At 47.6% G+C, this 115,343-nt stretch carries 117 protein-coding genes, 1 other RNA gene and 1 pseudogene (1 of these 119 running past the window's edge); 41 read left to right on the top strand and 78 right to left on the bottom strand.

The annotated features are described in order from the left end of the window. Positions 1 to 858, bottom strand: the 5' portion of a protein-coding gene (gene wecB, locus LTAR_RS00580) for a non-hydrolyzing UDP-N-acetylglucosamine 2-epimerase (RefSeq protein ID WP_062420190.1). It extends 246 nt beyond the left edge of the window; the window shows 858 of its 1,104 coding nt (coding positions 1-858); it begins with the start codon at positions 856 to 858; its stop codon lies off the left edge, out of view. Between the two features lie 50 nt (positions 859 to 908). Next, positions 909 to 2,045 carry a glycosyltransferase gene (locus LTAR_RS00575; RefSeq protein WP_158423363.1) on the bottom strand — a complete coding sequence of 379 codons (1,137 nt, stop codon included), beginning with the start codon at positions 2,043 to 2,045 and terminating at the stop codon, positions 909 to 911. 69 nt (positions 2,046 to 2,114) lie between these two features. Here LTAR_RS00575 and LTAR_RS00570 point away from each other — a divergent pair, with 69 nt between their 5' ends. The 7 genes from LTAR_RS00570 to LTAR_RS00540 are packed head-to-tail and all read left to right on the top strand — an operon-like array spanning position 2,115 to position 9,301. After that, positions 2,115 to 3,197 (top strand): lipid II:glycine glycyltransferase FemX, encoded by a 1,083-nt coding sequence (locus LTAR_RS00570; RefSeq protein WP_062420188.1) that lies wholly within the window; start codon positions 2,115 to 2,117, stop codon positions 3,195 to 3,197. Between the two features lie 7 nt (positions 3,198 to 3,204). Next, the gene (locus LTAR_RS00565) at positions 3,205 to 3,810 is read left to right on the top strand and encodes a class I SAM-dependent methyltransferase (RefSeq protein WP_062420187.1); all 606 of its coding nucleotides are present in this window, start codon (positions 3,205 to 3,207) and stop codon (positions 3,808 to 3,810) included. Further along, complete coding sequence (locus tag LTAR_RS00560) at positions 3,807 to 4,829, top strand: glycoside hydrolase family protein (protein ID WP_062420186.1); 1,023 nt, start codon at positions 3,807 to 3,809, stop codon at positions 4,827 to 4,829. Before LTAR_RS00565 ends, LTAR_RS00560 begins: the two co-directional genes overlap by 4 nt. Before the next feature lie 5 nt (positions 4,830 to 4,834). Next, positions 4,835 to 6,313 (top strand): oligosaccharide flippase family protein, encoded by a 1,479-nt coding sequence (locus tag LTAR_RS00555; RefSeq protein ID WP_062420185.1) that lies wholly within the window; start codon positions 4,835 to 4,837, stop codon positions 6,311 to 6,313. A gap of 26 nt (positions 6,314 to 6,339) precedes the next feature. Then, positions 6,340 to 7,185 (top strand): class I SAM-dependent methyltransferase, encoded by an 846-nt coding sequence (locus LTAR_RS00550; protein WP_062420184.1) that lies wholly within the window; start codon positions 6,340 to 6,342, stop codon positions 7,183 to 7,185. Further along, a complete protein-coding gene (locus tag LTAR_RS00545; RefSeq protein ID WP_062420183.1) occupies positions 7,182 to 8,066 on the top strand; it encodes a polysaccharide deacetylase family protein in 885 nt (294 codons plus the stop codon). The genes LTAR_RS00550 and LTAR_RS00545 overlap by 4 nt, the downstream gene beginning before the upstream one ends. Further along, entirely contained in the window at positions 8,066 to 9,301 is a 1,236-nt protein-coding gene (locus LTAR_RS00540; RefSeq protein ID WP_062420182.1) for a glycosyltransferase, read from the top strand. The genes LTAR_RS00545 and LTAR_RS00540 overlap by 1 nt, the downstream gene beginning before the upstream one ends. Here LTAR_RS00540 and LTAR_RS00535 read toward each other — a convergent pair. The 8 genes from LTAR_RS00535 to LTAR_RS00500 form a co-directional block, all read right to left on the bottom strand. Continuing rightward, positions 9,293 to 11,377, bottom strand: coding sequence for a glycosyltransferase family protein (locus LTAR_RS00535; protein WP_062420181.1), 2,085 nt, complete (start codon positions 11,375 to 11,377; stop codon positions 9,293 to 9,295). The two genes, LTAR_RS00540 and LTAR_RS00535, sit on opposite strands and share 9 nt — an antisense overlap. Beyond that, positions 11,378 to 13,396, bottom strand: a complete 2,019-nt coding sequence (locus LTAR_RS00530; RefSeq protein WP_139044370.1) for a hypothetical protein — start codon at positions 13,394 to 13,396, stop codon at positions 11,378 to 11,380. A 349-nt stretch (positions 13,397 to 13,745) separates the two neighbouring features. Next, positions 13,746 to 15,731, bottom strand: a complete 1,986-nt coding sequence (locus LTAR_RS00525) for a hypothetical protein (RefSeq protein ID WP_062420179.1) — start codon at positions 15,729 to 15,731, stop codon at positions 13,746 to 13,748. Positions 15,732 to 15,741: 10 nt separating this feature from the next. Then, entirely contained in the window at positions 15,742 to 16,563 is an 822-nt protein-coding gene (locus tag LTAR_RS00520) for a class I SAM-dependent methyltransferase (protein ID WP_062420178.1), read from the bottom strand. Continuing rightward, a complete protein-coding gene (locus tag LTAR_RS00515; protein WP_062420177.1) occupies positions 16,560 to 17,579 on the bottom strand; it encodes a glycosyltransferase family 2 protein in 1,020 nt (339 codons plus the stop codon). The genes LTAR_RS00520 and LTAR_RS00515 overlap by 4 nt, the downstream gene beginning before the upstream one ends. After that, on the bottom strand, positions 17,576 to 20,119 hold the full coding sequence (locus LTAR_RS00510; protein ID WP_062420176.1) for a hypothetical protein: 2,544 nt from the start codon (positions 20,117 to 20,119) through the stop codon (positions 17,576 to 17,578). Before LTAR_RS00510 ends, LTAR_RS00515 begins: the two co-directional genes overlap by 4 nt. Position 20,120: 1 nt before the next feature. Further along, on the bottom strand, positions 20,121 to 22,139 hold the full coding sequence (locus LTAR_RS00505; protein ID WP_139044369.1) for a hypothetical protein: 2,019 nt from the start codon (positions 22,137 to 22,139) through the stop codon (positions 20,121 to 20,123). A 4-nt stretch (positions 22,140 to 22,143) separates the two neighbouring features. Then, entirely contained in the window at positions 22,144 to 23,280 is a 1,137-nt protein-coding gene (locus LTAR_RS00500; RefSeq protein WP_139044368.1) for a glycosyltransferase, read from the bottom strand. A 343-nt stretch (positions 23,281 to 23,623) separates the two neighbouring features. On the opposite strand from LTAR_RS00500, the gene LTAR_RS00495 reads away from it, so the two are divergent. The 4 genes from LTAR_RS00495 to LTAR_RS00480 all read left to right on the top strand — a co-directional run bounded on the left by LTAR_RS00495 (position 23,624) and on the right by LTAR_RS00480 (position 28,730). Beyond that, positions 23,624 to 25,954 (top strand): sensor histidine kinase, encoded by a 2,331-nt coding sequence (locus LTAR_RS00495; protein WP_062420173.1) that lies wholly within the window; start codon positions 23,624 to 23,626, stop codon positions 25,952 to 25,954. Positions 25,955 to 25,962: 8 nt separating this feature from the next. Next, positions 25,963 to 26,616 carry a LysM peptidoglycan-binding domain-containing protein gene (locus LTAR_RS00490; RefSeq protein ID WP_062420172.1) on the top strand — a complete coding sequence of 218 codons (654 nt, stop codon included), beginning with the start codon at positions 25,963 to 25,965 and terminating at the stop codon, positions 26,614 to 26,616. Further along, entirely contained in the window at positions 26,613 to 27,716 is a 1,104-nt protein-coding gene (locus LTAR_RS00485) for an LCP family protein (RefSeq protein ID WP_062420171.1), read from the top strand. The genes LTAR_RS00490 and LTAR_RS00485 overlap by 4 nt, the downstream gene beginning before the upstream one ends. Positions 27,717 to 27,800: 84 nt before the next feature. Continuing rightward, positions 27,801 to 28,730: a tyrosine-type recombinase/integrase gene (locus LTAR_RS00480; protein ID WP_062420170.1), complete on the top strand. Its 930-nt coding sequence runs from the start codon at positions 27,801 to 27,803 to the stop codon at positions 28,728 to 28,730. Here the strand turns inward: LTAR_RS00480 and tilS are convergent. Continuing rightward, entirely contained in the window at positions 28,681 to 30,063 is a 1,383-nt protein-coding gene (tilS, locus tag LTAR_RS00475) for a tRNA lysidine(34) synthetase TilS (RefSeq protein WP_139044367.1), read from the bottom strand. The two genes, LTAR_RS00480 and tilS, sit on opposite strands and share 50 nt — an antisense overlap. A 219-nt stretch (positions 30,064 to 30,282) precedes the next feature. On the opposite strand from tilS, the gene LTAR_RS00470 reads away from it, so the two are divergent. Together LTAR_RS00470 and LTAR_RS00465 are read left to right on the top strand one after the other, a co-directional pair. Continuing rightward, positions 30,283 to 31,422 carry a CpaE/TadZ family protein gene (locus LTAR_RS00470; protein WP_062420168.1) on the top strand — a complete coding sequence of 380 codons (1,140 nt, stop codon included), beginning with the start codon at positions 30,283 to 30,285 and terminating at the stop codon, positions 31,420 to 31,422. After that, complete coding sequence (locus LTAR_RS00465; RefSeq protein ID WP_081419721.1) at positions 31,419 to 32,189, top strand: SIR2 family NAD-dependent protein deacylase; 771 nt, start codon at positions 31,419 to 31,421, stop codon at positions 32,187 to 32,189. The genes LTAR_RS00470 and LTAR_RS00465 overlap by 4 nt, the downstream gene beginning before the upstream one ends. Here the strand turns inward: LTAR_RS00465 and mutL are convergent. After that, a complete protein-coding gene (gene mutL, locus LTAR_RS00460; RefSeq protein WP_062420167.1) occupies positions 32,186 to 33,928 on the bottom strand; it encodes a DNA mismatch repair endonuclease MutL in 1,743 nt (580 codons plus the stop codon). The two genes, LTAR_RS00465 and mutL, sit on opposite strands and share 4 nt — an antisense overlap. Positions 33,929 to 34,006: 78 nt before the next feature. On the opposite strand from mutL, the gene LTAR_RS00455 reads away from it, so the two are divergent. From LTAR_RS00455 to pyrG, 5 genes are all read left to right on the top strand, one after another. Further along, complete coding sequence (locus tag LTAR_RS00455) at positions 34,007 to 34,666, top strand: pyrimidine 5'-nucleotidase (protein WP_062420166.1); 660 nt, start codon at positions 34,007 to 34,009, stop codon at positions 34,664 to 34,666. A gap of 5 nt (positions 34,667 to 34,671) precedes the next feature. Next, positions 34,672 to 34,929, top strand: a complete 258-nt coding sequence (locus LTAR_RS00450) for a hypothetical protein (protein WP_062420165.1) — start codon at positions 34,672 to 34,674, stop codon at positions 34,927 to 34,929. Between the two features lie 29 nt (positions 34,930 to 34,958). Continuing rightward, entirely contained in the window at positions 34,959 to 36,191 is a 1,233-nt protein-coding gene (locus LTAR_RS00445; RefSeq protein ID WP_062420164.1) for a S41 family peptidase, read from the top strand. A gap of 305 nt (positions 36,192 to 36,496) precedes the next feature. Beyond that, entirely contained in the window at positions 36,497 to 37,315 is an 819-nt protein-coding gene (locus tag LTAR_RS00440; RefSeq protein ID WP_062420163.1) for a S1 RNA-binding domain-containing protein, read from the top strand. A gap of 142 nt (positions 37,316 to 37,457) precedes the next feature. Beyond that, complete coding sequence (gene pyrG, locus LTAR_RS00435) at positions 37,458 to 39,089, top strand: CTP synthase (protein WP_062420162.1); 1,632 nt, start codon at positions 37,458 to 37,460, stop codon at positions 39,087 to 39,089. A gap of 52 nt (positions 39,090 to 39,141) precedes the next feature. Here the strand turns inward: pyrG and rnpB are convergent. Continuing rightward, positions 39,142 to 39,546, bottom strand: an RNA gene (rnpB, locus tag LTAR_RS00430) — RNase P RNA component class A. Positions 39,547 to 39,668: 122 nt separating this feature from the next. Between rnpB and tpiA the strand changes: the two genes are divergently transcribed. Next, positions 39,669 to 40,427, top strand: a complete 759-nt coding sequence (gene tpiA, locus LTAR_RS00425) for a triose-phosphate isomerase (RefSeq protein ID WP_062420161.1) — start codon at positions 39,669 to 39,671, stop codon at positions 40,425 to 40,427. 63 nt (positions 40,428 to 40,490) lie between these two features. Here the strand turns inward: tpiA and upp are convergent, their stop codons facing one another. Then, positions 40,491 to 41,117: a uracil phosphoribosyltransferase gene (upp, locus tag LTAR_RS00420; protein WP_062420160.1), complete on the bottom strand. Its 627-nt coding sequence runs from the start codon at positions 41,115 to 41,117 to the stop codon at positions 40,491 to 40,493. A 44-nt stretch (positions 41,118 to 41,161) separates the two neighbouring features. Here upp and ruvB point away from each other — a divergent pair, with 44 nt between their 5' ends. After that, positions 41,162 to 42,187 (top strand): Holliday junction branch migration DNA helicase RuvB, encoded by a 1,026-nt coding sequence (gene ruvB, locus LTAR_RS00415; RefSeq protein WP_062420159.1) that lies wholly within the window; start codon positions 41,162 to 41,164, stop codon positions 42,185 to 42,187. 3 nt (positions 42,188 to 42,190) lie between these two features. Then, complete coding sequence (queA, locus tag LTAR_RS00410) at positions 42,191 to 43,213, top strand: tRNA preQ1(34) S-adenosylmethionine ribosyltransferase-isomerase QueA (RefSeq protein WP_062420158.1); 1,023 nt, start codon at positions 42,191 to 42,193, stop codon at positions 43,211 to 43,213. A gap of 3 nt (positions 43,214 to 43,216) precedes the next feature. Here queA and LTAR_RS00405 read toward each other — a convergent pair whose 3' ends face one another. Then, positions 43,217 to 43,828 (bottom strand): BglII/BstYI family type II restriction endonuclease, encoded by a 612-nt coding sequence (locus tag LTAR_RS00405; RefSeq protein ID WP_062420157.1) that lies wholly within the window; start codon positions 43,826 to 43,828, stop codon positions 43,217 to 43,219. Continuing rightward, positions 43,825 to 44,775, bottom strand: coding sequence for a DNA-methyltransferase (locus LTAR_RS00400; protein ID WP_201775921.1), 951 nt, complete (start codon positions 44,773 to 44,775; stop codon positions 43,825 to 43,827). The genes LTAR_RS00405 and LTAR_RS00400 overlap by 4 nt, the downstream gene beginning before the upstream one ends. A 96-nt stretch (positions 44,776 to 44,871) precedes the next feature. Here LTAR_RS00400 and LTAR_RS00395 point away from each other — a divergent pair, with 96 nt between their 5' ends. The 5 genes and pseudogenes from LTAR_RS00395 to LTAR_RS00380 form a co-directional block, all read left to right on the top strand. Then, a complete protein-coding gene (locus LTAR_RS00395) occupies positions 44,872 to 45,711 on the top strand; it encodes a DMT family transporter (RefSeq protein WP_062531939.1) in 840 nt (279 codons plus the stop codon). Positions 45,712 to 45,732: 21 nt separating this feature from the next. Continuing rightward, a complete protein-coding gene (locus tag LTAR_RS00390) occupies positions 45,733 to 46,419 on the top strand; it encodes a uracil-DNA glycosylase (RefSeq protein ID WP_062420154.1) in 687 nt (228 codons plus the stop codon). Beyond that, positions 46,406 to 47,212, top strand: a complete 807-nt coding sequence (locus tag LTAR_RS00385) for an alpha/beta hydrolase (protein WP_062420153.1) — start codon at positions 46,406 to 46,408, stop codon at positions 47,210 to 47,212. Before LTAR_RS00390 ends, LTAR_RS00385 begins: the two co-directional genes overlap by 14 nt. 18 nt (positions 47,213 to 47,230) lie before the next feature. Next, positions 47,231 to 47,401: a thioredoxin domain-containing protein gene (locus LTAR_RS17090; protein WP_158423361.1), complete on the top strand. Its 171-nt coding sequence runs from the start codon at positions 47,231 to 47,233 to the stop codon at positions 47,399 to 47,401. 12 nt (positions 47,402 to 47,413) lie between these two features. Beyond that, a pseudogene (locus LTAR_RS00380) lies at positions 47,414 to 47,761 on the top strand (peroxiredoxin family protein); the annotation flags it as partial. Positions 47,762 to 47,822: 61 nt separating this feature from the next. Here the strand turns inward: LTAR_RS00380 and eno are convergent. Further along, the gene (eno, locus tag LTAR_RS00375) at positions 47,823 to 49,115 is read right to left on the bottom strand and encodes a phosphopyruvate hydratase (protein WP_062420151.1); all 1,293 of its coding nucleotides are present in this window, start codon (positions 49,113 to 49,115) and stop codon (positions 47,823 to 47,825) included. A gap of 81 nt (positions 49,116 to 49,196) precedes the next feature. Beyond that, on the bottom strand, positions 49,197 to 51,263 hold the full coding sequence (locus LTAR_RS00370; protein ID WP_062420150.1) for a hypothetical protein: 2,067 nt from the start codon (positions 51,261 to 51,263) through the stop codon (positions 49,197 to 49,199). Between the two features lie 107 nt (positions 51,264 to 51,370). Between LTAR_RS00370 and LTAR_RS00365 the strand changes: the two genes are divergently transcribed. Next, complete coding sequence (locus LTAR_RS00365; protein ID WP_062420149.1) at positions 51,371 to 51,880, top strand: VOC family protein; 510 nt, start codon at positions 51,371 to 51,373, stop codon at positions 51,878 to 51,880. 188 nt (positions 51,881 to 52,068) lie between these two features. On the opposite strand, the gene LTAR_RS00360 is transcribed toward LTAR_RS00365, so the two are convergent. Then, on the bottom strand, positions 52,069 to 52,899 hold the full coding sequence (locus LTAR_RS00360) for a glycerophosphodiester phosphodiesterase (RefSeq protein WP_062420148.1): 831 nt from the start codon (positions 52,897 to 52,899) through the stop codon (positions 52,069 to 52,071). Positions 52,900 to 53,107: 208 nt separating this feature from the next. Between LTAR_RS00360 and clpB the strand changes: the two genes are divergently transcribed. The 7 genes from clpB (at position 53,108) to LTAR_RS00325 (ending at position 60,443) form a co-directional block, all read left to right on the top strand. Beyond that, the gene (clpB, locus tag LTAR_RS00355) at positions 53,108 to 55,696 is read left to right on the top strand and encodes an ATP-dependent chaperone ClpB (protein WP_062420147.1); all 2,589 of its coding nucleotides are present in this window, start codon (positions 53,108 to 53,110) and stop codon (positions 55,694 to 55,696) included. 35 nt (positions 55,697 to 55,731) lie between these two features. Then, the gene (locus LTAR_RS00350) at positions 55,732 to 56,331 is read left to right on the top strand and encodes an RNA polymerase sigma factor (protein ID WP_062420146.1); all 600 of its coding nucleotides are present in this window, start codon (positions 55,732 to 55,734) and stop codon (positions 56,329 to 56,331) included. A 14-nt stretch (positions 56,332 to 56,345) separates the two neighbouring features. Continuing rightward, positions 56,346 to 56,585 carry an anti-sigma factor family protein gene (locus tag LTAR_RS00345; RefSeq protein WP_062420145.1) on the top strand — a complete coding sequence of 80 codons (240 nt, stop codon included), beginning with the start codon at positions 56,346 to 56,348 and terminating at the stop codon, positions 56,583 to 56,585. An 87-nt stretch (positions 56,586 to 56,672) separates the two neighbouring features. Continuing rightward, positions 56,673 to 56,864 (top strand): YgaP family membrane protein, encoded by a 192-nt coding sequence (locus tag LTAR_RS00340; protein WP_236686555.1) that lies wholly within the window; start codon positions 56,673 to 56,675, stop codon positions 56,862 to 56,864. A gap of 556 nt (positions 56,865 to 57,420) precedes the next feature. Then, positions 57,421 to 58,470, top strand: coding sequence for a BtrH N-terminal domain-containing protein (locus tag LTAR_RS00335; RefSeq protein WP_062420143.1), 1,050 nt, complete (start codon positions 57,421 to 57,423; stop codon positions 58,468 to 58,470). 137 nt (positions 58,471 to 58,607) lie between these two features. After that, positions 58,608 to 59,465 (top strand): MerR family transcriptional regulator, encoded by an 858-nt coding sequence (locus tag LTAR_RS00330; protein WP_062420142.1) that lies wholly within the window; start codon positions 58,608 to 58,610, stop codon positions 59,463 to 59,465. Between the two features lie 111 nt (positions 59,466 to 59,576). Further along, positions 59,577 to 60,443 (top strand): MerR family transcriptional regulator, encoded by an 867-nt coding sequence (locus LTAR_RS00325; protein ID WP_062420141.1) that lies wholly within the window; start codon positions 59,577 to 59,579, stop codon positions 60,441 to 60,443. A gap of 37 nt (positions 60,444 to 60,480) precedes the next feature. Here LTAR_RS00325 and LTAR_RS00320 read toward each other — a convergent pair whose 3' ends face one another. Then, positions 60,481 to 61,332, bottom strand: a complete 852-nt coding sequence (locus LTAR_RS00320) for a PIG-L deacetylase family protein (RefSeq protein ID WP_062420140.1) — start codon at positions 61,330 to 61,332, stop codon at positions 60,481 to 60,483. 167 nt (positions 61,333 to 61,499) lie between these two features. Here LTAR_RS00320 and LTAR_RS00315 point away from each other — a divergent pair, with 167 nt between their 5' ends. Both LTAR_RS00315 and LTAR_RS00310 read left to right on the top strand, forming a co-directional pair. Continuing rightward, positions 61,500 to 64,142, top strand: coding sequence for a CBS domain-containing protein (locus LTAR_RS00315; RefSeq protein ID WP_062420139.1), 2,643 nt, complete (start codon positions 61,500 to 61,502; stop codon positions 64,140 to 64,142). Between the two features lie 23 nt (positions 64,143 to 64,165). Further along, positions 64,166 to 64,705 carry a GNAT family N-acetyltransferase gene (locus LTAR_RS00310; protein ID WP_062420138.1) on the top strand — a complete coding sequence of 180 codons (540 nt, stop codon included), beginning with the start codon at positions 64,166 to 64,168 and terminating at the stop codon, positions 64,703 to 64,705. Here LTAR_RS00310 and LTAR_RS00305 read toward each other — a convergent pair. Next, positions 64,686 to 65,243, bottom strand: a complete 558-nt coding sequence (locus tag LTAR_RS00305; protein ID WP_062420137.1) for a class I SAM-dependent methyltransferase — start codon at positions 65,241 to 65,243, stop codon at positions 64,686 to 64,688. The two genes, LTAR_RS00310 and LTAR_RS00305, sit on opposite strands and share 20 nt — an antisense overlap. 255 nt (positions 65,244 to 65,498) lie before the next feature. On the opposite strand from LTAR_RS00305, the gene fusA reads away from it, so the two are divergent. From fusA to LTAR_RS00285, 4 genes are all read left to right on the top strand, one after another. Continuing rightward, positions 65,499 to 67,571 carry an elongation factor G gene (gene fusA / locus LTAR_RS00300; RefSeq protein ID WP_062420136.1) on the top strand — a complete coding sequence of 691 codons (2,073 nt, stop codon included), beginning with the start codon at positions 65,499 to 65,501 and terminating at the stop codon, positions 67,569 to 67,571. 173 nt (positions 67,572 to 67,744) lie between these two features. Further along, positions 67,745 to 70,429, top strand: a complete 2,685-nt coding sequence (locus tag LTAR_RS00295; protein WP_081419715.1) for an HD domain-containing phosphohydrolase — start codon at positions 67,745 to 67,747, stop codon at positions 70,427 to 70,429. 36 nt (positions 70,430 to 70,465) lie between these two features. Then, a complete protein-coding gene (locus tag LTAR_RS00290) occupies positions 70,466 to 70,690 on the top strand; it encodes a hypothetical protein (RefSeq protein ID WP_062420134.1) in 225 nt (74 codons plus the stop codon). Between the two features lie 19 nt (positions 70,691 to 70,709). Then, entirely contained in the window at positions 70,710 to 71,891 is a 1,182-nt protein-coding gene (locus tag LTAR_RS00285) for a glycosyltransferase family 87 protein (protein WP_062420133.1), read from the top strand. 59 nt (positions 71,892 to 71,950) lie between these two features. Here LTAR_RS00285 and LTAR_RS00280 read toward each other — a convergent pair whose 3' ends face one another. The 22 genes from LTAR_RS00280 to LTAR_RS00175 form a co-directional block, all read right to left on the bottom strand. Further along, positions 71,951 to 74,197 carry a polyribonucleotide nucleotidyltransferase gene (locus tag LTAR_RS00280; protein ID WP_062420132.1) on the bottom strand — a complete coding sequence of 749 codons (2,247 nt, stop codon included), beginning with the start codon at positions 74,195 to 74,197 and terminating at the stop codon, positions 71,951 to 71,953. 149 nt (positions 74,198 to 74,346) lie between these two features. Next, on the bottom strand, positions 74,347 to 74,616 hold the full coding sequence (gene rpsO, locus LTAR_RS00275; RefSeq protein WP_062420131.1) for a 30S ribosomal protein S15: 270 nt from the start codon (positions 74,614 to 74,616) through the stop codon (positions 74,347 to 74,349). 114 nt (positions 74,617 to 74,730) lie between these two features. Next, the gene (locus tag LTAR_RS00270; protein WP_062420130.1) at positions 74,731 to 75,540 is read right to left on the bottom strand and encodes a hypothetical protein; all 810 of its coding nucleotides are present in this window, start codon (positions 75,538 to 75,540) and stop codon (positions 74,731 to 74,733) included. Between the two features lie 3 nt (positions 75,541 to 75,543). Next, on the bottom strand, positions 75,544 to 76,977 hold the full coding sequence (proS, locus tag LTAR_RS00265; RefSeq protein WP_062420129.1) for a proline--tRNA ligase: 1,434 nt from the start codon (positions 76,975 to 76,977) through the stop codon (positions 75,544 to 75,546). A 14-nt stretch (positions 76,978 to 76,991) separates the two neighbouring features. After that, entirely contained in the window at positions 76,992 to 77,534 is a 543-nt protein-coding gene (locus LTAR_RS00260) for an LOG family protein (protein ID WP_062420128.1), read from the bottom strand. After that, positions 77,531 to 77,866, bottom strand: a complete 336-nt coding sequence (locus LTAR_RS00255; protein ID WP_062420127.1) for a nucleotide pyrophosphohydrolase — start codon at positions 77,864 to 77,866, stop codon at positions 77,531 to 77,533. Before LTAR_RS00255 ends, LTAR_RS00260 begins: the two co-directional genes overlap by 4 nt. A gap of 76 nt (positions 77,867 to 77,942) precedes the next feature. Then, on the bottom strand, positions 77,943 to 79,040 hold the full coding sequence (locus tag LTAR_RS00250; protein ID WP_062420126.1) for an alginate O-acetyltransferase AlgX-related protein: 1,098 nt from the start codon (positions 79,038 to 79,040) through the stop codon (positions 77,943 to 77,945). A gap of 1 nt (position 79,041) precedes the next feature. Next, positions 79,042 to 80,499, bottom strand: coding sequence for an MBOAT family O-acyltransferase (locus LTAR_RS00245; RefSeq protein ID WP_062420125.1), 1,458 nt, complete (start codon positions 80,497 to 80,499; stop codon positions 79,042 to 79,044). Further along, complete coding sequence (locus LTAR_RS00240; protein WP_081419713.1) at positions 80,496 to 82,091, bottom strand: UDP-N-acetylmuramoyl-L-alanyl-D-glutamate--2,6-diaminopimelate ligase; 1,596 nt, start codon at positions 82,089 to 82,091, stop codon at positions 80,496 to 80,498. Before LTAR_RS00240 ends, LTAR_RS00245 begins: the two co-directional genes overlap by 4 nt. Before the next feature lie 94 nt (positions 82,092 to 82,185). Beyond that, entirely contained in the window at positions 82,186 to 82,926 is a 741-nt protein-coding gene (gene atpF / locus LTAR_RS00235) for a F0F1 ATP synthase subunit B (RefSeq protein ID WP_062420123.1), read from the bottom strand. Positions 82,927 to 82,953: 27 nt separating this feature from the next. Then, the gene (gene atpE / locus LTAR_RS00230) at positions 82,954 to 83,190 is read right to left on the bottom strand and encodes an ATP synthase F0 subunit C (RefSeq protein WP_062420122.1); all 237 of its coding nucleotides are present in this window, start codon (positions 83,188 to 83,190) and stop codon (positions 82,954 to 82,956) included. Between the two features lie 41 nt (positions 83,191 to 83,231). Beyond that, on the bottom strand, positions 83,232 to 84,221 hold the full coding sequence (atpB, locus tag LTAR_RS00225) for a F0F1 ATP synthase subunit A (RefSeq protein WP_062420121.1): 990 nt from the start codon (positions 84,219 to 84,221) through the stop codon (positions 83,232 to 83,234). Continuing rightward, positions 84,205 to 84,501 carry an AtpZ/AtpI family protein gene (locus LTAR_RS00220; RefSeq protein ID WP_062420120.1) on the bottom strand — a complete coding sequence of 99 codons (297 nt, stop codon included), beginning with the start codon at positions 84,499 to 84,501 and terminating at the stop codon, positions 84,205 to 84,207. The genes atpB and LTAR_RS00220 overlap by 17 nt, the downstream gene beginning before the upstream one ends. A 35-nt stretch (positions 84,502 to 84,536) precedes the next feature. Further along, positions 84,537 to 85,994 carry an NADH-quinone oxidoreductase subunit N gene (locus LTAR_RS00215; protein ID WP_062420119.1) on the bottom strand — a complete coding sequence of 486 codons (1,458 nt, stop codon included), beginning with the start codon at positions 85,992 to 85,994 and terminating at the stop codon, positions 84,537 to 84,539. 1 nt (position 85,995) lies between these two features. After that, positions 85,996 to 87,468: a complex I subunit 4 family protein gene (locus LTAR_RS00210; RefSeq protein WP_062420118.1), complete on the bottom strand. Its 1,473-nt coding sequence runs from the start codon at positions 87,466 to 87,468 to the stop codon at positions 85,996 to 85,998. A 9-nt stretch (positions 87,469 to 87,477) separates the two neighbouring features. Next, complete coding sequence (locus tag LTAR_RS00205; protein ID WP_062420117.1) at positions 87,478 to 88,983, bottom strand: complex I subunit 4 family protein; 1,506 nt, start codon at positions 88,981 to 88,983, stop codon at positions 87,478 to 87,480. 4 nt (positions 88,984 to 88,987) lie between these two features. Continuing rightward, on the bottom strand, positions 88,988 to 91,168 hold the full coding sequence (nuoL, locus tag LTAR_RS00200; protein WP_062420116.1) for an NADH-quinone oxidoreductase subunit L: 2,181 nt from the start codon (positions 91,166 to 91,168) through the stop codon (positions 88,988 to 88,990). 13 nt (positions 91,169 to 91,181) lie between these two features. Further along, on the bottom strand, positions 91,182 to 91,490 hold the full coding sequence (nuoK, locus tag LTAR_RS00195) for an NADH-quinone oxidoreductase subunit NuoK (RefSeq protein ID WP_062420115.1): 309 nt from the start codon (positions 91,488 to 91,490) through the stop codon (positions 91,182 to 91,184). A 5-nt stretch (positions 91,491 to 91,495) separates the two neighbouring features. Next, a complete protein-coding gene (locus tag LTAR_RS00190) occupies positions 91,496 to 92,011 on the bottom strand; it encodes an NADH-quinone oxidoreductase subunit J family protein (protein WP_062420114.1) in 516 nt (171 codons plus the stop codon). Continuing rightward, positions 92,008 to 93,219, bottom strand: a complete 1,212-nt coding sequence (nuoH, locus tag LTAR_RS00185) for an NADH-quinone oxidoreductase subunit NuoH (protein ID WP_062420113.1) — start codon at positions 93,217 to 93,219, stop codon at positions 92,008 to 92,010. The genes LTAR_RS00190 and nuoH overlap by 4 nt, the downstream gene beginning before the upstream one ends. A 31-nt stretch (positions 93,220 to 93,250) precedes the next feature. Further along, positions 93,251 to 93,607, bottom strand: coding sequence for an NADH-quinone oxidoreductase subunit A (locus tag LTAR_RS00180; protein ID WP_062420112.1), 357 nt, complete (start codon positions 93,605 to 93,607; stop codon positions 93,251 to 93,253). 95 nt (positions 93,608 to 93,702) lie between these two features. Then, on the bottom strand, positions 93,703 to 95,814 hold the full coding sequence (locus LTAR_RS00175; RefSeq protein WP_062420111.1) for a hypothetical protein: 2,112 nt from the start codon (positions 95,812 to 95,814) through the stop codon (positions 93,703 to 93,705). A gap of 63 nt (positions 95,815 to 95,877) precedes the next feature. On the opposite strand from LTAR_RS00175, the gene LTAR_RS00170 reads away from it, so the two are divergent. Next, a complete protein-coding gene (locus LTAR_RS00170; protein ID WP_062420110.1) occupies positions 95,878 to 96,510 on the top strand; it encodes an HAD family hydrolase in 633 nt (210 codons plus the stop codon). A gap of 240 nt (positions 96,511 to 96,750) precedes the next feature. Here the strand turns inward: LTAR_RS00170 and mazG are convergent, their stop codons facing one another. The 35 genes from mazG to LTAR_RS16775 all read right to left on the bottom strand — a co-directional run. Beyond that, a complete protein-coding gene (gene mazG / locus LTAR_RS00165; RefSeq protein ID WP_062420109.1) occupies positions 96,751 to 97,872 on the bottom strand; it encodes a nucleoside triphosphate pyrophosphohydrolase in 1,122 nt (373 codons plus the stop codon). 104 nt (positions 97,873 to 97,976) lie between these two features. Then, on the bottom strand, positions 97,977 to 98,372 hold the full coding sequence (gene rpsI, locus LTAR_RS00160) for a 30S ribosomal protein S9 (RefSeq protein WP_062420108.1): 396 nt from the start codon (positions 98,370 to 98,372) through the stop codon (positions 97,977 to 97,979). 15 nt (positions 98,373 to 98,387) lie between these two features. Beyond that, positions 98,388 to 98,813, bottom strand: a complete 426-nt coding sequence (gene rplM / locus LTAR_RS00155) for a 50S ribosomal protein L13 (RefSeq protein ID WP_062420107.1) — start codon at positions 98,811 to 98,813, stop codon at positions 98,388 to 98,390. Between the two features lie 53 nt (positions 98,814 to 98,866). Then, positions 98,867 to 99,625 carry a tRNA pseudouridine(38-40) synthase TruA gene (gene truA, locus LTAR_RS00150; RefSeq protein ID WP_062420106.1) on the bottom strand — a complete coding sequence of 253 codons (759 nt, stop codon included), beginning with the start codon at positions 99,623 to 99,625 and terminating at the stop codon, positions 98,867 to 98,869. A 24-nt stretch (positions 99,626 to 99,649) separates the two neighbouring features. After that, on the bottom strand, positions 99,650 to 100,027 hold the full coding sequence (gene rplQ / locus LTAR_RS00145) for a 50S ribosomal protein L17 (RefSeq protein ID WP_062420105.1): 378 nt from the start codon (positions 100,025 to 100,027) through the stop codon (positions 99,650 to 99,652). 6 nt (positions 100,028 to 100,033) lie between these two features. After that, positions 100,034 to 100,999: a DNA-directed RNA polymerase subunit alpha gene (locus LTAR_RS00140; protein ID WP_139044366.1), complete on the bottom strand. Its 966-nt coding sequence runs from the start codon at positions 100,997 to 100,999 to the stop codon at positions 100,034 to 100,036. A 50-nt stretch (positions 101,000 to 101,049) separates the two neighbouring features. Beyond that, positions 101,050 to 101,694, bottom strand: coding sequence for a 30S ribosomal protein S4 (gene rpsD / locus LTAR_RS00135; RefSeq protein WP_062420103.1), 645 nt, complete (start codon positions 101,692 to 101,694; stop codon positions 101,050 to 101,052). 23 nt (positions 101,695 to 101,717) lie between these two features. Next, a complete protein-coding gene (gene rpsK, locus LTAR_RS00130) occupies positions 101,718 to 102,122 on the bottom strand; it encodes a 30S ribosomal protein S11 (RefSeq protein WP_062420102.1) in 405 nt (134 codons plus the stop codon). A gap of 110 nt (positions 102,123 to 102,232) precedes the next feature. After that, entirely contained in the window at positions 102,233 to 102,622 is a 390-nt protein-coding gene (rpsM, locus tag LTAR_RS00125) for a 30S ribosomal protein S13 (RefSeq protein WP_062420101.1), read from the bottom strand. 6 nt (positions 102,623 to 102,628) lie between these two features. After that, positions 102,629 to 102,742, bottom strand: coding sequence for a 50S ribosomal protein L36 (gene rpmJ / locus LTAR_RS16780; protein ID WP_081419712.1), 114 nt, complete (start codon positions 102,740 to 102,742; stop codon positions 102,629 to 102,631). A gap of 45 nt (positions 102,743 to 102,787) precedes the next feature. Further along, on the bottom strand, positions 102,788 to 103,600 hold the full coding sequence (map, locus tag LTAR_RS00120; protein ID WP_081419711.1) for a type I methionyl aminopeptidase: 813 nt from the start codon (positions 103,598 to 103,600) through the stop codon (positions 102,788 to 102,790). A gap of 7 nt (positions 103,601 to 103,607) precedes the next feature. Then, entirely contained in the window at positions 103,608 to 104,261 is a 654-nt protein-coding gene (locus tag LTAR_RS00115; RefSeq protein WP_062420100.1) for an adenylate kinase, read from the bottom strand. Positions 104,262 to 104,269: 8 nt separating this feature from the next. Continuing rightward, a complete protein-coding gene (secY, locus tag LTAR_RS00110) occupies positions 104,270 to 105,622 on the bottom strand; it encodes a preprotein translocase subunit SecY (protein ID WP_062420099.1) in 1,353 nt (450 codons plus the stop codon). Between the two features lie 28 nt (positions 105,623 to 105,650). Next, positions 105,651 to 106,103, bottom strand: coding sequence for a 50S ribosomal protein L15 (gene rplO, locus LTAR_RS00105; protein ID WP_062420098.1), 453 nt, complete (start codon positions 106,101 to 106,103; stop codon positions 105,651 to 105,653). Further along, positions 106,100 to 106,309, bottom strand: a complete 210-nt coding sequence (gene rpmD, locus LTAR_RS00100; protein ID WP_062420097.1) for a 50S ribosomal protein L30 — start codon at positions 106,307 to 106,309, stop codon at positions 106,100 to 106,102. Before rpmD ends, rplO begins: the two co-directional genes overlap by 4 nt. After that, positions 106,302 to 106,829 (bottom strand): 30S ribosomal protein S5, encoded by a 528-nt coding sequence (gene rpsE, locus LTAR_RS00095; protein ID WP_062420096.1) that lies wholly within the window; start codon positions 106,827 to 106,829, stop codon positions 106,302 to 106,304. The genes rpmD and rpsE overlap by 8 nt, the downstream gene beginning before the upstream one ends. A gap of 29 nt (positions 106,830 to 106,858) precedes the next feature. Then, positions 106,859 to 107,224, bottom strand: a complete 366-nt coding sequence (rplR, locus tag LTAR_RS00090) for a 50S ribosomal protein L18 (protein WP_062420095.1) — start codon at positions 107,222 to 107,224, stop codon at positions 106,859 to 106,861. Positions 107,225 to 107,235: 11 nt separating this feature from the next. Further along, positions 107,236 to 107,790 carry a 50S ribosomal protein L6 gene (gene rplF / locus LTAR_RS00085; protein WP_062420094.1) on the bottom strand — a complete coding sequence of 185 codons (555 nt, stop codon included), beginning with the start codon at positions 107,788 to 107,790 and terminating at the stop codon, positions 107,236 to 107,238. A 28-nt stretch (positions 107,791 to 107,818) separates the two neighbouring features. Beyond that, positions 107,819 to 108,235: a 30S ribosomal protein S8 gene (gene rpsH, locus LTAR_RS00080; RefSeq protein ID WP_062420093.1), complete on the bottom strand. Its 417-nt coding sequence runs from the start codon at positions 108,233 to 108,235 to the stop codon at positions 107,819 to 107,821. A gap of 22 nt (positions 108,236 to 108,257) precedes the next feature. Then, positions 108,258 to 108,440, bottom strand: coding sequence for a type Z 30S ribosomal protein S14 (locus tag LTAR_RS00075; protein ID WP_062420092.1), 183 nt, complete (start codon positions 108,438 to 108,440; stop codon positions 108,258 to 108,260). Between the two features lies 1 nt (position 108,441). Next, positions 108,442 to 108,984, bottom strand: a complete 543-nt coding sequence (gene rplE / locus LTAR_RS00070; protein ID WP_062420091.1) for a 50S ribosomal protein L5 — start codon at positions 108,982 to 108,984, stop codon at positions 108,442 to 108,444. A gap of 16 nt (positions 108,985 to 109,000) precedes the next feature. Beyond that, complete coding sequence (gene rplX / locus LTAR_RS00065; protein WP_062420090.1) at positions 109,001 to 109,336, bottom strand: 50S ribosomal protein L24; 336 nt, start codon at positions 109,334 to 109,336, stop codon at positions 109,001 to 109,003. A 16-nt stretch (positions 109,337 to 109,352) separates the two neighbouring features. After that, positions 109,353 to 109,724 (bottom strand): 50S ribosomal protein L14, encoded by a 372-nt coding sequence (gene rplN, locus LTAR_RS00060; RefSeq protein WP_062420089.1) that lies wholly within the window; start codon positions 109,722 to 109,724, stop codon positions 109,353 to 109,355. 3 nt (positions 109,725 to 109,727) lie between these two features. Further along, positions 109,728 to 110,000 (bottom strand): 30S ribosomal protein S17, encoded by a 273-nt coding sequence (gene rpsQ / locus LTAR_RS00055; RefSeq protein ID WP_062420088.1) that lies wholly within the window; start codon positions 109,998 to 110,000, stop codon positions 109,728 to 109,730. Further along, positions 109,997 to 110,209 (bottom strand): 50S ribosomal protein L29, encoded by a 213-nt coding sequence (rpmC, locus tag LTAR_RS00050; protein ID WP_062420087.1) that lies wholly within the window; start codon positions 110,207 to 110,209, stop codon positions 109,997 to 109,999. Before rpmC ends, rpsQ begins: the two co-directional genes overlap by 4 nt. Next, the gene (rplP, locus tag LTAR_RS00045) at positions 110,206 to 110,634 is read right to left on the bottom strand and encodes a 50S ribosomal protein L16 (protein WP_062420086.1); all 429 of its coding nucleotides are present in this window, start codon (positions 110,632 to 110,634) and stop codon (positions 110,206 to 110,208) included. Before rplP ends, rpmC begins: the two co-directional genes overlap by 4 nt. 45 nt (positions 110,635 to 110,679) lie before the next feature. Further along, on the bottom strand, positions 110,680 to 111,357 hold the full coding sequence (gene rpsC, locus LTAR_RS00040; protein ID WP_062420085.1) for a 30S ribosomal protein S3: 678 nt from the start codon (positions 111,355 to 111,357) through the stop codon (positions 110,680 to 110,682). A 51-nt stretch (positions 111,358 to 111,408) separates the two neighbouring features. After that, on the bottom strand, positions 111,409 to 111,753 hold the full coding sequence (rplV, locus tag LTAR_RS00035; RefSeq protein ID WP_062420084.1) for a 50S ribosomal protein L22: 345 nt from the start codon (positions 111,751 to 111,753) through the stop codon (positions 111,409 to 111,411). A 3-nt stretch (positions 111,754 to 111,756) separates the two neighbouring features. Then, on the bottom strand, positions 111,757 to 112,041 hold the full coding sequence (gene rpsS / locus LTAR_RS00030) for a 30S ribosomal protein S19 (RefSeq protein ID WP_062420083.1): 285 nt from the start codon (positions 112,039 to 112,041) through the stop codon (positions 111,757 to 111,759). A 32-nt stretch (positions 112,042 to 112,073) separates the two neighbouring features. Then, positions 112,074 to 112,910 carry a 50S ribosomal protein L2 gene (gene rplB / locus LTAR_RS00025; RefSeq protein WP_062420082.1) on the bottom strand — a complete coding sequence of 279 codons (837 nt, stop codon included), beginning with the start codon at positions 112,908 to 112,910 and terminating at the stop codon, positions 112,074 to 112,076. Then, positions 112,910 to 113,212, bottom strand: coding sequence for a 50S ribosomal protein L23 (rplW, locus tag LTAR_RS00020; protein ID WP_062420081.1), 303 nt, complete (start codon positions 113,210 to 113,212; stop codon positions 112,910 to 112,912). Before rplW ends, rplB begins: the two co-directional genes overlap by 1 nt. Before the next feature lie 13 nt (positions 113,213 to 113,225). Then, the gene (gene rplD / locus LTAR_RS00015; protein ID WP_062420080.1) at positions 113,226 to 113,855 is read right to left on the bottom strand and encodes a 50S ribosomal protein L4; all 630 of its coding nucleotides are present in this window, start codon (positions 113,853 to 113,855) and stop codon (positions 113,226 to 113,228) included. A gap of 41 nt (positions 113,856 to 113,896) precedes the next feature. Next, positions 113,897 to 114,526: a 50S ribosomal protein L3 gene (rplC, locus tag LTAR_RS00010; protein ID WP_062420079.1), complete on the bottom strand. Its 630-nt coding sequence runs from the start codon at positions 114,524 to 114,526 to the stop codon at positions 113,897 to 113,899. A 327-nt stretch (positions 114,527 to 114,853) separates the two neighbouring features. Further along, positions 114,854 to 115,162, bottom strand: a complete 309-nt coding sequence (gene rpsJ / locus LTAR_RS00005; RefSeq protein ID WP_062420078.1) for a 30S ribosomal protein S10 — start codon at positions 115,160 to 115,162, stop codon at positions 114,854 to 114,856. Between the two features lie 10 nt (positions 115,163 to 115,172). After that, positions 115,173 to 115,343 (bottom strand): EF-Tu C-terminal domain-related protein (locus LTAR_RS16775; RefSeq protein WP_500778611.1); only part of this gene is annotated, 171 nt, incomplete at its 5' end.

The raw sequence follows: 115,343 nt of genomic DNA, 5'->3' as shown, positions 1-115,343 counted from the left end.
TATGATTATTCTGGCATTCTTTTCCAGAGCCAACATATCAAAATAACCAACTGGATCAACAATCCGCAGGTTCGAGCTCTGAGTAAATCGACTGAACAGATTTGATTCAACCATCACTTTTCGAGTTCTTGGGTGAATTGGAAAAATGACTGGAATTTCAGATTTTGATAAACCCTTCAGAATTTCAACTAATCTTTCGGGAATATCTGTATTTATTGCCCGATGTACTGTGGCAAGGGCAAATTCTCCTGACCTAATATTCAATCTCTCCAGGATATCTGACTTATTCGAAGGAATCTGACTAATTAATGAATAAGTATCCAACGAAATATCCCCTGCCCAGAGGACATTATCCGTAATTGCCTCTCTGGCAAGGTTTTCCACAGCTCGTTTCGAAGCACAAAAAATTACTGAGCTGATATGATCAACTAAGACCCGGTTGCTTTCTTCAGGTATTGTGGTAGCCGGGACAATTTTCATGTCGCGTGTGAAATTCCGTTCACCACCTTCAATGTGGATAATCGGAATTTCGCATTTCATCGCTGCCAAAGAAGCTGCCAGGGTTGAGTTCGTATCTCCAAATACCAGAGCACAGGTTGGTTTTTCTGTTATTAAAATAGTCTCAAGTGAATTCATCATCCCGGATATTTGTTTAACAGGTGAAAGCGGCCCAATTTCCAGATTGTAATCAGGTTCAGGAATCTGTAATTCATCAAAAAATACTTTTGACAGACTGTAATCATAATGTTGTCCCGTATGTACGAATACGTTTTTATGACCTCGGCTTGTCAACTCAGCACATAAAGGAGCAGCCTTGATAAATTGTGGTCTGGCTCCGACGATTGTCATAACATTCATATCTGTCTGCTTTTCCTCGTTTTTATTTACACCTTGATTCACATCACATATCAGGGCAACATCAGAGAACGATAGATGGTTGAAATTCTTGATATGATCTCATCCGGGTCAAAGTTCTCATGGGCAAATTTTTGCGCCTTGTTTCCCAGGGCAATTCGCCTTTCTTCACTTTCTAACAGGTTTCGTATGGCAACCTCATACCCATCAGGAGTATTGTCGCATAATTCCACCCAACCGCCTTGAAAATCAGGAACGGGTTTCACCGGATGATGATTCATAATGATCGGCATACCAATCAATGCACCTTCAATCATCGATTTCGAGATTCCCCATCCATCACAATGCGAAACCAGTAAATCGCAATCAGAGAGCATTTTCAACAGCTCAGCATTGGGAACAGCTTTGATAAAGCTTACTTTCTTTTCAACACCTGTCTCTCTGGCAACATTTTCAAGTTGTTCATGAATCATTCCATCTCCAACAATGAAGTATTGACAGTCAATGTTCTTGATGGCACGGATGATATTTTCTGGATTTTTTTCTTTTATTTGTCGGTTGATCGTTATTATTTTGGGCGGATTGGATAATTTGTAGGTGGTCTTTGTATTCGTATTCGAAACAGCCACTGGATTATATATAAGATGAATATTCGTTGCGCCGTATTCACGTGCGTAACGGATGATAGGTTGATATACAGCGATCACGGCATCTGAATTGCGAATGGATATACGCTCCAGTTTCATCCGAAAGAGGTGGATTAATTTCTGCATAGGGGTGCTGAGCTCATCCCTATCGAATGTTCCATGCAGTGATAATACATAGGGAATTCCCAGAACACGTTTAATCTCACTGGCAAGGTAACCCTGGATAAAACTGTTATGTACTCGGATTAAGTTAGGTGAAAGATCTCTTGTGAATTCTATGCAATCAGCAACCCATTTCCGCAACAGGAAAGGCTGCCAACCCAGAGATCGTTTCATTGATGGAGCCGGTATGGAGTGAACAAAAACCCTGGCACGCCCACCGGTAAATTGCATTTTTTCCTCATCAACAGTATCGCGCACTGTCAATAGGATATGGATTTCATCAAAAACATCACCAGGGTTGTAATAACCGGCTGGATATTCGCCTTTTTTTAAGATATCAGAGATCGGATAATTAAGTATAACTAAAAGCCGTTTGGTCAAAGTAATCCTCAAAAAATTCATTTATTATCGCCAGAAGGCGAAAATTTCAATTCAGTTATAATACCATCGATGGACAATACTTCTTCTTATCATTTTTCCGTCGAACAATTAACGTATCGCTCGAGAGAAGAAATTAACCAGGAAAAATGGGATAAATTCATTGACTTATCTCCAACAGGCTGGCTTTACCATACGTATGACATGCAAGATGCTATTGCCACATGGCCGGGAAAATCCGATTTAAGTTTTGCCTTGGTTGATGAAAATGACAGCGGTGAAATATTAGCCATTATTCCTTTACATCGGATCAATCGTCCATTTGCTCGAATTTTACCTAATTGTTCTCTCGAATCTATGGGTGGAATTGCCTTTTCCTCAGATTTATCAAAAAAACAAAAAGAACGCGTTTCACAAATTGCTTTGGAAAAAATCAGGGAATTAGCGAAAGAACAAAACGCTGAAGAAATTCGCTTTTTCCTCTCTCCATTAACTCCCTTTCTTAGGCCAGGTTCTCAAATTCATGTAAATCCATTAATTGAGTGGGGGTTTGAAAACACGCCATCTCAAACATACATAATTGATCTACAAAAATCGAAAGATGAGATATGGAATAATTTCGAGGGATATTGTCGTACCCACATACGAAAAGCAGAAAAAACCGGATTCACTGTCAGGCGGGCCATGGGTGAAGAAGATTTAAATATTTATTACGACCTTCATTGTCGCACATACACTCGTACAAACGTCCAACCACACCCTTTTGCGTATTTTGAGCTGATATGGAAAAAATTTATTACAACTGGCAGAGCTGTTTGTTTTTTTGCAGAAAAAGATGATGTTGTAGTAGCAGCAGACAATGAAGCAGTATTTAAGGAAGCCATGTCTGGATGGACAGCCGCTGGAGAAGGAAAATCAACTTCTGGTGTTAACAACTTGCTCCATTGGCATGCTATACAATGGGCATTGGAGAATAATTTGATTCTGTATGAAAGTGGAGAAGGATTTCCCGGTGAGACATCGGGAAAACGTAAAGGTCTGACTGATTTTAAGAAAAGTTTCGGTGGGGTTTTATATCCAATATACCGAGGTAGGATCCTGCAAAAGCCTTTTCTTTACTACCTTCGCAAGCTGGGTCAAAGTTTAAGGAAATAATGACATTATGGGAAAAGGTACCTGTTACCCATTTGTTATTCAATATCTCACCGATAAGATTAAACCTGATGATTTAGTCCTGGAGACTGGTTGTGGTGGCGCCTTATATAGAAATCATATTGACCAGTTGGGAGGCCATTACACGGGTTGTGACGTTCCGAATCTTCTATATCAAACTGGTTCTGATATCGATACATATTGCAGCGCAGATGGATTACCATTCAAAAACAACACATTTGATCTCATTTTTAATCAAGGCGCTTTCGACTACATGCCAAATCCTGCGATTGTTATTTCAGAATCGTTTCGAGTACTTAAACCCGGGGGTGTTCTTGCTATTTTTACGTATCGCAAGGATGTTTTAGAAATGATTGATCACAATTGCAAGGAACGCAAACGCAATTGGGAAATTCATCATCATGTTTTTTCGAAACATCAACTATTTAATTGGTTAAATACTCAAGGTTTTACCGCCAAAGAAATTACAGCGGAACTTGATACAATCCAATCTAAAGGTTTTAAAAGAAAAATAATGGATGCTCTCCATATTTATCAATTCTTGCAATCAAAATATAGCATATGGAGAATCTATGAAGCAGAAAAACCAATATGAATAAATTCCCTGAGTGGGTTGAGCAGTTTTATGTTCCTCATGATCGAGTTTTTAGTGCTTATTCATCGAATGGTATTGATTGGAAAAGAGACAAAGGTGTTCGTCTTGAAAAGAATAAATTCAATCCATTTGATGGTTCGTTCTACTGTTTTATCCATCAACCAGATGATTTACATGGTCTATATGAATTGTTTTACCATGCATCGGTACAAAAACAAGATCGTTGGGTTTCGCATATTATCCAATGCACATCATTAGATCTTAAAAATTGGAATTCACATAAAAATTTCATTCTCTCAAGTGATCAACTTAACAACGGTTTGACGCAAATACGAGCACCTTTCTTGAAAAAAGTTAATGGGTTCTGGCGACTTTACTTTACAGCGAAATCTACTGACGGTATTCCAGGTATTTATTCAGCGATATCAACTTCTCGGGAAAAATGGGAAATAGAACCTGGCATGCGAATCTCGTCATCTATGTGTATGGAAGAAACTACCTCCAATGAGATTGTTGGGGTATCAGATACATCAATCATCGACTTACCTGATGGTTCATATCGAATGTACTTTTCAGTCTACCGTGGATCTATTTTTAAACAAAATATTTGTAGTGCCACATCCATTGATGGTTTACACTGGAGAATAGAACCTGGTATTCGACTAAATTTCGGAAGCGAAGGTTGCAGGTTAATTGTTAACAATCCGTCTGTCATAAAGATTAATGGTCTTTGGAATATGTTTTTTCGGGGGTCAAATAATATGCCAATAAAGGATAAAATATTTCGAGCTGTTTCGGATGATTCTCTTGAATGGAATATAATCGAACCCGTAATTTCACCAAATCCTTACAATTTAAAAGAAAGACATGAAGTTGCACATCCTTTTGTTTTTAAAACAAACGAAGGTATTTATAGAATGTTTTACACTGGCTGCGGAGGAACAATCCTGGATCGCTTTGCCTATAAATACTATGAAGAGCAATATAAAAAAATGGGGATATCTATACTATATGATTAGGCTATATGAATTTTCGAATTCCTAATATAAAACACAGCACTAATCTCATCTCTCGATTTGCCTCCGAATTCATTAATCGGGTGAGTTCATTTATTGTATTCCCATTAATGATCAAATATCTATCAGCGGAAGCATATGGGGTAAATACCCAAATACAGACATTATCCTCCTATCTTTTAACCCTTGCAGGTTTGGGTTTGGGTTTTTATGTAATTAGAGAGTATTCCGGGAAGATTGAAATTAAAGTTCTTAGCAGGCGATACCGGTCTTCCATTTTACTCGTAGGTATTTCCTCAACAATTTTAGGATCATTTTTTTTGATTTTTACCAACCAGATCAATCAATTCTTTTTTAAAGTCGATTGGGCCAATAGCATTATTCAATGGGGGGCTGGGTTGGTTATTTTTTCTGCCCTGGAGCAGGTTATCCGTGATTTTCTGAGAGCCAGGCTCCGTATGGTGGCCTATTCAATTTCCCAAATTGTTCAAGCCATAATTTACATCTTTGGGGTTTATGCCATTTTGACCTCTGGCGGAAATCTCCTGCAACTTATTCAATTGACAGTTTTCTTGCGTGTCTTATCTTGCCTGGGAATGGAAATTTATTTATTAATAATTGGTGAAATTGAGTTCTGGGGAGAATTCAATACTCTTCAAGAACAGTTGAATATCGCACGATGGGGGCTGCCGATTGTCGCCTCAACATTGAGTGTTACATTTATAAGCACTGGAGACAGGGCCATTTTGGGTGCATTAACCAACTCGACCTCCGTTGGAGTTTATGGCGCTTCATATCAACTAGCCAATATTATTCTTGCAGTTGGTGCTCCATTCTGGTCAATGTTATATCCATTGATGGCAACATTCAAGAATTCAGGTGATCCTGCTGGTTTGTCAAAAGTAAGTCGAAAATACTCCAATGCTTTTTGTATACTTGGCATACCCATTTTTTTTGGACTATTATTAATCGGATCTCCCACATTGGGATATTTTGGAAAAAATGTTTTTGCGCTTCCACTCCATATTTCTCTCTTTATCCTTCTTGGTATATTTATTTCTCAATTTTGCGCACCAGTATTATATCTGGCATATATTTATCAAACTCCAAAGACAATTTTCCTAATTACTACCATCTGTGCATTGGTCAACTCAGGATTAAATATTTTATTGATCCCATATCTTGGTATATTTGCCGCTGCACTAAACACCACTTTTACGTATGCTTTAATGGATTTACTATTAATTCGATTAGTGCCATCCACCGGTATAAAAGAAAAGGATTTGTACGATTACATTAATATTTCAAAATATTTAGTATCTGGAACAATTATGGCAATATTCTTGGGTATCGCTCTTCAAGTGATTCCTTTTAACCTGTTTACCTTGCTTATGATGGTTGGATGTTCTGCCATAGTATATTTTGTCGTTCTTTTGGCAATGAATAAATTCAAATTTACAGAACTTACAAACCCAATACTTAAATAAAAAAAACCTTCGAAACAAGGATTTTTATGATTAATTATCTCGAAGATGACATAAGACAACACATTAAAGAAAAATACACCGGCATCTTCACTCCTGAACATATGGAAAGGCATTTTCAGGATTATGTCGGTTTTGAACTGGCCAAAACACAATTACGGCAGGTGCAGGATGTAACAGGAATATCGGAAGGCCAAAAAATTCTCGATATCGGCTGTGGGTACGGTTCATTTGTCATTGTTTGCCGGAATTCAGGGCTGGAGGCATTGGGGCTGGATATCGCCGAGTATGATATTAATTTTGCCAGAAAACGCCTCCCTCTGGAACGTCCGAAGGATATCCCTGAAAAAATCTTTCTCCTGGCTGATGGTCAGAATACCGGTTTGCCTCAAAACAGCTTTGATGTTGTAACCGCCTGGAATATTCTCGAACATGTCCCGGATTTCAAACTCTTGATTAAAGAAGCTTTCAGACTACTTAAACCGGGTGGAACATTTATCACTATTGCCCCAAACTATCTGGCATTCCGGCAGGAAGCCCACTATCACCTTCCGTGGCTGCCGTTATTTCCCAGAAAACTTGCCCATAATTACATTCTCCATCATGGGTTAGACCCGAAATTCTTCGATGAAGATATTCATTATGTAACTGGATGGGGTATTCAAAAAGCATTGCGTAATGCCGGATTCCAATCAGAAATACCTGAGATAATCAAACTGGATAACCCCGATCTCATTCATTCTTCCAGGTTGAAGGAAAAGATATTAACCCTTCGAAAATTCCATCTTCTCTGGATTTTGAAAGGGTATTACTGGTTATCCTTCTGGAATCCATTCAAATCTGTCATCTATATTGTCGCGAGGAAACCGGTTTGAGCAATATTTCATGGAATATCTGGTTGATAGACCGCTTGGGGAGAATGTTCCCAAGAGTATTCTGGAACCGATACACTACATTAGCCCAACGGCAGGGATTTACCCGCTTATATTTATTATTATCATTTGACTGCGACACCGATAAAGATGCCAGGGCAGCCCTTTTAATCGATGATTGGTTGGAGAAAAGAAAAATCCAACGTACCTACGCTGTTCCTGGAAGCATACTTGAAACGAACAGCACAATTTATAAATCGATAGGAGCTAAAGGTTCCGAGTTCCTGAATCATGGATACCTGCCCCATACAGTGGTCGAGAACGGTGTGTATAGTTCCACCACGTTCTATCATCGAATGGAACCGCATCAAATTGCCGAAGATGTAAACAAGGGTCATGGTGCTGTTACCAAAATTATTGGTCGAGACCCGGGCGGTTTCCGTGCACCGCATTTTGGACGTGTCCCTTTATCCATGCAAAGAAATTTGATTCGACCAGTATTAAAAACACTTGGAGAACGTTTCTCAACCCAGACCACTCCGTTTGTTTCTTTTGAGAAAGGTCCAATTTGGGTGGATAACGATTGGGTGGAATTTCCCGTGATTGGCAGCTCCCGTGCGCCGTTCTCTGTTCTGGATTCTTATTCCTATATCAATAATCCTTCTGAACGGAAGGTCACGCCTCAATTTGCCGCTGTCTTTCGCTCAACTATCGAAGATTTGCTGACATGGAAAATATGCGGCCTTCTCAATTTTTATGTTGATCCATCCCATGTTGTGGATGATCCCGGATTTTTTGAAACCTTGCAGATTGTTCACGATCGGGGCATCCCTTCCCTGACTTATTCGCAGGCGTTAGAAATGAGAAATCAGGGGAAATTTTAATGAAAAGACTTCTTGCACTTTCCTGGTGCATGCCGCCCATTGTTATGCCCCGTTCCATTCAGGTATCCCGGCTGTTGGCATCCTTGACTGATTTCGATTGGCAGGTTGATGTAGTCTGTGTAGACCATACCTCTCTGCGGCCAGAACGGATCATACTGGATGATTCTTTTAATCGGCCAGCCAACGGCCGAGTAAAGAAATTTCCGGTTCCCTCACTGGAAGATTGGATACTGGTGCGCGGTCTGATCCGGATTTTCCCAGCCATTGCCTACCTTCCGGATACCCGGTATGTCTGGAAGAATGCCGCTTTTCGTAAGTGTGATCTTTTGGCCGCCTCAACGAAATATGATGCGTTTATCAGTTTTGCCCAACCCTGGACAGATCATTTGGCCGGTTTGCAGTTCGCTGAAAACAACCATCTACCCTGGGTAGCTCATTTCAGCGATCCCTGGGCAGATAGTCCTTTTCTACTTAACTCCAGGTTTGTAAAAAACACCTGTCTGGATATGGAAGAAGCCGTCATAGGCAGAGCAGATGCAGTCATTTTTGTCACGCAACAAACGTCCGATCTGGTAATGAAGAAATATCCACAGGAATGGCAGAAAAAAGTGCATGTCATCCCGCACGGATTTGAACCTGATGTATCCTCCAATTCAGAAAAAAATGTATCTTCCCCACTTGAATTTGTCTACACAGGAAACTTCTACGGTCACCGCAAACCTGATTCGCTGCTGGAAGCTGCCCAAAAGCTGGCCGCCGAACCTGCCTACAAAGGTACATTCAAAATCCGTTTTGTCGGTCCAATTTCAGAAGAGTACCGCCAAAAAGTACAGCACATGGGATTGTCAGATACTGTATTGTTTGAGGGGCCGGTTTCCTTCTCTGCCAGTCAGGACTTTTGCCGGAAAGCAGATGTCCTTCTGGTTATAGATGCCCCTTCGGAATCTACCAGCGTATTTCTGCCAAGTAAACTGGTTGACTACCTTGCTTTCAATAAACCAATCCTGGGGCTTACCCCCGCATCCGGTGGATCAGCCGATTTAATCGAACAGTTAGGCTGTCAGACAGTCAGGCCCGATGATGTCTCTGGGATAGCCGGACAATTAGCCCGGCTGATTGATGACCATTTATCTGGTCGGTTGTCCCTGCCTGACAAATTTGCACAGACCGCCGCCCGGTATCATATCAACCATGCCGCAGAATCATTAAATCAACTGCTGACTTCACTAATCTGACAAATTACCAAACTGTTGACAATTCAGGTCAGATTGAACTCGATCAACCCATTCGTGGGAAGCAGCGTCATTTTCATGGATAACCGGCTCGAGACGGTTCCAGTCATAACAGAGGGTTTTTCCCATATTATTCGTCAGGTCGTTTGCTTTTTTAGTTAGCAGATAAGCGGTTTCCCATTTTCCCTGGTGGGCGTAGCCTTCTATAAAAGGTTCATACTCCATGCCCACTGCCGGGGTAAATCCGTTTTTCTCCACTTGATCTCCGAGTTCAACAATTGTTTCCCAATCTCCATATTGACGAGCCAGCTCAGCCTTCTGATAGAAATAACACCAGTCATGCTCTGGTTCCGGTCCGAATATTTCTTCCGGTGAAACACGTGTATCAGAGTTTTCTCGTAAAATCTGGTCCAAATTTGAAATTTGCGCTAGCTTGACCTCTTCCGGAGTTAAAAATGGTGAATATTTATCTTCTGGTTTAAGGATTCGAACACACGCACTTCCGGCTTTATAGTGTGGAACAATGCCATTGGATGTTGACCCTGTAAAGCGAAGATTCCGCATAGAATAATTCACAGGCAAATCAGGAACAAAATCAGGGATATCATTCCCATAAGCCCGCATGGAACTAAAGAACCAGTAGGGAATATGGGATACGTTCATATCAGGGGAATAAATGGCATTCATGGCATAACTGACAGAATAATCGGCAATAAGACCAAAAGGCATCTTTGTACCAAAAAGCGCTGTGCCCGGCTTCATCGAAGGTACCCGCCAGAAGAACTGCCAGTAATAATCTTTCTGGATATCCCAATTCAAACGATATCGGTTTACGGTGCGAATTTGTGTTGATAGGGATAATGCCAGAAGAATACCAAGCAAGACAGATTTTTGTATCCGTTTGTAACCCAGCAGTATGATCAAAACAATAACAAGCAGGCAAATTCCGAGCATTGGACCTAAAGAGAATCGATCAGACCATTGTCCAACAATAATTTGACGGTCTGTGAGCCATACTGGCAAACCTCCGGCCAGAATTGATACTCCCCCCAATATCAACCAGTCCTTAACAAACAAATGATGATCAGATTCAGGATTTTCAGAGGGGTTTTCCTCCTTACCCAGCAGCCATGCGGCAACAAGGGCAACCACACCCCCTGCAATCCAGCTTAACCATAGGGCTTTTGATGCCAGATCAATCTCATTGGAATCGATTGTCTGAGACCAGATAAACACCAGTAGATAAATAAAATCCTGGAGGATGTTTTGAATCAAATGCAGAATCAAACCAAATGGATCAGCGCGTAATTGAGACAGACTGATGGTTCCATTCGGATCATCTGTACCAGGAGCTGGTTTGAAAAGGAAAAATCTCCAGGCAAAAAAACCTAGAAGGGGAATAACATACGGAAGCCATAACTTAATAACAAGGAAAATTCGTTTTCGACGATTCGGAATTTCGTGGCGGAATAAGACCCAGAAAAGAAATGGCCGAATTACTTCAAGCCCCACAAAGTACTCGATTGTCATCATTTGGGCAAAAGAAGCTATTACCGCAACCAATGTAAATGGAAGATACCAGCGGCGATAACGCCATGCCAGAATGGAGAAAACCAACGAAAAGCCAAACAATGCCAGGGCGGCAAAATGCCTGCTGTAAGTAACAGAAATTGTCTGTTGAAAGAAACCCGGAAAAATTGCCAGTAATAATGCCAGCCAGCCAATTTCATATTTTCTGCGAGGCCAAACCTGGCAGAACGTCCACCATAATCCAAGAATGGACAAATATCGAAGTATCAGATTAAAAATTTGCCATTTTGCCGGTGATAATCCAAATAATGGGAAAAAGAGAAGATAAACCCAGATCGTTGTGGGGCGATCATATGCGAAATAATGAAAAAATTCCGCCGAGGAGTGTAATTTGTAAAGAAATACATCTTCCCAATCATCCCAATAAAACCCCAGATGAAAAACCTGAAAGCCATATGCAACAAACAAGGTGATTGCCAGAAGCAGCGGAAGAACCCAGGATTTTCGGTATAAGTTTTTAATACTCAAGGGAGACGCAGACTTTTCCATTTATTGCGCCTCCGTTTCAGCCGGTACATCACATTGCATGGTTTTCCATGAACTTGTGAATACTGATTCATCAGAAACCATGGCTTTATTATTCTTCCATAATGAACAAATATACATAGATTGATCACTGTTCATGGACTGTGCAGCCCTGGAAGCATCCAGAGCTTTTTCATACTGTCCGGTATGAAGGTATGCCAGAATGGATGGAGTGTATTCAACGTACGACTTGGGGGTCATTCCCTTCGCGCTGGCTTCATCAGCCAATCGGGCGGTCTCATTCCAGTCATTTTCCTGACGGGCTATTTCCATTTTTTGGTAAAGATAGCACCATCCATGCACTGGTTCAGGCCCAAAAATGGTAACAGGCGGAATGGATGCTCTCTGTGGTTTTGTTTCAATAAATTCGGGTTTTCCAAGTTTTACCAGTTTTCGGGCATCGCTGGAAAGGTCTTTCCGATATAAATCTTCTTCTGTGGCGACATGCAGACAGGTTGTGCCATATGAATAATCAATAGCGAGAATTTGGTCTGTAGTTCCCTGGAAATGCGCAGTCAGATATTTGTAATCAATGGGAACACCAGGTTTCAATGCCGGGATTAAATCACCAACCAGGCCACCTTCTCTAAAGAACCACAAAGGTGCTTCAAAAGATTTTCCCCCCTGGTCATATATTGTATTAAGTGCAAAACCAATATGTAAATCATTTACCAGCGCAAAAGACATGGAGGGTGCAATGACAGCCGTTCCCGGTTTTATGGCGGGAGCGCGCCAGGCTAGTTGCCAGTAAAAATCCCTCTGATTATCCCAACTTAATCGGTATTTATTCACAGTCTGCATTTGAGCAGAGAGGGCAAAACCAAATATCAAACCCAATAATAGGGTTTGTTGAAAACGACGGCGTGCAAACCAATAGATACAACCGGTAAGTAAAATAACTGCCCCCAGCATAGGTCCTAATGCAAATCTGTCTGCCCAAGGGCCGCCAATGGATTGCCGTCCGGTGATCCAAACTGGTACACCCCCTGCTAAGACAGCAATTAAGCCTATCAATATGGCTGATTGGCAAAACCCATCCTTTTCATTCTGGTTTTCATCATTATTCTCCGTTGTTCGTATAAGAAGCCAGGCGCATATGACAGTGATCAATGCAGCAGAACCCCAGGAAAGCCAATTGGCTTTTGCTTTCAACTCAAAAGCATCAGGGTCAATGGGAGCCAGCCAGTTATCAATATTCAGATGGATAAGATCTTGAAGAATGAGGTTCGCAAACTTTATCGTTTCACCGATCGGATTGGATGAAAGTCGCTCGAATAAAACAGGTGCGTTGGCTTCAGGATTTGGAGAAACCAATGGATACCAGATAAAACGATAACCACCAAAAATTAGCAGAACGATGACATAGGGGAACCATTGAACCATCAGCGTTTTTAGATTGGATTTCCAATCCTGATTGCGCTTTTGCAGGTAAATCCAGATAAGGATCGGCCGTATCAATTCCCAACCGAAGAAATATTCAAGTGTAATTAATTGGAGGAGAGAGGCAAAAACTGCCAGGCCTGTAAAAACCCACCATCGTTTGGGATTATGAATTGCCAGCAGGTTCAAACCCAGTGAGACGGAGAATAATGCAATACAGGCAAAATGGCGGGAATATGTTAGCGCTACGGAATGCTGGGTAAACGCAGGATAGATTGCCAGGAGCAGGCAAATCCATCCGATTTCAAAAGACCGTTTGGGCCAAACCATACGAAACGCCCACCAAAATCCGACCATCCCCAACCACCTGAGAAGGATGTTCGTTATCTGCCAGGCAATTGGCCTCATTCCCACAATTGGACCGAGTAAAAGATACAACCAGCTTGTCAGCGGCCGGGCATACAGAAAATAATCCCAGTATGCTTTGGGATTATTAAAGTGGTCCAGATAGATGATTTCCCAATCATCCCAATATAAACCCATTCGGGTTAATTGATAGCCATAGGTAACCAGTACCACACCGAGAAAAACTAGAGGTACCATCCAACCTTTTTTTTGAATAAAAATTTGTAATTTCATGATGAAGGAAGATATTATACAGTTCAATTATCAGATGGATTGAAATAGATGTTCGCGATATATCTACATCGAAAATCAGTCTTTCTTTTTCGATAAATCGTCAACCTTGTTCAACTAATTTCTCCAGGAACGAATAATAACGAGAAATTGCAATTTGATTTTAATGGCTGTTTTGACTTGAAATTAGCCAGTATATAAATACATTGGAAATAATCCCTGGATCAATCATTTCTTAATAAATAACCCGGAAATGGTCCCCAGTTTTTAATTAGGTTCCCTCCATTTACAGAGAAAAAGAAGCAAATTCTGATTTTTAATATACACAGGCACTCACATCAATCAATTTACGAAAATCGTGACGCCAATCTTCTACTTCTTTGATTGTCTTCACACATGGATCATTGAACTTTTTTAATGCGTCCTGGGGAATTTCATCCCAAGCTTTTTGGTCAAAGTAGGCGTATTGATAGCCGCCAGCCCTCAATGAATATGGGTCAGGTGACGCTGTAATCTTTTCCCATTCTGGTTTGGATTTATACCAGGTATAGTTGGCATTTGATCCCCGGGCAAATATCGTCGCCGCTCGTGAAACAATTGGATCAAACACGAGTGCACCTGGTTCCAATTTGTTCCAGTAATCTCTTTCCATTTGTACATCAAGATCAGAAAGGAAATAGGAATAGACAGGCTGTTGAATGGCAGGAAGTTGGATTCCCGTTAAAACAAAGCCGCCCAGCATAATAATCATGGCTGTACCAGCTGCCAGGATTTTTATGGTATCTTTTCGCCGGGAAACATACATCCAGGCAAGTGGTACAAAATAGAACAAAGACAAACCAACGAATTGATACAAGCGCGAAGTATTTCGTACACCGGTCGATCCGGAAAACTCCACTACAATCATTAACAGGCTTATCAGTCCTGATCCAATGAAAGCAGCTTCAAACCAGCGCGAGGCTTTGTAAGCTTTCCATCCATAGATCATAAGCAATGGAAAAACCAACAAAGCTGGACCCAGTTCAATCAAAGCCACAATGAGCTGGCCTGGTTTAATCAATGACAAAACACCCAGATGGGATGACACGATTTCTGGAGGCCAGATGATTCTGAAACCCACGGTTTGATAGGATGCCGCTTCTGGATCCAACATACTAGCTGCAATATCCTTCAAAGCGCCGCCCTGTAGAAATCCGATCAAACTGCCAGTTGCCAGAACCAGTAACCAGATCCACATCGGTTTTGGTAATTTCAGAGATTTTGTCTGGATAATTCTTATAAGAATCACCAATCCCATTCCGCCGAGCATAAGAATACTACCGGTCTCACCAATAAGGAGATTGGCTGCAAGTAATGCAACCGTGACAACGGCTCCCCGCCAACCGCGCCAGCGATTAAAGAGCAATAACAAAAGCAATATCAACACCACCCCAATGGATCCGTTCGGACCATGGTTCATTACTCCGGGGGCAAGAATACCATTAGCAAAGGCAAAAGGATATCCAATCGGTCCGGCACCTTCTATACCCCAATTATTATTAATGGCTGTATAGAGTGTGTCGCCGGTCAAACGTCCACTGCCAATCAGTTCCATCCCCTGCCCCAGCCAATTGATTACACTTTCAGGCAGAAGGAGTAATATCCAGCGGGTGCCCATGCCAAATGCAGCCATCATGGCGCCAACCAGACCACCAACCTTACTGAATGTTAATCGGCTGACCCACAGGTACGAAAGGATAATCATCAAGCCAAAGGAGATACCGCGGACCAGGTCCAATGCATTCCAGGGATAGAGTCCTCCCAGTCGCATCCATTGTGCGGCAAAAAGCATCAAAAAATAGTGATAACCATAGGGCACAGTTGGGTCAAGAGGGAAATGCGGAGGAAGATCTCCGGCTGCCATCATGGAAAGGGTCGGTAAATGAGCATAGTCATCGTAAATTGCCAGTCCACGGGACATGGCTGTGAAAATATAAGTAATGATGGCAAAACAAACCAATTGTCCCCAGGGAATAGTGCTTTTGAACCAATCATTTATTCGGGTTCCCAGAGAAAATATGAATCCGATCAACAGGGTCAACCCGGCAGATAGCCAGAAAGCGGGAACTGCCGGTATAAAAAGAGTAAGGATATTAGCCAGCCAGGTGTCAATAATCAAGCCAAGGGCAATGCCGGTCATCACCTGTTCGCGATTCGGTATTCGAAAAGCGTATCGTGCCAGTCCATAACCTCCAACCATCCACATGACGCACCAGATACCCAGAATGAAGAAATCTTGAAAGTTGCGAAGAAGAAAATTCACGATGCAAACCTCATTTCTTCTGTCTGGCCATCACCCGAATCTGTGTTACAGAATCGATTTGAGCATCGCCTGTCTTGAATTCTGGTAAAACATTGTCGGAAATTACGTTCCAGGTTGTTAAATTTCGTTCCAATATTTGAATATCAACCTGGTCAAATCTGTCTTTAAACAGGTTTTCATACGCTGGCAAACGCCAACGATTCAAGTTGCTAGTTGGATTTAACCAGCGTGTCCAGGTTTCCCTGTCATACGTAAGCATTTCAAAGGGATATTTAAAGAAATGATCGCGTAAGTCAATAAAATGGATATGTATGCCTTTTTCGTTAGTGATACCTGTTAAAGCATCCAGAATTCCAGAAGGATCAGATAGATGTTCAAATACGGAAGTACTACAAACAATATCCGCCTTTTGTAGACGAGGATCAATCGCCAATTCCCGGATGTCCCCCTGTAACAGGGTTATCCATTCAGTCCTCGGTATGGTTTTACCAAAATGTGTGGAAAGGTATTTTTCAAATTCTGGCAACAATAATGCGTTGGCTTTTTCATCCGGCCGAGCGGCATACTCGCACAGAGTAATATGGCTTGCGCCCATTTTCAAGAGGTGGCATGCCAGTGCAAACCTGCCGCCGTATCCAAAGATTAAGACATGTTTTCCCGAAATATCCGTCCCTATGGCCAGAAGTTCTCGTTGGTAGCGGGCAGCCGCTTCCTCAGGTGCCCGAGTCTCTAAACCAGGCCGAATTATCACCCCTCGCAATAAAAGCGCTCGTGTGACCTTTTCCGGGAGAAAATGACGAATTACTCGAGGAAGTATGTATCCGGGTTTCATCGGTTAACCTGCAATGCCTGTGCAGCAGATTGTCTCCGGGAGGAATAAACAGACAGGGTAGTTCTGGGAACAGATTGAACATCAAGCGTTAAGGCTTGAATCAACATTTGAAATCCCAGGATAAGGGGAAGCGAAGCCACCATTACGGTCCCGGCTGTTGCTGATATCCCGGTCACCAGGGATCTGGCCCACCAGACAGCTCCCCAGATAATCCCAAATAATGACATGATACTTCCCAGCGTTAAGAAAATAGATCCCACAGAAAAGTTCAGAACAAAATACTGCAGCCAGATTCGGCGGAAGAAACGGGACAGCAACAGCCAGGGGAAAGTGACGATCACCTGAAAAACAGACAAAGAACTTGGTTCGCCTGCATAAATGGCTGGCATAGGAACTTCTTCCGCGACAGCCCTTACCAGATTAAGTTCCACAAGTAGACTTGTCTCAAAGAAATACCGTGGGTGCAGGTACTTTTTATCGAGTCTCTGGTAGACATCAGCATCCACCGCCAGATACCCATTGTTTGGATCAAAAACATTCCAATAACCACTGCCAACTTTCGCCATAAAAGACCAGAACAGGTTCCCCATCCGGCGATGAAAAGGCATTCTGGCAATAGATTCCAAACGGCCAAAACGGTTGCCTTTCACAAAATCCGCCCGTCCAACCAGAATTGGTTCAAGTAAAGCCGGTAAGAATGCTGGATCCATCTGTCCATCTCCATCCATTTTGACCAGGAGAGTAGCACCCAGATCCAATGCCCGATTGAAACCAGTTACGACTGCGCCGCCAACACCCTGATTGACTTCATGACGCAGTAATTCCACCCGGTCATTATGCAATCCCTCCACCCGTTGAGCCAGATCATCTGGACTTTTATCATCCACAACAATGATCTTCCATATCCATTCAGGAAGTCCCTGGATCACAGCTTCGATATGGTTGGCTACCCGATAAGCCGGGATTACGACGCAAATTTTCTCTTCGTTGGAGTGCAGGAGACTATCAATGTTCATGGCTGTTGATCACAATGGTTTGAAGGATGATCAGATGTATAGGCAAATATATCAGGCTGGGTGTATCCTACCACAAGCTTGACATCTATGAAACCATTTTTCTTGCAGCCATATACGATTACATCAGAGGCATGAGGAAACAGTGTAGGAGATTTCGTCTGGCTAAGCATCATCTGGTGATCACCATCCGGCCCAACCGTCATAAATCCAAGGTGGGCATCATCACGTGCCTTATAAGCAGCCCAACCGCTGCCAGGTTCACCCCCACCTGATTTATACCAACGGGGGTAAAGCGCTCGTCCAATTAATCGCACGGCTCCTGATTGTTTCAGGAATTCTTCATCTGACCCGATCACCTGTTCAAATTTTGGTGCTTCATGGGCAACTTGAATGGCTGACTCCAGAGTGAACGAAGTGTACCGCTGTGGAATAATCCATTCCGCTATTGGTAGTTGCATACCGGCAAATAAAGTGACTGCCAGTGAAATATAAACTGACCGTTTTGTCATCATCCCGGATGGAACTTCGCGGGTATCTTTCTCTCGAGGACGTAAAGATAAATTTGAGCCGGCGAAAATTATCACAATCAACTCGGAAAATCCCAGACAAAAATAGAAATAACCTATCCAGTCCACTGGTTGGATAAATCGCCAGCCTGAAATCCGTGCTACTGCACTACTCAATGAATAAGCAATTTGGAAAGCCAACGGCAACAATCCAGCCCATTTCCACTTGCTCCAGGATGACCCAATTCCGATGGCAATAAAGATGAGGTTTATTGCCAGGAACAACCATTGCCATCCAGAAATTCCCTTGATGCCATCCAACCAGAAAAGCGTAGATATTTGGAGGTTATCGTGAAAATCAAATAAAGAAACCTTAAGGGGAAGAACAACGAGTGTATCCAATTCATTATTAATAAAATGTGCCCCGATAAACTTCACAACGTCCACAGGATGGTTAATAACATAATTTAAGATGTGACCATTCACTTCACTGCTTTTGGCTGCCAGGTGAATATTCTCGGATTCTGAAACGCTACCGGCAAAGCGTTGTGCAATATAGACAGCCTGTGATGGTTGGTCAAAAGCATAATCACCCGTATTTAATCCATTTCGGATTATCCAGGGTGAAACGGCCAGAATGGCACCGGCCAGGAACAATCCGGCTTCCAGGAAGACTCCCCTCCATCCGCCCTTTTTTTGTAAAATCAAAAGAAGAAGCACAACTGGAATCAAGAAAATTGCCTGCGATCTCAACAAGAGAAGTAGACCAAGAAATCCACCAATAAGAGTTGAACGTACCGGGCGAATACCGGTTTTTCTTGACCAACGGAAAACCGCAAGACAAAAAAGGCATATACCAAGACCTGTCAGAGAATCGGTCATCAGCATTTTCGAATGGCTGACTTCAGTCAATGGTGTTGCCGCAATGGCGTTCATCTCACGAAAAATGGCCAATAATCCAGCAGCGAGACCAGCTTCACGTGAACGCATTGAGCGGCCCAGCCAGTAGAGTGAAGCAGGGAAAATGGCCAATACAAATGTTTGAAGAATAATGATTTCGTTGAAATTTTGCCCCTGGATTCCATGGAGAATTGCCAGGAACAGAATATATAGTGGGCGTGTTACGATCTGTCCATTAAGAAAACCTTCACCAATCAACAAAGATTGAGAGGTGTAATCATAAAAACCGGCATCTGAATATGGGTAAAGCTGAAAATTCGGAGCACGTGGTGTCGGGAAGAAATAACTATGCGGAATTGGCTGAGAAAGCCATAAAATCAACGCGATAACATACAATCCACCACCAATGATCCAATCTAATCGCTTCTGGTACTCACGGATAACAGGAAAACTAACCAGTATTGTTAATAAGATTAATCCCGCCGCCATTGAGCCCCATACCTGCCATGACAAAAGAGGCACACCCGGATTCCCCCAGTAGAAAATATCCGGAGTAATTCCCCAACCGGAGAATCCGATTAGAGCTGTCAATACAAGAAATACAGCAGAAACAACACCAGTGGAAATGAATACCGGATGGAAACGGGTAATTCTTTCAGGATGCCAACCGTAACATTGCACCCAAAACCAGATGGAACATTGAAATCCCAGGGCAATCATCCATACCAGAAATGGTTGAAATCGGATGAATAAAGCATTATTTCCTCCATCCGGTCCGGAATGCAAAACCACAAGAAAAATCCAGGCGGTCAATGCAATAAGTATGGCAATCCCTTCAAGCCAGTAAAAAGTTCTTCCCTCACTCCATCGGTCTTGAAACACAGATTGCAATCGCGATTCTTTTTTCCCGGTAAGAATGGCAGCAATGAGGAAAAATAGTCCGGCTAATCCTGTCGCCAGTAAAAGCCCCAGTCGGGCCAGGCTGAATCCAAACAAAATACTATTTTTTGGATCTGCAGGAAGTGCCGCTATCCACATCAGAGTTGGAATAGATTGAATAGAAAGAAAAAGGAAAAACAAAACCCATCGCAGATGAGTCCATCCGCGATGTTGGTCAGGCTCCAAATGTGTCATATCAATTCTCACGCGGAATTAGCAATTGAACACCAACTTCATCATATGTTACTTTTGGTTTATAGTATTTTAGCAAAGGACGGGAAACCCAATAAACCCAGGAGTTATTTTCCTCGGCAAAATTCCGAATATCTTCATCGGCCATGGATTTACGCAAGGGTTCACTGACTATCAAGGAGAATCGGTGATTTTGTAGATCCTTGTAGAACTCCGCAAAATAAGCCGCATTGCCACTCATGGCCTGATCCATTACCAGTTTCTTCTCATATTCTGCCACCAGGGGAACATCTTTGACATAACCAAAAGTTAATAACTGGCGTTGGTCCATAAACAAGACCTCACCTTTAGTTTTAGCAGCAGCAACTTCAGCCTGCAGTTTTGCCAGGGAACTTGTAACAAAGTAATCTGCCGGTTTCGAAAAAGGCTCTCCATACTGGATCATCGTAGTCATTGGCATGACAATAGCAAAACAGGTAACAGCCAATACGATTTTTGACTCACGCAAACCCGGCAATCCAGCATCCAACCAGTTACGAAAAAACCAACCCACAATCAGAGTGAGAGTCACCCATAGCAAATCCAGGTTATGAAGATTACTTCCTCCACCTATCTTAACGCTGATGATAATTCCAATAAGTGAAAAAGCTCCGAGAACGATCAACAATGATGCATTTTGCATCCAATTTGTTTTCCAGATTCTCTTAATAATCATATAAGCCATAAACAGCAACAATGGTCCGCCCACCCAGACGTATCCAAGCAGAATTCCTGGTGCATATGTCGGGTTTGGGAACAGGCGGTCCCAGAGCATTGGCTGTGCAAAATCGAATGAACTAACCACAACGGAAGTTACCGATCCTTCTGTGGCTATCTGCCCTTTGGAGAACATGGAAATCATTCGGGCTACTAATTCGGCGCCTACCAAACCTGAGAGACCCAGCACAACAGGCCGGATCAGCTCTCTCCAACGATTTTTAATAAAGGAAGGATTTTGGATTTCGAGAAGAGCCTGCAATCCTGCCCATAATCCCGGAGCATACATCCATGTCCAGCGGGAAATCCGTGCATAATAAGATGCCACGGCAATAAACAAGGCAGGAACCAGAATACCTCTATTTTTTAGTCCAATGACCACAAGAATAGCACAGATAATCAAAGGCGGATATATCGGACCCTGGCTTAAGAATACAAAAAGCCAGAGGGCAAATCCAATCTGCCAAACCCATTCTTTTTTGAATGTCGATTTTTGGAATACAGTAATAAAGCCCAACACCAGGGGAGGAATCACCCATACTATTACATTCCATAACCGCATTCCCCAAATCCCTATAGATGGGAAAATAAACGGGATTGCCCAGAGCAACTGTCGGCCAGCTTCTAGAAATGGAACAATCGTCTTTCCACTTGGATTGATATATCGAGACATTCCAAACATAATGGAATAGTCCCAGAACCGATTTCCTTCAGACCAGGCTAATGAAAACGGGTAATCCGAGACACCCGTCAACCAATCTCCGATAATAAATATAACCGTGGAGAAAAGAACCATTCCAGACGCTTTGAGTAGCCATTGGATGGTTATATCCTCATTAAAAAGAAATAGTGCAGCAAGGACACTAAAACCAAGTAAAGTGAAAAGGCGCAGCCAGTAAATGAAAGAAAAATTACCAAATGGTGAATAAAGGAAAAGGATTGTTGGGAATAAAAGAGAAAGGATAGCCAGAATGACCCGTCCATAAAACGGAATTCGCGAAATGGCCTGTTTTTCAACCTTTTCCAGTTTCCTCCCCAGATTGCCATGATAAGCCAGTGTTAAACCATAAACCCAGGCTGCTAGAGGTATTAATGAAACGATACAAAAGACCACAAACCTCTTTGAAGCCAGTGATGGAGGATTTCCAATCAAAATAAAACCCTGATAAAAATCATAGGCCGCTAGGAAAAAGAAAATTGAAATAAAAATATAAACAACGAGATTTACGTTTTGTAGAGAAAAACAGCCTGCATCTTTGGAATTCATCTGGTTATTTTTCATTACTTTTATTGTAACCATCAATACATTTGATAAAGAAGTTCAACCGTTCTGATTCAATGAATTCAGATCCAACAAAAGGAGCGATCTGTTCGGGCTTTACCCGTTTTCCTCGCATTGAGAATGCAAAATCACGAATACTTTCCCAACTCGTTTCAATGTTGTCTTCTGTATTTGGAATTCTCAGAATTGTATCAAGATTGACACCGACTAGAGAAGTCTCTTCATACGGTAAGATGATCGGAATCCCATAGGCCAGGTATTCACGAATTTTCAAGGCTGATGCCTCATTCATCGCTTTTCGATGAAGAGCCAGGGTTCCCATACCAACATCGACCCCGGCCAAAATTTCTCGGGCTTCTTTCTTACTTAAATAGCCGTGCAGATACAGATTGGGTGGTAATTTCGTCCAACCTTCCAGAGAATCAAAACCAATTACATCAACATCCAACTCCGGGCATAGTTCAGCCAACCGGACCAGTTTATCGACACCCTGCCAGGGAATATCCGGTGTGCCAATGAATCCAAGTCGAGGGCGTTCATTCTTAGGTGCTTCCAGAGGAAGATTTTCTGACAGATTTATAGCATTGGGTATGACTTTCTTGGGAGATGAAAATGAAGTAAATTCGTTCGATTTAATTAATTCACCTGAAACAAAAACCAGGCCGGAAGCCTTTGAATAATAAATTCCTCGGGTTAACCGGTTATATGTAGAAAGGACCGGCCCAAGCATCTTATGCTGGGTCACATCGTTTGTATTGATTTCAACCACAACCGGAGCGATCTGAAACATACGATGGGAGGGGAAAACATACATGCTCCATCGCAGGTAAATCAGGTCAGGCGAATACTCCCGCAGAGCATTGACCAATCTGGATGCCGCCAGACATCGATTGATTTCAAGAATTGGCCGTCCTACTATTCCCTTTGGAGCCTGGTAGATGATATTTGTGCCATCAACGAGCGCTTCAATATCATTCACATCATTGTGATGTGAGAAAAATTGAACAGTATGACCATGTTGTCTCCAGGCTGCCATCTGGTCAATGATTTTCCGACCGACACCGCTGTTTTTCGTGCGAGGCCAGTGCAAAGAGACATAAGCAATACGCATAGAAGGTGTATTCAAAAAAGGAATCTTGCTGAACAGAATTCTAATTTAGAACTGTATAAAAACATTTTTACCAATGTTCGTATTTAATCCAAGGTTTGTATTATACCTTACGAATTTTTAATCACCATTCAAGTATCAGGTACAGCCTTGTTTCCTCGGTACCAGGCTCAATATTCGTATACACCATGCCGGTAATACCTCTGCCTGGAACGATTCATGCATGCCATTTTTCGATTCAACAGGTGTTGCTGGTTGGTGAAAGGATTGAATATGCATAGTCACTGCCAAAGCATCCTGACGTATCTGGCATTCAGGTTTCAAGACAGCCCCATGCTATAATTTTTCAGGCTGAGCATCAATGGACATCACCCCACAGACAGTTTTCGATATACTCAGTTCCTTCCCGGGTAATCTACTTTATTATTTGATACTCGTCTATTCCATTTCTGCATGCTTATTGTCGGTTTGGACGGCTTTTCGGGTCAATGACCTTCCCATTCCCGGGAAAACACTGGTTGGACTGACCATCTTGATGGCTGCCAGCCTTCTGCCGCTCGTCTATATTGTTATTCCCAGTATTGGTGCGTTTTTACCATCTGAAACGTATGCACTGATCGAACGGACTTCTGTCTCGTTGCTGGTAATCTGGTCAGCCTGGCTCTGGTTGATTCCAAATCCGAACAAAACCAGTACCATTGGTGCCATTACCTTCTCCATTCTTATTCCGGTAATCACCGCTTCTGTTGAATTTTTCTTTCCGGCAAGCGCTTCGGGTTTTAATGCCGGTCTGGCTGACCTTTGCTGGCATTTCCTGTTGATCCTTGTTCTGGTCTTTTTTACTTTCTTGATTTTAAGGTGCAAGCCATCCATCTGGACATATGGCATCGGGATGATGGCCTTGATGTTGATTGGTTTCACGCTCAGCCTGGCGACCGTCACACCAAAGGGTGATATTAGTGGGGCTGCCCGGCTGGGAGTTTTATGCGCTTTTCCGCTGCTTCCGCTGTTGGCCCGCCGTTATGACCTGCAAGAACCTGCTTTGCAGACAGCTGGACCGTTTGATCAAATCATGGAAAAAACAACCCGGCATGCTGTACCTGATGAAATTAATGCCTGGCTGGCCGCAGTAGCCAATCTGGATATCGTCCGACAGCAGGAAGCCATTGCGCGGATGCTTTGCCAGTCTTTAGATTCACAGGGGTGCGCCTTCTTTCAATTAACCGAAAAGCCAGGTGTGATCCGCATGACAGCCGGCTATAATCTTTCCACGCAGTCTTGGCTGGAACCACGAGAATTCGCTGCAGAAGATTTCCCCCGCACAATGAGCAGCTTAACGGCCGCCGAGCTTTCCATCATCCGTACCTCAAATGAAAATGCCCTGGAATTGTCCCGGTATTCCGATCGGTTGAAAATGCCTGAAATCAATTCTGTAGCCATTATGCCATTGAAAAATTCCGTTGCCCCCTGGGGTTCGGCTGTGCTTCTGCGTACGACACCGTCACCTTCCTTCCTAATGGAATCGCTTCAGCAATTCACACCAACAGCTGCCGCACTGTCTCATATTTTCCATAATAACGAAACGGCCATTCGTGAGCGGCAGGAATTGATTCGCCTGTCACAGGAAATTGATGCATTGCAATCAGCGAATCAAATGTTACAGGCAAATTTGGATTCGCTTCGACTTTCTGCCGTCCAGGTCATGCCCGAACGAAGTACCCTGCAAATGTTGACATTGCAGCAGGCTTCTGAATCAGAGATTGACCGGCTGCGCAATGAGAACCGTCTTTTACTTGAGGCGATTGCCGAAGAGTCAAGGGAAAAACAGATCCAACCTCAAGCCGATGAAACCAGAATGGTGGAGGAATTATCTCTAGCCCGAGCAGAAATTGCCCGGTTGCAAACCTTGTTGCAAGATTCTCGACACCGCTTAAAAGAAATGCAAAAACGGTCGTCTATTTCCAATGCTTCTGTCGAAGGTCTGCGCAAATTCAACAACCTCATTACAGAAATCCGCAATCCATTGGCGGCCATTACCGGATATGTCGATCTCATGATCTCGGGAGAGAACATACAGGAGACTCGCGAAGCCAGCCAAACTTCCATGGCAAATATGCGGTCGGCATTGGAAAAACTGCGTTTAATCATGGATGATCTTGCGGATCTGAGTGTACTTAACAGCGGCGTCATCGACCTGGAACCCGAAAAAATGGATCTGGGTAATGCCATTGACCAGGCGGTGGCCACTGTCTCTGCCGGATTTATGGAAAAAGAAATATCATTAAAGTTGGAACTTCCTCCAGTTCTGCCGTATCTACAGACCTACCATGAAGCCTTGAAAAAGGTGATTGTGTACCTTCTTCAAAACGCGGGTAAGGTCACCCCACGGAATGGATCAGTTGAATTGTGTGTGGAAGTCCATGAAGAGAGTGCTGAACCTTACCTGATGATCGAAGTTACTGATCATGGCGGCGGAATATCGCCATCAGATATGCCCAAAGTATTCTCTCTGGATGAAAATTTGCATGGACGGATTGTGCCGGGATTAGGTGAGGTGAACGGTGGATTGGCAGCTTCAAAAACCCTGATTGAAGCGCATGGTGGACGGATCTGGGTAGACAGTGAACCAGGAATATCAACCACATTCTCTGTTTTGCTTCCTGTTCATTCAGAGAATCAGAATAAAAATTAGAGGAACTTTTGAAACGAAATCCCTCTCTTCTTGAAGGCCTGTTGATTGCTCTGATTGCCGCATTGCTGGTGACTGGTGCAGTCATACTGGCTGGTTATGAGAAATTTACGTTTGGTCAACAACCTTCGCCTTTGCCTCCATCACAGGTGCCAGAATCAACCGAGGCACCAACAGAATTACAGCCTTTGGTAGAAGAAACAGAAGTACCTGAAGAAACTTCTTCACCCACAGTATGCCCACAACCTGAAGGTTGGTTGCCTTATGAGATGAAAACAGGTGATTCATTGGAATTACTGGCAGGGGAGCGAATGGCTCAACTGGCAGATGTAATGGCAGCCAATTGTCTGAGCAGACCTGGCGCCTTGCCCGGAACGATTATTTACCTCCCTCCTCCACCGCCCACACTGACCCCAACCATCACATATACTCCGACAATTACACTAACCCCCACAATCACCTTGCGGCCTTGTGATTATCCGGCAGGTTGGGTGCGATATACATTAAAACCAGGTGACACACTTTTCAAATTGGGTGTGTTATTCAAAGTCACTGAAGTTGATCTGATCACCGGCAATTGCCTGTCTTTCGGGACAGCCCTGCATGCCGGTGATATTTTGATGGTTCCATCACTATCCAGGTCAACAGCCTCTCCCGTGAAATGATTAAGAACAAGCTGCATCCAATAAAAACCGTTCACAAACGACTGACAGCCTGCCTTCTTTCTGTCGTATTTTTCCTCTACGGTTGTGTGATTTTTGGCACAGCCATTGAAATACACCCGGTAACCGAGACGCCGGAAAATAAACAACCAATCATTTCATCAACACAAACCATTTCTCCTCCAACAATAACACCCACAATTGAACTTCCTTCAATTACACCGTCATTCACTCCAACCTTACCACCCACCCCTGTACCCACCTCAACCATCACTCCCATCCAGTCCCTACCGGGTGTGCGCTTCCCCGAAACACCTGTCCGGGTGCCGTGGCAAAACCCATATCCAGAGGGGCAATTACGTATTTTGCTACTGGGAGTGGATCTTAATGACAGTATTCTGCATGCCGATTCAATTACAGTTTTGTCTGTAAATACCCGACAATCAACAGCCAGCCTGCTATCCATCCCATCTACTCTGTATGTGAATATTCCTGATGTGGGCATGGAACGGTTGAATAATGCAATATCCTTCGGTGGCGCCGGGAAGGTAATGGATACATTGGAATATAACCTGGGGTTCCGGGCGAATAAATACCTTCTGGTGGATGCCCGTAACTTTGCAGAAATTCTCGATTCCATCGGGAATATAAAAGTTCAGGTAGCCAGTCAATTGATCAGCCGCTGCAGTTTACCGCAGGCTGTTGATGGATGGTGTGACGCGGAACCGGGTGTCAATCAGATGGACAGCCAGACCGCACTCTGGTATGTGCGCGATACGGCTGGCGGTGAACCGGATCGGATGCGGCGAACTCAAGAAGTACTTGTGGCCGTATTCAACCGCCTCATGGAAATTCGGGCAAATGAACGAATCGGGGAATTGTATAACGCTTACCTGCCTCATGTAGAAACGGACCTCTCTATGGACGACCTTTTCTCTCTGGCACCATCATCTACAGCAATATATGCCGGGCAGCGGATCAACCGGTTTGCGTTATCTACCAAAGAAGCCGTGCCTTTCACAATGCCCGGAGGTGAACAGGTACTTCTTTTGGATCAAAATTCAGCCTGGAATCTGATACAAACAGCCATTTTCCAGCCATAAAATATTTTTTGACATTTTCAATTTGACATCACGGTTTTTTCCTGCTATAGTGATCAAGACTATACGCAAATAAGCGGAGGGAATATGTCCGGTCAACCTGCGATTTCATCCAGTTTTCACATCACACCTGACACATCATTGAACGACGCCCTGGAAGGATGGAAAATGTACCTTCGCGACAAGGGACGATCGGAACACACCATCAAGGCGTTTGCCGGTGATCTTCAATTATTCATCAACCATTTTTCTGACGACCGAAAGGTGAATTCAGTCACCACAAAAGAGATTAATGATTTTCTTCATTGGCTTCAACATGACCGTGGAGTACCATGCAGCCCCAAGAGTCTTTCACGCCGCATCACCTCGATCAAGTCCTTTTTCCGCTGGTTAAACCACGGAGGAGTAGTAATATCGGATCCCGCAGAAAGAGTTCTTCAACAGAGCGCAGTCAGCCGCTTCCCTGAAGTATTGACCCCCGAAGAGACTGCGCTGGCAATTGATACAGCCGCTGCCTGGCATACGTCAGGTAAACCGGATGCCCGTCCATATGCCTTACTTTCCCTTCTTTTGACAACTGGAATCAAGAAGGGAGAATGCCTGGCTCTCAAAATCAATCATGTTGATCTTGAAGCACCCGGCGGACCGCAGCTTTTCATCCGCTATGCCAATCCTGGCAGCCGCTATAAGGAACGCAAAATTCCGGTCACGTCTGATTGGGTGGAAGCCTACAAAGAATACCTCGCACAATACAAACCAACAGATGAAATATTCCCCTGGTCACCGCGCCGACTCGAATACTTGTTGGAAGATATCGGCAAATCTGCCGGCATAACCAAGCATATCTCATTTGATATGTGCCGTTGGACCTGTGCCCTTAATGACTGGCAGTCAGGAATGGATAAAGATAAAGTCCGCCAGAAATTGGGGATTTCAAAAATACAATGGCGGGAAATCAGTTATAAACTCAGCCGCCTGGCTGGTGAATCTGAAGAGAAAGCCGCACAACCTGCCTAGTCTCCGGGGTGACCGCCGCTTTTTCGCTGATACCTACCCCGGCCACCCAGATGATGTCACTACCGCTGACGACTAGCGGCCAGTTTTGTCTTGCCAGTCGGGGAATTTTATGATTAACCCAATAATCAGATAATTTTTGAGTCTTACCGCCCATTCCCAGAGGTGCAATTCGTTCTCCTGCATATGCTCTTCTAAGTAATAATGGGAGAGATAAACGGTCTGCATCCAACCATACATGGTCGGTTGATCCACCTTGATGTATGGCTTCAAGGGCAGAGAATAATTCATCGTTACACAATTCAATGCGCCAACCTGGAAATGTCCAAATTCCGGGGATGGTCAATTGGAGTTCTTTCCCTGCTTCAAGTTGTGGATACATCTGGCTCAAGCCTGGCCTTCCCCGCCAAAGGGTTATTCCTCCAGTGGAGGCTTCTGCCCAGATGTCAGAAAAAACATGCATTTCACCTGATCGTGTTCCATGCAGAACGAATTCAGATAATCGCTCGGTAATTTGAAAATCAATATCCCGGATATCTGGTTTCAATTCCACGAGTGCACGCCGTAATGTTGACCGGCGAAGTCCCTCAGAGAATGTTTCCAGAGGTTGCCTGTTCATCGAAACCCATCGATCCCCCTTTTGATGCAAGCTCTTCGCCCAGGCATCTTCTTTGGTCATTTCAATGATAGACTGTTCATCTGCCAGGATACAGGCAGTTTGTAAAAGGTGGTTTTTTATCTGCGGGTTGTATTCCTGCAAGTATGGAATCAATTCCAATCGAATCCGATTGCGGAAATACCGGGTGGATTGGTTACTCTCATCCTGCACAGGGACCAATCCACTATCCTTGCAGATGGCTTCGGTGTCTTTGCGCCAGATGCTCAGTAAGGGTCTGACAACCGGCAGCCGGGGATTCCACAGGGGAAAGATTTGACGAAAAGGCATTCCGGTCAATCCATCCAATCCTGTTCCTCTTAACAAGTGCATCAACACTGTCTCTACCTGGTCATCCGCCGTATGGGCAACAGCCACGGCTTGAACACCCAGCATCTCAGCCTGGTCAAGAAGCCACTGATACCGTGACTGCCGGGCAGCTTCTTCGACAGAAAGCTTCTTTTCCTTCACCAGCGCATTGACATCTCCACTGCCAGAAAAGAAAGGAATGCCCAGTGACGCAGCCATCTTTCCGGCTGCCTGCTCATCACGATCGGCTTCATCGCGTAAGTGATGATTAAAATGCGCGGCAAAAACCTCAAAACCGGCCCTTTGCAGCAAAATCAGTAAACTGAGACTATCGGCTCCACCGGAAAAACCGACAAGAATGGGTTTATCCAATGAAAGATGACAGTAATCCGAACAATTCTTTTGGAAATCAGGGAGATTCACACGGTCATTATAGCAATGCTCACTGAATTTCAATCGATAAAAAATAAAATTTCCCTTTTTTCACTATATTCATTAAAATAAATTAAAATCCTTTCAGATACTTAACGCTTGTCGATACTTTGGGATTATGCTAGACTGACTTGGGATTTCGCATAAAGGTGAGGGTATATGGCGGAGAAAATTCTTATCGTCGATGATGATTTAGAGACCCTTCGACTGGTTGGTTTGATCCTTGAACGGGGAGGATTCCAAATCGTTGCGGCCAGTAACGGCCAGCAGGCGTTAACCCTTGCACACAGCGAACGGCCTAACCTGATTATTCTGGATATAATGATGCCCGATATGGATGGGTATCAGGTGATGAAGAATATTCGCCAGGATACCGCCATCAGCACAATCCCGGTTTTAATGTTTACAGCCAAGGCGGGTATTGAAGATAAAATTACCGGTTATGAAACCGGTGTTGATGATTACCTTACCAAACCCATTCACCCGGCTGAACTGGTGGCACATGTAAAAGCCGTATTAAGTCGGGCAGCCAGCAAAGCAAAGACCGTACAATCGGATTGTACGGTTATGGGATTCATGGCATCGCGCGGCGGGTTGGGCGTATCTACCCTGGTTCTCAATCTGGCTATCTCCATATACAACAAGACACAGAAGTTTACGGCCGCAGTCGAGACTATTCCCGGTTATGGATCATGGGCCTGGGAACTCGGGCATTCCGATTCGGAAGGTTTGAATAAAATCATTACGACCACACCTGAAAACATCAACCGCAATCTGGTCAAGAATGAATTGATCCTGACGACATACGGCATTCATTTATTAATGGCATCGCCAAAATTGAAAGATCAGGAAACATCGGCCAATGTCGCCCAGTTGGATGCCCTGCTCCGTGAATTGACGGACATGAGTGAGTATCTCCTTCTGGATATTGGTTCACCCTGCAATCCAAACTGGCGGCGAATTCTGGGCATCTGCAATGAAGCCGTTCTGGTTGTTGATCCCGATCCCACCACCATGCGGCGCACAAAAGCCATGATGCAGGAGATGGATTCGCTCGGGTTTGGCAAATCTCGCAAAGTCACTGTTGTGGCAGTTAACCGGGCCCGCTCAGATATTCAATTGACTTTACCCCAGATGCAAGAAGCTCTGGGAGTACCCATCGCTTTATTAATGCCTCCAGCTCCTGAACTGGCTTACCAGGCGGCCACGCGGTCTGTCCCGCTCTCTGTACTGCAACCAGAAAGCCTGCTTTCCCAGCAGTTTGTTCGCCTTGCGGAGACAATTCTGGCTAAAAAGTGATCTTCCCTGATGATTTAGAAGAGAGGTATCACACAGCCGCCCGTCTCTTCCGTCCGGGGAGAAGAGTTGTGGCATTCACCGGAGCAGGAATCTCTGTGCCATCGGGAATTCCTGATTTTCGGTCTGCGTCCAGCGGATTGTGGAATACGTTTGATCCCATGGAAGTCGCTTCTCTGACAGCTTTCAGGGAACGGCCACAGGCTTTTTTTGACTGGCTTGAACCTTTAACCGGCCAAATTTTCCAAGCCTCACCCAACCCCGCTCACTACGCCCTGGCTCAACTTCAATCTTCCAACCGGCTTGAAACCATAATTACGCAGAATATTGATGGTTTGCATCAGAAAGCCGGAGCTTCTGATGTGATCGAACTGCATGGCAATATGAATCACCTGGTTTGTCTGACATGCCAAAAGATCGAAAAAGTCGATGATTACCTGGACCGATGGCTTAAGGAGCACATTCTGCCCGTCTGCCCGCGCTGCGGAGCATTCCTGAAACCCGATATCATCCTGTATGAAGAGATGCTTCCCGTAGACGCCTGGGAACAGGCAGAGTTTTCCTGCCAGCAGGCTGATGTGATTCTGGTGGCTGGTACCTCGCTTGAAGTGATGCCTGCCTCATCGCTGCCATTGGAAGGATTTCAAAAAGGGGCGCAGATTGTCATCATGAATCTCACCCCCACCTTCCTGGATTCGGTTGCGGAGGTTGTTCTGCCTGTGGATGTGGCAAAAGGAATGCCCGAACTCTGCCGACAGATACTCGCCTAGCGGGCTCCCCGGCGGCCAAATTGCCGTTCCAATAGATCAATGGATAGATGAATCATGGTCGGCCGGCCGTGGGGGCAGGTGCGCGGAGACTGACAGGCTTCCAGGTCCAACAATAATGCTTTTTGCTCTTCTTCTGAAAGAAGTTGTCCGGCTTTTACCGCAGCCCGTTTGCATATACGCGCCACCAGCCGGGCTTCCCGTTGATTCTGCAAGGGAGCTTCGTCTTCTTCAAAATCTTCCACCAGAGTAGACAGTGCAGCGGATGGATGCAGGTTGGTCAACAATGCTGGTATGGCTCTGACTCTAAAAGCATGTGGACCAAATGGTTCAATATCAAATCCATATTGATTTAGTACAGAAATCTGTTCTGAAATAAATCGGGATGATTGCGGGGGGAGTTCAACCACCTCTGGTTGCAGGAGAGTCTGAGAAGGCAATGTTCCCCGGGTGCTGTGCATCATCCGTTCGAATAAAATCCGTTCATGGGCAGCATGTTGATCAATTAAATACAGCCCATCAGGAGCTTCCGCCACCAGGTAGGTGGCTCCGATTTGCCCGACCAACCTTAGCAGCGGCAAAATTCCTGCAGAGAAAACAGGCGGCTGCGGCATAGTGGATGGCGGCTGTAAACCCGGCTCTTCGTGGGCATCCGCCGGTGGCTTGGCTTCCACGGCCATCTGCCAATCAGGAGAAACCAGCGGTGGTTGTGGAGAAGACATTTCCCAGCGAGACGGCTGGATATAGGGAACCGGTGAAGAAGCCAGTAGAGCCCGGCGGACACCTCTCTGTACCACACTGAAAACCTTATCCTGGCTTCGAAAACGCACTTCTGCCTTGGCCGGGTGCACATTCACATCCACTTCTTCCGGTTCGAGCTTTAAAAACAGGGCAGCCGCCGGATACCGGCCAACCATAAGCATTGTGTGATATGCCTGCACCAATGCACTGCTCAGCGCCGGATCCTGAACCCAGCGGCCGTTGACAAAGAAGGTAATATCACGGCGGGTGGCACGGGTGACCGATACCGGGCTGATAAAACCGGTGAGATTCAAATTCTCTTCCTGTAGCAGGACTTCGATCATCTGTCTGGCCAGGTCAACCCCATAAAGCCCTGCCAGAACTTCCCGTCGATTCCCATTACCGGGTGTTGACAGGCTGGAATGCCCATCCTGCACCAGTTGAAAACGGACATCCGGATAAGCCAGAGCATAGCGAGCCACAAGACTATCTATTTGCGACCGTTCTGTGGCATCGGTTTTCAGGAATTTCAAACGGGCGGGAACCGTGAGGAACAGATCTTCCACCCGTACAGTGGTTCCACCGGGGAGACCGGCCGGTTCGAACTGGCTCTCCTTTCCCCCTTCTACAATTAACCGGGCACCTGTTTTTTCAGTCCTGGTTTTTGATTCAAGGGTCATGCGAGACACAGACGCGATGGAAGCCAGTGCTTCCCCGCGAAAACCCAGTGAAGTGATATGGAAAAGGTCCTCTGCACGGCGTAATTTGCTGGTGGCATGCCGTGCCATGGCGATACGCATTTCTTCCATCGAAATTCCGCAGCCGTCATCACTAACTTCAATCAAACGTTTGCCGGCGGCATCCACTTTTATGTGAATCGACGTTGCACCGGCATCGAGTGCATTCTCGACCAGTTCCTTCACCACCGAAGCGGGTCGTTCCACAACCTCTCCGGCGGCAATCTGTGAAGCCACTTCATCGGGTAATATTTGTATGGTCACGCAAGCCTGCCCGGCATGATTATAATCAACCTGTCTGCCTAAAGCGAATTTCGGCTGCGGCAGCCGAAAGGAAACCGATTGCTACATTCAGAAAATTACACCACCCTTCTTTTCGATCTGGATGATACGCTGTATGAATCTTCCACCGGAATCTGGCAGGCAATTCGCGAACGTATTGGCCTGTATATGCATATCCGCCTCGGTCTGGACTGGGAAACCATCCCAACATTACGCGCCAACCTGTTCAATACATACGGCACAACCCTGCGGGGTCTGATCGCCCTTTATGATGTGGACCCGCAGGATTATCTTGATTTTGTTCACGATATTCCCATGCAGGATTACCTCAAACCCGACCCGCAACTGGGGAAGATGCTCTCCACTTACCCGCAGAAAAAAGTAATTTTCACCAATGCCGACCGGAATCATGCCTACCGCGTTTTGAAGGCTCTGGAAATTCTTCCGTTATTTGAAAAGATCATTGACATCCATGATATAGATCCTCATTGCAAACCCATGCCTGAAGCGTTCAGCAAAGCTGTATCCCTGGCCGAATCTGATCCTGCACGTTGTATCATGCTGGACGATTCGCAATCCAACCTGGCAACCGCCCGTTCTTTGGGAATGGGAACCATTCGGGTAGGATCAACCCAGCTTTCGTGGGACTATGATGAGTGCATCCCGCGCATTCAAGACCTTCCTGACGTGTTTTCATCGAACGGACATAATGGAGGCTGAAAAACATGAGTCTCATGGATATCGCCCCATACCTGTTGGTGGGATTAATCATCTTTATTAATATTGCCTTATGGTCCATGTTCAAGGGTAAAGGCACCCGGCAGCATATGGACCTCTGGCGTAAAGCTGGATCAACATTGCAGAAACCCTGGGAAAAAGAAGACCGCAGCCTTCAGGAGCTTTCTGAAAGAGTGAAGCATCTACAAGAAAAACCAAATCACCCTCTTTTGGAGGATAATTCTGATGAAAGTGGGATGGACTAAATCCATTTAAGAATTGCAGGTATGAACAGATGAAACCAATTCGCATCATTATGTATGCCATGCTGGCCACACTCCTGGTGTTGGGTTTGTTCACAGGTGGCGTTGTTGTTGGACTATATATCCCCGACCGGATTGTATCCACATTGAGTTTGCCGGGTCTTAATACTCTTTCCAGCTCAACAGATAAAGAAAAGACCATAAGCCGTGAAGAACTTTTTAAGCCCTTCTGGCAGGCCTGGGACCTGGTTCATCAGGAATTTGTGGAACAGCCTGTGAATGATGAAAAAATGATGCAGGGAGCCATTCGGGGGATGATGCAATCGCTGAATGACCCGCATTCATCCTATATGGACCCAACTGAGTACCAGCAGATGTCTGATCCGTTGGAAGGTGAGTATGAAGGTATCGGTGCTGTTGTTGATGTCACCGGCGACTATGTCACTTTCATCAGTTTCTTCCCCAATTCTCCAGCAGAACAGGCCGGATTGAAACCCGGTGATATGGTATTGGAAGTTAACGGAAAAGATATGACCGGTATCGATGGCAATCTCGTTCTCAAACAGATTCGCGGTCCGGCCAATACGGAAGTCACATTGAAACTGAAACGAAAAGATCAGGATGAACCCATCGTCGTCACCGTCAAGCGGGCAAAAATCCAGATGAACAGCGTGGAAAGCAAAATGCTGGATGGCGGTATTGCCTATATTGATCTGTTGACCTTCGGTGAAAAAACAACCGATGAGATGAAGACAGCCATCAAGACACTGCAAAAGGAAAATCCCAAAGGATTAATACTGGATTTACGCAACAATGGCGGCGGATTCTTGAACACAGCCATTGAAGTGGCTTCGCAGTTTATGAACAGCGATGTAGTTATGTATGAACAGTATGGCAATGGCGAGAAAAAGACATTTAATACAATTCCCGGTGGCATTGCCAGAGATATCCCCATGGTTGTTTTAATCAACGGCGGTTCAGCCAGCGCCTCTGAAATTGTGGCGGGGGCTCTTCAAGATACCGGTCGGGCGAAACTGGTTGGTGAAAAATCATATGGCAAAGGATCCGTTCAAAACTGGATTCCGTTGGATAATGAAGAAGGAGCAGTGCGCATTACAGTAGCCCGCTGGCTGACGCCGAAAGAGCGGCAGATCAATAAAAAAGGATTGGAACCAGATATTTCCATCAAATTGACCGATGAAGATATCAAAGCTCGAAATGATGCGCAATTGAAAAAGGCGATTGAGTTACTGACAACAAAATAGATATTGACCTTTGGCAAAAATCCGTCCGTTCATCGGGCGGATTTTTTTATGACGGTATCAGGAAAACCTGTTAAAACAAAACCAACTTTTTCACCAAATCAATAAATCTGACCGGTTAATCAGATATTTCTTTTAGGAGCTGTGAAATTTTCTGCAAGATATCTTTCCTGATGACGAAGATGAAGAATGAAATCAGATTAAAGCAGGCAATTTCTCCAAATAGTTAACTTCGGTTTGACGGTTTAGCCTTGAAGGGGGTATAATCTGGCGTCATTAACTTTTGTAATTATATGGAGATAGGCGCGATGGAAACGATCGATGCGCAATCGGAAACCTCAACCAGCGAATTGAAAATAAAAACTCACTTCACTGGAAAAGTAGTAAAAACCAGTCTGGCCGGAGCCCTGGTTGACATTGGAGAAAAGTCACCTGCTTATCTCCATGTTTCACAGCTCCCACCTGCTGCAGATGGAACCCCCAAAGGTGTGGAAGAAATTCTTAAACCCGGTCAGGAAATTGATGTTTGGGTAAAACGTATCAAAGAAGGCCGCGTTGAATTGACCATGATCAAACCCATGGAATTCGATTGGCGCGATCTTAAAAAAGATATGACGGTTACCGGCAAGGTCGTTCGTATTGAAAAATTCGGTGTATTTGTGGAAATTGGTGCCGAACGCCCCGGGTTGGTTCATATCAGTGAAATGGCTCATGGCTTCGTCAAAGCAGCTGAAGATGTGGTCAAAGAAGGCGATGAAATTCAAGCCATGATTCTAGACGTAGACCGCAAGAAGAAGCAGATTAAACTGAGCATGAAAGCCCTGCTTCCTGAACCTGAAAAAACAGAAGAGGCTCCCAAAGCCAAACCCGCCGGAAGTGGTGCTCCCCGCGGTGAACGCAAAGGTGGACGCCGCCGTGAATCAGCTGAGGAAGATTACACAGCTTACCTGCAAACTGAAACACCGTCTGAACCTGAACTGACAGCCATGGAAATTGCCTATCGCAATGCCATGGGCAAAGCCAAATCTAAACGCGCCATTGCCCAGGAAAAACACAAACGCGCTGAAGCACAGGAACGGGATGAAATTTTCTCCCGTACCCTAACCAACAAGATCAAGACATCATAGGACATGGGCGGGCGAAAGAAACCAATCGTTTACTCATTTCCAGACGCAATCCAAAAGTGGGGAGGCGCCCATTCAACGGCCCTCCCCACTTCTCTTTTAATTTAACCATCTTCTTATTTCCATTTGTAGAAAGGATCCATTTATGGCAACCAAATATATCTTTTTTACAGGCGGTGTTGTTAGTTCTGTAGGCAAAGGGGTTACAGCTGCCGCCGTCGGCCGGCTATTGAAAGAACGCGGCTTCAAGGTTGCTGTGCAAAAATTGGATCCATATATCAACGTTGACCCTGGTACTATGAGCCCTTACCAGCATGGCGAGGTCTTTGTTCTCGATGACGGAGCCGAAACCGACCTGGATCTGGGACATTATGAACGCTTCATTGACATCCGCCTGAATCGGGTATGCAACATTACCACGGGTCAGGTCTATGCCGAAGTGATCAGCAACGAACGCCGCGGTGACTACCTGGGCGGAACCATTCAAGTGATTCCCCATATTACCAATGAGATCAAACGCCGTATCGGTCTGGTAGCGAAAACCACAGGCGCTGAAATTGTTCTGGTGGAAGTTGGCGGCACGGTTGGCGATATCGAAAGTCAGCCATTTTTGGAAGCGATCCGTCAGTTACGCAGCGATTTCGGGCGGGAAAACACTTTATACATACACGTCACGTGGCTGCCGTATATCGGTGCCACCGGAGAACTGAAAACCAAACCAACACAGCACTCAGTCCGTGAACTTCGGTCACTGGGAATTTCTCCTGACATCATTGTTGCCCGCTCTGATTACCCGGTGGAAGACGATTTGTGCGAGAAAATTGCCCTGTTCTGCGATGTGGAAAAGAAAGCGGTTTTCCCGATGGTCACCACGCCTGTGTTGTATGAAATCCCGTTATTGTTAGAAAAAGCCAATATCGGTGAATATCTCCTGCAGCGCATGGGGTTGGAGGCACGGGAAAAACCAGACTGGAAAGAATGGGAACACCTTGTCAATCAGGTCAACAAGGAAAAACCGGTAGTCAAAATAGCGCTTGTGGGAAAATACGTAGAATTGCACGATGCCTATCTGTCTGTCCGTGAAGCGATCAAACACGCCGGACTGCACCTCGGTGTAGAAGTAGATTTACGATGGGTGCATTCGGCTGAATTGGAAAAAGGCCGCAACTGGGATGCCCTGAAAGATGTGGATGGAATTGTCGTTCCCGGCGGTTTTGGCAGCCGTGGAATTGAGGGGAAAATTCAGACCGCCCATTATGCACGCATCAATAAAATCCCATACCTGGGCCTGTGTCTGGGAATGCAGGTGATGGTGGTGGAAATGGCTCGCAATGTTCTGCATAAGGAAGAAGCCAATTCTACAGAATTTGACCGCGCCACTCCCGACCCGGTCATTGATCTGATGCCCGAGCAGACATCCATCACCGATAAAGGCGGGACCATGCGTCTCGGCCTGTATCCCTGCCATTTGAAAGCCGGTTCCATCGCCCGGGAAGCCTATGGAGTTGATCAGGTTGAAGAACGCCACCGGCACCGCTTCGAATTCAACAATGCCTACCGCACTCAACTGGAAGAAGCTGGCATGCGGCTCTCCGGTTTATCGCCAGACGGTCGATTGGTGGAAATATCAGAAATCATAGACCATCCTTTTATGGTCGGAACCCAGTTCCACCCCGAATTTCTCAGCCGCCCCAACCGGCCGCATCCTCTGTTCTATGCCTTTGTAAAGGCTGCGAGTGAACGGTCTGGTGTGACCACAAATGGAAAAGCGAAGTAACGTACAACCACTAAGAAAAAACAAAAAAGCCTTTCTGTCGAAGGGCTTTTTTGTGTCTGGTTGGCCTGTAAGCCGCGTTCTGTCCGGAGGAGAGGTATCTTCACAGACGGTCTCCTCGTGGATGATCATCTCTCTCGACGGTATGTTGCCATACCGCTCAAGCAGTCTACCCGGGATTATCGCCGAAACGGGGGAACGGGCCGCTCCCCGCACTCCGAAGAGCGCTTCATCCCTGCTTGACCTTGCTGCTGGTGGGGGTTGCCTGGCCGGCGCATCACGGCGTCGCCGGTGGTCTTTTACACCGCCTTTTCACCCTTACTCCCTCACGGAAGCGGTATGTTTCTGTGGCCCTGTCCCACGGTTACCCGCGGCGGGGGTTACCCGTCACCCTGCCCTGTGCAGCGCGGACTTTCCTCGGCACCACTCAAGGTGATGACGCGATCATCCAGCCAGCCTGGCGCTTTCATCATACCGGGACAAGTCTTCCCCGTCAACCACCAATTGCGCTATAATCCCGCCGGGGATATTGTCAAAACAACCCGCATTAATGCGGTATCTTTCTTCTAAACGAGGTAAAACATGCGTACTCCCATGGTTGCAGGCAATTGGAAAATGAACAAGACAGCCGATCAGGCCAAAGCACTGGTCACTGAATTGCTCCCCGGTTTGAAAGCTGCTGTGAAAGTGGAACGGGTACTCTGCCCAACCTTCACCTGCCTTTCCTCTGTTCATGACCTGATCAAAGACACCAATATTGGATTGGGCGCCCAGAATTTACACTGGGAAGCCTCTGGTGCATTCACCGGCGAGATTTCCGCCAGCATGGTTAAAGAATTTTGCGATTATGTAATCATCGGCCACTCGGAACGCCGCCAGTATTTCGGCGAAACCGATGAAACTGTGAACAAGAAAGTAAAAGCCGCTCAGGCAGCCGGCCTTCTTCCCATCGTCTGCGTAGGCGAAACATTGTCAGAAAATGAAGCCGGCAAGACCAAAGAAGTTGTAACCCGCCAGTTGAAAGGTGGCCTGGCGGGAGTGGTTGTCAGCGATCCGGCCAAACTGGTGATCGCCTACGAACCTGTCTGGGCTATCGGCACCGGCCGCGCGGCCACGGCCCAGGATGCCCAGAATGTCTGTGCCATCATCCGGGCTGAATTAGTTTCTCTGTTTGGCAAAGCCAATGCAGATGCCATCCGCATTCTATACGGCGGCTCGGTCACCGGTGCCAATGCGGCTGAATTGTTTGGCATGCCCGATATCGACGGCGGTCTCGTCGGCGGCGCCAGCTTGAAACCCGATTTCATCGCCATTGTCAACGCGGCCAACGAACGGGCATAACGATTTATAAAATGAATCAAAAGCGGCAGACTTTTTTTATCTGGTCTGCCGCTTCTTTTATTCTCAGGCTGTTCCAAACTGACGGTCACCGGCATCACCGAGACCGGGAACGATATACCCCTTCTCGTTCAGGTGATCATCCACCGCCGCCAGATGAATATCCACATCGGGATGTGCAATTTGCAGCGCTTTAATGCCTTCCGGTGCACCGATCAGACCGACAAATTTGATGCGTTTCACGCCCCAGCGTTTCAAAATATCTACTGTGGCAACCGCCGACCCGCCGGTTGCCAGCATCGGATCCAACACCAGGCAGACAGATACAGTCGGTTCGACCGGCAATTTATTGTAGTATTCCACCGGTTGGAGGGTCTTTTCATCGCGGTACAGACCAATATGCCAGACCTCAGCGGTGGGGATCAATTCCCATACACCCTCCACCAATCCCAATCCGGCACGCAAAATCGGGATAAGGCCAATCTTCATGGCCAGTTCATGGCACTTTGCTGTCCCCATAGGCGTCTGAACGTCAATGGGGGACATTTGCAGGTCAGTTGTAGCTTCATAGGTCAGAAGAGCGCCCAGTTCGCGGACAAGCTGACGGAATTTTTTGGGTTCTGTGTTTACATCCCGGAGGATGGATAGTTTATGGGCAACCAACGGATGGGGAGAAGGGTAAATGTTCGTCATGGCGGTTCCTTTCGCGCTTATTATAGCCTGATATAATTTTCTACATGGCAGAAACCTCGGAACGAATTATTCAGCCTGAACAGCGGCCCGATGACCGCAATGACCTCGCCCTGCGACCCCGCTCATTGGATGAGTTGATCGGCCAGACACAGGTAAAAGAAAACCTTCAGATTTTAATCGCCGCCGCCCACCGCCGGACAGAACCACTGGATCATGTTTTGTTCTACGGGCCTCCGGGCCTGGGAAAAACCACACTGGCACACGTTCTGGCCAATGAAATGAACGTAAACATCAAAATCACCGCCGGCCCTGCGGTGGAACGTGCCGGTGACCTGGCTGCCATTCTGACCAATCTGCATGCCGGAGATATCCTGTTTATCGACGAAATCCACCGTCTGGGGCGTGCCATTGAAGAAGTGCTTTACCCTGCCATGGAAGATTATGCCCTGGATATTATTATCGGCAAAGGACCTTCTGCCAGATCCATCCGCTTGAAATTGCCCCGATTCACTGTGATCGGTGCCACCACACGCCTGGCGCTGGTCAGCTCGCCGCTGCGGGCTCGCTTCGGCGCCGTGTATCGGCTTGATTATTATGACCAGCCCGCCATGTGTGAGATTATTCTGCGGGCGGCGAAAAAACTGAATGTCACTGTGGACGATGACGGTGTGGAAGAAGTTGCCCGCCGCGCCCGGGGTACTCCCCGTGTGGCGCTGCGTCTGCTGCGCCGGGTCCGTGATTTCGCCCAGGTCAGGGCAGATGGTCATATCACCCGCTCTGTGGCCGGTGAAGCCCTTAATCTGATGAATGTAGACCTGCTCGGTCTGGATGACGTCGATCGCCGGGTAATGATGACCATCATTGAAAAATACAACGGCGGACCGGTTGGTTTGAATACCATCGCCGCTTCAATCAGCGAAGAGCCGGATACCATCATGGATGTAGTGGAACCCTATTTGCTTCAATTGGGATTTATTGACCGCACCCCTCAGGGACGCATTGCCACCCGCGCTGCGTATGAACATTTCGGTATTCTGTTCCCAGAAACCAACCAACCCCGGCTGATCTGACCCGTGAAAACCAGCGATTTTGACTATCACCTTCCGCCTGAGCGCATCGCCCAGACGCCGCTTGAACCGCGGCATTCTTCGCGACTTTTGGTATTGGATCGTTCCAAACCAGATCTGACCCATACCACCTTCTGGAATATTGCCGATTACCTGCATCCCGGCGACCTGCTGGTGGTCAACCGTACCCGCGTCATTCCAGCGCGCATCTATGCGCAAAAAGAGACCGGCGGCAAAGTAGAAATCCTTCTGCTTAAGCGCACCGACGATTCCACCTGGGAAGCCCTGGTTGGAGGAAAACGGTTGATCCCCGGAAAAACCCTCTATCTTCCAAACGGTACAACAAAAGTCGATATTCTGGCCGACCTGGGTGCGTCACGCCGTCTGGTGCGCTTCTCAGAGCCTGTGGAAGCCTATCTGGAAAAAACCGGTGAGATGCCCCTGCCGCCTTATATCCATGAACGCCTGAATGACCCCAACCGGTATCAGACTGTTTATGCCGATCAACCCGGTTCGGCGGCTGCCCCCACAGCCGGCCTCCACTTCACCCCCGAATTGCTCGACCGGTTGAAAGGCATGGGAATAGGCCTGGCGGAGGTCACCCTGCATGTAGGGCTGGATACCTTTGCCCCGGTGACAGAAGAAAACGCCGATGAGCACGTGATCCATACCGAGTGGTGCGAGGTCACTCCAGAGACGGCCAGTCAGATCAATACCGCCAAAGCCGCAGGCGGACGGATCATCGCTGTGGGTACCACCAGCGTACGCACACTCGAAAGCGCCGCCCAGTCTGCCCATTCTGGTGAGGTTGTGACGCCGTATCAGGGCTCAACGGGATTATTCATCCTGCCGGGGTATACCTTCAAAGCTGTCGATGCCATGGTGACCAACTTCCACCTGCCCAGGTCGTCACTTATCATGCTGGTGAGCGCCTTTGCCGGACGTGAACGGATACTGTCAACCTATCAAACGGCTGTTGAGATGAAATACAGGTTCTTCTCTTTTGGCGATGCCATGCTCATACTATAGGTATTACTGGCTGATCCCAACCATCACCAATGGGACCGCCGGTACGCCTCGCCCCTGACGAATCACATTATAAAATTCACCTTCATAATAAGCGACACCTGAACTCATTTGCATTTGCAAAGATTTCATCGGAAGAATTTCGATTCCCACATCAATCTCATCACCAATATAAAAGGCTAGATGTTTTACAAAAAGATCATAGGCAACAAATGAGTACTTTCCAAATTGGACTTCCAGAGCAATTCGTTCTTTTACAAAATCGGTCTGGTTATAACTGAATATGGGTTCATTCCCTGATTCTGAGATGACACGTTTCTGTTCATCGGGTTTTAATGTCAATGTCTTTCTGATAAGTTTTTCATTTTTGGTTACCCAATATCCAACTCGACTTTCTTCCCATCCCCTTTTTCGTAAAAGAGACTTAAATTCAGCATTTAATGCTACTGGGCTAAAAAGTAACTTGCCAAGCATGGTTTTCTCTTTTGAGACTTTTGTCTTACATTTCTCTGCATCAATCAATTCAATTACTTCTTTAATTTCTTCCCAAAGTTGGACTTTATGAACTTGGAGATACTCTAATCCGTTTAAGTGCGAATATATTTCCGAAATCTTCATTTTTCCCCGTATTGTTGATTTTTTGTTGGTTTTTCTAAGAGTACCATTTGATTTTTATCTTTAATCCATGGTGCTATAGTAAGGCTATTCCCAGCCTCAATTGGATCATAAACCGGTTTGTTCATCGGACGGGTCTTCAATGTCCCATTAAGTTCACCCATAATCCTATCCCGGGCTATATCAATATATTTTGGATATACCTCTGCTCCTATACCACGTCTATTGTGCCTTAAAGCAGCAATAATGGATGATCCCACACCAAGAAATGGATCAAAAACCCAATCACCTTCATTGGTCAATGATAAAACAAGTCTTTCAATTAACTCTACCGGATATTGACAGGGATGTTCAGTTTTTTCAACATGGTTACTTTTTACGTTGGGAATAATCCATAAATCCCCGGGGTTTTTACCTAATGGATTGCTTGAATATTGACCTGCTTTTGGCCCTTTGAAATATTTCTTCCCAGGATACTTTTGGGGTACCCTTACAGGATCCAAGTTGAAAATATAATCATCTGATTTTGTAAACCAAATGATTGTTTCATATCTACCAGAAAATCTCTTACTGCAATGCAACCCATGTTCAAAATGCCAAATTATTCTATTGCGCATTTTTAGTCCAAGGTCAGAAAAAATTGGGTACAAAATTGAATCTAATGGGATAATAGCCCCTTTATCAACATAATTACCAACCTGCCATGCAATACTTCCAAATGGTGAAAGACACCGAACGCATTCTTTTATCACTTCAGCTTGTTGGTGAAGGTAATCATCAATATGTAATTTAGTTTCGTATTCTTTCCCCAGATTATAAGGTGGTGAAGTTACAACAAGCTGAAATGTATCATCCGGAATTTGAGTGAGTAAATCCAGACAATTTCCTGGATAAACTACAATTTTCTCGGTTGCCGAAAAGTGATCAGATATCTTTATATTATCAAACATATGTTTTATTATCCTCGAAAGCATTATATTGTCAAGAAAACAATGAAGAAGTAGGTTATCATTTAGTACAAATTTTTCAATAGAGAATTCATGACCATGTCATCATCATTCCTCGGCATTCTTTTTGGACTTCTTTCTGCCCTTGTCTGGGGCAGCGGTGACTTTGCCGGCGGGTATGCCTCACGCAAACAGAGCCAGTATCAGGTGCTGGCGCTCTCAGCTTTTTCCGGACTGGTATTTATGGCCATCACGGCACTGATCTTCCGGGAATCGTTCCCTTCCACCCGCGGGATCATCTTTTCCATTCTGGGCGGTTTGAGCGGCGCATTGGGGATTGCCGCGTTTTACCGGTCACTGGCAATAGGGAATGCTGCCGTAGTGGCCCCCACAGCTTCCGTCATTGGCACAGCTTTACCGGTTTTATTCAGCACCATACTTGAAGGGATCCCTTCCCAGATAAAACTGGCCGGTTTTATTCTGGCCATTCTGGGGATCTGGCTGGTATCCAGCGGAGAGTCCTCTCATCCATCCGGCAAGGATGGATTTTCCCTTTCCGTCCTGGCCGGGATTGGTTTTGCCGGGTGGCTGATCCTGCTCGGTAATGTGGAGCACGGGAAAGTATTTACCCCGCTGGTTATTGCCCGTACAGTCGCCTTTATCACCGGTCTTGTTCTGGTATGGATCAACCGACAACCACTGCCCGGCCTGACCTCCAATCCATCAGCAGTTATCTGTGGAATTCTGGATGTGGGCGGAAACCTGTTTTATGTGCTGGCCCGACAATATACCCGGTTGGATGTGGCAGCCGTTTTATCATCGCTTGGCCCGGCAGTGACTGTGATCATCACCACCATTGTCCTCAAAGAAGTCGTCAGCCGGAGACAATGGTTGGGTGTGGTTACCTGTCTGGCCGCTGTTGGTTTGATTACTATCTAACAGACAGAGTATGATTTAAACATGTCAGAATCCCTGGATATTCAAAAACTGGAGGTTAATATTCAAACATGCCGCCAATGTCCGCGTCTGGTGGCCTGGCGCGAACAGGTGTCCCGCGTAAAACGCCGTGCCTACCGTGACCAGGAATACTGGGGCAGGCCGGTTCCCGGATTTGGCGACCCCTCAGCCAGAATAATGATCATAGGACTGGCACCTGGAGCACACGGTTCCAATCGAACCGGTCGGATGTTCACCGGGGATGCCTCCGGTGATTTTTTATACCCCGCCCTGTACCGCGCCGGGTTGGCCAGTCAGCCGACTGCGGTTGATCGAAATGATGCCCTTGTTTTGCATGGTGTATTTATCACCGCTGTTTGTCGGTGCGCACCGCCTGATAACAAACCCTCCAGAGAAGAAATCGCAGCCTGCCTCCCGTACCTTCGCCAGGAAATGGACCTGCTTCCGAACCTGAAAGGAATTGTAGCCCTCGGTTCCATCGCCTTTCAGGAAACATTGAATCTTCTGGGGAAGAAATCTCCACAGTACACCTTCGGGCATGGAGTGTTCCATCACTGGGATGACGGTTCTCCCTGGGTGTTAGCCTCCTACCATCCCAGCCGCCAAAACACCCAGACTGGCCGCCTGACGACGGCCATGTTCGATGCCATCTGGCAGAAAGCCGTGGAAGCCCTCAATGGAAGAGAATGACCCTATCTCACCAATCCAACCTTCCTTAGGTAAAAAGAAGCGTAAACCCAGGGTCAATCCCGTGCAGGTCTTCCTGGCCTACACGGTGGGGCTGCTCATGGTATTGGCCGGAGTCTATATGTTCACCCTGTCACCCGTCGGACCACTCCCGGCAGCTCTTCCCTATTTGCAAAGTGATGATCAGGTACAGGTAACAAGCGGACGGTACTTGTTTTTCCAACCCATGCATTCAACGGCAAAAACAGGATTGATCTTCTACCCCGGCGGCAGGGTGGACTATCGTTCGTATGCCCCCATGGTCCATCAGTTGGCTGAAAAAGGCTGGTCGGCAGCCATCGTCCCTATGCCATTAAATCTCGCTGTTCTCGGATCAGATCGGGCAGACTGGGTGATCAATGATCATCCAGAAATACCGCAATGGGTGATCGCCGGCCATTCGCTGGGCGGATCCATGGCCGCGGGTTACCTGGTCAAGAATCCAACACACATCAGGGGTATTGCGTTTCTGGCTGCCTACCCCGGTGGCAATGAACTGGTAAACAGCACAATACCGGTTTTATCCATTTTTGGCTCTGAAGATGGTCTGATTACGTCCGATGAATGGGAAACCAGGAAGCCCCGTTTCCCCGCCACAACTCAGTGGCTTCGTATTGATGGTGGGAACCATGCCGGATTTGGCTGGTACGGAGAGCAGGAAGGCGACCGGCCAGCCCAGATCAGTCTTGAAGATCAGACGGCTCAGATTGTACAGGGATTGGACAGGTTTCTCACCATCGTGGAAAATAAGAATTGACATAGGAGGAATAGAAATATGCCGATTCGAATAAAACCTGTCGAAATCTCCACTCATGATAAAGAAATTGCCATCGGTGATCTGGCACCTGATTTTGAGCTGATCGATACCCGGAATACGCCCATTAAATTGCGGAATTTTCGAGACCATAAGAACATTGTTCTGGTACTCAACCGAGGTTTTGTCTGACCATTCTGCCGCCGGCACCTGGCGCAGTTGCGCCTTGATTATCAAGAATTCCAAAAAAGAAACGCTGAAATTATCATCATCGGGCCCGATGGACCAGCCGCATTTCGCAGGTTGTGGGAATCAGAAGCAATGCCCATGATTGGACTGGCCGATCCGGGATCAAAAATCGCAGATATTTACCAACAAGAGGTCAATCTGCTGAAATTGGGACGTATGCCGGCTGTCATCGTCATTGACCTAGAAGGCATCATCCGGTTTATTCATTATGGAAATTCAATGTCAGATATACCGGAAAACAAAACCGTTCTGGCAGTATTGGATGAGATAAATTCTAAAAAGACAGTTATAAACAGCCAGTGAAAGATCTGGAAGAAAACGAAACGGTCTTTTTGGACAATCGTAGTTTGGGATCAAACAGGCATTACCCGCGGCGGATGGCGCTCCAGCCGGCATATTTGGCGGTGTCGCCAAGTTCGGCTTCGATGCGCAGCAGCTGATTGTATTTGGCTACACGGTCAGAGCGGGCGGGAGCACCGGTCTTGATCTGACCCATATTCAGGGCTACTGCCAGGTCGGCAATTGTACTGTCTTCGGTTTCTCCGGAGCGGTGAGACGTGACAGCCCGCCATCCGGCGCGATGACAGGTTTCCACGGCTTCGATGGTTTCAGTCAGGGAACCGATCTGGTTCAATTTGACAAGCAACGCATTCGCAGCGTTTTCTTTTATGGCGCGGCGGACACGTTCCGGATTGGTGACCAAAAGATCATCGCCCACAATCTGGATTCTGCTGCCCAGTTCTTTGACCATCAGTTTCCAGGAATCCCAGTCATCCTGAGCCAGGCCGTCTTCAATAGAGACGATCGGGTACTGGTTGACCCAGTTCTTCCAGAAATCCACCATCTGTTCGCCAGTCAATTTCTTGCCTTCTTTGCGAAGGTTGTAAGTCCTGGTTTCTTCCTCATAGAGTTCGGAGGCTGCCGGGTCTAGAGCAATGGCAACCTGCTCACCGGGTTTGTAACCAGCTTTGGTAATGGCTTCCAGTATGACTTCCACAGCTTCTGCATTGGCTTTCAAAGCCGGGGCGTAACCGCCTTCATCACCAACCAGGGTGGTATAACCGCGGGCTTTGAGGACGGCTTTCAAATTGTGATAGATTTCAGCACCCCAGCGGAGACCTTCTGCAAAGGAAGATGCACCGAGCGGCATAATCATGAATTCCTGAGCATCGGTGGATTGCCAGGCCGTGTGAGCGCCGCCGTTGAGGATGTTCATCATCGGAACGGGCAATATGTGGGCATATACTCCACCGATATATCGGTATAGAGGCAGACCCAGGGAGGAGGCTGCTGCTTTGGCTACAGCCAGGCTGGTGCCCAGAATGGCATTGGCACCCAATTTGGATTTATTCGGGGTTCCATCCAGTTCGATTAAGGTGGTATCAATGGCTTTTTGTTCGGCTGAATCCCAACCGACCAGTTCTTCGGCAATCAGGGTGTTTACATTTTCAACAGCTTTCAAGACACCCTTGCCCAGATAACGGCCTTTGTCGCCATCGCGCATTTCAAGAGCTTCATGAATACCGGTGGATGCACCGGAGGGTACAGCCGCTCGTCCCCAGGTTCCGTCAGCCAGAATGACTTCAACTTCCACAGTAGGATTGCCGCGTGAATCAAGAATTTCCTGCGCTTGAATTGCTTCAATAACAGTATTCATTTTTCACCTCAAATCCTTATCAATTTTTGGGAAGATTATCGGGTTTTCAGTAATTCAATTTATAGTATAGCCAAATTCAATTCACTTGCCCGGAAGGTACCGGTATAAACCGGATCCCCACACATCTTTGATGAATTCCACCCGGTTTTTGAACAATCCCATATAGGGATCGGAATTGGTGATCATATACTTGTTGCCGTGTAGATATTGCATGCCAATTTCATCCATATATTGATTGGCTTTACCCTGTTTTAAAAGGTGGAAGTAATAGGTCGAATTCATTAAGCCGTCCAGATTGATGATGGTGCGGTCCTTGATAAAATAGGCTATCACACCACCGCCCGTTGACCCAATCTTTGCACCTTTCGGGGTTTCTTTTTCCAACGCCACAACACCGGCCAGGTATAAATTTTCCCTTCCCGGTTTTACATAATATGGTACGAAACTGATTAAATCTGCGGCATAGATATAAACCAGGAACAACGAAAAGAATACCACAATTGTTTGTTGGATATTCCCCGGCATATGCAGACGGGAAAAGACAGTCAACCCGGCTTCAAACAGTATACCTCCCAGAAGGACGAGCAAAACCATCTCCTGAACCCAATACCAGGGACGAGTGTTCACATAGCTTGTACCCATATACGAAACAATCTGACACATCGCTCCGGCAAAGGAAGCCGGAATAACCAGCGCTGACAGACTGGCAAGGACTTTTCTTCGATAAACATATATCAGCAATCCTGCACCCAGGCAGAAGAGAGTCCACTGGAAAATCATTTGTGTCTGGAAGGGATCGTCAAAAACCGTCTTTCCGGCTGCTTCGGCGGCATCCTCAATTCGGGTATTGATCAATGACAGCAGAGGATTCCACGGCCCCCGTTCCTTCTCCGGAAAACCTAAAAGCCCTTCCCAAACTTCATTAGGGCGGCCATAAACCGTGTTCGGAAGTGAACCCCACCATTGTTTAATCTGGCCGCTAACCGGTGACGGCGTTCCAAAGTAGAAATAATTGAAGCAAAAATAAAAGCCCATCAGAACGGCAATTGGTAAGGCATATCCCAATCCTTCAGGCAGCCATGAATTCCATGTTCGCAGCGACACAGAATCGTTTGTGGTCTCTTTTTTCCCATGGGTAAACCAGTCAATACCATGCATCACCAGCATAATCACCGCCGAGATGACCAGGTCTGCAATTGGAATTGAGCGTGGAAATCCGGGGATGATCCCAATCGCCGTCATGCCAGTGAGCAGACCGAATGCCAGACCATCAGTCACCACCAGGCTGACCAGTATGCGAACAGCCAATCTAAGCCAGGAATTTTGTGACCGGGCGCGGTAGACCCCGCTCAACTCAAACAATACGGGTTTCATAATTAAAGAAACCCCCACAAGAACATAGACAGCTGTGGTGTACATGTAATAATCAGCCCCGGGCTTTAACCGCCAGAACGCGGAGACAATCGGTGCTATATAGAAGAAAGCCATGTCCGCCAGTAAAAGCCCGTTCAGCCGGTTTCGGCGAAACACCAACCAGATACCCGCCATCCCCACCAGAAAAATGTTATCCAGGCGGCTGAGAATGGTCAACGCAGCCACAAGGCCCACAGGTAGAACTTCTTTCAACCTTCCCTGCCAGGTATTTTGATTTGCTTGAAATCCAGATACTTCATGGAACAGAAAGACAATGAAAAACGCACTGATTGTGCTTTCCATCCCCAGTCGTGAGGTGACTCCCTGTATGCTGGGTGTTAAAAGCCAGAGGAAGGATGTGACGATGGCGGCCGGTTCACTGATCACCCGCCTGGTCATCCGATAAAGCAGAATCCCCGTTCCGGCATTGAATACGCCAGCTACCAGAACAAGTACCCGCAGGGGAAGCATCAGATCAAACCGGGCCAGGGCAAAAACAGGTATGCAGACCAACATCCATAATGGATGGAAGCCGCTGGAACGCCCGATCCTGTCAAAAGTTAGTCCGTATCCTTCTGATACATTTTGCGCGGTTTTAAAATAATAAAAAGCATCATCTGTACTGTACCAATTCATCAGGTTGTTTGCCGGGGCAAAAGCCACATAGAAGGATGATGCCAGAACCAGCACAACAACGATCAATTCAAAACGATGGGCGAGCAGGTATTTTTTCAATGGACATCCATCTATCGGAGATAGGTAATATTTTACCAGCAGGATAAAAATAAAAATTCGCTTCAGCCAGATGCTATAATTTTTGCATCATTTACTTGTGAGGAAGAATGAATACACCTTTACCGTTTTTACAGAATGGCGTTTCCCAGGTTTGCATTCTGGTTCCTAAACTGGAGCCGGTGGTCGAAATGTATTATAAGTTGTTCGGTATCGGCCCTTGGCAGTTCTATACGTATAAGAAACCGTTTGTGAAAAATATGACTTATATGGGAAAACCGGCGAACTATGCCTCAAGGATTGCCCTTTCGTATTTTGGCCCCACCCGCATCGAGTTGATTGAGCCGCTGGAAGGCGAATCTGTATATGCCGATTTCATCCGTGAGCATGGTTATGGTGTGCATCATTTTGGCTTGCTCGTTGATGATATGCAGGCTGCCCTGAAACAGGCTGAGGAAGCCGGCCTACCCATGACTATGGATGGTTCCGGGTTCGGTCTAGATGGCGACGGTCATTACGCCTATCTGGATACCGAGAAATATCTGGGCATTACTCTCGAACTGATTGAGCGTCCGAAAGGTCGTGTCAAACCGGAGAAGGTTTATCCTCCGGAAGAATAAAGACGCACATTAGCTGGGGATAAGGTACATCATCACGGCATACCTCATCTGAAGGTATCAGTCAGGAGTGATTCATAATAAGATAGAAAAAAACAGGGATTTCTATTTTCCCTGTTTTTTTGATTTACACATTATGATATGAATACTCACATAGAAATTGCATATTTAATACGATATTGAAATCTGATTCAATGGGAATAACTATCAAGAACAGATTTTAATACCTGCGGAAAATCGGTGAAAATCCCACTGACTCCGGCTTTGATCAATTTACGCATAGAAGCCTCTTTATTGACCGTCCAGACAAACACATCAAAACCCTGTTCACGAATACTGCGCACCACCCGCGGATTTGCCAGGCGAATTCCAGGATTGTACGATTGTGCACCGGTCTGGTGTAACCGTGCCAGAGGATTTAAATCCAACCATTCCACCAGGGCACCGGTACGGATGGCTGGAACCAGTTTCTTGATCTTCGAAATGTACAGGTGGTTGAAAGAAGACAGCCAAACCCGCTCCTCCATTTGAAGGTTTTGAACGCAAGCCAGAACCTTCTCTACAACAGTGGCATCCCCCGGTGTCCCCTGCAGATCTTTGATCTCTACATTGATCTGCCAGTCATTTTCTCTGGTAAAACTCAGCGCTTCTTCCAGCGTGAGTATCGGTTCACCAACAAATTTCTGCAATTCGTCCGGTTGGATATTACCCAGCTTGATTTGTTTAAAAGGATCGGTGGTGATAAACCACGAGCCGAAATCCAATCGTTTCAGCTCTTCCAACGAAAATGACTGCACCTTCCAGGGTTTCCGATTCGGATAGACCGATGCGGCGTTCGATGTTCGTTTCAGATTATCATCGTGCAGTATTACCGGAACGCCGTCTGATGTCAGAGTAACATCACATTCCCATAGATCTGCACCTATGTGGAATGCTTTTCGTGCTGCCGCCAGGGTATTTTCCGGTGCCAGTGATCGGGCCCCGCGATGTGCAATATTCAGGATTCTAGGCCGTGTAGACATGCCAACCTCATCTTTTAATGTATTTTTTAATATTGTAGCAAATTCCGGCGAAACCTGTAAACATTCGCCACTGTCAAATGATACTTCTCTCTCAAAAGATAAGAGCGTGAAAACCGGATTTGATATAAAACTAATAAAACTCTGACATTAATCCAATACTCAAAGATTAACCTCTCTGTGAAATAAATACAGGAAGGGAGATTCCCTTATGAACCTCGATAAGTACACCCAAAAAGCACAGGAAGCTGTTTTACACGCCCAGACTCTGGCCAGTGACTTAAATCACCAGACTATTGAACCGGCGCATTTATTGCTAGCCCTGCTCGAACAATCCGATGGCGTAGTACCAGCTCTGGTGACCAAGATATCCGGCAGCACAGCCGGTCTGATTGCAGATATCAAGAAAGACCTCGAATCACGTCCCAAGATAACCGGTCCGGGTTCTGGTGAGACATCATTATCACGGACATCAGCAGATATCTTGAACGCAGCAGAGCGATTTGCCCGTGGTATGCAGGATGATTACACCTCCACCGAGCATATTCTGCTGGCGCTTACAGAGAGTTCGGAAGCCCGGCGGTTGGAACAATTCGGAGTCACCAAAGACAGCATTCTGAAAACTCTGGTCTCTGTCCGCGGATCGCAGCGGGTTTCCTCGCAGAATCCAGAAAGCACCTATCAATCGCTGCAAAAATACGGCCGCGATCTGACGGCCATGGCACGTCAGGGAAAACTCGACCCGGTGATCGGCCGTGATGAAGAAATCCGCCGGGTAGTGCAGATTCTGTCACGGCGAACCAAAAATAATCCGGCATTGATCGGCGAGCCTGGTGTAGGCAAGACGGCTGTTGTGGAAGGCCTGGCCCAACGGATCATTAAAGGCGACGTGCCGGAAGGATTGAAGAATAAGCGTCTTGTCCAGCTGGATATGGGCGCATTGATTGCCGGTGCCAAATACCGGGGCGAATTTGAAGAACGCCTTAAAGCCGTCCTCAAGGAAATCACCGAATCCTCCGGCGATATCATTTTGTTCATTGATGAAATGCATACGGTAGTCGGCGCAGGCGCGGCAGAAGGCGCCATGGATGCCGGAAATATGCTCAAGCCTATGCTGGCCCGCGGCGAACTTCATCTGATCGGTGCCACCACACTGGATGAATACCGTAAAAATGTGGAAAAGGACCCGGCCCTCGAACGCCGCTTCCAACCGGTGGTGGTGGGAGAACCGGATGTCGAGAATACGATCAGCATCTTGCGGGGTTTGAAAGAGCGCTACGAAGTCCACCATGGCGTGCGCATCACAGATGCCGCCGTAATTGCTGCCGCCGCACTTTCCAACCGCTATATCACTGACCGCCATTTACCGGATAAAGCCATTGATTTGATCGATGAAGCCGCTGCCCGTCTGCGTACAGAAATCGATTCAAAACCACAGATTCTGGATGAGGTTGACCGCCAGATCATGCAGCTTGAAATTGAGCGGCAGGCACTCCAAAAGGAGAAAGATAAAGCTTCAAAAGAACGTCTCGCCAAAATTGACCATGAAGTGGCCAACCTTAAGGAGCAATCATCCCAGATGACCACCCGCTGGATCAATGAAAAAGCCGCCATCGCTGATTTGCGGAAAGTCAAAGAAGAAACTGAACAAACCCGCCATCAAATTGAAGAAGCAGAACGACGGGCTGACCTGGAGACAGCCGCCCGGTTACGATACGGCACACTCCGCGAATTGGAGAACCGGCAGAAAGAGGCCGAACAAAAGCTGAAACACCTGCAGGAGCAGGGTGCCCTCTTGAAAGAAGAGGTGGATGCAGAAGAAGTGGCTGAGATTGTCTCTACCTGGACCCATATTCCTGTTTCACGATTGATGGAAGGTGAAACTCAGAAGTTGCTCCACATGGAAGATCGTTTGCACGAAAGGGTCATTGGTCAACAAGACGCCTTGCGGGTGATTTCCAATGCGGTCCGCCGTGCCCGTGCCGGTCTGCAAGATCCCAACCGCCCCATCGGTTCATTCATTTTCCTTGGTCCAACCGGCGTCGGTAAAACCGAGCTGGCCCGCGCCCTGGCGTTGTTCCTGTTTGACGATGAACATGCTATGGTTCGGATCGATATGAGCGAATACCAGGAAAAGCACACCGTCTCTCGATTGATCGGTGCTCCTCCGGGTTATGTTGGCTATGAAGAAGGCGGCCAATTGACAGAAGCCGTCCGCCGACGGCCGTATAGTGTGATTTTGTTTGATGAGATCGAAAAAGCACACAGTGAGGTGTTCAATGTCCTCCTGCAGCTTCTTGATGACGGCCGTTTGACAGACGGACAGGGACGCACCGTCGATTTCCGAAATACGGTCGTCATAATGACCAGCAACCTGGGCAGCGAATTGTGGATGGACCGGCAGAAATCTGTCTCACGAGATGAAATCACTCATGTGCTGCAGGTGCACTTCCGGCCGGAGTTCCTGAACCGTATCGACGAGATTGTAGTTTTCCACTCGCTGACTCGTGAGGATATTGCCGAAATAGTGGGTATACAGTTGAAGCGTGTGGCTGCCTTGCTGGAAGAAAAAGGCTTCCTGCTGGATGTCACTCCAGCCGCACGTACCTGGTTGGGAGAAATGGGATATGACCCCGATTTCGGTGCCCGCCCGCTTAAGCGCACCATCCAACGTGAACTGCAAGACCCTCTGGCTATCAAAATATTGGCTGGAGATTTCAAACCGGGTGAAACCATCCTTGTGGATAAGGGTGAAAATGGATTAACCTTTACACCAGTGGTGCAGCCAGCGGACAATTGAAACAATCTGTAACCGAAGACAGGATCGAACATCTAATGAATAACGAAATAACCAGAGAACAGGAACTAACCGCCCGGTTCCAATCTGCCGATCCTTCTTCGGCTATTTCAGAACTTTTCGAAACCTATGCTGACCCCATTTATCGACTCGCCGTTCAGCTGCTTGGCGATTCCACTATGGCGGAAGATGTAGTGCAGGAAACCTTTATTTCCGCTATAACCCACCGGGAGAGCTTTGAAGGACGGTCAAAAATCAGTTCATGGTTGTATCGTATTGCCTATAATGCCGCCATGGCCAGACTGCGAAACAGGCCAGAAGATCCACTCCCCGAAGATGAACCAGATGACGAAACCCCGGCTCCGCTTCCGCACAATCTGGTGGATTGGGATGTATCGCCGGAACAACTGCTGACAGATGGAGAAGCCGCAGATTATCTCAAAAACGCTATTCAGGCGTTACCCATGAAATACCGGGTGGTTTTTTTCCTGCGCGATATGGAAGACCAGAGCACCGAACAAACGGCTGAAGTGCTAGGTCTCACTGAAACAGCTGTTAAGGTCAGGCTTCACCGCGCACGGCTGGCGCTCAGGGAAAAATTATCTGACTATTTCTCAGAACGGTTGATAGGAAATTGACAGGAAAAACCAGAATGAAATGTGAAGATATCGTCCGCTATATTTCTGATTACATTGATGGGGATCTTCCAGTAGAAATACTGGAAGAAGCTGAAAAACACCTGGCAACCTGCCCGAATTGCACGGCCACCGTGAAAACCCTTCGGGAGACGATAAATCTGTATAAGAAATCGTGTAAGACGTGCATCACCCCGGAACACCGGGCTGCTTTACTGTCTGCCATACAAGCATCAGCCAGTCATCATTGCACATAAATCCTTCATTCACGGGTATTTTTGTAACCATTGCGGATATAAATCATCATATTGGTAGCAAATAGTTAATTGGAGGAAGAAATGAAAATGAACGAATCAAGTGTCGATCGGATTATCCGGGTGGTGTTGGGATTGGTATTAATAGCGGCTTTCGTTAGCAACATGGTAACCGGAACGCCGGGTATTGTGCTGGTCATTATTGGCGCGATTGCCCTTCTCACCGGGTTAATCGGCTTTTGCCCGCTTTACTCACTTTTGAAATTCAAAACGAACAGATAAACGAAAAGATTCATTACAGGGGCGGATGTTTTCCGCCCCTGATTCTTCCCATGTCATCATTCAATAAAAAAGGGGGCAGCGAACAAACAGGAGATTTTTTTTCATCCCGTCATTCCACACAACCGACGATCGTCAAATTCAGGGCATCCTGGTGCGGCGTTTAGAAGGCGATGTCATCCGTCCTGAAAAAAAACAGAAGAAGCCTGCAAAGATAAAGTCACATGGCTGCAGTAAACACCGATGATAATCAGAAGGTGCATAACCCGGCACGACCAGACGGGAAAAAGACACGATTCCCTTTTAGTTTCTTTGGATATTTTCTTGTTTACCAGGTTGTTTTAATGTTTTTTGGAATTTAATCATACAGGCTTGACTTTGATGGGTCCAGGTTATTTAACATTGTGGGTTGAGTTATTGGCAGAATAAATCAACATCCTGCAGGCTTTCAACCCATCTGGCAGCGGTTGCTGAATTATTCTTCACCCCTTGACTCTCCCGTAACTGGAGGGATTAAGCTTTACAGGCTGATCAGCACTTCAATCAAACGGAGGGTTGAATGTCAATTATTGAGTTACCGCACAAAGTGGCCGATTTCGCCTGCCCGATTAATGGGCTTGAAGATATGTATGAATGGAAAACAGGGAACCAACTGCCCGGTTACTTCCTGATGGATTTAAGTATGATCGGTTTCATGTATCTGAAAAATAAGAAAGCGCCCGTTCAACGGATGGTCTGTTGGGGGAATGGGACTGGCCGCGTTCAACATGAACTGTTATCAGATATCTTGGGTTATCAATGGACGTTTTCTGAAGGAAAGAGTTTCAAAACAGCCTGGAAGGAGATATGTGCCAGTGTTGACCGAGGGATTCCTGTAATCCTGGGCATGCTGGATATGTTCTACCTGCCGTACTATCCCCGCTTCTACCACAAGATGCATATTCCGCAACACTATGTGTTGTTGGTGGGCTATGATAATGAAAGAGGGGAAGCCTATGTAAAAGACAACGGTCACCTGAATGTAAAGACCATCACCATTGACGATCTGCGCGAGTCATTGAATATCGAGATGCCCGGTCAGGTTAAAAAGAATACCTTTTGCATTGTGGAATTTGGAGATCAGATTGCGCCCCTGAAGGAAATTGCAGAAAAGGGATTAAAAAAGAAAGCCAGCCTGTTCTTGAATCCACCTGTCGGATTTATGGGAATAAAAGGCTTGCGACATTTGGCCAAAGATATTATGAACTGGCCTGCCGAACTCTTTCCACAACAGATCAAGGAAAGCCTGACCTTTCTGGTAACTTTCACGTGCAGTACAGTGCCCATGCCGCCCCAGCGCCTGCTATCCTACCCGATCAATCATCCGGATACCCATCAGGCTATCCGCGACCGTTTCTCCAAAGAGTTATCAGAATTGGCAAAAGAATTCCAACATCCAGAATGGGAACAGGCGTCGTGTGAATTTGCCCTGAGTGGAGAGTTGATCGGTCAATTGACCGATGCCGCTGTGGATCAGATTCTGGCAGGAACATCCTGCATGGAAAAAATGTCAGACTTGATTTCTGAAATTGCCAAACACGAAGAAAAAGCCTTCCAATACCTGCGATAACCTCTACCAATTTTTGGCTGACCATAAACCATACCCGGTGAAAACTTGCCGGGTATGGTTTTTAAATAACCCTTGGACAAAAATATTGATTTCCTTTCAATTTAAGCGAAAATAGATAGAGAGAACAGGAGTGGATTGTGGAGTACTCGATCGGAGACTTTTCAAAAATCTGCCGGTTAGGGGTAAAAACCCTTCGGTATTACCATGAGATCGGTCTCCTGCTTCCCACCCGTATTGATAAATTTACATCCTATCGATACTATAACGAAGAATCTCTCACCCGGGTTGAAACCATAAACCGTTTGAAAGAGTTGGAATTCCCGCTTGAAAAAATCAAGGAAATACTGGATACCTGCAAAGATGATAGTAGCATCATCGAATATATGGAGGAAAGGCTGAAAGAGGTTGACCGGCAAATTACAGAGTATTCCTTAATTCGGGAGAAGATTGAATCGTTCATTCAGCAAGAAAAGCTGGTGCCCGAACCGCTTGGCGATGTGGTGATTAAAGATGTTCCCGGCATATTCATGGCATCCATCCGTTTTAAAGGGCAATATTCAGAAATAAATGGCCATTTGACCCACCTTTTCTCCGTCTTTGAATCGGTGATCAACGGTCCAGCCTTCTGCCTGTACCATGATGACCACCATGCCGATGAAAACATGAACATTGAGTGTTGCCTGCCGATATCAAGAAAAATACCCGCCGCCGGATTTAAGTTTTCGACGCTGCCCGGAAAACGTATGGCCACCATCATGCACAAAGGTGATTACAGCACAATCTGGAAGGCATACCAGAAGATCGTTGACTATTTGAATAAGAAAGATTTCCCTATTGTTCCACCATCCAGAGAGATTTATCTCAGGGGGAAAGGGAAAATCCTACCCGGCAATCCGGAGAATTATTTAACCGAAATACAGTTTCCTGTCATCGATGATGAAGACCCGATAACCAAGTCTATACGCACGAAAATCACATTAAACATCCATGCCTGATGTTTCCATGGGAAAACACATGATAACATGGCACAAACATGACGGATTGCAGGCTCAACAGGCTTCAGAATTAATTGACTATATGATTGAAACTCTCAATGGAGTGCATTAATGGAATATTCAATTGGAGACGTATCGAAGATATCACGGGTTAGCGGTAAGACTTTACATCAATACCATCAGGAAGGCCTGGTTCTGCCCACCCGAATTGATAAATTTACATCACGCCGTTATTTCGATGAAAAATGCTTTCATAGAATTGAAATTATCCACCGTTTCCACAGGTTGGGAATTCCTCTGGAGATTATCAAAGATGTGTTGACCAAACACCGGGATACCCGGAATTTGATCAAACACTGGCAAACCAGGATTGCCGAGGAAGGCAAAATAGGAGAAAACGCGGGTTTGACATTGGATCAGCTGCAGTCAATGCTCGAAGAAACAGTTGACAATGAAACTTTCGTGGGGGAATTGAAGCAAAAAACCTTGCCCATGATTCCCATAGCCAGCATTTCTTTCCATGGGAAACAGGAAGAAATCCATCCCAACCTTCAAAAACTGATGCTTGCCTGTGGCGGCATATCTGCCGGGGAACCGTTTGTCCTGTTTCATGATGACCATCAATATGATGAAGAAATGGATATAGATTGCTGCCTGCCAGTACGAGAGAAAAAAGACATTCCCGGGATTGTCTTTCGTGACTTGCCCGGAGCAAAAGCTGTGACAGTTACCTATCAAGGTCCAACTGATAGAAAATGGATGGGATATAAAAGGATCATCGATTATCTAAACAAACATAAGCTGGCCATCCAATCGCCATCCCGCGAGGTATATCTACATCACCTTGCAAATCCTGGTGAGCCTATCAAATTGGTTCATATCGAGATTCAATTCCTCACAGGTGATCCAAACGATCCAGAATTCAAACGGGATATTGCCCGTCCGGGATACGGAATAGATGCGGCATTTGACCTGTGAGTATTAAAGACAGTTAGCCGGTTAAGATGACAGCCGATTACACCACTCCGGCAAATAAATCGGTTTCTTTTTCACCTTTTTTTACCGGCGGAACGGCACGCATGTAATCTTCGGTGGAATCAAATTGGCGGCGAAACCACCCGACAATTCCACCGCTCATGCCTGCTCCACCCTGGCTGGCATGGCAGGCTGACGCAGCGGCCCGGATATCCGCTACATCCCGACAGTGAATGCGTGCCGTGATGGGGAATTCCACCTCGGCAATCGCAGCCATGTCAATATCCTGATTTGTACCAAATTTGTGTGGATCGCGCCCCAAAAGGCGCCACAATCCAACCGCGAACCGAAGAAAACGCCTCGAAATGGTCTGGAAATAGAGTTTCTGCGGGGTATAAGGTTTCAGGTTTCCACAATCAAATGATGGATCGCCAGCCAGGTTAAATGCTCGAACTGTGGCTTTGTGAATGGCAATATGATCGGGATGATAGTATCCGCCTATCGGGTCAAATGTAATCACCACCTGTGGCTTCAGTCGGCGGATAAATTGCGCCACCTCACAGGCCACAGCTTCGGTGGGTTGAGCAGCCAATGCCTGCGGATGATGATTATCTGCTGTTCCCGGCATACCCGAATCACGGTAACCCAGGAAAAAGATGGATTTAAGACCAAGAGTCTCACCGGCACAGCGTAATTCCGATTCGCGTTTTTCACCTATGGTTTTAAATCCAGCCATCATTTCTTCCGGCATCTCGCCAACTTCACCCCGCGTGGCGCAGACCAGATATACATCTACACCCTGTCTGGCATATAAAGCCAGTGTACCTCCCGTTCCAAATGACTCATCATCTGGGTGAGCCAGAACAGCCAGTAATGTTTTCTTTTCAGTCATGCATTCCTCGCGTTTCCCTGCCTTTTTCTAACTGTGAAAAAGGGGGGTAAACCTCAATATCATCCTCAGGTAATTGTAGTAGCTTTTATTATGTAACCAAATAAAACGCATAAAGTACGATCAAACCGAATCTCATGTCAGGCCCTTTTTTAGCATAAAATACAGTTATGCAATTGATCCTCACTCACGATCAGGCTGATTTTGACGCTGTTGGATCCCTTCTGGGTGCAGCTCTCGTGCATGAAGGTACGATTCCCGTATTGCCGCCTCGTTTAAACCGTAATGTTCGGGCCTTCTTGAATCTCTATGGAGCTGAACTTCCCTTTGTTGAACAACAGGACCTCAGCGGGGAAGTCATCGAATCCATCATTCTGGTGGATACCCAATCACTGGTTACAGTAAAAGGTATGCGTCGTTCGACGCACGTCCGGGTGATCGACCATCATCATCAACGGGGAGACATATCACCCGGTTGGCAAATCTCGCTGGATAAAACTGGCGCCTGCACCACCCTGTTTGTAGAACACATCCATGCTCATAACGGATCCCTTAACCCGATCCAGGCTACGTTGCTGCTGTTGGGCATTTATGAAGACAGCGGCTCACTGACGTATGCCTCAACAACTTCGCGCGATATACGGGCAGCCGCTTACCTGATGGATCAGGGTGCCAGTTTGAAGATTGCGGCAGATTTCTTGAATCCTCCTCTATCAGCCGCCCAACGTCAACTATATGACCGCTTGCTGGCGTCTGCAGAACCCAGGCATATCCATGGCCACACGGTGATCACCGTTACCGGACATGCAGAAGACATGAACGAAGAAATCTCATCCATCGCCCATAAATTGCGCGACCTTCTGGATCCGGATGCACTTTTTGTGCTGGTGACCACTCGTGATGGGGTTCGTATCATTGCGCGTTCTACCAGTGACAGCATTGATGTTGCCCGCATAGCCCGGGAATTCGGCGGCGGCGGGCATGAACGTGCCAGTGCAGCCCTTCTTCACCCGGCAGGCGAAATCACGCCAGCCACATTGCAGGATCTACTGGATTCCACGAAAAAACAACTGGATGCCTTATTGCCTACCTGTGTGCAGCCATCTATACGTGTTCGAAAAATCATGTCCCGAAAGCCATTGTTGATCTCACCGGGAACATCCACTCAGGAAGCCCAGGCATTGATGCAAAAATATGGCTATGAGGGTTATCCGGTGGTGAATGACGGCCGGGTTGTTGGTCTGCTTACCCGGCGGGCAGTTGACCGGGCGATTTCACATAAACTCAACCTGCCCACATCCAGTCTGATGGAAGCCGGAGAAGTGACTGTTTCTCCCGATGATCCCATTGAAACCTTACAGGATGTAATGACCTCCACAGGCTGGGGGCAGATTCCAGTAGTGGACCCCTCCAAGAAACAGGTCATCGGCATTGTTACCCGCACAGACCTGTTGAAAACACTGCATCACGGTCAGATCAGCCTGCCCGGTCATATTAACCTGGCTCATAAACTTGAACAATCTCTGCCGCCTGCCCGGAGGGCTTTGTTGCAAATTATAAAACAGGCAGCAGAAGACCATCACCTGCCAATTTATATCGTAGGTGGCTATGTTCGAGATCTCCTGCTCGATCGTTCCGGTATTGACTTTGATATTGTGGTCGAAGGCGATGCCATCCGACTGGCAAATTTCCTGAGTCAGGAATACGGCGGCCGTGTAGTAACCCACAGTCGGTTTGGTACAGCCAAGTGGCAGATCAAAGAAATTGCTGAAACACTCTCGAAACAATTGGCCGAATCATCGATTTTAAATACGGCCGAATTTCCAGATGCGCTGGACTTCATCAGTGCCCGGACAGAATTTTACGAATATCCCACCGCCCTCCCAACTGTTGAACGCAGCAGTATCAAGCTTGACCTTCACCGCCGGGATTTCACCATCAACACCATGGCTCTGCGGCTTAACGGACGGCATCATGGCGAACTGTATGACTTCTGGGGTGGCCTGGCTGACCTACGTCAAAAACGGATCAGAGTGCTGCATTCCCTGTCATTTGTAGATGATCCGACCCGTATGCTGCGGGCGGCCCGTTTTGAGCAGCGCTTCCATTTTCGAATTGAATCCCGGACGCTTGAATTGATCAAGCAGGCCAGCGATCTTCTGCGTCAGGTCTCTGGCGATCGGATTCGTCATGAGTTCAATCTGATCTTTCAGGAAGATGATCCGCCTGCGGTTTTTCGGCGGTTGGAGGAGTTAAATTTATTGGAATCGATCTTCCCCGGTCTACATTGGGGGAAAGATCAAACAAAAGACTGGGATAATCTGATCAATCACCTTAAACTGACACACCGAAAAGAAAAGACCATTCCGGCAGAATTCTGCTGGCTGGTACTCTTCCATTCATTTAATTCTTCCCAGATGGCCAGCATATGTCAGCGGCTGAAGTTGCCCTCCAGCTTTTGCCGTATTTTGGAATCGTCCGCCAACGTTCAATCGCGTTTGCCTGAGTTGGAGTCGCTATCGATTGTAGAAATCGTTAATTACCTGGATAACCAGCCTGAAACCGCCCTCGTAGCCGGGGCAGCCTTCAATCCAGATAACCCGGGCGGTGAAATCATCATGAAATATCTGACCACATGGAGACATATCCATCCCACCATCAACGGTCGGAATCTTGAAAAGCTGGGGATACCACGCGGGCCGTATTACCGCACCATACTGGACACTTTGCGGGCAGCCTGGTTAAATGGCGAAATCAAAAATAAAGTGGAGGAAAACATGCTTTTATCCACATTGATCCAACGGTACGAATAATGCACGTACAACCTTAACCATCTATGGAAACCAGCGTAGAAGAAAAACAATGGGTGGAAAATGTTTCCATCCGCAAATTGCAGAAGACCGACTTACCCGCCCTCGAATGGGACGGTGAATATACCCGCTACCGTGAAGTCTACCTGATGGAATTTGAGCGGTCTCAGATCGGTTCATCCATTCTATGGGTGGCAGATAAACCGGTAAACGGTATCATCGGGCAACTATTCGTCCAACTGAATGCTGAACGTCAGGAACTGGCTGATGGTTTTTCGCGGGCTTACATGTATGCATTCCGCATCCGTCCGCCATATCGTGGAGCGGGATTGGGCACCCGTATGATGCATGTGATGGAAGAAGATTTGATCCGTCGGGGATTCAAATGGGTCACTTTGAATGTGGGTAAAACCAACTATGCCGCCCGCCGGCTTTACAGCCGGTTAGGTTATCGTGTGGTTGCACATGAAGCGGGGCGCTGGTCGTACCACGATGAAAAGGGGATCCTCCGGAATGTAGAAGAGCCGGCCTGGCGCATGGAAAAATTCATTGCGCAGGTTTTATAAAACACAACCACAGCGTTTTTCGCCCCCATTTATCTTCACAATCCTTACGATGCACCAGGGTAAGGGTTTCCTGAAACCAGACGATATCCGTTTCAGTTAATTGTGTGGTTGACAAACCGTTTTCCGACCGGCAGTGCCCATACAGGAGGAGATATCCTCCGGGTTTTAACCAACGGCTGACCAGTCTACGATAGGATTTTCTTAATGGTTCATCAAAACTGTGGTAACAGCCAATATCCAGAACAAGATCAAAAGAGCCATCAAAGAATTTTGCCGCCGTAATATCTATCGCCATAAAATTAACGACCAGGTTCGATGCAGTCAGGCGCGCCCTGGCCTGATCAATTGCCCGCCAGGCATAATCTACTCCACAAACCTGCCAGCCAGCCTGGGCCAGGGTCAGGCAATTTGTGCCAGTCCCGCAGCCAATATCTAACGCACAGCCAGCCGGATGCGATTTTATGAATTCCAGCAATTCAACCGGAGATTGACGGGTATCCCAGGGAGGTCGCTGGAAATACCGCAGGTTTGTGTTCAACCTGACCACCCACCTCTTTATCGATTTAATGGTTCACCTCAATAAAAAAAGCTTTCAACAATTGGTGTGTTAATCATATCAACAACACAGATTTCCTGGATTTCCCGGAAAAATGACAAATTTGGCTCTTTCTTCCTGAAGATCGTATGCTTTTGTATGCGAAATATGCTGACATTTGTCTGCTTTACAGAAACCGTCTATCCATATAAAATTATCCGGCGTTATTAGCTCATTTTTCTTCGGAAGGGTTCGTTCATGAAAGAATATACGACTGAATCGATCCGCAACATTGCGCTGGTTTCACATAGCGGTGCCGGCAAGACCATGTTTGCCGAAGCCTGCCTCCATTTTACCGGAGCGACCACTCGTATCGGTAAAATCGATGATGGCACCACTGTTTCCGATTTTGAAGATGAAGAAATTCGGCGCAAAATTTCCCTTTCCACCTCAGTCATTCCGGTGGAATACAAAGACCACAAAATCAACCTACTGGATACACCGGGATACACCGATTTCATCGGCGAAGTAATCTCGGCGCTGCGCGTTGCGGATGGCGCGGTGGTCCTGATCGATTCGGTTGCCGGTCTTGAAGTCGGAACGGAAATTGCCTGGCATCATTGTGACACCATGAAACTGCCTCGTTTCGTAGTGATCAACAAGATGGAACGCGATAATGCTAACTTCCGTAAAGCACTTTCCAGCATCCAGGAGTTTTCATCAACACGTGTCATTCCGGTCCAACTTCCCTGGGGAGAAAAAGCAGAATTCCAGGGTGTGATTGACTTGATCACCATGAAGGCCTATAAGGGTGATGGAAAGACTGTGGTTGATATTCCGGCAGATCTGAAGGCAGAAGCAGAAGAAGCCCGCACCGTTCTGGTAGAAGCAGCGGCTGAAGGTGAAGATGCCCTGCTTGAAAAATACCTTGAAAGCGGCGAATTGACAACCGAAGAAGTACAACGCGGTTTATGCAGCATGGTCCGCTCCTGCGGCTTCATTCCTGCCTTCACCGGTTCATTAGGTATTGAAACAGGAATGGCTCCTCTGCTGGATGCCATCGTCTCCTACATGCCGTCACCGGCCGATATACCAGCAGTTATTGCCCAGAACAAGGACAAAGAGGAAGAATTGAAAGCCTCAGACACCGGACCTCTGGCAGCATACGTCTGGAAAACTACTGCCGATCCGTTTGTCGGTAAACAGACATTCTTCCGCCTGTATTCAGGAACCATCGCATCAGACAGCCATGTCTGGAATCAGAACAAAGGTGTGGAAGAACGTTTTGGTACGGTGAGTATTGCCCGCGGTAAAGAAACCATCCCGGTGAAATTATTCCACTGTGGAGATATCGGTGTCGTTCCCAAGCTCTCTGAAACCTCCACCGGTAATACCCTGAGCGACAAAGCCCATCCGCTCACCTTACCTCTGCCGGTGTACCCGAAAGCCCTCTACCAGGTCGCCGTATTCCCCAAAACACAGGCAGACTCAACAAAGATCAGCCCCACATTAACCCGCCTGTGTGAAGAAGACCTCACACTTTCATGGCATAATGATGCCACCACATTACAAACCATCTTGACCGGCATGGGCGACCAGCATATCGATGTGGCCATCCGCCGGGCGGCGCAAAAATTCCAGGTCAACCTGATCATTTCAGAACCCAAGGTTCCGTATAAAGAAGCCTGCAATAAGAAAGCAGAAGCTACCTACCGCCATAAGAAACAGACCGGCGGTTCCGGTCAATTTGGTGAAGTAGCTCTGCGCATTGAACCCTGCCCCGACAAAGATTTTGATTTCACCTGGGATGTGTTCGGTGGCGCTGTCTCCCAAAGCTACAGCTCATCCATTCAAAAAGGTATTTTGAGTGTTATGAAAGAAGGCGTTCTGGCCGGATACCCGATCTCCGGTGTTCGCGTGTCCGTCTTTGATGGCAAAGAACATCCGGTTGATTCCAAACCAATCGCTTTTGAAATCGCCGGCCGTGAAGCCTTCAAACAAGCCTTCAAAGATGCCAATCCTGTTCTTCAAGAACCTATCATGAATGTCAAAATCACTGTTCCTGAAGGGAATATGGGTGATGTGCTTGGTGACTTGAACACTCGCCGCGCACGCGTTCAGGGTATGGAAACCGAAGCCGGACATTCAACCGTCACAGCCCATGTGCCGTTGGTGGAAATGCTGCGCTACACCACCCAGCTCCGGTCCATGACCGGCGGTCGTGGGGTGTTTGACATGGAACTTGACCACTATGAGGTTGTTCCAGCCCACATTACGGCTGAAATCGTTACCGCCCGCCAGAAAGAGCTGGCGGCCAAGAAAGAAGAGTAATTTCACACCAATCCAAAGGCCTCTCTCGCGAAAAATGAGAGAGGCTTTTTCTTTTTTTAGGGTTTTTATACTTTCATTATTCCGCTTTTCAGTACAATAAATCTGGTTGCAGTTATTCAATTGTAGAATCAGGTTAACTTTTTTCCATCAAGTAAGCTTTTACTTAAAAGAAAATGACTCGACTACATATGCGAATTGCAGCACCTGGCATTAGAAGCAAAATCATCATTATCATTATCTCTGCCGTTTGTCTTTCCATCGGAATTACAACCGTTATCAATTACATCTATCTTTCAAATTCATTGACACGATCCACAGGAGAGAAAATTTCTGTAATATCAGAAAGAACCAGTCAACTGGTAGTGGATGAAATTGATTACGAGATAAAGATTCTGAAGACGATTTCTTTTTCTCCTTATATCATTTCAGGAGTTAAGTCAGCGAACCAGGAATATGAATCATTATCTGTAGAAAAACAACTTGAGATGTACCATGATCGTGAAAACGACTGGACGGATACCTCATCGAAAGAAACAAACAGGCTCATTACCGAAATCCTCAATTCTCCCATGAGCCATTTTCTGCAGGAAATCCAATCGATTGATGAAAAGGAAATTGAGATCTTTGTGACCGATCGTCATGGCTATAACATAGCCATGACCAATAAAACTTCAGATTATTTTCAGGCTGACGAAAAATGGTGGCAATTCGCCTCAACAGGGAAGATGTATGTCAGTCCGCCGATACTCGATCAAAGTACCCAAAAGTGGGCGATAGATCTGGCCGTACCAATTTATGATTCAGCTTCACCAAACACTCTGATAGGAATCGCTCGTGGCACTGTGGATATTACCCGCCTGTTAGATTCTGTTTTTAATATCCAGTTTGGTGAAAGCGGGAAAGCTGTTTTTATCAGCTCAGATGGGAAGGTTTATACCAGAGAGGGGAATGCACTTCATATCGAACCTGCTTCCAATGATTTTTTACTTTCTCTGGAGAGCAATAAAGATCGTTGGATAAAGGAGTTTTCTGGTCTGAATGGCATGATTTATGTTGCCGCCATCAATGAAATATCAAACGAGAATCAATCTATCGGATGGCTGCTTGTTCAGGTTGAACGAGATGAGGTGAAACGCATGGTTTTATCATCCATGCAAGAAAATCTGGTCATTGCAGCCTTACTGATCATACTCCTGGGATTTACCGGAAGCCTGCTGTCTCAAAACATTCTGGAAGGAATAAGGGTCCTTACGGATGAGGTCCGCCAGATCGCTGCAGGAGATTACACACATACATTTTCTGGAACACTTTCCTCTTCAAGTGATCCGGAAATCAAGAGCCTTTTGGATAGTTTTTCCCGTATGAAAGAAGCCATACAGGAACGTGAAAAAACCATTCAGAAAAGTGAACAAAACTACAGGCATCTGGTTGAAACCATGAATGAAGGGCTTGTCATGGTTAATGAAAACAGCCTGATTATGTATGGTAATCCCAGATTGGCAGAAATGACCGGCTATTCTCAATCTGAATTACGTGGGATGGATATCTTTAAATTTTTTGCACCGACAGAAAAAGAGAATATTGCCTTCCAGTGGACTGCCCGGTTGATGGGTTTACAGAATTCGTATGAATCAGAATTGATGTCTAAAAATGGTTCTGTCATACCGGTACTGGTATCTCCGCAGAGGCTGGTCGGTGAAAATGACGAATTCACCGGCAGTCTGGCAGTGATCACAGATATTTCAACAAACAAACAGGTGGAACGAACACAGCGAAAGAAGATTAATGAACTGGCAAGTCTTCGAAAAGTTGATACAGCCATTCTGACTTCGACCTCATTTAAGTCTGTCGCCCAGACAATTCTTGATCAAATACACATGGAGCTTGGTGCAGATGCAGCTTCCATTCATTTCTTCCACCCACATTCGACAAAATCCAGATTATCTCGGGCTTTACTCCTCGGGAAAACAAGTCAATGCGCCAAAGACAACATCAACCATGATCGTATTCGCATGCACAGCCAGAAAAAAGAAAGTGCTCTTTTTACTTCGGGGATTGAAGATCAAATCATCTGGAAAGAGCTTCAATCGAAGGGAATTAAAACATTATTTATATCTCCCATTCTGGCAGGTGATGAATTAAAGGGTATCGTTGAAATAGCCTACTGTACATTAAGAGATATTGATGATGAATGGATGAGCTACTTCAACGCACTGTTGACCCAAACTGCCGTGGGAATCGAAAAAACAGAACTGTTTGAAAAACTGCAAACCCGTAACAGGGAGTTACAGGAAGCTTACACATCTGCCATAACCGGATGGGCAAAAGCGCTTGAATTACGTGATGAAGAAACCAAAGGGCATTGCGATCGGGTGGTGGCTATGTCCCTTCAAATAGCAAAAGCTTTCGGATTTCAGGGTGAAGATCTGGAAAACTTCCAGAGTGGTGCCTTTTTACATGATATTGGCAAGATGGGCGTGCCTGATAGTATTTTACTTAAACCCGGACCCCTTACCAGTGATGAGTGGAAGATCATGCGAAAACACCCGGTATTTGCCTATCAACTCCTTACCGGGATTCCATTTCTTAAAAACGCATATGAAATTCCTTATTATCACCACGAACGGTGGAATGGGTCAGGGTATCCACATGGATTGACCGGAGAAGATATTCCCCTTTCTGCCCGGATTTTTGCGGTAGTGGATGTTTGGGATGCTCTTACCAGTGATCGTCCGTATCGGAAAGCATGGCCAAAAGATAAAGCCCGGCAATATCTGGAAGAAAATCGCGGCATCCTGTTTGATCCGCAAGTAGTGGATAGATTTCTCTCTGAGAATTTTCAAGATAAGGAAGAATAAATCTATTAAAATAGAATTATCGGATTTAATATCAATATGGATGCAGAATTCCTTGAAAAAACCTGGGGAGAAATATTATCACGCCGGCCAGCCCGGATTCGGCGGATGTATGCCTTATTGGATGAAGCCAGTCAGAAAGAGGTGATGGATCATCTGCGCCGGATGGTTTCAGAAGACGGTTGGCAGGAATCGCAGGTGATCAGTGCAAGAGCCGCACTGGCTGCTCTTGAAACGAAAGATTCAATCAAACATGCCCGTTGATTCGATTACGAAGAACCGCATGGCAAAAGGGATCTCTCTGGTATTGGTCTGGGTGATCCTCCTTTTGGCGCTCACTTCTGCTATTGCCTCAGTCTCCAGCGAAAATACCCTGGGGACTGATTTTTTCATCTATTATGTAGCCGGGCGTCACATCATTACAGACGGCCTCTCACCCTACGATGAATCAGTTGGCGAGGAAAGTCAGATGGCTATCTTGAAACACCTGGCCAATAAAAACGAAGATCAACTCCGGTATGTTTATCCGCCATACGGGCTGATCCCGATTCTGCCACTCGCGGGGCTGCCTTTCCCACTTGCACAGGCTGCCTGGATGGCATTTACCCTCTTATGCCTGGTCACTGCAGTGATATACGGCTTTGAGAAAGCCCCTCCCTGGCTGCCTGTATCCATGTTATTCCTGTATCCCCTCTCATTTGGACTTCTACTCGGCAATCTAAACATGCCGGTCATTTGCAGTCTGATTGTTCTAGCCGGCCGCCTGCCCCATCTGGATTCAAAAAACCAGTTTGAAGCCTGGTTGTTGGGTTTCTTTATGGCCTGGGCAACGATTAAACCTCAGTTTTCCTGGTTTTATCTTATTTTCTTTTTTCTTCTCGCGTTAAAAAAGAAACAGAAAACCGTCCTGATAAGTTTTTTTGTCGGTTGCCTCTTCTTTCTGTTATTCAGCTTCTTACTGGTTCCCGATTGGATACCGCAATGGCTGGGGTTGCTGCGCCGTTACCCCGGATACATCGGAGGGCGCATTCCCATAACCCCACTGGTTCACGCCCTATCCCCCGGTGGTGAGATTATGACATACTCTCTATTAGGACTGCTCTTTGCGGGATTATCCATCTGGCTGATGATACGGTGGTGGAGAGGGCAATTTCCATCACTCGGTCTGTTGGCCTGGGGAGGTTTTGCTGCCTATGTATTTCACCCGACTGGATTATCATATGATCAGGTTATCTTTCTTTTGCCTGTCATGTTCTGGGTTTGGTTGATGGGGCAGAAACAGCCATTTTGGGCCAACCTGGTCTGGTTTATATTCATTGCGGTTTCCTGGCTGTTTGTCTATTTGAGCCTTTCCCAAATCTGGATTGGCGCCACATATTATGGTTTGTTCTTTCTTTTTATCATCTGGCTGGTTTTCGGCTTTTTTGTCCATCCAAAATTCTTGCTTTTCATAGATCTGGAATAAAAAAAGCGGGCAGTTCATTTGATAACGCTGCCCGCTTTATGAACTACAAATTTCAGATACTACCGATGGGAATGTCCCCGATCGCCACCGCGGTCACGGTCACCACCGGATCGTCCGCCAAAGGATGAACGTCCACCGGAGCGGCCGCCGCGGTCACCACCGTTGCGATCTCCATTTGGGCGGCCCTTGCGGTCATGTTCTGCGGCTTCTTCCACAGTCCAACCTTCCAGAACAGCCTGACGCGAAAGGCGGATCTTGCCCTGTGGATCAATTCCTGTGACCATAACAGTCAGATCGTCGCCCATCTGGACGATATCTTCCACCTTGTTGACACGTTCTGAGTCTAGCTGGCTGATATGCACCATACCATCAACACCCGGCAGGATCTGTACAAAAGCGCCAAAGTCAGCGATACGAACAACTTTCCCGGTATAGATGCGGCCAATTTCAGGAGTTTCGGTCAATCCTTCAATACGTTCACGGGCAACCGATTCACCGGCGCCATTTGTAGCAGCAATGTAAACCGTACCATCATCGTCAATATCGATCTTTGTTCCGGTTTCTTCCTGCAGGCTGCGGATGTTTTTACCGCCAGGGCCGATGATGGCGCCGATTTTATCCACAGGAACCTTCAAAACCGTAATACGCGGAGCATGCGGTTTCAATTCTTTGCGAGGTTCAGGGATTACTTCAGTAATCTTTTTGATGATGAACAGGCGAGCCGTTCGGGCTTGAGCAAGGGCATTTGCCATGATCTCGGGAGTAATTCCGGCGATTTTTATGTCCATCTGCAAAGCCGTAATGCCTGCTTCTGTTCCAGCCACTTTGAAGTCCATATCGCCAAGGTGATCTTCCAATCCCTGGATATCGGTCAGGATGGTGTAATCAGCACCTTCTTTGATTAGACCCATGGCCACACCGGCTACCGGGGCTTTAATCGGTACACCGGTATCCATCAGAGCCAGGGTTGAACCGCAAACCGATGCCATCGATGAGGATCCGTTGGATGACATGACCTCAGAAACCAGACGCAGGGTATAGGGGAAGGATTCTTCCGCCGGGATAACAGGAACAAGAGCCCGTTCAGCGAGGGCACCATGACCGATTTCGCGGCGAGACTGTCCTCGCAGCATTTTCACCTCACCAGTGGAATACGGTGGGAAATTGTAGTGATGCATATAGCGTTTGGTATCCACCGGGGAGAGATTATCAAGCTCCTGGGCTTCTTTGGGAGTGCCCAGAGTCGCCATGGTCAAAACCTGAGTTTCTCCACGTGTAAACAGACCGGAACCGTGCGCGCGCGGGCTGATACCAACTTCACACCAGATCGGGCGAATTTCCGTCAAGGCACGTCCATCCGGTCGTTTGCCCTGTTTCAGAATGCGCTCGCGAACAACTCGTTTGTAGACTTCTTCAAACGCCTCGCCGACCTTTTTAGCCTTTTCAGCGTCTTCACCAGCTTCCGCCAACAGATCGGTTTTGATTTTTTCCACCGCTTCATTGAGCTCGGCTTTGGTATGAGGGGCATCCAATGCGTTGTTTAATAAACCGGCTGCTTTTCCGAAAACCTCATCCACCACGGCGGAATCAATAGGAAATACAGGGACTTCACGTTTGGCTTTTCCAACTTCGGCTGCCATTTGAAGCTGGGCATCCACAAGTGGTTGGAGGGATTTATGACCGAAAGCCAGAGCTTCGACCATATCTTCCTCAGAAACCTCATCAGAACCACATTCCACCATCAAGATGGCATCACGTGTACCGGCTATGCGCAAATCAAGATCGGATTTCTCGATCTCGGGATATGTCGGATTTACAACCAGTTTCCCGTCTATACGGCCAATACGAACGGCACCAACAGGCCCGGCCCACGGGATATCAGAAATCATTAATGCTGCTGATGCTGCATTTATGGCCAGGATATCCAGGGGATTCTCCGTATCTGATGATATGGTGAAAAGGATAACCTGAACCTCATTACGCATGGATTGATCAAATAGCGGGCGCAGCGGGCGGTCTGTGAGACGTGAGATCAGGATAGATTCAGTGCTCGGTCGTCCTTCGCGTCGGAAGAAGGAACCGGGAATTCTCCCACCGGCATACATGCGTTCTTCATATTCCACGGTCAGAGGGAAGAAATCCTGCCCCTCGCGTGGTTCCGCTCCCATAGTGGCAGCAGCAAAAATAACAGAGTCGTCCAATCGTACAGTGACGGCTCCGCCGGCCTGTGCGGCCAGTTTACCGGTCTCAAAGACGACCGATTTGCCGCCTACATTGGCGGTGAACTGTTTGACATTTGGTGTCATCTTTCTTTCCTTTTCCCGCCTGTCAGGGACTGAAAGCCGGGGAGGACAACGTCCTCAACGAATTTCAATTCCCAACCGGCGGACCTAAAAAATTTGCTAAGAGAGCAGGTAGTTGGCGTTTTCTCCACTTGCCTGCTCTCACATTCACATTACTTCTGGCGGATGCTCAGTTTTTCGGTGATGGCAACATAGCGGCTGTAGTCTTTGCGGCGCAAGTAGGCCAGCAGGCGGCGGCGATGTCCAACCATCTTGAGCAAACCACGTCGTGAGGAATGATCCTGCTTGTTGCTGCGCAGGTGTTCGGTCAATTGTGCGATCCGTTTGGAGAGAATGGCGATCTGCACTTCAGCCGAACCAGTATCACCTTCGTGTTGGTGAAACTGTTCGATAAGTTGGGTCTTTGCTTCTTTTGTAATCATTTGACTTCTGCACTCCTTTTGAATTTTTCGCAGGTCTCCAGATTCGCAGTCGGTGTGAACCGCAAACCGGACCAGTCAAGATAAAGATTATACCAGATATCCGAAATCACGTTTTTACCTGTCAATCTGATCCTGTATAACCTTGCGCAGGCTCACCTGACTTTCCACCGGAAAGGCGGGCAGGCATTTTCGGATCAATCTTCCCAGAATGGGATTCCCCGTCCGGTTGTAGCACTGTCTGAGGAAATAGACAGTTTCGATTGGTGAGCGTCTCGCCAGTGAGTTGATCAGAGGCTCCAGTTCATGCATGGTTGTTCTACTGGTCAGCTCCACCGGGTTGGTCAACAAACGATAAATGACCGGCAAATTTTCAAAATCACGATCTTCGATCACACCTTGTAAAGCCCGAAAACCTATCAATTGTTGTGCCAGGAATTCCGAGTTCACCCAGCGTTCCACCAGGTCAAACCAGACCTGCAGGTTTGATAACCGGAGTTGCATTCCACTTCGCTGCAACAGAGCTTCCTGCACCAGAGGATTTTCCTGCGGCAGGCAATATTGAACCAGTAGTTTTGCGGCTGCTTGCGGCTCTTTTCGCGCAGCCAGACCGATCAATGAAGCCGCCACCAGCTTTGGCTCCAGATATGAGTCTTTCCATAACTCCTCTGCCAGTTTCAACCCGGATAGAGGATCTTCCTCCACGGGTTTTTGCAGAGCTTGTTCCACCGCCTGCAAAAAAAGCGGCGGGACTCCATACCTTGGAATCAACGGTGCCGGCCGAACCATGTTTCCCGGCCGGGTGACTCTGTCGGCATAAAATTCCAGATGATCCGTCAAGCGGCGTTTAAACTCAACAGGCTGCTGAAGGCAGCCTGCCAGTTCATCAGCCTGTTTTTTCAATCGAGATAATTCAACAGCCGGCATGGTTCAATACGCGCGTGCGAAATATACCTTTTCGCTCGCCGGTTTTCCACAAACAATGCACTTGCCGCTCCCACCTTCTTGATCCAATGGGATATTGCGGGTGGTGGCTTTGGTATCTTCCTTGACTTTCGCTTCACAGGCGGCGTCTCCACACCACCAGGAATAAGCCCACCCTCCCTGTAAAACTTCTTTCAATTCATCATAGGATTTTGGATCAAAGACATGAGCTTTGCGGAAGTCCACGGCTTTTTGGAAGATACCGGTCTGGATCTGGTCTAACATATCGCCCACTGTTCTGGCTGCATTGACCTGTGGAACAAAAGATTTTCCATCCCGGCCGGGAATGTCGCGGCGTGCCATGGCAAAAGTGCCTTTTTCCACATCTTTCGGGCCGACTTCGATGCGCAGCGGAACTCCACGGAGTTCCCAATCGTTGAATTTGAAGCCCGGGGTGACCTCTGATCGGTCATCTACCTTCAAACGGAAACCGGATAATTCAGCTTTCAACTTTTCTACCACCGGCATAACCTTTGAACGTTCTTCATCGTTTTTATAAATCGGAATGAGCACCACCTGATACGGAGCAAGCCGCGGTGGTAATACCAATCCCTGATCATCACCATGAGCCATGATGATGGCGCCTACGAAACGGGTAGAAAGTCCCCATGAAGTTGTCCAGACATGTTGGAGTTGATTGTTCAGATCAAGATACTGGATATCAAAAGCTTTGGCGAAATTCTGGCCGAGAAAGTGGGACGTACCCGCCTGCAAAGCACGGGTATCTCCCATCATGGCTTCTATGCTGTACGTCTCTTTGGCTCCGGCAAACCGCTCTGTGGCGCTTTTCCGTCCGCGAATGACCGGGACGGCGGCCTCTTTTTCTGCAAAATCGGCATACACATCCAGCATCCTCAGTGTTTCTTCTTCGGCTTCCTTCTGGGTGGCATGGGCAGTATGCCCTTCCTGCCAGTAGAATTCCAGGGTACGCAGGAAAAGCCGTGTGCGCATCTCCCAGCGGACGACATTCGCCCACTGGTTGATCAGTACAGGCAGGTCACGGTACGATTTGATCCATTTGGAATACATATATCCGATAACAGTTTCGGATGTCGGCCGAATTACCAGAGGTTCTTCCAGTTCCTGCCCGCCGCCAATGGTTACAATAGCCAGTTCGGGGGCAAATCCTTCTACATGTTCCTTTTCCTTTTCCAGGAAAGATTTGGGGATTAACAACGGGAATGCGGCATTCACATGACCGGTTTCTTTGAACCGTTTGTCCAGGTTTTGCTGCATGTTTTCCCAAAGCGCCCATCCGTATGGACGTACAACCATGCACCCACGCACAGGGGCATAATCGGCCATTTCGGCCCGTTGGATTAACTGGTTATACCATTCAGAATAATTTTCACTGCGAGTAGGGAGTTTTTCTTCAGCCATTGTTTACCATTCGATCAAGAGAGATTGGCATCGCTCAACAGTCTGACAGCCGATTCAATATCGGCAGCAAAGCTGATGAGCGTGCGGTCATGAGCCGTGATGTATTCATCCTGTGCTCTAAAAATACTATCAAAAATTTGCTTCCATCCCTGTCCAATCAGAATTACCGGTTTTACCGGGATGGCATGAACAAGCACCTGATTCCATAAAACGGATATTTCCGTCAATGTTCCCACACCGCCTGGAAGGGCAATGGCAGCATCACACCGGCTGACCAGGTTCATCATCCGGTCGGTAAGGGTGACAAACCGCCACTCTTCTTTAACCCAACGGTTCGGTTTTGTTGGCCTGAAGGCTTCAATTTCGTCACAGGTCACACCGATAACATGCCCGCCTGCTTCGGCCGCACCTTTTGACGCCGCCTCCATCATGCCGATATAGCCGCCAGTCATCACAATATGTCCGGCATTTGCCAGGTAAGCTCCAAGTCTGACTGCCTGTTGATAATCCTCATCTTCGGGGCGGGCACCAGCACCGCCAAAAACAGCTACTTTCATCGCCTTTTAGATCTCTCCGTCTCAGGTTGAGGGGTATCCCATGTGCGGTTGTAATTGATTTTCAATTTCTGCAAAACAGCATCTTCAAGATTAATATCATTCAATCGGGCCAATTGAAGAAGATAAAGAGTTACATCGGCCAATTCTCCAGAAAGTTCTTCGCGGCTTTTAGTTTGCTCATTCCATTGAAAATGTTCTAAAATTTCCGCCGCTTCTAGCGACAGGGAAATGGCAATATTTCGTGGAGTTTGCCGGCGGGGACTGTCAGGTTCATACCAGCCCTTTGATCGGACAAAATCATCCATCGCCTGAGAGAGTTCACTCAGCTGCATCCATCCTCCAACTGTCTCCGAATTGGCTAATTATACCCGTTCTATAATTGTCAATCCGGATATCGCCATTACGGCTTCACGGTCGTCCATCGGGTTCAATCAGGTGGTCCAGATATCTTTCAGCCAATTCGAGAATAACCACATCCGGTTTTTCCTCAGCCACCAATCCCAAATCGACGGAAAAGTCAGAGACATACACTACCCGGCTGAAATGTTCGGAAGTGAACGGTTGAAGACCGTTAAAAAACGAATCTCGGAAGATGACCGCTTTTGGCAAAGCCTGATCGGGCATCACCGTGATCATCTGCCCGGCAGGCGGATTTTTCAATCCGCGGGATGGTTTTTCAAACCGGGCATGCAAAGCAGTAAACGGTTCGGTGATATCACCTTTCAGGTGAATTAACCCGGCCAGATCCCCGGATGTTGATTCTGTCACCTGATCAAAATCAGACAGTGGATGCGGTTTAAGGATGGGGAAATCTGGCTGAAGAGCCAGAAGAATGGCTTCATAAGCCGCCCTTGCACCGATTGGATTCCAATGCGTATCGGTCTTGAAGTAAACCGGCGCTTTTTCCTTTTCCGCAAGCATTGTGTTTCTCAAATCGAGAATGGGGATTCCGGTTCCATCGAGGCTGACGAGAACCTGATCAGCCCATGTGGGATTTTCCGCCCGAACTATACCATCCGGCAAGTATTCTGGATAAATGGTTTCCTTGTTGGGAGCTATCACAAAGAGAAAACGAATACCATCTTTTTCCAGTTTGCTTTGAATGGAAAGCATATTATCACGAATGCTTTGCTGTTGTGCTTCCGTCAATGGATGAACACGCTGGTAGTAATCCAGATTTCCTTCATGGGTGTAATACATCCACCCATCCCGCCCCATGAGTACCTGCGGAAAAACGGTTTCATGCAGTACGAAATAGCGCATCCAGTAATCCATGCGGATCAGAGAATCACGGAAGATAAAATTCGTATTGAAGCTGCGGCCGTAATTCACAGGGAAATCCACCAGACTGGCAAAACTGGTTCCGACACCATTCGGTGAAAGCAGGTCAATCGGTGTTGCCCATCGGCTGAACAACCCAAAAACGCCCAGCATAATTAAAGCGGCCAGGGGGATGATCGTAATCCAGGATAACTTCCGGCTTACCGGTTCGGTATTCTCCGTCATCTTAAAAATTTCCATAAATATACGGCTGAAATGTGGATCCGGCCACCAAAATCAAACTGACGGCCAGCAGAATGAGACTGAAAAGGGTTTGCAGCCAGTTTTTCCGAATTCCAGTCGCCTGTTGCACAATTTCTGAGATCAAATTGGCAGCCGGGAACGAGAACACCACACCCAGGATGAGGATAGCCCAGAGACTGGCCGTTGGAGGATACAGGATGGAATATGGAGTAGTCCCGGCCGGAGGGTTCAATCCAATCAAGTTTTGCAGAAATCCAATGGCAAAAGCCGGACTGTTTGACCGGAAGAATACCCAGCCAATCATGACAATGATCAATGCCCAGGCATGTTGAATAACTCCAGGGAGTTTGCGCAGCACTTTACCCGCCGGGGAGTTTTCAATACAAATAGCCATACCATGCAATACACCCCAGATGAGGAAGTTGATGGTCACACCGTGCCATAAACCGGTTAGGAAGAATACGATAAGCACATTTGTATACTGGTTGAGCCAGCGATTTCCTCCCGCCCGTTTACGCTCCAGTGGATAGAATACCACTTCACGAAACCAGCCAGAAAGTGTCATATGCCAGCGGCGCCAGAATTCAGATATGCTTTTTGCCTGGTATGGGTAGTTGAAGTTTTCCGGCAGCTGCAATCCAAAGATTTGTCCCAGGCCAATGGCCATATCGGAATATCCGGAAAAATCGAAATAGATTTGCAGAGTGTAGCAAAGCAATACCAACCAGGCATTCGGAGCCGATAGATTCGGCATTGCCTGATCAAAAACGCCGTGATCCACCATCAGACTGAGGCGGTCAGCAATGATGGCCTTTTTGGCAAGCCCCAAAATGAACCGTCTGGCACCCTCTCCCGCCCGGTTGAGATCAAACTTTCTTCCACCCAGTTGACCAAATACCTGACGGTAGCGGGTAATCGGTCCTGCAACAATTTTCGGAAACGCCGACATGTATTCTGTAAAATACAGAAGACTATCGGCGGCTGGAGAACGGCCAGCGGCAATATCCAACAGATAAGCCACCGCCTGAAAAGAGTAAAAAGAGATACCAACAGGAAGTGCAATGCTCTTTAATAAATATGGTTCAAGGCGGGCAAATCCAGAACCCGGCCATGCATTTTTCAGTGCACTCACCCAGTCTGGACCGTAGGCAACGAGAAGCTTGAAACCCAGCATGAGCGCCAGGTTGAAAATGATACCGCCAACTAATCGCTGCCGGGTTGGATTATTCTTTTCACGATCCTTTTGCAGACGTTTTCCGAGGAAATAATTAACGAGGGTTGATAGCAGAAATACAGGGAATAAGAGAGGCCCGGCCCACAGACAGAATGCCAGACTGGACAGTGTGAAAACCCACGGACGCCATTTCTCCCCGACGATCCCATAGACAGTCAGTGTGACAGGAAGAAAAGCAAAAAGAAACAGTGGAGATGTGAAATTCATTCGGCGGCCGGCAAAATGGGCATGGATGGGCCCTCAACTCCCAATCTTTCTGACAGCGCCGCCCGCAGTGCGGTACGATCATCCCATGGATACTCTACAGTACCAAAACACATGGATTGCTCATGGCCTTTTCCGCAGCAAATCACCAGGTCACCCGGACGAGCTTCATTCACTGCCTGCCGGATGGCTTCACGTCTATCGGGTATGCGGAAAAAGGATTTCCCTTCAACGCCACCCATGTTAATGGCAGCAGATGCCATTTCGCCTAAGATCGAAGACAGTGATTCTGTTCGGGGATCTTCGGCTGTCAAAATAGAAATATCTGCGTTTTTATGCGCCACCTCTGCCATCATGCGGCGTTTTTCACGGTCGCGAAGACCGGCGGAGCCAAATACGGTAATAACCCTGCCTGAAGTCATCTGACGGGCAGTTTCCAATGCGCGCAAGAGGGCGTTGGGCGTATGTGCAAAATCCACAATAGCCGTAAAATCTTGCCCCATATTGATGCGCTCCATGCGGCCGGGTATTGTCCGCAGAGCATTAATACCATCAGCAGCAATTTGGGGTGAAATACCCACACCAAAAACCGCCGCGGCAAATGCTGCCAGACAATTGGATACATTATACGAACCGACCAGATTGCATTGGATAGGCTGCTTCCATTCGCACGACGAAATTACAAATTCCATACCGGCTGGTGTGTAATGAATTTCTTCCGCCCAGATGTCGGCATCACCCACAACACTGTAGCTGCACTGGTTACGTCCGGAAATGCCATGTAAATACTCATATGAAAGATCATCCCTATTCAAAACAGCCAGCCGCGGATTTCCGCGAGTCTTGACAGTGGTATCTTCCAACATCCGAAACAGTAAACCTTTGGCATGTCGGTAGTTTTCATATGAACCATGAAAATCGAGGTGCTCATGGGTGATATTGGTAACCACGCCGATATCAAATTCCGATCCGGTCACCCGATGCTGCGCCAGTCCATGCGATGTCGATTCAAGCACCACGTGAGAAATCCCGGCACCTGTCATTCGTGCCAGATATCGTTGAATGTCCGGCGCTTCGGGTGTGGTAACGTGTAAACCGGTATCCAGTACTTCATCACCAATCACAGCATTTACTGTAGAGATAATTCCAGCATGCAACCCTGCCTGCAGCAGGATTTGAAAAATTAAATTTGATGTGGTGGTTTTCCCATCGGTACCGGTCACCCCGATGACCATCAGGTTGCGGGCCGGGTATCCGTAAAATGCCGCCGATATATATCCCAATAACTCCCTGGAATTGGCTGTTTGTATATAGGGAACGGTCAATCCTTCAACCGGTTTTTCTCCTACAATCCCGGCTGCGCCATGTTCCAAAGCCTGCGGAATATACTGGTGACCATCTGCATATTCTCCCGTTAGGGCAAAGAAAAGATTGCCCGGTTGAACGGCACGCGAATCCATCGCCAGTCCGGTGATTCGGGCATTATTCCAGTCACCCATCAACCGCCACTGGCAGGGCACATCGGAAAGAAGTTGCTGAAGAGATTGTTTCAAAAATCCGGTCATAGGCTTTGCCACTATTCTACCTTGAATCATATTCGTATTCCAAGACGCTCAATGAGACGGCTGGAATTAAAACCAAAAGAGCGGCAGTCATGCCGCTCTTTGATGACAGGTTAAGAGAGATAAATTAGTTCAAACTCTGGCGCAGATTTTGCAGTTGTCCGGAGACTGAACCATCTAAAACCCGGTCGCCGACTTTTATAACCAATCCGCCAAGGATGGAAGGATCCACTTTAAAGCTGACAGCCGCGCTGCCACCCAATGCACTCAAAACATCCTTCTTGACAGTTTCCTGCTCGGCAGCTGTCAATGGCAGAGCACTGGTGACTTCTGCTCCGGCACCTTTGATTGTTCCAGCTTTTTCCAAAACAATCACCTTGCCTGATTTCACGCCGCTAAAGAATTCATCCAACAGTGCATGTTGGCGTTTCTCGTCCAGTGTCTCACCGATCAATTTTTGTGTCGAAGCGATTGCCAGTGCAGCCACCTGCCCTCGTATCTCACCGAGGATGCGGTTGCGTTCCTGTTCCAGTTCCAAAGCCGCTGCTTCTCGCGCTTTGGCAGCTTCCGCCTCGATATTGGCGCGAATATCGCGTCCGGCAGATTCAGCCTGCTCTGTGGCAGTACGAAGAATTTCTGCCGCCTGTGTCTGGGCTTCCGCCACAATCTTTGCCGCATCTTTTTCGGCATTGGCGCGGGCTTCTGAAGCCACCTGAGCATCTTCCAAACCCTGAGCAATGGTCTTGCGTCGTTTTTCCAACATTCCCAGCATGGGACCATAAGCCCACTTTTTCAGGGTCACAAATACGATGATGAACATCAGTATTTGAACAATTAAATAACCGAGATTAATTCCTAAAGCTTCCAATGGTTAGCTCCTTTCTCAGCAATGCGTTTAGAGAACGAAGAGCATCAGGAAGGCGATCACCAGACAATAAATGGCGATGGCTTCCGAGAAAGCAATACCGAGAATCATGTTGGTCAGCAGGTTGCCGTACGTGTCAGGATTACGGGCCATACCGCCGAGAGCTCCATGGACACTCAGTCCAATACCAATACCACCCCCAAGTGCGCCGATCATTGAAAGACCTGCACCGATAAATTTTGCTGCTTGAACGATATCACCTTGCATCTTGACTCCTTATCTCCAACCTGCAGATGGAATTTCAAAAATTAAGCCGCATGTTCTTCTTCATGCTCACCGTGGCCTTTTGTTGCCATGGCCATGAAGATCATGGTGAGCATACCGAACACAACAGCCTGGATCAAACCAATGAATACCTCGAACAATACAATGAATGATTGGGCAAAAACTGGAACCATTGCACCAACCAGGAACAACAAGACAGAACCGGCAAATACATTACCGAACAACCGGAAGGCAAACGAAAGGATTTTGGAGAATTCGGAAATCAGCTCCAATAAGCTGACAAGAAGATCCATAGCTCCAAAGAAAGGTTTCGTCCAAAGAGTTCTGGTATTGAAAAACTTGCTAAAATACCCAATGCCCTGGGCGCGTAGACCGATCACCTGGGTCATAGTTACAGAGATCAAAGCCAATGCTGCCGTAAAATTCAGGTCAGTGGCAGCTGCACGGAGATACGGCGTCACCATATAGCCGCCCTCTTTTACAGCATCGCCAGTACCTTTGACAATGGCAGCCACAGCTCCGGGAATCAACGGCAAAAGAGGATATCCATGAGCAGATTCTTCCAATCGGCCAATGCTGTCAACGCCCGGAATCAGTTCCATCCAGTTGGCTGTTAAAACGACCAGGAAAATGGTCATAAAGTAGGGGAATATCGTTCCAGCCCATTTTCCTGCCGTTGATTCCGTCATGTTATAAAGGGCTTCCACCAGCATCTCGATGGCGCCCGTAATGCCTTTGGGAATCAGATCGCCTTTTTCGAGGTCCTTCTTGATCTTAAAACCGAGAAGAAGCACCAGAATATAGGCAATAAAAACTGCCAGCATGGTATTGGTCAAATAAAACGATCCAATTACCGGTAAGGTGAATAAGGGCTGAGAAGTCAAGTTCTCAGGAGCCACCTGAATGTGGGGTTGAATCGGGGGAAAATACTTCGCCCCAAAAATTCCCAGAATAATACAGGCCAATAAAATCCAACGGTTGACGCCCCAGCGCCATTTACTTTTGGCTTCCAACTTCCTGTTCCTCCTGCGCTGCCGCTTGCGTCTTTATTTTGCGAATCGCGGCTCGTGAAACGTAAAGCATGACACCCAGGGAAACCGGAATACTCCCAATTAATAAACCGAGAGTAAACCAGGGACGGCTGCCGAAGCGATTGTCCAGATAAAGCCCGCCAAAAAGGGCAGCCAGAATAATGATCAAGGTAAGACAGCCAACCTGACTGACAAGGGCAGCCATGGCAAGATTGAAATTCCGTTGTTTTTGATCGGTTTTGCCGGTAGGTTCCTTGATCATGTGGAAAAGATTATATCATCACCAAGAAATGACCGTCAATAAAGAGCGAGTGAAGATGCTGCTGTAATGCTCCATCCATACCACGGAAGTATGATTACTCCCAGAATCAGAATACCAGCCAGACATACAATAAATGCAATCCGCCAGGAATTTGTTTCAATTTTTATCAAGGGTGTTTCCCTGGGATGGTCAAGGAAGGCGATCTTCAACACTTTCAAGTAATAGTACAGACTGAGAACTGAATTCAACACAGCCACAATCACCAACCAGGCCATTCCTGCCTGGACTCCAGCGGAGAAGACCAGCAATTTGCCTACAAAACCGGCAAATGGAGGAATTCCCCCCAGTGATAAAAGGCTGACCAGTAATGAGAATGCCAGTACGGGTGACCGCTGGGTTAACCCCGCCAATGAAGAAATATCATCATTGCTGTTGGCCTGACCGATGACTTGCGCCAGGGCAAACGCCGTCAGGTTGGTCACCAGGTACGCCATCAGATAATACGTCACTCCGGCAGCCCCCAGATTATTGGACGCAGCCACACCCACCAGAATGTACCCCGCCTGCGCAATGGAGGAATATGCCAGCAGCCGTTTGAAGTTCTTTTGATTTATTGCAAGTAAATTTCCCACAAGCATACTTGCCACTGCCATAGCAGCGAGAAGATACGGCGAATATGGGGAAAGCACCGGTAATATGGTGAGTGCCAGGCGCAGGAGAACGGCAAATCCGGCTGCTTTGGATGCGGTTGAGATAAAACCGGCAACCACCGTTGGGGCGCCTTCGTATACATCTGGCGCCCAGAAATGGAACGGAACGGCACTGATTTTATAGCCCACTCCGGCTAAAATCAGCATGACCGCCATCGTGGTCACCATGGGTGGAATCTGACCGGTTTGTATGGCGGCATTGATGGCATACAATTGGGTGGTTCCACTGAATCCATATAAAAAAGTGAAACCGAAGACCATAATGGTGGAAGCCACTGCCCCGTAAAGCATGTACTTCAAACCCGCCTCAACAGATGATGTTTCACGATAATGAAATCCAGCCAGAATATACAATGGGATGGAAGCCAATTCCAATGATAGATAGATCATGATCAGGTCAGAAGAAGCCGCCAGCAGGCACATTCCAAGGGTGGATATCAACAGAAGGAAATAGAACTCTGCTGAAACGCACTTTGAATCTTCCAGAGCAAAAAATGCGGTCAAAGCAGCGCCAGTTATAAATATGACTTGAAATACACTCGCCGCTGCATCCTGCCGGAGCATCCCGCCCCAGATATACAGCCCGCCAGATTGGTGACCGGAAATCATCACACCGCCAATGGCTGAGAATATTAATCCGACCACTGTCACCCATCCGATCAAGGCAGGAGAGAATTTTTTCAATCCGAGATCAAGTCCCAGTACCACTAAAGCCAGAATGAGCAGGAGAATCTCCGGCAAAATTGACAGAATCGGGGTGATATTGCCAGATGAGATGCCCATATCACCGGCCTCCCAGAATCAACAGAATCCGGTCAACACCGCTGTTCACCAGAGGAACCATAAGTGATGGGAAAAGCCCAAGGGCAATCATGATCAGGCTGAGAAATCCGATAGTAAATTTATCCAGCCCACTTACGTTCTCGATAATTCCGGTCATATTTTCAGGCAGTTCCCCAAAGAAGACACGTCTTACAACAAGCAGGATGTATCCTGCCGTTACAATGATCCCCAGCACGGCCACCACGGCCACTATCGGCGCCGACCTCCAGGCGCCCATAAATACAGGGAACTCTGCTGTAAAACCGGAGAAACCCGGCATACCCATCGATACCAGTCCGCTGATAATAAATCCGACGGCCGCCATTGGCATTACTTTTATCAATCCCCCCAGCCGGTTGATTTCACGGGTGTGGGTACGGTCATAGACCATTCCGACAATGGCAAAGAAGAGAGCCGTCATTACACCGTGAGAAAACATCTGCAACCCGGCACCCATCAACCCTTCACGGTTAAGAGTGGCAAAACCGATCATCACCAATCCCATGTGCGAAACGGATGAAAAACCGATCACATACTTGAAATCTGTCTGAACCAGGGCGATCAGCGCACCATAAACAACATTAACTGTTGCCAGTGCCAGAATGACATACGCCCAGTATCTGGCACCCTCCGGAAGCAGCATTATCCCGGCTCGCAAGGCAGCAAAAGCGCCTACTTTCATCTCCACACCGGCCAACAGCATGGAGACAGCCGTTGGAGCAGCCACATGTCCATCAGGCGCCCAACTATGGAATGGAAACAGACCGCCCAGAACAGCAAAACCAAAAAATACGAAAGGAAACCACAGCCGTTGGAAATCTGCCGCGAAACCGGCTTTTTCCAGAGCGAGCATGTCAAATGTGTTGGCGCCTGAAAGGAATACCATTGCCAGTACACCCACCAACGCGACCACCGAACCCAGGAACAGGTAGAGAGTCAGCTTCATCGCACCATATTCGCGGGTTTTCGGGCTGCCCCAGATTAAGATCATCAGATATTTGGGGAAGACAGCCATTTCAAAGAAAAAGAAAAGCATGAAAAGGTCAAGCGAGCAAAAAACACCGAAAACGCTGGCAGCCAGGAACATCAAGAAACTGAAGAATTCTCTGGGCCGTTCCTCAATATTCCAAGAGACAGCCACACCGCTTGCGGTGACAATTCCAGCCAGTAAAACCAATGGCAGGCTGATACCGTCAACTCCCACGTGATAGGAAATGCCGAGCGCAGGAAGCCAGTCCACCTTCTGAATGAACTGATAACCACCCGCAGGAATATCGTAACGGGCATATGCCCATACCGACAACGCCAGGGCGATCAGACTGCTAATCAAAGCCAGCAGACGCGGAGCCTTCTTTTCTGACATCGGCAGTAAAAGAATGACGATGCCGGTCAGAAGCGGTAGTGCAATGATAAATGTCAGCACAGATAGATGCATCGTCCCTCGTTAGAATACGGCCATGGCCGCTTTGTTGATCATTTCCAGTAGCCAGGCCGGCCAGATGCCATTGACCAGCATTAATACCATCAACGGAACCATGATTACAAGTTCATCCAGGCGGATCTCGGTCAGCTTACTGTTCCATTCCTCGTTCAATGGACCCTGCAAAACCATTTTTAATGCTTTCAGTATATAAACGCCGGTGAAGAACAAACCAATCATACTGAGAGCTGTTGCCAGCGGGTATACCGCCCAGGCTCCCCGGACAACCAGGAATTCGGATACAAACCCACCCAGACCGGGCAATCCAAGAGACGCCATGGCGGTGAACATCAATACGCCGCCATATACAGGAAGGATTGACCACAAACCGCCAAAACGAGTCAGGTCGCGGGTATGTGCCCGTTCATATAAAACACCAACCAGGAAGAACATCCCAGCAGCGGAAAGGCCGTGGTTGAACATCTGCATGACTGCCCCATTTACGGCAATAATGGCATGTTGAGTTCCTGCCGCCATGGCGGCTGCCGCCACTCCAAGCACCACAAAGCCCATATGGTTGACGGATGAATAAGCCACAAGACGTTTGAAATCGTTCTGTCCGTATGCACCAAGCGCACCGAAAACAATGGAAATGGCTGCCAGAACGGCCAGCCATCCGGCAAATTGATGAGATTCCGTCGGGAAAAGCGGCAATACCAGTCGCAAGAATCCGTACGCTCCAAGTTTAAGGAGCACACCGGCCAGAATCATTGATCCGGGTGTGGGTGCTTCGGTGTGGGCATCGGGCAGCCAGGTATGGAACGGCCACACCGGCACCTTAATGGCAAAAGCCAGCACAAATGCCCAGAAGGCCACAGCCTTGACGGTTGCCGGTGAGAGACCAAATAAAGGCAGCGGTGATGTATCCGGCCAGGTAGAGGTCAACTTGATCAGATCAAATGTGCCTGAAGCCGCCCCCATCATCTGGATGGCCAGCAAAAGGCCGAGTGAACCGGCCATGGTATACAAGATAAATTTCAGTGAAGCATAGTTACGGTTCTCACCGCCCCACTGGTTGATGATGAAATACATGGGGATCAGCCCAATTTCCCAGAAAACAAAGAACAATAACAGGTCTAAAGACAGGAATACACCCAGAAGACCTGTTTCCAGGAACAGGAACAACATGAGGAAGCTTTTTTGATGGGTTTTAATGGTGGTGGATGCCAGAATAGACAACGGCACAAGCAAAGTGGTCAATAAGACCATCGGAAGCGACAGACCGTCTACCCCAAGGTGATAGCTGGATCCGATAGCCGGATACCAGGGGGTGTTCTCCACAAACTGGTATCCCTGAATCTGACTGTCAAACCGCCCCCACAAGATCAAGGTCAGCACAAAGGGCAATAGAGAGGTAAAGAAGGCAAACAATCGCAGCATACGCGGACGGTCTGCCGGCAGGAATATCATGAATAGTGCCGCGATGGTTGGCAGGAATAAAATCAGGGAGAGAAGGTGTCCGATCAACATGCGTTTATCCTCTTCCCATCAGGTAAAAAACAACCATTCCTGAAACGACAATCACCCAGAGGGTATACAACATATACTGTTGAATCCGTCCGCTCTGCACTTTCCGCAGGATTTGTCCCCAATGAATGAGCCTGTTCCCCAACGCATCACCGCCGTTGCTGATTACCGGTTTGTCAAAACCATTTCGCAGCAGAGAACCTAAGGCAGGCATCAGGGCACTCAGGCCGTTAACCATCCCGTCAATAATTCGGTTGTCCAACCATAACGCCGTAAATATTTCTGCCATCCATCTGGCTGGACGGATAAATATAGCCGAATACACTTCATCAATATAATATTTCTGCTTTAATAAAGAGAATACCGGTCCGAGAGCTCTTTCCACAGGATCTACCTGCCCGGCCTGATAACCTCGGTAAACGCGCCACCCGAGATATAAACCACCGATAGAGACAACGAGAGAAACTACCAGAGGCAGGGAGGAGAATACTTCCGGAGAATGTCCCTCCAGTGGATTCATCGGGGAGAGAAACGTTATGATCCATCCGGCCTGATGTGCACCTGTTAGTGGAAAACCTGCCGGTATGCCAATCCAACCGGCGCCAATGGCAAATACAGCCAGAACCACCAGCGGGTAGGTCATGATCGGTTTGTTTTCCTGTGCATGCCCCGCCGCCTGACTTCTAGGCGTTCCCAGGAAAGTAAGGGTAATCTGCCGGGCGGTGTAAAACGCTGTAATCAAGGCAGTGATGGCCAATACAATAAATACCACCCAGAACCGGCCCGAAAAAGCGCCGGAAAGAATTTCATCTTTTGACCAGAATCCGGCTGTGAGAAGCGGGAAGCCGGCCAGCGAAAGACCGCCGGCCGAAAACGTCCAAAAAGTCAATGGCATGGTTTTTCGCAATCCACCCATATGAAACATATCCTGCACGTCTACAGGATCATCTTCCGCCAGGGCGCCATGTTCCATACCGTGTATGACCGAACCGGCTCCCAGGAATAAAAGGGCTTTGAAAAAAGCATGAGTAAACAGGTGGAAGACGGCGGCTGTATAGGAACCAACTCCCAATGCCGCCACCATGAAACCCAATTGAGAGATAGTGGAATATGCCAGAACGCGTTTTATGTCATTTTGTGCTATGGCAATGCTGGCAGCGAAAAACGCCGTGAATGTACCAATCACGGCCAAAACCATCATGGGGGGAGTCAGCGGGCTGCCGGGAGTCCAACCTGCACTGATCAAGGGGAATGCCCGCACAGCCAGATATACACCGGCAGAAACCATCGTGGCAGCATGGATCATGGCCGAGACAGGTGTGGGGCCTTCCATGGCATCGGGCAGCCAGATATGCAAAGGGAATTGTGCAGATTTTCCAACCGTTCCGATGAACAAGAGCAGCCCGGAAAGCCCGGCAAGTGAAAGCCCGAATACTCCTGTCGGTATGGCCGCCAGCTGAACAACCACATCGGGCCGAAAAACAACATCATAGCTCAGTGAACCGGTTGATGTATAAAGGGCTGCCAGACCGAGCAGCATAAACACATCCCCTACCCTTGTGGTCAAGAAAGCCTTGACAGCAGCATCGCGGGCAGATGGTTTAGCATACCAGAAACCGATGAGCAGATAAGAACACAGGCCCATGATTTCCCAGCCGATATACAGCGTCAGCAAATTGTCGCTAATAACCAGCAGGTACATGGCAAAGGCAAACAAACTTATCAGACCAAAAAACCGCGCATACATGGGCTCCACAGATGGAACATGGATAATCTTGCCTTCATCCGAAGTATGTAAAGCACCATGGGGCGGCAGGCCAGGTTGATCGTGTACACCGGCCGGGGCATTGTAATTGTGATATCCAATGCTATAGATAAAAATACACAAAATTGTCCAGGCGACGAAGAACAGGGTAACGGCACTTAATGGGTCTATGCGTATCCCGACCTTCAACCACTCTGCTCCCATCGGAAGCCAGTTAATGGTTGAAATTATCGGGAACCCGGTCAGGTCTTTGACCTGTAAAGCTTTCCAGAACACAAACATACTCCCAAGCCAGGAAAGTCCGGCGCCAGCCACAGCCAGTGAATGACTGAGTCCGCGTGATCGGTTTGCACCAAGTGAAATCAGCACAAAGGCAATCAGCGGAGGCAGCGGGATCAACCAGAGGAGTTTTTCTATTGCCACAGTTCTGGAAGCCTCAACCTTTCAAAGAATCAAAATCACCAGCGGTAATAGTCCGCCGGTTGCGATAAGCCGAAATGATCAATGCCAATCCGACAGCTGTTTCAGCAGCCGCTACAGCAAAAACAACCGCTATGAAAACCAGACCATTCATATGGGCTGAATACAAATAACGCCAGAATGCCAGAAGATTAATGTTCACAGCATTTAACATAAGTTCAATGCCCATTAAAATGCTGATGGCATTCTTCCGGGCTATGGCACCAAACAGGCCAATAAAAAACAAAGCCAGTGAAAAAGCAAGAATCCACGAGAGCGGTATCATGGCATTCAATCTCTGTGATGATCGCGGGCAATATAAATACCCCCGATTAAAGCGGCCAGCAATAATACGGAGACAATTTCAAATGGAAGGGCAAATCCCTGCGGATCGGTAAGGCTCAGTCCCAGTACAGTGATGGTATCAACAGACGGGTCCAGATTCACCGGAATGGCATAAAAACCAACCCACATCGACAGAATAAAAACCAGGCTGGAAAACAACAGAGCAGATCCGAGGGCGGCATAGAGAAAACCCGGATTCATCTGACTGTGTTCAGGGCTCATGGAATTCTGTGTCAACATCACGGCAAAAATAATCAATATGGCAATGGCACCGATATAAACAACCACCTGGGAAACAGCGAAAAATCCACTTCCCAGCAATGCAAAAATGACCGCCACACCCACCAGTGCCAGGATCAAGGCGAGGGCAGATTGCATCATACGGCGTAGCGAAACAACCATCACCGCGGCAGCCAGGGTTAGAGCTGCCACAGCCAGGAACACAATTTGTACTGCGGTCATAAAAGCACCTCGCTGATGTCATCCGGTAATTCAGTGGATGCACTGGGAACAACCAGCGGGCGGCGTTTCTTCTGTGCGAAAATTTTCAAGAAACGCAGGGTTACCAGCAGCATTACCAGATTGGCAGCCAGCAATCCCAGTACACGGATTGTTGGTGTAAACAACGCGAGAGATTTATCAACCACTGCCGTCACGATCAGGATACCGATCGCAAGAGGAGTAAATAATTTCCAATTCAAGTCCATCACCTGGTCAATCCGGAAACGAGGCAATCCCGCCCGCATTAACAGTATGGTGAAGAATACGACGGTGGTTTTAATCATGGTATAGAGCAGACCCAGCCAGGGGTACTTTTCCGCTCCCGGTCCGAGCCAGCCACCCAGGAAGATCACAGCAAACAAAACTGAGATGGTAAAGGCATGAAGAAATTCAGCCACATAGAACATGCCGAATTTCAGTCCAGAGTATTCAATATTAAAACCAGCCACCAATTCCGATTCGGCTTCCGTCAGGTCAAACGGAGCACGTGCATTTTCAGCCACCTGGGAAATAAAGAAAATAAAAGCGGCCAGAGGTGCAACCACCACAAACCAGGGATTTTGAGCCTTTACAATGTCATTCAAACCCATGGAACCGGTGAACATTACCGGAACGAGCAACGTCAGGATCATGGGAACTTCATAGGAAATCATCTGACCGATAGCCCGGAACGCTCCAATCAAGGCGAATTTGTTATTGGAGCCCCACCCGGCCAGGATCATTCCAAGTTCACCAATCGCACCGGCGGCCACAACATAGAGCACACCCACATTCAGGTTCACACCGAGCATATTGATGGCAAATGGAAGAACAGCCCATACGAACAACACCCCTGCCACCGATAAAATGGGAGCCAGGTTATAGGGAATGAGGTCTGCACCGTCAGGGGTTATGAATTCCTTAGTAAAAATCTTCAACATATCTGCAACCGTCTGGAAAATACCAAACGGGCCCACACGGTTGGGTCCAAACCGATCCTGAAAACGGCCGATCAGTTTCCGTTCCAGCCAGATCAGGAAAACAGTAAAAACCATCGCACCTGTTGCCAGCACAAATCCACCCAGGATGTACAGGATGATCCGGGAAACATCTGCCGGCAATCCCCAACCTGTTAACACGGCGAAAAGCCAGGCATCCAGCAATCCGATGGGGTCTGTCCAAAAAGTCATAGCCCCCCCTTATCCGGATAATTGAAGCCTGTCAATTCCATTGAAGGGCTCCCTTCTTCCAGGCATAGATGAGACCACCAGCGAGAAGAAGCAGGAACACCACCGCTTCAAGTACGGCGAATAATGTCAACTGGCGGTAGGCAACCGCCCATGGATACAGGAATACCGTCTCAACATCAAATACAAGGAAAACGAGTGCGTAAATGTAATACTGCACTCTGAATTGAACCCAGGTATCCCCCACGGTTTCTATCCCACATTCATACGTGGAATTTTTGATTTTATTCGGTTTTTTAGGTGCAAGCCACCCGGCAATAAGAATCGCCGCCGCCGGAAGAAAGAGCGAAATGAGAATAAACAGGCCGATGTATACCCAATCATTGACCATGTTGATGTTTTTCTCTTCTCCCAGGGTAAATTATGATCAGTTACTGAAGTTATTCTAACATAAAAGCCGGTCTGTAAAAAATAGATGGCTTATTTTTACCTGATTTCTCCACAATCTAAATCGTGTATTACCGTTTCATACACAGTTTGGCTGCCATCAAGGGTTTTCAGAGAATCCCAAATCTGACAAAAATAGGGTTTTGCGTTTCCAGTTAATTCAACGGCCCTGTTAGTGAGTTTTCGGGCTTCCTCCCACGAACCGGAATGCCCCAGTGCCTCGATTATTGGAGCATATTCTGTTCCATTTTTCGGTCCCAATCCAGAATTAACAGCCGCATGATGGAGATCAAGAACCTTTTGCCATTGACCGGATTGCCGAGCCAGATCAGCTTTTTGGAAATAATAACACCAACCATGTGAGGCTTCACTTCCAAACAATTCAGAAGGAAGTGATTTTGATGCAGCCTCTGTTATTATCTGGTCAGGATGTGAAATGGACAGCAATTCACTTTCGCTGTCATCGAGATTTGGATACGTTTTATCCTGTGATGTCATCACCCGCAGGCATGATTCGCCATATTTATAATAAACAGCGAGGCCTTTTGAGGTTGTGCTATCGAATTTTATATCTCGCAATTCGAATTTCAGTGGAATACCTTCCACATAATCAGGGATGGAACCTCCCCGGTCAGATATGGCACTGAAGAACCAGATGGGAAGGTCTGAATTTTCTCCGTTGGCATAGATGACATTCAATCCGAATCCAGCCGAATATTCAGCCGATAGACCTGTGGGTACTTTGTTTCCCAGAATAGCCGTGCCTTCTTTAACATCCGGTATCCGCCATACTATCTGGTTGTAATAATCCTTTTGCGCATCCCAGTTTAATTTGTATTTTGCCGTATTCTGAACCTGAAAAGCGGTGCCTAGTGCGAGAAATACAGAAAGGAATACCGCCCGTCTGAATGGATTTTGAGAAAACCAGCCAGCCAGTCCGGCCAGCAAAATCGCTATTCCAAACATTAAACCGAGAGAAAATCTGTCTGACCACATTCCCAGGATAATCTGCCGGTTGGTGCTCCAGACAGGCAGCCCGCCCATAATGACGGCTATGAAACCCAGTAGAACAGACTGCAACGGAAAATGGTCAGTGTCAGAAACATCCCGCCCGGCGACGGCATGCTGTTTCATAAACATAACTGCCAGAATGGCCATCACAAGTCCGATGGCATAAGCAAACAGGGTGGTGGTATGCGTGAAATCAATTTCTGCGGGCACAATAGACTTGCTCCAGGCAAATACCAGCGCCTGAGATAAGTCCTGTGCCATATTCTGAAAAAGATGCGTTAGTCCCGGCAATGGATGTACCAGAATTTCGCGCAAGAGAAGAGGCGCGTTGGCCTCGGGATCCGTGTGAATTTGAGGATAATAAACAAACCGGTAATAAACAAAGACACATAAAACTCCAACATAGGGAGTCCATTTCAACAGGGCTTTTTTTATAGCTTCCTTCCAATGAATACCCATTTGAATCATCAAAAGCAAGAAGAATACTGGACGTAACAATTCCAATCCAATGACATACTCCATGGACATGGTTTCAATCAATGAAGCCAGTAACGCCAGAATCGTCAACCAAATCCGATGCTTGGGGTTTTTTATGGCGGCCAGACTGGCCACGAGAGACCAAAGGAACAGGGCATACAATACCCAGAACAAACTATAAGTCAATGAAATTGGCTGCTGTGAAAACCCCGGATAGATGGCTAGTAGAAGTGTAGCGAAGCCAGCCTCCAGTTTTCGATCGGGCCAGAGTTGTTTGAAGAAAATCCAGAATCCCAGACAGCCGGCCCATCGGGCAATAATGGCAAAGAACTGCCAGGCAGTGGGATTAATCCCGATGAGCGGCGTCAGAAGAACATATAACCAGGCCGACAGAGGCCGGTCATACGCGAAAAATCTCCAGAAATTATGGGAATTTTTTAGACTGGCAAGGTAAACAGTCGGCCAATCATCCCAGTAAAAACCCATCCGATTGATTTGATAACCATAGGCAATCAACATGGTGGCAAGCAGAAAAACAGGAAATGCGAGGGGATGACGGGTGATTTTTCGAAGAAAGTTCATACAGGAACCAGTTAGAAAAGATTTCCGTTCATTATAGCCATAAACAGTTCCATCCATGCGTATCAGTCGGTAAAATGCCATGCCGCAGGCAGTTTCCCGGGGTAGAATTCGATTCGACATTTTTTACAGACAGGAATTGAATCGATGACACATGTGATAACACAAGCAGCGCCCGCCATCGTTTTTGATTTTGGCGGTGTTTTGATGGATTGGAATCCACATTATTTATTCGATAAATTAATGGACAATGATCCGGTGGCAGTGGATAAATTTCTCTCCGAGGTTGGTTTTTTCGAATGGAACGAGGAATTTGACCGTGGCAGACCGTATGTTGAGGGTGTTGCCATGTTGTCAGACCGATTTCCTCAATATGCAGATTTGATCCATGCCTATGATGAACGTTATCTCGAAACTGTTCGCGGATGCAATCAGCCGGTAGTTGATATTTTAACGTCCCTTAAGGAACAGAATTATCCGCTTTTTGGTTTGAGTAATTGGTCCTTTGAGAAATTTACACAGGTCCGAAAAAAGTATCCTTTCTTTGACCTGTTTGATGATATGGTCATTTCAGGTCTGGTGAAGTGTATTAAGCCAGGGCCTGAAATTTTCGGCATTCTACTTCAACGCACCAGCCGCGCTGCAGGTGATTGTATTTTTATTGATGACCATAAACCGAATATAGATGCCGCCAGGGATTTAGGGTTTCAAACCATTCTTTTCAAATCGGCGGTGCAATTGAAATCTGATTTGGCCGAACACGGTATATTCCTCGCCTGACGAAGTCATACCATGTTACATGCCTGTATTCTTATTCCAACAAATAGGTTCCCTGTACATTTTGTAGGGTAGAAGCAACCGGCATACAATCATCCGAAATTCACAACCCTGCTCCGGTTGCTTCTACCGATGACATATCCCAGACTCCATCTACCGGAAAAGGCAGATGGAGAAATGACCTTTACGCATTCATAGAAGCGCACCATCTGCTTCTACCCTGCAGAATATTCGCAATAGATTTCATTCAAATCTCTTGGCTTCGTTCCAATACTCGTCCATCTCATCCAATGACATGGATGGTAAATCCCGTCCTATTTTTCTGGCGCTTTTTTCAATGTGTTTGAACCGCCGACGGAACTTCTGGTTGGTTCCGCGCAAAGCACTTTCAGAATCTACTTTGTACCAGCGGATCAGATTAACCACGGCGAATAGTAGATCTCCTAATTCCTTTTCCACTTCTTCCGGTGATGTGGCTTTCTTTACTTCATCCAATTCTTCCATCACCTTATCCCAGACCGGTTCAATGGACGGCCAGTCGAAACCAACCCGGGCTGCCCTGTCTTGCAGTTCCTGGGCTTGTGTAAGTGAAGGCAATATTACAGGCACACCATCCAACAGACCTTTTTCCGGTACCCCTTTATCCGCCCGTTCCTGTTGTTTGAGTTTTTCCCAATTCTGTAAAACATTTCCTACCCCGGTGACTTCTGTACCGCTAAAAACGTGTGGATGCCGCCGTACAATCTTGCGGTATATTCCAGACACAACATCTTCCATGCGGAACTCACCGGCTTCGGCAGCAATTTGAGCATGCAAGACGATCTGCAAAAGCAAATCACCAAATTCTTCCTGCATTCCAGCAATATCATTGCGGTCTATGGTTTCCAGAGTTTCATAGGTTTCTTCCAGTAGATTATTCCGAAGACTTAAATGTGTTTGTTCACGATCCCATGGACAACCATTGGGTGCCCGTAAATGGGCAATAATCTCTTGAAATTCCTCAAAGGCATTGTCTTTCGATAATGGCATCACCAACAGGTTTACAAGAGATGCATCCTTGATCTCCAGCCCCTTTTTCAGGTCAGCCAAAAGCAGCTCAGTACAAGAAGAAGTGGTACCGGCCTGCTCAAAAACGATTTTCACAGTCTGATCATCGGGATAGACACAGGAAAGGATGGAATAAATCTCACTGCATTGATTCGTATCCGAAATGCCAGTGATCAACAATGGATGAGACGGGTTATGGAGTGGATGGTGTTTTCCCAGAAGCAGGCCACCCGGTATGATCGAAACTGGCTGGGTGCTCTCCAACCCGAGTGTTGAATAGAGATGTGTTATGGATGAGGCAAGAGATTCAGCGTTCATATTAAATCACCTGTTAATGCAACAAAGTTTTCCGGAGTAAACCATACTCCGGAAAACCCGTTGTAATAGACATCGTCTGGCGGAATACATTCCGCACAGCAATTCTAACGTTTTGTGTAGGTAGGTGCCTTGCGGGCGCGTTTGAGGCCTGGTTTTTTGCGTTCCTTGATCCGGGCATCCCGCGTCAGGTAGCCGGCTTTGCGCAGAGCCGGATTGGTTTCCGGATCCATTTTTTGCAAGGCGCGGGCCAATCCAAGTTTGGCAGCATCGGTCTGTCCGGTGACGCCGCCGCCATTTACCACAATGGTAATATCAAGGGTACTCTGGTTCATATTGGCTGCCTGTACAGGCCCCAGAATTTCCTGAAGATCACCATACCGGGTGAAATAGGCTTCAGCGGGTTTTTCATTTACGGTGAAAACACCGGCGCCGCTGGCAACACGCACACGTGCTGAGCTTTCTTTTCGCCGTCCGACACCCTCAAAATAAGTTGATGCCATAATTCCCGTGCTCCTTTAGGCTACTAATTTCGGGTTCTGAGCAGCATGGGGATGCTCATTCCCGCCATAGACTTTCAATTTCTTCATCAACTTGCGTCCCCATTTATTGTGGGGAAGCATACCCCATACGGCCGATTCGATCACACGGTCAGGGTGAACTTTCAACTGTTCTTTGAGGCTGATGGACTTCAAACCACCCGGATAACCGGAATGGCCGTAGTAAATTTTGTCCGTCATGCGTTTTCCCGTGACGGCAACTTTGCTGGCATTCAAAACGATAACATAATCGCCTGTGTCAACGCCAGGGGTGTATGTAGGCTTGGTTTTACCCATCAGGATCATAGCGATATGTGTTGCCACGCGGCCGAGAATCTGCTCGTTGGCATCAACAATCCACCATTCACCTTCTTGTTTTCCTTTTGGGACGTAGGTTTTATCCACTGCATCCTCTCCATTCCATCGAATTGCTGCAAAAACCAAATTTTTGATGATTGCTAACGATCCTTGCCTTGCTTGTTCGGGTATTCCACCTCCACAAGAGTTAAGCCATTGGCCGGCGCCATTCCAGGTGGAAGAGGAGCAGCCTTCTCAATGCCATTCTGAAGTTCCTGAAGGGTTATTCGATCTGTGGCATACAATACCTGCTGCCAGACGATTCTTCGTATCATATGATACAAAAAAGCATTCGCCGTGACCTGATATATCAAGTCACCGTTTGGATCGAATTGCCATTCGCTTGTTCGAACGTCTCGAATTGTGGATGCACCCGGTTTCATGGGAGCGCCGAAGGAAGAGAAATCATGAGTTCCAAGGAAGCACGGGGCTGCTTCCTGTAACCGCTTGATCTCTACTTCAGGCCAAATCCGCCAGGCGGTTCGATTTTTCAACGGATTTCTCGCCTGGGAGAAGTAAATCCGGTATTGATATGTTCGAGACAGTGCATCAAAGCGGGGATGAAACTCCGCATCTGCCACCTTCACATCCAATACAGATATGTCTTCGGGCAATCTGGCATTTAGAGCATTCCGTAAGTCTTCCAGACTGTGATTCCATTTCAAACCAAATGAAATCACCTGTCCTGTGGCATGCACTCCTGTATCCGTTCTACCGGCACAAATAGTGCTGTGCTCCTGCCAGTTCAATTGCCGTAAGGCTTCTTCCAGTACGAGTTGAACCGTTCGCTGCTTTCCCTGACGTTGATAGCCAGAGAAGAGCGTTCCATCGTAGGCAAGAATCAGTTGGTAACGTTCCATGCCTTTCCGGAATTCCCGGAAAGATTAACCTTCGACCAGTTCGATGATCACCATTTCTGCTGCATCACCGAGGCGTGGTCCAGTTTTTACCATCCGCGTATATCCGCCGGAACGGGTTTTGAAACGCGGGGCGATATCATCAAACAGCTTCTTTACGATCTCCGCATTACCCAGTTGGGCAGCAGCCTGACGACGCGCGTTGACTTTGTCAATGTCGCTGGCTTCGCTGCTGTTCTTGGCAAGGGTAATCAAGCGTTCTGCATCTCCACGAATTGCGAGGGCTTTCGTGTGAGTGGTTTCGATACGCTCGTGAGTAAAGAGCTGGTTGATCAACGTGCGGCGAAGGCTCGCACGAGAATCGCGATTACGACCTAAATGAAATCCTGCTACCTGATGTCGCATATTTGATCACTCCACATCTTTATCTTGAGGCAGGTAGTTCTTTTCCTGCATCTTTTCGCGCAGCTCATCCAGGCTCTTTTCGCCGAAGTTGCGGATGGACATCACCGCTTCTTCGCCTTTTTCCAGCAGATCCAGCACATCGCCGACCGTGGTAATTCCGGTGCGTTTCAACGAATTGAATACACGCACCGAAAGATCAAGGTTTTCGATTGGGGTTTCGGCTGCTTCACTGGTTAACCGGCTGCCGCTTACTTCTTTTTCAACACCCATTACACTGACTTCTTCAGAGACACCAGATACCAGGCGTAAATGTTCGATAAGAATTTTTGACGCGGTCCCCAGAGCCTCTTCCGGTTTGATGGTGCCATCAGTCCAGATTTCAAGGTTCAGTTTATCGTAGTTGGTGCTCTGCATCACACGGGCCGATGAAACCGTCCAATTGACACGTTTCACGGGCGAGAAAATGGCATCCACCGGAAGTTCACCGATGGGCAAATGTGTGGTGCGTTCATTGGCTGGAGAATATCCACGACCGCGTTCAACAGTCATGTCTATTTCCAGTTTCGTCTTGGGGTCATCCACAGTGAAAAGATACAGATCAGGGTTGACAATTTCAACTTCCGGCGGTGCGATAATATCGGCTGCGGTAACCTGTCCTTCACCGCGAATATCCAGGCGAAGATGAGCGGTTTCAACGTCATTCATGATCAGACGGATTTGTTTGATCTGCAGGGTCACCTGAATGACATCTTCACGAACACCCGGGATATCACTGAACTCATGCAATACATCCGCAATACGGATGGATGTGATCGCCGCTCCGGAAAGGGAAGACAGCATTACCCGGCGAAGTGCATTGCCAAGGGTTACGCCATATCCATGTTCCAGCGGACTGATTACGAATTTGCCATAGTTTCGAGCATCTGCTTCTCGCTCGACTTTGGGTGTAACCATGTTTAAGAGTGTAGTCACGTTTTCCTCTTCTCGGTGTACCTTTTAGTCCCGCACACCGATCAACGGTATTAGCGCGAATAGTACTCGACGATGAGCTGTTCGTTCAAGTTGCCGTCGATTTCTGCACGTTCAGGAACGCGGACAACTTTGCCGGTCAGGTTTTTAAGGTCCCGATCAAGCCAAACAGCGCAATTCCGTTTTTCGGCCACATCCACCATTTCTTTGAAGTAGGTGGTTTTCTCTGAGCCTTTGCGAACGGTAATAACATCACCGGGGCGCAGAAGCATTGAGGGGATATCGGTGCGAATGCCGTTTACGCAGAAGTGACCGTGGGTCACCAACTGACGGGCCTGCGCACGGTTCTCGGCCAGACCAAAGCGGTAGACAATATTATCGAACCGCATTTCCAAATTCTGGAGCAGGTTGAGACCTGTCAAACCACGATGTTTCAAAGCCATGCCGTAAAAGCGGCGGAACTGGCGTTCGAAAACACCATAAACGCGGCGGGCTTTTTGTTTGGCGCGAAGCTGGCGTGCATAGTCAGATGCACGTTCGCTGCCGCTCCGGCCCTGGCCTGTGCGTCCGTGTTGACCGGGCGCAAACCCACGTTTTTCAAAGGCGCACTTGGGGGTAAAGCAGCGCGCCCCTTTTAAGAACATTTTTTCACCTTCACGCCGGCAGAGTTTACAAACCGGCCCAATATATTTAGCCATTGTTTTGTCGTCCTCTATTTAAATTACACGCGGCGTTTCTTCGGCGGCCGGCAACCATTGTGTGGTACCGGAGTAATATCTGCAATAGATCGAACTTTTAGTCCCATAGACTGTACAGCCCGAATAGCAGACTCGCGACCGGGACCAGGTCCCTTTACAATCAAATCCACTTCCTGGATGCCCATTGACTGAGCGGCTTTGATAGCCTGCTCGGCAGCCAGACGTGCCGCAAAGGGAGTGCTCTTGCGGGAGCCTTTGAAACCGGCTGACCCTGAGCTTCCCCAACAGACGGTGTTACCCTGTGTGTCTGTTACGGTCACGATCGTGTTATTGAAGGAAGCAAAGACATGAACCTGTCCGGAAGACAGAGATCGCTTTGCTTTGCGCGAAGTCGATGTTCGACGCGTTGAGCGTACGTTTTGTGCCATAATCCCTCGCTACATTCTTCTCAAAAAAATCTTTTCTCAGTAACGCATTGGTCTTGTCCGAGCAGCCGCGGGGAGGAAGGCTCCCCAACCCGAACTCAATCCGCTGCGAATTACTTCTTGGTGGCTCCGCGACGGCGACCGCGACCGGCAACAGTCTTCTTTGGACCCTTGCGTGTGCGGGCATTTGTGCGGGTTCTCTGCCCACGGAGAGGCAGATTGCGGCGGTGACGCAGGCCGCGGTAGCAGCCAATTTCAATCAACCGCTTGATGCTCATCTGTACTTCGCGGCGGAGATCGCCTTCAACTTTATAGTTCTTGGCGATATATTCGCGCAGTAATGCGAGATCAGCTTCAGTAATATCTTTAACGCGAATATCCGGATTGACTTTGGTTTCAGCCAGAATCTTTTTTGCACGAGTCGGGCCAATACCATAAATGTAGGTCAAACCGGTTTCAATTCGTTTGTTACGTGGGAGATCAACACCTTCAATTCTTGCCATGGTCTCTTACCCCTGACGCTGCTTGTGCTTTGGGTTTTCGCAGATTACAAACAAAATGCCTTTTCGACGAACGATTTTGCATTTTGCGCATCTTTTGCCAATTGATGTCGTGACTTTCATCAAAAACTCCTTCTAATAATTGCAAAGTTGACGACAAAGCGATGATTATAACTGCTTTGTCGTATCGAGTCCATAGTCAGGATCACTTTCAAGCACAGTGAGTACCACTGGTCCATTTGGCGTTATGGCTGTGGTGTGTTCAAAATGTGCCGTCAGCGACCTGTCGGCGGAAACAACAGTCCATTCATCCGGCATTACACGGGTTTCGGACGTACCGATCAACACCATGGGCTCCAGAGCAATGGTCATACCGTTGCGGAGCTGCATGCCCTGATGCGGTCTCCCATAATTGGGAGCCTGCGGGCCTTCATGCATACGCCGTCCGACTCCGTGCCCGGTATAGGTGTGTGTTACATGCATTCCCTGGCTGCGAACATATTTCTCAATCGCATACCCAATGTCGCCGGTGGTATTTCCGGCTACCATTTTTGAAATTCCAATCCGCAGGGCTTCACGGGTCACGTCGATAATCTTCTGTGCCTGCGCAGAAATTTCACCCACACCGGCGGTGAATGCGGCATCGGCAACCCAGCCTTCAAATACAGTGCCGCAATCAACCGAAACAATATCCCCTTCTTTCAATTTCCGACTTCCAGGGATGCCGTGCACCAATTCTTCATTAAGGCTTACATTGGTGCTCGCCGGGTAAGGGTATGGTCCAGGGTAATTCAAAAAGGGAGAATAACAGCCATATTTCTTTAATACATCTTCAGCGGCAGCATTGAGATCGGCTGTCGTTGCTCCGGGACGGATGGCCGCGCGAGCAGCCGCAAGCGCTTCGGCATTAATCCGTCCGGCTTGCCGCATAATGGCAAGTTCTTCGGAGGTTTTTACTGTGATGATCCGATCCCAAGTCATGATGTTATTAACCCTTTTTTATTGCTTTCAACAATAACGTAGTAACCTGGTCAATAGGCAATGTCCCATCGACTTCCGCTAAAACGCCTTGTTTCCGATAGTAATCAATCAGTGGAGTGGTTTGTTCAAGATACACACGGATACGCCGCTCTACAGTAGCAGCCTGGTCATCTTCACGCTGATAAAGTTCTGAGCCATCCACATCGCATTTTCCAGCAACTTTCGGCGGGTTGAACTTCTCATGGTACACATGACCCTGCGCTTTGCAGGTCCAGCGTCCACTCAGGCGTCCAATGAGTTCTTCCGGGGGCACAGAGATGTAAGGAACGCATTCCACTTTTCCATTCCACGTGGAAAGCATCTTTCCCAGTGCTTCCGCTTGTGCAGGGGTGCGGGGGAAACCATCCAACAGCGCACCGGCTTTGCAGTCATCGCGTTGCAGGCGATCTTTGATCATCTCAATAGTCAGATCATCAGGCACCAGTTCGCCCCGGTTCATAAAAACCTGGGCTTTTTGGCCGAGTTCTGTCTGATTCTTAAGGTTCTCGCGAAATATATCACCAGATGAGATATGAGCCAGTCCGAGTTTCTCAGAGATCAACTCAGCCTGAGTTCCTTTTCCAGCCCCGGGAGGGCCAAGCAAAACGACATATGATGGCATCTTCTTACCTATCCCTTGATCAGGCTTTCATCGTAGCCATGTACTTTGAGTTCGGTTTCGATGATGGTGAAGGTATCACGAACGACACCTACAACGATCAGCAAACCCGCAGATGACACCAGCAGCAATCCAGATGATGAGGCGGCACCAGAAGGCAGAATGGATCCAACAATGTACGGCAGCACAGCGACGAGGCCAAGGAAAACTGCACCCGGCAAGGTGATGCGCCTTTGAACTTTGTTAAGATATTTCTGCGTGGGGGCTCCACGAACAACACCAGGAATCTGGGCACCCTGTTTCTTCAAGTTTTCACCATAGTTTTGTTGTGTGAACAGCACATCGGTGTAGAAGAAGGTGAACAGAACAACCATGATGAAATACAGAACGGCATACCAGGCATTGCCGCCGCCAAAGGTGTGATAAACACCGGTGGCAAAATTACGCAGCCATTCAACGGTTTTCTCACTCATGAAATATGAAGAGACAATCGCCGGGAAGGTCAAAATGGACTGGGCAAAGATCAAAGGGATCATGCCAGCCATGTTGACCATGAGAGGCAGCTTGCTGGTTACTGGCATTGACATGCGGTTTCCAATGCGGCGTCCCGGGAAAAGTACCGGAACATTGCGACGGCCTTGCTGAACGTAAACGATAGCAAAGATAGTCAGCAGAAGGATGGCGATGATGACAATGAGCATCCACCAGCCGTTGGTTTTATCAGCCAGAACTCTTCCCAGATTTGTCGGCATACGTGAAACAATACCGGCAAAGATAATCAAGGAAAGACCCTGGTTTGGAATACCATATTCAGAAATCAACTGACCAAGCCAGATACCGATCATGGTACCGGCAATCATACTCAACAGGGTTGTCAGAGTAGGGATGAGAGCTGCACCGGTAAAACCGTAGTTTTTCAGCACAGAAACACCGCTGCCTAACATCGAGTTGAAAATATTGATCTGGCCGATGGCAGAAAGTGCCGCCATCGGAATGGTCAGAATGACAGTCCATTTTTCCATCCAGGCCTGACCTTCACGCGGGTTGTCTTTTAACCGGCGCTCGAGTGCAGGGATGATGGGGACAAGAAGCTGCAGAATAATCTGAGCTGTAATGTAGGGATAGACCCCCATCGCCAGAATGGAGAAATTCGAAACGGTACCGCCAGAAAGCAGATCAAGCAGATTGATCAGGTTTCCGGCTGCTCCCTTTTGCTGTGCCAGGGAGCGGATGACCTCACGGTCAATACCCGGTACGGGTATATTTGACAGTAGACGATATAAGATCAACAGCCCCACTGTGATAAGGAGCTTCTTGCGAATGTCCTCAGACATCCATAAGTAACGCCAGGCTGACCGCTTCATTCAGATTCTCCTTCGGTGGCCATTGCCATCAGGCAATCAATTCCACACTGCCACCGGCTTTTTCGATTTTTTCACGGGCGGTTTTGCTAATCCGATGAACACGGACTTTCAAAGCTACGCTGACCTCACCACGGCCGAGGATAACTACAGGTTCTCCAGCACTGTGCAGGAGATTAGCCTGAGCCAGAACCTCTGGATTGATCTCGGCGCCTTTTTCAAAGCGGGCGAGCTGATCCAGATTGATCTCGGTGTAGTTGATTTGATTTGGTGGAGTGAAGCCTTCACCACGAATGAACGGCAAGCGGCGGTAGAAAGGCAGGTTACCACCCTGACGGTAAAGATTACCACCTTCACCGCGGCGTGCACCCTGACCCTTAGTACCACGGCCGGAGGTTTTACCCTGACCGGCGGAGATACCGCGCCCAACACGCTTGCGATCCTGTTTCGCACCATCGTTTGGTCGTAAATCGTTCAGTTTCATTTCTCTACCTGCTCTTCCACCTCGATAAGATGGCTCACTTTTGCCATCATACCGCGAAGTACGGGGGTATCAATGTGTTCCACAGTCTGATGCAACCGGTGCAGTCCCAGGGCTTTTACTGTCGCACGGGTGCGTTCAGTAGAGCCGATGACACTGCGAACCAGGGTTACACGGACTTTCTTTTCAGGTGCGGCTTTCTTAGTCATTCTTCCTCCGCTCCCAGAAAGGTTGTAACTCTTTCACAGGTTTTCCTCGATGGGCAGATTCTTCCGCCGGTGATTTCAACTGTTCCAGGGCGTCAAATGTAGCCTGAACGACGTTCAGCACATTGGCACTGCCCAGAGATTTGGTCAAAATATCATGAATACCTGCAGATTCAAGTACGGCGCGGACGCCGCCGCCAGCGATAACGCCTGTACCGGGTGAAGCCGGTTTTAGCAGAACTCTGGCTCCAGCCACTCGCCCGAGAACTTCATGGGGAATAGTGGTGCCAGAAAGGTTCATCTGGCGCATACTCTTGTGAGCATGTTCTGTGGCTTTGCGCATGGCATCGGGAACAGCGTTCGCCTTGCCAACACCCAGGCCGATTTTGCCCTTATTGTCTCCGGCCACAACCGTAACACGGAAGGAAAACCGGCGGCCGCCTTTTACAACTTTGGCTACACGGGCAATCTCGATAACGCGCTCGTCAAATTGTTGTTCTAATGGTTGATACTCTTGTTCCATAATCAGCCCTCAATCATCGCTTTCTCTGGCTAGAATTCCAGCCCGGCTTCGCGGGCAGCATCAGCCAAAGCTTTGACACGGCCCATGTATCGGAAACCACCGCGGTCAAAGACGACCTTATCAATGCCCTTGCTCTTGGCACGTTCAGCCACAGCTTTGCCGATCAATTTCGCCTGTTCGGTTTTGGTGATCTTGGCAGCAGCGGCACGCAGTTCACGGTCAACGCTGGAAGCGCTGGCGAGGGTGGTTCCTGCTGCATCATCTATTACCTGGGCATAAATTTCCGCTGTGCTGCGGAAAATTGCCAGGCGCGGACGCTCAGGAGTTCCGGTAATATTCTTGCGAACCCGATCATGTCGGCGGATTCGCGCTTCAGAACGTGATGTTTTCGCCATATCCAGTACCTTTACTTCTTGCCTTTGGCTTTGCCAGATTTTCCAGCCTTGCGGCGGATCTTTTCACCCAGATAGTGAATACCTTTGCCTTTGTAGGGCTCCGGTGGGCGGATTTTCCGAATATCAGCAGAAATCTGACCGATTAATTCGGGATCCTGTCCCATCACTTTGATCTGGCGGACTTTGGTATCAACATCGTATGTGATACCTTCCGGCGGGGTGAGTTCGATTGGGTGAGAGAAGCCCAGGAATAATACAAGATTTTTTCCATTCATTTCAGCGCGATAACCCACGCCGTCTATTTCCAAAATCTTGGTAAATCCGGTGCTTACACCCGTGACCATATTTTGAATTAATGCCCGTGTCGTCCCGTGGAGGGCGCGCACATTGGCCACATCGGATGTGCGTTCCACGATAACCTGACCATTGTCCAGTTTGATGTTCAAGGTCGGTGAGAATGTGCGAGACATCTCACCTTTGGGTCCTTTGATGCTCACGCTGGAGCCCTTGATATCAACCTGCACACCGGCGGGGACGGCGACTGGCGTCAAACCAATTCGAGACACAGTATTTACCTCCTGATTCCCTTGATGACTACCAGACCTTGCACAGGATTTCGCCGCCGACACCAAGCTGGCGGGCGCGCTGCCCGGTCATGATCCCTTTCGGGGTGGATAAGATCGAAATGCCCATGCCAGAGAGTACCCAGGGAATATCTTGTTTCTGGGTATATACCCGGCGGCCGGGGCGGCTGACACGTTCCAGACCGGTGATAACCGGTTTGCGTGAACGGCGTTCGCCCACATATTTTAATTTCACACGCAGTACAGCCTGCTTGCCATTATCTTCTGATTCGACTTCTTCGTATCCTTCGATGTAGCCTTCTTCTTTAAGAATACGAGCGATTTCAGCTTTGATTCTGGTTCGCGGCATGGCCACGGTTGCCTGGCCGATCATCACGCCATTGCGGATGCGGGTCAGCATATCGGAGATAGGATCATTAACACTCATTATAGGTCTCCTTCCACGCCGCCTACCAGGACGACTTCACCACGCCGGGGATTTTTCCTTCCAGCGCTAATTCGCGGAAGCAAATACGGCACAATCCAAAGCGGCGGATATAACCACGCGGTCGACCGCACTTTTGGCAGCGATTGCGCACCATGTTGGCATATTTTCGCCGTTGTTCACGGTAAGTCATGCAAGTCTTTGCCATATTAACCCTTCCTGAAAGGCATGCCGAGTTCGCGCAGCAAAGATGCCGCCTGTTCGTCATTGGCTGCCGTAGTAACCATGGTAATTTCCATACCCCGAACCTTGTCGATCTTGTCGTATTCAATTTCAGGGAAGATCAACTGTTCGCGCAGACCCAGTGTGTAATTTCCACGGCCGTCAAAAGCATCGGCGGAAACACCGCGAAAGTCGCGAACACGGGGCAGGACAACATTCATCAAACGGTCAACGAAAGACCACATGCGTTCACCACGCAGTGTAACTTTCACACCGATTGCCCGTCCTTCACGAAGTTTAAAGTTGGAGATGGATTTCCGGGCTTTAGTGATGACAGGTTTCTGACCGGTAATGGTGCTCAGGTCTGTCACGGCTGAATCCAGAGCTTTCGGATTGTCGTTGGCTTCACCCATACCGATGTTGACAACAACTTTCTGCAGCCGGGGAACCTGCATGATATTGTCCAGCTCCAATGACTTCATCAAGGAGGGCACGATTTCTTTTTGATAGCGTTCTTTAAGTTGGTTCATCGATTGCTCTCCCTGTCTATTTCTCATCAATCAGGGCATCGCATTTCTTGCATACCCGCTGGGTTTTTTCTGCTTCGCGCACGAGACCAACACGTGTGGTCTTGCTGCACTTGGGGCAAACCAGCATGACGTTTGAAATGTCGATGGGTGCTTCAAAGCGTACCTTGCCCGGTTTGATGGTGCGGCCCTGGGTTTGCACCTGTTTCTGGTGCTTGGTGCGCATGTTGATACCCTGAACGATGACACGATGTTCATCAGGGAATACTTTGATGATTTCGCCGCGTTTATTACGGTCTTCATCACGCCCTGTGATTATTTCTACAAGATCACCTTTTCGAATCTTTACATTCATGTTTCTGCTCCTATCCCTAAATTACTTCCGGAGCCAGGGATATGATCTTCATAAAACCTTTTTCACGCAGCTCGCGGGCTACAGGTCCGAAGATACGGGTACCTTTGGGATTCTGACCATCGGTGTCCAAAATTACGGCGGCATTATCATCAAAGCGGATAGAAGATCCATCTTCGCGGCGCCATTCTTTTGAGCAGCGAACGATGACAGCTTTGACAACGTCGCTTTTCTTGACAGAGCCCTGTGGAGCGGCGGTCTTCACAGTAGCGATGACGATATCGCCCACGGCACCATATTTGCGGCGGGAACCACCTTCCACATGGATAACCAGCAATTCGCGGGCGCCCGTGTTATCGGCAACTTTGAGACGAGATTCTTGTTGGATCATGGTCTACTCTCCCTTTGCCGTCTCCACCGGAGCCGAAACTTTCTTTAGAATTGTTTCGACAGCCCAGCGTTTTTCTTTGGATAACGGTCGGGTTTCCACAATCTGTACCTGATCGCCAATTTCGCAGCCTAGTTCGTCATGAGCTTTGACACTTTTGCTCGAATGAACGACTTTCTTGTAAATCGGGTGCCGGTAGGTACGGGTGATTTCAACCACAACGGTTTTCATCATCTTATTGCTGGTTACTACACCAGCCAAGCGACGGCGCTCGTTCATTTGTCACCTTCCTTTGCAGGGGCCAATTCCCGCTCCCGCAGAAGTGTTTCATACCGGGCAATCATCCGGCGGGTGATCGGGATTCGAGATGTATCGGTCAATTGACCGGTGACAACCTGGAACCGCAGATTCATGACTTCCTGGCGGGCATCCTGTAATTTTGTTCGCAATTCTTCAGTAGATAGCAGGCGGATTTCTGAGTTTTTCATGCCTGATCTCCCTTTCCATCCTGACGGCCAATAACCTTGGTCTTGATGGAAAATTTGTAGGTTGCCTGGGTCAAGGCTTCAATAGCCTGATCGCTGGGAAGTCCGCCGACTTCGAACATAATTCGACCGGGGCGAACAACAGCCACCCAGTATTCAACATTTCCTTTACCCTTACCCATACGAGTTTCGGGTGGGCGGTGGGTGTATGGTTTATCCGGGAAGATCCGGATCCAGACTTTACCACGGCGCTTCATGTTGTGGACAATGGCACGACGGGCAGCTTCGATCTGGCGGGCGGTTACCCAACCCGGTTCCAGCGCCTGCAAACCGTACTCGCCGGAAAGGATTTCTGCTCCTCGCAACGCTTTCCCGCGCATGCGGCCGCGCATCTGCTTGCGCCATTTGACACGCTTTGGCATTAACATAGTTGGCACCTCTCTTCAATCCGGGTTCGTGACCCCGGCAATAATTTACTCGCTGACGTAAACGCCTTCGGTGGATTCGACTTTTTCTTCCACCTGTGGAAGAACTTCACCTTTATAGACCCATACCTTGACGCCGATGCGTCCGTACTGGGTGAGGGCTTCGCCGCGGGCGAAGTCCATATTGGCGCGTAAAGTCTGCAGAGGAACACGACCTTCGCGAAGCCAGACGCTGCGTGCCATTTCAGCACCACTCAGACGGCCAGCCACTTCGATCTTGATACCCTGCGCGCCCTGGCGAATGGCCTGTTGAAGGGCTCGTTTCATGGCGCGGCGGTAACTAACACGACGCTCGATCTGACCGGCAATATTCATAGCGACAAGATAGGCATCCATATCGGGACTCTTGATCTCTTTGATCTCAAGATCGATTTTCTTGCCTGTCAGTGCTTCAAGGTCCTGGCGGATCTTTTTCACACTGTCGCCTTTGCGGCCGATCAAAATACCAGGTTTGGCTGTGTGAACCACAACCTTCACTTTACCGGGGAACCGTTCCACCTCTACGTGTGAAACACCGGCTTTTTCAGTAGCTTTTCGGATCATTTCCCGGATGGCGAAATCCTGGTGCAATTGTGTGCGGTATTCGGCACCTTCAGCGAACCAGCGGCCTTCCCAGGGCTGATTGATATTTAGACGAAATCCAATCGGATGAACTTTACGACCCATATTCTCTCCTGGTCTAATCCTTTAATCTGCTCTCGTTCTCGAGCGGCGGCGCTATGAGGCGCGCTCCCGCAGGACAACTGTGATATGAGAGGAACGGCGCAGTACCGGTTTGAAGCGGCCGCGGGCTCCGAAGCGCCGCCACTTACGAGTGGGGGCTTCATCTGCCGTGATGCGATAAACAACCAGATCATCGCGGCTTACACCGAAGTTTTCTTCGGCATTGGCAACAGCAGATGCCAGTACTTTGTAAACCGGTGCAGCGGCACTGCTGGTCAGAAACCGCAGCGTATTTAATGCCTGAACAGCCGGTTTCCCTCTCACCAGGTCTATAACCAGACGAGCTTTCTGGGCAGAGACGGATGAATTTGATAATCGTGCTTTGATATCTGTTGCCATGGCTTACTTAACAACCTTTCCCGTAGCTTTCTCAGAGAGATGGCCGCGGAAGTGGCGGGTCGGGGCGAATTCGCCCAGTTTATGACCAACCATGTTTTCAGTAACATAAATCGGAACATGGCGCCGGCCGTCATGAACGGCGATAGTGTGACCGACCATCTGGGGGAAGATGGTGCTGGCCCGGCTCCAGGTGCGAATGACTTTCTTCTCGCCCTTGGTGTTCATGATTTCGATTTTTTTCAGAAGTTTGGGCTCAATGAATGGCCCTTTTTTCAGCGATCGTGACATAAGTGCGTCCCTCTTTCTCGCTTAATCTCGGCTTAACGGTTGCCCGCTGTGCGGCGGCGAACGATAAATTGATCGGTAACCTTGTTGCGGCGGGTCTTATAACCGCGGGTAGGACGACCCCAGGGGCTCTTGGGGCTTGGCATACCGGCTGGCTGGCGGCCTTCACCACCACCATGCGGATGGTCTCGCGGAGACATGGCCGTTCCACGAACTGTCGGGCGGATACCCATGTGGCGTTTGCGTCCAGCTTTACCCAGTTTCACATTACTGTGGTCTACATTGCCCACCTGACCGATGGTGGCATAGCACACCTGTAATACCAGGCGGACTTCACCAGAGGGCAGACGGATCTGGGCATAATCACCCTCTTTTGCCAGCAACTGGGCAGCAGAACCGGCGGAACGAACAAGCTGACCGCCTTTTCCAGGTTTGAGCTCGATATTATGAACCAATGTACCGACCGGAATATTGGAAATGGGCAGGCTGTTTCCATTACGGATTTCAGCTTGAGGTCCGGCCAGAATGGTGTCGCCGACTTTCAAACCGAGAGGAGCGACAATATAGCGTTTTTCACCATCGGCATAAACGATCAATGCCAGACGTGCTGTGCGGTTTGGATCATATTCAACAGCAGCAACGGTTCCGGGAATGGATAGTTTGTTGCGTTTGTAATCCACAATGCGGACGTATTGTTTGTTGCCGCCGCCCTGATGCCGGACTGTCACACGGCCGTAGCTGTTGCGACCGCCGCGGGCTTTACGGGCAACGATCAAAGACCGTTCCGGTTTGCTCTTGGTGATTTCTTCAAAGGTATACCCGGTCATATTGCGCAGACTGGGTGTGATTGGTTTGTAAACTTTAACAGCCATTACTCCACCCCTTCAAACATAGGGATTCGGGCATCAGCGGGCAAAGTCACGATGGCTTTTTTGTAACCGCTGTTGCGAACAGTTAACCGTCGGCTGCGGGCGCGGCGAGTGCGTTTTGCAGGCGCGTTGACCACATTCACCGATAAGACTGTTACTTTGAAGATGGTTTCAACCGCATCTTTCACAGCGGTTTTGGTGGCATCGGGAGCCACTTCAAACACATACTGGTGAAGTTTGCCAACCTGGTAGTTGGATTTTTCAGTAACAATCGGCCGGCGAAGTACATCATAAATTGTTGTCATGTCAGCCTCCAACTTAACCCAGATTTGTGGCAATGACATCCAGGGCTGCCAGGGGCAGTACCAGTTTGTCAAAGACCATCAGATCACGGATATTGAGGTAACCAGCCATCAGGACTTTTGCATCAGGCAGGTTATTTGTGGATCGAACAATCCATTCGCTGGATTCGTTCTTTTCAGGGATCAGCACCAGAGCGCTGGCCTGACCGACCAGGTTATTGAGGGCAGAGGCCATCAAACGGGTCTTGGGTTCATTCAGTTTCAGCTCATCAACCACAACAATGTTGGCTTCCTGTGCTTTAACAGTTAATGCAGAACGGACAGCCGCGCGGCGCATTTTCAAAGGCATGGCCTGAGTGTAGAGATGTGGATGGGGTGTATGAGCTCCGCCGCCGCCCTTCCATACAGGTGATCGAGACGAACCCTGACGGGCGCGACCGGTACCTTTTTGATGCCACGGTTTTTTACCGCCGCCCGAAACTTCGCTGCGGGTTTTGGTCTGATGAGTACCCAGACGTGCGTTGGCCATCTGGCGCTGGAATGCCTGGTGCATTAAATCAAGGTTGATGGGGGCTTCAAAAACCGACGCCGGTAATTCAACCGTGCGGACTTTCTTACCTTCCATGTTCAAGACATCTACTTGCATAGTCACTATACTCCTCGTGCGGGATCAGCGGGCATTTACGCCTACTGTTTCCGCGCCTCCCTGACCATGACCAGACCGTTGCGGGAACCAGGAACGGCTCCGCGTACGCCGATCAGATTTCGTTCAACGTCGACCAGGACAACTTTCAGGTTTTGCGCTGTTACACGGTCATTGCCCATATGACCGGCACCGCGGGCACCTTTATATACACGACCTGGCGTGGTTCCAGAGCTGCGTGAACCAGGGGCACGTTCACGGTCAGATTGACCATGAGTGGCAGGACCACCGCGGAAATGATATCGTTTGACACCACCCTGGAAGCCCTTGCCTTTGCTTGTACCAATGACGTCCACAGAATCACCAGCCGTGAACAGGTCTACCTTAACCTGATCTCCAACGGAAACCTGTGGATCTTTGACTGCGAATTCCCGCAGGAAACGCAGCGGGGGGATGTTGCTCTTTTTGAGGTGGCCTAACTCACCGCCAGACAACCGTTTCGGCTTGACTTCGTCAAAACCCAATTGCACGGCCGAGTAACCCTCTTTACCGGGCGTGCGCACCTGGGTAACGAAACATGGCCCAGCTTCGATGATTGTTACCGGAACAGCCGCGCCGTTCTCATCGAAAATCTGGGTCATGCCGATTTTCTTCCCAATGAGCCCTTTCAACATCTCAATTTTCTCCTTCGTTAGTATTTCATGACGAGACTGTCAGCCTGGGCTAGGCTGCATCATCTCCGTGCGCAAGACAGTCAGCCTGTTTTCGGCGGCTTGTTTTACCACCGGTGAAACCTGCTCTTACCTTGCCTCTGCACTTTTTAAGCGTGACGAGTATACCACTTTTATGGTTTTTATACCAGTGTCCTCGAGTGGTAACGAGGCTATTGCTGTTGTTCTCTTTCACACACTCCATCATTCTGAGCGAAGCGTAGAATCTCATTTATTGGAACGAGACGCTGCGCTTCGATCAGGATGAGTGGTGAAAGGTGTTACCTGGTCCTAGATTTTGATTTCGATATCCACACCCGCGGGCAGATTGAGCCGCATCAGCATATCAATGGTTTTGGAATCAGGTTCCAATACATCAATCATGCGGTTGTGAGTACGGATCTCAAAATGTTCGTGGGAATCTTTATCGATAAACGATGAGCGGCGGACAGTAAACCGTTCAATTTTAGTGGGGAGCGGAACAGGTCCAACTACCTGTGCCCCACTTCGTTCGGCGGTTTCCACAATACGTTTGGCAGACTGATCCAAAACGCGGTGGTCATACGCCTTCAATCGAATACGAATTTTTTGTTTTGCCATCATGGGACACCTACGCAAGAATCTTGGTAATGACACCCGCGCCAACGGTCAGACCGCCTTCGCGAATGGCGAATTTTGAACCCTGTTCCAACGCAACCGGAATGATCAGTTCCACTTCCATGTTCACGTTGTCTCCCGGCATAACCATTTCAACACCTTCCGGCAGTTTGATGTTACCGGT

It is taken from the genome of Leptolinea tardivitalis (genome assembly GCF_001050275.1).
Lineage (GTDB): Bacteria > Chloroflexota > Anaerolineae > Anaerolineales > Anaerolineaceae > Leptolinea > Leptolinea tardivitalis.
Note: the sequence above shows the minus strand (reverse complement) of the source record. Positions and strands in the feature narration are given on the sequence as shown.

Excerpts from the sequence above, each read along its gene's own strand:
- ruvB (WP_062420159.1), top strand. The coding sequence starts at position 41,162 with ATGGCAGAAACCTCGGAACGAATTATTCAGCCTGAACAGCGGCCCGAT.
- LTAR_RS00325 (WP_062420141.1), top strand. The coding sequence starts at position 59,577 with ATGGAATATTCAATTGGAGACGTATCGAAGATATCACGGGTTAGCGGT.
- LTAR_RS00470 (WP_062420168.1), top strand. The coding sequence starts at position 30,283 with ATGGCGGAGAAAATTCTTATCGTCGATGATGATTTAGAGACCCTTCGA.
- rplR (WP_062420095.1), bottom strand. The coding sequence starts at position 107,224 with ATGGCGAAAACATCACGTTCTGAAGCGCGAATCCGCCGACATGATCGG.
- truA (WP_062420106.1), bottom strand. The coding sequence starts at position 99,625 with ATGGAACGTTACCAACTGATTCTTGCCTACGATGGAACGCTCTTCTCT.
- LTAR_RS00405 (WP_062420157.1), bottom strand. The coding sequence starts at position 43,828 with ATGAAGATTTCGGAAATATATTCGCACTTAAACGGATTAGAGTATCTC.
- LTAR_RS00485 (WP_062420171.1), top strand. The coding sequence starts at position 26,613 with ATGATTAAGAACAAGCTGCATCCAATAAAAACCGTTCACAAACGACTG.
- rpmC (WP_062420087.1), bottom strand. The coding sequence starts at position 110,209 with ATGAAAAACTCAGAAATCCGCCTGCTATCTACTGAAGAATTGCGAACA.
- LTAR_RS00395 (WP_062531939.1), top strand. The coding sequence starts at position 44,872 with ATGTCATCATCATTCCTCGGCATTCTTTTTGGACTTCTTTCTGCCCTT.
- LTAR_RS00390 (WP_062420154.1), top strand. The coding sequence starts at position 45,733 with ATGTCAGAATCCCTGGATATTCAAAAACTGGAGGTTAATATTCAAACA.
- rplP (WP_062420086.1), bottom strand. The coding sequence starts at position 110,634 with ATGTTAATGCCAAAGCGTGTCAAATGGCGCAAGCAGATGCGCGGCCGC.
- clpB (WP_062420147.1), top strand. The coding sequence starts at position 53,108 with ATGAACCTCGATAAGTACACCCAAAAAGCACAGGAAGCTGTTTTACAC.
- LTAR_RS00550 (WP_062420184.1), top strand. The coding sequence starts at position 6,340 with ATGATTAATTATCTCGAAGATGACATAAGACAACACATTAAAGAAAAA.
- pyrG (WP_062420162.1), top strand. The coding sequence starts at position 37,458 with ATGGCAACCAAATATATCTTTTTTACAGGCGGTGTTGTTAGTTCTGTA.
- LTAR_RS00365 (WP_062420149.1), top strand. The coding sequence starts at position 51,371 with ATGAATACACCTTTACCGTTTTTACAGAATGGCGTTTCCCAGGTTTGC.
- nuoH (WP_062420113.1), bottom strand. The coding sequence starts at position 93,219 with ATGACTTTTTGGACAGACCCCATCGGATTGCTGGATGCCTGGCTTTTC.
- LTAR_RS00510 (WP_062420176.1), bottom strand. The coding sequence starts at position 20,119 with ATGACACATTTGGAGCCTGACCAACATCGCGGATGGACTCATCTGCGA.
- rpmJ (WP_081419712.1), bottom strand. The coding sequence starts at position 102,742 with ATGAAAGTCACGACATCAATTGGCAAAAGATGCGCAAAATGCAAAATC.
- rplQ (WP_062420105.1), bottom strand. The coding sequence starts at position 100,027 with ATGCGACATCAGGTAGCAGGATTTCATTTAGGTCGTAATCGCGATTCT.
- LTAR_RS00255 (WP_062420127.1), bottom strand. The coding sequence starts at position 77,866 with ATGCAGCTGAGTGAACTCTCTCAGGCGATGGATGATTTTGTCCGATCA.
- LTAR_RS00260 (WP_062420128.1), bottom strand. The coding sequence starts at position 77,534 with ATGAAAGTAGCTGTTTTTGGCGGTGCTGGTGCCCGCCCCGAAGATGAG.
- LTAR_RS00295 (WP_081419715.1), top strand. The coding sequence starts at position 67,745 with ATGACTCGACTACATATGCGAATTGCAGCACCTGGCATTAGAAGCAAA.
- secY (WP_062420099.1), bottom strand. The coding sequence starts at position 105,622 with ATGAAGCGGTCAGCCTGGCGTTACTTATGGATGTCTGAGGACATTCGC.
- LTAR_RS00540 (WP_062420182.1), top strand. The coding sequence starts at position 8,066 with ATGAAAAGACTTCTTGCACTTTCCTGGTGCATGCCGCCCATTGTTATG.
- LTAR_RS00215 (WP_062420119.1), bottom strand. The coding sequence starts at position 85,994 with ATGGGCATCTCATCTGGCAATATCACCCCGATTCTGTCAATTTTGCCG.
- rpsK (WP_062420102.1), bottom strand. The coding sequence starts at position 102,122 with ATGGCACAAAACGTACGCTCAACGCGTCGAACATCGACTTCGCGCAAA.
- rplN (WP_062420089.1), bottom strand. The coding sequence starts at position 109,724 with ATGATCCAACAAGAATCTCGTCTCAAAGTTGCCGATAACACGGGCGCC.
- LTAR_RS00345 (WP_062420145.1), top strand. The coding sequence starts at position 56,346 with ATGAAATGTGAAGATATCGTCCGCTATATTTCTGATTACATTGATGGG.
- rplC (WP_062420079.1), bottom strand. The coding sequence starts at position 114,526 with ATGTTGAAAGGGCTCATTGGGAAGAAAATCGGCATGACCCAGATTTTC.
- rplB (WP_062420082.1), bottom strand. The coding sequence starts at position 112,910 with ATGGCTGTTAAAGTTTACAAACCAATCACACCCAGTCTGCGCAATATG.
- LTAR_RS00250 (WP_062420126.1), bottom strand. The coding sequence starts at position 79,040 with ATGACGGAGAATACCGAACCGGTAAGCCGGAAGTTATCCTGGATTACG.
- LTAR_RS00480 (WP_062420170.1), top strand. The coding sequence starts at position 27,801 with ATGTCCGGTCAACCTGCGATTTCATCCAGTTTTCACATCACACCTGAC.
- LTAR_RS00205 (WP_062420117.1), bottom strand. The coding sequence starts at position 88,983 with ATGTTGATCGGACACCTTCTCTCCCTGATTTTATTCCTGCCAACCATC.
- LTAR_RS00535 (WP_062420181.1), bottom strand. The coding sequence starts at position 11,377 with ATGGAAAAGTCTGCGTCTCCCTTGAGTATTAAAAACTTATACCGAAAA.
- rplO (WP_062420098.1), bottom strand. The coding sequence starts at position 106,103 with ATGAAACTGAACGATTTACGACCAAACGATGGTGCGAAACAGGATCGC.
- LTAR_RS00445 (WP_062420164.1), top strand. The coding sequence starts at position 34,959 with ATGAAACCAATTCGCATCATTATGTATGCCATGCTGGCCACACTCCTG.
- rpsS (WP_062420083.1), bottom strand. The coding sequence starts at position 112,041 with ATGTCACGATCGCTGAAAAAAGGGCCATTCATTGAGCCCAAACTTCTG.
- LTAR_RS00350 (WP_062420146.1), top strand. The coding sequence starts at position 55,732 with ATGAATAACGAAATAACCAGAGAACAGGAACTAACCGCCCGGTTCCAA.
- LTAR_RS00400 (WP_201775921.1), bottom strand. The coding sequence starts at position 44,775 with ATGTTTGATAATATAAAGATATCTGATCACTTTTCGGCAACCGAGAAA.
- LTAR_RS00180 (WP_062420112.1), bottom strand. The coding sequence starts at position 93,607 with ATGGTCAATGATTGGGTATACATCGGCCTGTTTATTCTCATTTCGCTC.
- LTAR_RS00385 (WP_062420153.1), top strand. The coding sequence starts at position 46,406 with ATGGAAGAGAATGACCCTATCTCACCAATCCAACCTTCCTTAGGTAAA.
- LTAR_RS00320 (WP_062420140.1), bottom strand. The coding sequence starts at position 61,332 with ATGACTGAAAAGAAAACATTACTGGCTGTTCTGGCTCACCCAGATGAT.
- rpsQ (WP_062420088.1), bottom strand. The coding sequence starts at position 110,000 with ATGAACGAGCGCCGTCGCTTGGCTGGTGTAGTAACCAGCAATAAGATG.
- LTAR_RS00530 (WP_139044370.1), bottom strand. The coding sequence starts at position 13,396 with ATGGTACCTCTAGTTTTTCTCGGTGTGGTACTGGTTACCTATGGCTAT.
- LTAR_RS00515 (WP_062420177.1), bottom strand. The coding sequence starts at position 17,579 with ATGAACATTGATAGTCTCCTGCACTCCAACGAAGAGAAAATTTGCGTC.
- proS (WP_062420129.1), bottom strand. The coding sequence starts at position 76,977 with ATGGCTGAAGAAAAACTCCCTACTCGCAGTGAAAATTATTCTGAATGG.
- upp (WP_062420160.1), bottom strand. The coding sequence starts at position 41,117 with ATGACGAACATTTACCCTTCTCCCCATCCGTTGGTTGCCCATAAACTA.
- LTAR_RS00335 (WP_062420143.1), top strand. The coding sequence starts at position 57,421 with ATGTCAATTATTGAGTTACCGCACAAAGTGGCCGATTTCGCCTGCCCG.
- tpiA (WP_062420161.1), top strand. The coding sequence starts at position 39,669 with ATGCGTACTCCCATGGTTGCAGGCAATTGGAAAATGAACAAGACAGCC.
- LTAR_RS00240 (WP_081419713.1), bottom strand. The coding sequence starts at position 82,091 with ATGATTCAAGGTAGAATAGTGGCAAAGCCTATGACCGGATTTTTGAAA.
- LTAR_RS00495 (WP_062420173.1), top strand. The coding sequence starts at position 23,624 with ATGGACATCACCCCACAGACAGTTTTCGATATACTCAGTTCCTTCCCG.
- rpsD (WP_062420103.1), bottom strand. The coding sequence starts at position 101,694 with ATGGCTAAATATATTGGGCCGGTTTGTAAACTCTGCCGGCGTGAAGGT.
- LTAR_RS00245 (WP_062420125.1), bottom strand. The coding sequence starts at position 80,499 with ATGAATTTCACATCTCCACTGTTTCTTTTTGCTTTTCTTCCTGTCACA.
- LTAR_RS00565 (WP_062420187.1), top strand. The coding sequence starts at position 3,205 with ATGGGAAAAGGTACCTGTTACCCATTTGTTATTCAATATCTCACCGAT.
- LTAR_RS00190 (WP_062420114.1), bottom strand. The coding sequence starts at position 92,011 with ATGACCGCAGTACAAATTGTGTTCCTGGCTGTGGCAGCTCTAACCCTG.
- rpmD (WP_062420097.1), bottom strand. The coding sequence starts at position 106,309 with ATGACTAAGAAAGCCGCACCTGAAAAGAAAGTCCGTGTAACCCTGGTT.
- eno (WP_062420151.1), bottom strand. The coding sequence starts at position 49,115 with ATGAATACTGTTATTGAAGCAATTCAAGCGCAGGAAATTCTTGATTCA.
- LTAR_RS00115 (WP_062420100.1), bottom strand. The coding sequence starts at position 104,261 with ATGCCATCATATGTCGTTTTGCTTGGCCCTCCCGGGGCTGGAAAAGGA.
- LTAR_RS00560 (WP_062420186.1), top strand. The coding sequence starts at position 3,807 with ATGAATAAATTCCCTGAGTGGGTTGAGCAGTTTTATGTTCCTCATGAT.
- LTAR_RS00290 (WP_062420134.1), top strand. The coding sequence starts at position 70,466 with ATGGATGCAGAATTCCTTGAAAAAACCTGGGGAGAAATATTATCACGC.
- mazG (WP_062420109.1), bottom strand. The coding sequence starts at position 97,872 with ATGAACGCTGAATCTCTTGCCTCATCCATAACACATCTCTATTCAACA.
- LTAR_RS00450 (WP_062420165.1), top strand. The coding sequence starts at position 34,672 with ATGAGTCTCATGGATATCGCCCCATACCTGTTGGTGGGATTAATCATC.
- rpsJ (WP_062420078.1), bottom strand. The coding sequence starts at position 115,162 with ATGGCAAAACAAAAAATTCGTATTCGATTGAAGGCGTATGACCACCGC.
- LTAR_RS00170 (WP_062420110.1), top strand. The coding sequence starts at position 95,878 with ATGACACATGTGATAACACAAGCAGCGCCCGCCATCGTTTTTGATTTT.
- LTAR_RS00310 (WP_062420138.1), top strand. The coding sequence starts at position 64,166 with ATGGAAACCAGCGTAGAAGAAAAACAATGGGTGGAAAATGTTTCCATC.
- rpsE (WP_062420096.1), bottom strand. The coding sequence starts at position 106,829 with ATGGAACAAGAGTATCAACCATTAGAACAACAATTTGACGAGCGCGTT.
- nuoK (WP_062420115.1), bottom strand. The coding sequence starts at position 91,490 with ATGATACCGCTCTCGTGGATTCTTGCTTTTTCACTGGCTTTGTTTTTT.
- LTAR_RS00220 (WP_062420120.1), bottom strand. The coding sequence starts at position 84,501 with ATGATCAAGGAACCTACCGGCAAAACCGATCAAAAACAACGGAATTTC.
- LTAR_RS00315 (WP_062420139.1), top strand. The coding sequence starts at position 61,500 with ATGCAATTGATCCTCACTCACGATCAGGCTGATTTTGACGCTGTTGGA.
- LTAR_RS00555 (WP_062420185.1), top strand. The coding sequence starts at position 4,835 with ATGAATTTTCGAATTCCTAATATAAAACACAGCACTAATCTCATCTCT.
- fusA (WP_062420136.1), top strand. The coding sequence starts at position 65,499 with ATGAAAGAATATACGACTGAATCGATCCGCAACATTGCGCTGGTTTCA.
- LTAR_RS00340 (WP_236686555.1), top strand. The coding sequence starts at position 56,673 with ATGAACGAATCAAGTGTCGATCGGATTATCCGGGTGGTGTTGGGATTG.
- LTAR_RS00270 (WP_062420130.1), bottom strand. The coding sequence starts at position 75,540 with ATGCCGGCTGTTGAATTATCTCGATTGAAAAAACAGGCTGATGAACTG.
- LTAR_RS00570 (WP_062420188.1), top strand. The coding sequence starts at position 2,115 with ATGGACAATACTTCTTCTTATCATTTTTCCGTCGAACAATTAACGTAT.
- LTAR_RS00360 (WP_062420148.1), bottom strand. The coding sequence starts at position 52,899 with ATGTCTACACGGCCTAGAATCCTGAATATTGCACATCGCGGGGCCCGA.
- atpE (WP_062420122.1), bottom strand. The coding sequence starts at position 83,190 with ATGCAAGGTGATATCGTTCAAGCAGCAAAATTTATCGGTGCAGGTCTT.
- LTAR_RS00175 (WP_062420111.1), bottom strand. The coding sequence starts at position 95,814 with ATGGCATTTTACCGACTGATACGCATGGATGGAACTGTTTATGGCTAT.
- LTAR_RS00210 (WP_062420118.1), bottom strand. The coding sequence starts at position 87,468 with ATGCATCTATCTGTGCTGACATTTATCATTGCACTACCGCTTCTGACC.
- rplV (WP_062420084.1), bottom strand. The coding sequence starts at position 111,753 with ATGGCAACAGATATCAAAGCACGATTATCAAATTCATCCGTCTCTGCC.
- rplW (WP_062420081.1), bottom strand. The coding sequence starts at position 113,212 with ATGACAACAATTTATGATGTACTTCGCCGGCCGATTGTTACTGAAAAA.
- rpsI (WP_062420108.1), bottom strand. The coding sequence starts at position 98,372 with ATGGCATCAACTTATTTTGAGGGTGTCGGACGGCGAAAAGAAAGCTCA.
- rpsC (WP_062420085.1), bottom strand. The coding sequence starts at position 111,357 with ATGGGTCGTAAAGTTCATCCGATTGGATTTCGTCTAAATATCAATCAG.
- LTAR_RS00075 (WP_062420092.1), bottom strand. The coding sequence starts at position 108,440 with ATGGCAAAGACTTGCATGACTTACCGTGAACAACGGCGAAAATATGCC.
- LTAR_RS00505 (WP_139044369.1), bottom strand. The coding sequence starts at position 22,139 with ATGAATTCCAAAGATGCAGGCTGTTTTTCTCTACAAAACGTAAATCTC.
- rplD (WP_062420080.1), bottom strand. The coding sequence starts at position 113,855 with ATGCAAGTAGATGTCTTGAACATGGAAGGTAAGAAAGTCCGCACGGTT.
- LTAR_RS17090 (WP_158423361.1), top strand. The coding sequence starts at position 47,231 with ATGCCGATTCGAATAAAACCTGTCGAAATCTCCACTCATGATAAAGAA.
- rplX (WP_062420090.1), bottom strand. The coding sequence starts at position 109,336 with ATGAATGTAAAGATTCGAAAAGGTGATCTTGTAGAAATAATCACAGGG.
- rpsO (WP_062420131.1), bottom strand. The coding sequence starts at position 74,616 with ATGATTACAAAAGAAGCAAAGACCCAACTTATCGAACAGTTTCACCAA.
- LTAR_RS00285 (WP_062420133.1), top strand. The coding sequence starts at position 70,710 with ATGGCAAAAGGGATCTCTCTGGTATTGGTCTGGGTGATCCTCCTTTTG.
- rpsM (WP_062420101.1), bottom strand. The coding sequence starts at position 102,622 with ATGGCAAGAATTGAAGGTGTTGATCTCCCACGTAACAAACGAATTGAA.
- rplE (WP_062420091.1), bottom strand. The coding sequence starts at position 108,984 with ATGAACCAACTTAAAGAACGCTATCAAAAAGAAATCGTGCCCTCCTTG.
- rpsH (WP_062420093.1), bottom strand. The coding sequence starts at position 108,235 with ATGAGTGTTAATGATCCTATCTCCGATATGCTGACCCGCATCCGCAAT.
- LTAR_RS00280 (WP_062420132.1), bottom strand. The coding sequence starts at position 74,197 with ATGACACCAAATGTCAAACAGTTCACCGCCAATGTAGGCGGCAAATCG.
- LTAR_RS00520 (WP_062420178.1), bottom strand. The coding sequence starts at position 16,563 with ATGAAACCCGGATACATACTTCCTCGAGTAATTCGTCATTTTCTCCCG.
- LTAR_RS00440 (WP_062420163.1), top strand. The coding sequence starts at position 36,497 with ATGGAAACGATCGATGCGCAATCGGAAACCTCAACCAGCGAATTGAAA.
- map (WP_081419711.1), bottom strand. The coding sequence starts at position 103,600 with ATGACTTGGGATCGGATCATCACAGTAAAAACCTCCGAAGAACTTGCC.